Annotated in this window: 91 protein-coding genes; 28 read left to right on the top strand and 63 right to left on the bottom strand. The window is 64.6% G+C overall.

Annotated elements, in window-relative coordinates; translation table 11 throughout:
• Positions 1-59: 59 nt before the first annotated feature.
• From VMI09_13910 to VMI09_13895, 4 genes are all read right to left on the bottom strand, one after another.
• Positions 60-1,769, bottom strand: coding sequence for an amidohydrolase family protein (locus VMI09_13910; protein HTQ25785.1), 1,710 nt, complete (start codon positions 1,767-1,769; stop codon positions 60-62).
• Positions 1,770-1,971: 202 nt separating this feature from the next.
• Positions 1,972-2,514, bottom strand: a complete 543-nt coding sequence (locus VMI09_13905; protein HTQ25784.1) for a carboxymuconolactone decarboxylase family protein — start codon at positions 2,512-2,514, stop codon at positions 1,972-1,974.
• Positions 2,515-2,546: 32 nt separating this feature from the next.
• Positions 2,547-4,253: a biosynthetic-type acetolactate synthase large subunit gene (gene ilvB / locus VMI09_13900; GenBank protein HTQ25783.1), complete on the bottom strand. Its 1,707-nt coding sequence runs from the start codon at positions 4,251-4,253 to the stop codon at positions 2,547-2,549.
• Positions 4,254-4,423: 170 nt separating this feature from the next.
• The gene (locus VMI09_13895; protein HTQ25782.1) at positions 4,424-6,076 is read right to left on the bottom strand and encodes an FHA domain-containing protein; all 1,653 of its coding nucleotides are present in this window, start codon (positions 6,074-6,076) and stop codon (positions 4,424-4,426) included.
• Between the two features lie 157 nt (positions 6,077-6,233).
• Between VMI09_13895 and VMI09_13890 the strand changes: the two genes are divergently transcribed.
• The 9 genes from VMI09_13890 (at position 6,234) to VMI09_13850 (ending at position 17,038) form a co-directional block, all read left to right on the top strand.
• The gene (locus tag VMI09_13890; protein HTQ25781.1) at positions 6,234-8,300 is read left to right on the top strand and encodes a hypothetical protein; all 2,067 of its coding nucleotides are present in this window, start codon (positions 6,234-6,236) and stop codon (positions 8,298-8,300) included.
• Positions 8,301-8,319: 19 nt separating this feature from the next.
• Complete coding sequence (locus tag VMI09_13885; GenBank protein ID HTQ25780.1) at positions 8,320-9,006, top strand: hypothetical protein; 687 nt, start codon at positions 8,320-8,322, stop codon at positions 9,004-9,006.
• Between the two features lie 199 nt (positions 9,007-9,205).
• Positions 9,206-10,438: an HlyD family secretion protein gene (locus VMI09_13880; protein HTQ25779.1), complete on the top strand. Its 1,233-nt coding sequence runs from the start codon at positions 9,206-9,208 to the stop codon at positions 10,436-10,438.
• An 88-nt stretch (positions 10,439-10,526) separates the two neighbouring features.
• Entirely contained in the window at positions 10,527-11,609 is a 1,083-nt protein-coding gene (locus tag VMI09_13875; protein HTQ25778.1) for a phosphotransferase, read from the top strand.
• A gap of 144 nt (positions 11,610-11,753) precedes the next feature.
• Positions 11,754-12,191, top strand: a complete 438-nt coding sequence (locus tag VMI09_13870) for an MbcA/ParS/Xre antitoxin family protein (GenBank protein HTQ25777.1) — start codon at positions 11,754-11,756, stop codon at positions 12,189-12,191.
• The gene (locus VMI09_13865; GenBank protein HTQ25776.1) at positions 12,182-12,856 is read left to right on the top strand and encodes an RES family NAD+ phosphorylase; all 675 of its coding nucleotides are present in this window, start codon (positions 12,182-12,184) and stop codon (positions 12,854-12,856) included. Before VMI09_13870 ends, VMI09_13865 begins: the two co-directional genes overlap by 10 nt.
• Before the next feature lie 151 nt (positions 12,857-13,007).
• On the top strand, positions 13,008-13,472 hold the full coding sequence (locus tag VMI09_13860; protein HTQ25775.1) for a hypothetical protein: 465 nt from the start codon (positions 13,008-13,010) through the stop codon (positions 13,470-13,472).
• A 147-nt stretch (positions 13,473-13,619) separates the two neighbouring features.
• Positions 13,620-14,825, top strand: coding sequence for an efflux RND transporter periplasmic adaptor subunit (locus VMI09_13855; GenBank protein HTQ25774.1), 1,206 nt, complete (start codon positions 13,620-13,622; stop codon positions 14,823-14,825).
• Positions 14,826-14,875: 50 nt separating this feature from the next.
• The gene (locus VMI09_13850) at positions 14,876-17,038 is read left to right on the top strand and encodes an ABC transporter permease (protein ID HTQ25773.1); all 2,163 of its coding nucleotides are present in this window, start codon (positions 14,876-14,878) and stop codon (positions 17,036-17,038) included.
• A gap of 82 nt (positions 17,039-17,120) precedes the next feature.
• Here VMI09_13850 and acnA read toward each other — a convergent pair whose 3' ends face one another.
• The 4 genes from acnA to VMI09_13830 form a co-directional block, all read right to left on the bottom strand.
• Positions 17,121-19,886, bottom strand: a complete 2,766-nt coding sequence (gene acnA, locus VMI09_13845; GenBank protein ID HTQ25772.1) for an aconitate hydratase AcnA — start codon at positions 19,884-19,886, stop codon at positions 17,121-17,123.
• A gap of 149 nt (positions 19,887-20,035) precedes the next feature.
• The gene (locus tag VMI09_13840; GenBank protein HTQ25771.1) at positions 20,036-20,533 is read right to left on the bottom strand and encodes a hypothetical protein; all 498 of its coding nucleotides are present in this window, start codon (positions 20,531-20,533) and stop codon (positions 20,036-20,038) included.
• A gap of 65 nt (positions 20,534-20,598) precedes the next feature.
• Positions 20,599-21,063, bottom strand: a complete 465-nt coding sequence (locus VMI09_13835) for a pyridoxamine 5'-phosphate oxidase family protein (GenBank protein ID HTQ25770.1) — start codon at positions 21,061-21,063, stop codon at positions 20,599-20,601.
• A gap of 13 nt (positions 21,064-21,076) precedes the next feature.
• Entirely contained in the window at positions 21,077-25,843 is a 4,767-nt protein-coding gene (locus VMI09_13830; GenBank protein ID HTQ25769.1) for a DEAD/DEAH box helicase, read from the bottom strand.
• 85 nt (positions 25,844-25,928) lie between these two features.
• Here VMI09_13830 and VMI09_13825 point away from each other — a divergent pair, with 85 nt between their 5' ends.
• On the top strand, positions 25,929-26,441 hold the full coding sequence (locus VMI09_13825) for a thioesterase family protein (protein ID HTQ25768.1): 513 nt from the start codon (positions 25,929-25,931) through the stop codon (positions 26,439-26,441).
• Positions 26,442-26,906: 465 nt separating this feature from the next.
• On the opposite strand, the gene VMI09_13820 is transcribed toward VMI09_13825, so the two are convergent.
• Together VMI09_13820 and thiO are read right to left on the bottom strand one after the other, a co-directional pair.
• A complete protein-coding gene (locus VMI09_13820) occupies positions 26,907-27,254 on the bottom strand; it encodes a hypothetical protein (GenBank protein HTQ25767.1) in 348 nt (115 codons plus the stop codon).
• Positions 27,255-27,256: 2 nt separating this feature from the next.
• Positions 27,257-28,366 carry a glycine oxidase ThiO gene (gene thiO / locus VMI09_13815; GenBank protein HTQ25766.1) on the bottom strand — a complete coding sequence of 370 codons (1,110 nt, stop codon included), beginning with the start codon at positions 28,364-28,366 and terminating at the stop codon, positions 27,257-27,259.
• A gap of 215 nt (positions 28,367-28,581) precedes the next feature.
• On the opposite strand from thiO, the gene VMI09_13810 reads away from it, so the two are divergent.
• The 3 genes from VMI09_13810 to VMI09_13800 all read left to right on the top strand — a co-directional run bounded on the left by VMI09_13810 (position 28,582) and on the right by VMI09_13800 (position 34,193).
• Positions 28,582-29,742, top strand: coding sequence for an aminotransferase class I/II-fold pyridoxal phosphate-dependent enzyme (locus tag VMI09_13810; GenBank protein ID HTQ25765.1), 1,161 nt, complete (start codon positions 28,582-28,584; stop codon positions 29,740-29,742).
• A 510-nt stretch (positions 29,743-30,252) separates the two neighbouring features.
• Positions 30,253-33,732, top strand: a complete 3,480-nt coding sequence (locus VMI09_13805; GenBank protein HTQ25764.1) for a PAS domain S-box protein — start codon at positions 30,253-30,255, stop codon at positions 33,730-33,732.
• A gap of 2 nt (positions 33,733-33,734) precedes the next feature.
• Positions 33,735-34,193: an Hpt domain-containing protein gene (locus VMI09_13800; protein HTQ25763.1), complete on the top strand. Its 459-nt coding sequence runs from the start codon at positions 33,735-33,737 to the stop codon at positions 34,191-34,193.
• 70 nt (positions 34,194-34,263) lie between these two features.
• Here VMI09_13800 and VMI09_13795 read toward each other — a convergent pair whose 3' ends face one another.
• Both VMI09_13795 and VMI09_13790 read right to left on the bottom strand, forming a co-directional pair.
• Positions 34,264-34,662, bottom strand: a complete 399-nt coding sequence (locus VMI09_13795; GenBank protein HTQ25762.1) for a RidA family protein — start codon at positions 34,660-34,662, stop codon at positions 34,264-34,266.
• Between the two features lie 20 nt (positions 34,663-34,682).
• A complete protein-coding gene (locus VMI09_13790; protein ID HTQ25761.1) occupies positions 34,683-36,602 on the bottom strand; it encodes a TolC family protein in 1,920 nt (639 codons plus the stop codon).
• Positions 36,603-36,928: 326 nt separating this feature from the next.
• On the opposite strand from VMI09_13790, the gene VMI09_13785 reads away from it, so the two are divergent.
• Positions 36,929-37,456: a hypothetical protein gene (locus VMI09_13785; protein ID HTQ25760.1), complete on the top strand. Its 528-nt coding sequence runs from the start codon at positions 36,929-36,931 to the stop codon at positions 37,454-37,456.
• A gap of 33 nt (positions 37,457-37,489) precedes the next feature.
• Here VMI09_13785 and VMI09_13780 read toward each other — a convergent pair whose 3' ends face one another.
• From VMI09_13780 to VMI09_13750, 7 genes are all read right to left on the bottom strand, one after another.
• Complete coding sequence (locus tag VMI09_13780; GenBank protein HTQ25759.1) at positions 37,490-37,702, bottom strand: hypothetical protein; 213 nt, start codon at positions 37,700-37,702, stop codon at positions 37,490-37,492.
• A gap of 31 nt (positions 37,703-37,733) precedes the next feature.
• Entirely contained in the window at positions 37,734-37,985 is a 252-nt protein-coding gene (locus tag VMI09_13775) for a hypothetical protein (GenBank protein ID HTQ25758.1), read from the bottom strand.
• A gap of 31 nt (positions 37,986-38,016) precedes the next feature.
• Positions 38,017-39,054 (bottom strand): UDP-3-O-(3-hydroxymyristoyl)glucosamine N-acyltransferase, encoded by a 1,038-nt coding sequence (lpxD, locus tag VMI09_13770; protein ID HTQ25757.1) that lies wholly within the window; start codon positions 39,052-39,054, stop codon positions 38,017-38,019.
• A gap of 109 nt (positions 39,055-39,163) precedes the next feature.
• Complete coding sequence (gene waaF, locus VMI09_13765) at positions 39,164-40,327, bottom strand: lipopolysaccharide heptosyltransferase II (protein ID HTQ25756.1); 1,164 nt, start codon at positions 40,325-40,327, stop codon at positions 39,164-39,166.
• 60 nt (positions 40,328-40,387) lie between these two features.
• Complete coding sequence (locus VMI09_13760) at positions 40,388-40,906, bottom strand: UGSC family (seleno)protein (protein HTQ25755.1); 519 nt, start codon at positions 40,904-40,906, stop codon at positions 40,388-40,390.
• On the bottom strand, positions 40,903-42,492 hold the full coding sequence (locus VMI09_13755) for a redoxin domain-containing protein (protein ID HTQ25754.1): 1,590 nt from the start codon (positions 42,490-42,492) through the stop codon (positions 40,903-40,905). The genes VMI09_13760 and VMI09_13755 overlap by 4 nt, the downstream gene beginning before the upstream one ends.
• A 26-nt stretch (positions 42,493-42,518) precedes the next feature.
• On the bottom strand, positions 42,519-43,757 hold the full coding sequence (locus VMI09_13750; protein HTQ25753.1) for an acetyl-CoA acetyltransferase: 1,239 nt from the start codon (positions 43,755-43,757) through the stop codon (positions 42,519-42,521).
• 256 nt (positions 43,758-44,013) lie between these two features.
• Between VMI09_13750 and VMI09_13745 the strand changes: the two genes are divergently transcribed.
• Positions 44,014-44,214, top strand: a complete 201-nt coding sequence (locus VMI09_13745; protein ID HTQ25752.1) for a hypothetical protein — start codon at positions 44,014-44,016, stop codon at positions 44,212-44,214.
• 170 nt (positions 44,215-44,384) lie between these two features.
• Here the strand turns inward: VMI09_13745 and zwf are convergent, their stop codons facing one another.
• The gene (gene zwf, locus VMI09_13740; protein ID HTQ25751.1) at positions 44,385-45,902 is read right to left on the bottom strand and encodes a glucose-6-phosphate dehydrogenase; all 1,518 of its coding nucleotides are present in this window, start codon (positions 45,900-45,902) and stop codon (positions 44,385-44,387) included.
• Positions 45,903-46,147: 245 nt separating this feature from the next.
• On the opposite strand from zwf, the gene VMI09_13735 reads away from it, so the two are divergent.
• On the top strand, positions 46,148-46,594 hold the full coding sequence (locus tag VMI09_13735) for a VanZ family protein (GenBank protein ID HTQ25750.1): 447 nt from the start codon (positions 46,148-46,150) through the stop codon (positions 46,592-46,594).
• Here VMI09_13735 and VMI09_13730 read toward each other — a convergent pair.
• The 11 genes from VMI09_13730 to VMI09_13680 all read right to left on the bottom strand — a co-directional run bounded on the left by VMI09_13730 (position 46,591) and on the right by VMI09_13680 (position 58,889).
• The gene (locus tag VMI09_13730; protein HTQ25749.1) at positions 46,591-47,280 is read right to left on the bottom strand and encodes a glutathione S-transferase family protein; all 690 of its coding nucleotides are present in this window, start codon (positions 47,278-47,280) and stop codon (positions 46,591-46,593) included. The two genes, VMI09_13735 and VMI09_13730, sit on opposite strands and share 4 nt — an antisense overlap.
• A 70-nt stretch (positions 47,281-47,350) precedes the next feature.
• Positions 47,351-48,310, bottom strand: a complete 960-nt coding sequence (locus VMI09_13725; GenBank protein HTQ25748.1) for a DUF72 domain-containing protein — start codon at positions 48,308-48,310, stop codon at positions 47,351-47,353.
• 18 nt (positions 48,311-48,328) lie between these two features.
• Positions 48,329-49,228, bottom strand: coding sequence for an SDR family NAD(P)-dependent oxidoreductase (locus VMI09_13720; protein HTQ25747.1), 900 nt, complete (start codon positions 49,226-49,228; stop codon positions 48,329-48,331).
• A gap of 137 nt (positions 49,229-49,365) precedes the next feature.
• On the bottom strand, positions 49,366-50,454 hold the full coding sequence (locus VMI09_13715; protein ID HTQ25746.1) for a hypothetical protein: 1,089 nt from the start codon (positions 50,452-50,454) through the stop codon (positions 49,366-49,368).
• Between the two features lie 33 nt (positions 50,455-50,487).
• Positions 50,488-51,816, bottom strand: a complete 1,329-nt coding sequence (locus VMI09_13710; protein HTQ25745.1) for a glycosyltransferase family 87 protein — start codon at positions 51,814-51,816, stop codon at positions 50,488-50,490.
• 145 nt (positions 51,817-51,961) lie between these two features.
• Positions 51,962-52,951, bottom strand: coding sequence for a GDP-L-fucose synthase (locus tag VMI09_13705; protein ID HTQ25744.1), 990 nt, complete (start codon positions 52,949-52,951; stop codon positions 51,962-51,964).
• A gap of 129 nt (positions 52,952-53,080) precedes the next feature.
• Positions 53,081-54,493 (bottom strand): bifunctional class I SAM-dependent methyltransferase/glycosyltransferase family 2 protein, encoded by a 1,413-nt coding sequence (locus tag VMI09_13700; GenBank protein HTQ25743.1) that lies wholly within the window; start codon positions 54,491-54,493, stop codon positions 53,081-53,083.
• Between the two features lie 219 nt (positions 54,494-54,712).
• Positions 54,713-55,954: a glycosyltransferase family 87 protein gene (locus VMI09_13695; GenBank protein HTQ25742.1), complete on the bottom strand. Its 1,242-nt coding sequence runs from the start codon at positions 55,952-55,954 to the stop codon at positions 54,713-54,715.
• Between the two features lie 249 nt (positions 55,955-56,203).
• Positions 56,204-57,754, bottom strand: a complete 1,551-nt coding sequence (gene malQ, locus VMI09_13690; protein ID HTQ25741.1) for a 4-alpha-glucanotransferase — start codon at positions 57,752-57,754, stop codon at positions 56,204-56,206.
• Between the two features lie 19 nt (positions 57,755-57,773).
• Positions 57,774-58,532, bottom strand: a complete 759-nt coding sequence (locus VMI09_13685) for an SDR family NAD(P)-dependent oxidoreductase (GenBank protein ID HTQ25740.1) — start codon at positions 58,530-58,532, stop codon at positions 57,774-57,776.
• A 9-nt stretch (positions 58,533-58,541) separates the two neighbouring features.
• Positions 58,542-58,889, bottom strand: coding sequence for a tetratricopeptide repeat protein (locus VMI09_13680; protein ID HTQ25739.1), 348 nt, complete (start codon positions 58,887-58,889; stop codon positions 58,542-58,544).
• A 128-nt stretch (positions 58,890-59,017) separates the two neighbouring features.
• On the opposite strand from VMI09_13680, the gene VMI09_13675 reads away from it, so the two are divergent.
• On the top strand, positions 59,018-59,323 hold the full coding sequence (locus tag VMI09_13675; protein HTQ25738.1) for an iron-sulfur cluster assembly protein: 306 nt from the start codon (positions 59,018-59,020) through the stop codon (positions 59,321-59,323).
• A 36-nt stretch (positions 59,324-59,359) separates the two neighbouring features.
• Here the strand turns inward: VMI09_13675 and VMI09_13670 are convergent, their stop codons facing one another.
• Positions 59,360-60,976 (bottom strand): FAD-binding oxidoreductase, encoded by a 1,617-nt coding sequence (locus tag VMI09_13670; protein HTQ25737.1) that lies wholly within the window; start codon positions 60,974-60,976, stop codon positions 59,360-59,362.
• Between the two features lie 193 nt (positions 60,977-61,169).
• Between VMI09_13670 and VMI09_13665 the strand changes: the two genes are divergently transcribed.
• Entirely contained in the window at positions 61,170-62,054 is an 885-nt protein-coding gene (locus tag VMI09_13665; protein ID HTQ25736.1) for a haloalkane dehalogenase, read from the top strand.
• A 105-nt stretch (positions 62,055-62,159) separates the two neighbouring features.
• Positions 62,160-62,954, top strand: a complete 795-nt coding sequence (locus VMI09_13660) for an enoyl-CoA hydratase-related protein (GenBank protein ID HTQ25735.1) — start codon at positions 62,160-62,162, stop codon at positions 62,952-62,954.
• Between the two features lie 127 nt (positions 62,955-63,081).
• On the opposite strand, the gene VMI09_13655 is transcribed toward VMI09_13660, so the two are convergent.
• The 4 genes from VMI09_13655 to hpnK all read right to left on the bottom strand — a co-directional run bounded on the left by VMI09_13655 (position 63,082) and on the right by hpnK (position 68,292).
• A complete protein-coding gene (locus VMI09_13655) occupies positions 63,082-63,207 on the bottom strand; it encodes a hypothetical protein (protein HTQ25734.1) in 126 nt (41 codons plus the stop codon).
• 124 nt (positions 63,208-63,331) lie between these two features.
• Complete coding sequence (locus VMI09_13650) at positions 63,332-64,168, bottom strand: hypothetical protein (protein HTQ25733.1); 837 nt, start codon at positions 64,166-64,168, stop codon at positions 63,332-63,334.
• 533 nt (positions 64,169-64,701) lie between these two features.
• Positions 64,702-67,284 carry a M1 family metallopeptidase gene (locus tag VMI09_13645; GenBank protein HTQ25732.1) on the bottom strand — a complete coding sequence of 861 codons (2,583 nt, stop codon included), beginning with the start codon at positions 67,282-67,284 and terminating at the stop codon, positions 64,702-64,704.
• Between the two features lie 117 nt (positions 67,285-67,401).
• Complete coding sequence (gene hpnK, locus VMI09_13640) at positions 67,402-68,292, bottom strand: hopanoid biosynthesis-associated protein HpnK (protein HTQ25731.1); 891 nt, start codon at positions 68,290-68,292, stop codon at positions 67,402-67,404.
• A 113-nt stretch (positions 68,293-68,405) separates the two neighbouring features.
• Here hpnK and VMI09_13635 point away from each other — a divergent pair, with 113 nt between their 5' ends.
• Positions 68,406-69,152 carry a hypothetical protein gene (locus VMI09_13635; protein HTQ25730.1) on the top strand — a complete coding sequence of 249 codons (747 nt, stop codon included), beginning with the start codon at positions 68,406-68,408 and terminating at the stop codon, positions 69,150-69,152.
• A gap of 10 nt (positions 69,153-69,162) precedes the next feature.
• On the opposite strand, the gene VMI09_13630 is transcribed toward VMI09_13635, so the two are convergent.
• The 18 genes from VMI09_13630 to VMI09_13545 all read right to left on the bottom strand — a co-directional run bounded on the left by VMI09_13630 (position 69,163) and on the right by VMI09_13545 (position 88,078).
• Positions 69,163-70,062 carry a carotenoid biosynthesis protein gene (locus VMI09_13630; protein HTQ25729.1) on the bottom strand — a complete coding sequence of 300 codons (900 nt, stop codon included), beginning with the start codon at positions 70,060-70,062 and terminating at the stop codon, positions 69,163-69,165.
• A 20-nt stretch (positions 70,063-70,082) separates the two neighbouring features.
• On the bottom strand, positions 70,083-71,114 hold the full coding sequence (gene hpnA / locus VMI09_13625) for a hopanoid-associated sugar epimerase (protein HTQ25728.1): 1,032 nt from the start codon (positions 71,112-71,114) through the stop codon (positions 70,083-70,085).
• A gap of 9 nt (positions 71,115-71,123) precedes the next feature.
• Positions 71,124-72,500 (bottom strand): hydroxysqualene dehydroxylase HpnE, encoded by a 1,377-nt coding sequence (hpnE, locus tag VMI09_13620; GenBank protein ID HTQ25727.1) that lies wholly within the window; start codon positions 72,498-72,500, stop codon positions 71,124-71,126.
• Positions 72,493-73,422: a presqualene diphosphate synthase HpnD gene (gene hpnD / locus VMI09_13615; GenBank protein HTQ25726.1), complete on the bottom strand. Its 930-nt coding sequence runs from the start codon at positions 73,420-73,422 to the stop codon at positions 72,493-72,495. The genes hpnE and hpnD overlap by 8 nt, the downstream gene beginning before the upstream one ends.
• A complete protein-coding gene (gene hpnC / locus VMI09_13610; GenBank protein ID HTQ25725.1) occupies positions 73,412-74,344 on the bottom strand; it encodes a squalene synthase HpnC in 933 nt (310 codons plus the stop codon). The genes hpnD and hpnC overlap by 11 nt, the downstream gene beginning before the upstream one ends.
• A 1-nt stretch (position 74,345) precedes the next feature.
• Entirely contained in the window at positions 74,346-75,521 is a 1,176-nt protein-coding gene (locus VMI09_13605; protein HTQ25724.1) for a 1-deoxy-D-xylulose-5-phosphate reductoisomerase, read from the bottom strand.
• 16 nt (positions 75,522-75,537) lie between these two features.
• Entirely contained in the window at positions 75,538-77,541 is a 2,004-nt protein-coding gene (gene shc / locus VMI09_13600) for a squalene--hopene cyclase (protein ID HTQ25723.1), read from the bottom strand.
• A 101-nt stretch (positions 77,542-77,642) separates the two neighbouring features.
• Entirely contained in the window at positions 77,643-78,671 is a 1,029-nt protein-coding gene (locus VMI09_13595) for an alcohol dehydrogenase catalytic domain-containing protein (protein HTQ25722.1), read from the bottom strand.
• A gap of 62 nt (positions 78,672-78,733) precedes the next feature.
• The gene (locus tag VMI09_13590; GenBank protein ID HTQ25721.1) at positions 78,734-79,777 is read right to left on the bottom strand and encodes a farnesyl diphosphate synthase; all 1,044 of its coding nucleotides are present in this window, start codon (positions 79,775-79,777) and stop codon (positions 78,734-78,736) included.
• A 78-nt stretch (positions 79,778-79,855) separates the two neighbouring features.
• Positions 79,856-80,857, bottom strand: a complete 1,002-nt coding sequence (gene hpnH / locus VMI09_13585) for an adenosyl-hopene transferase HpnH (GenBank protein HTQ25720.1) — start codon at positions 80,855-80,857, stop codon at positions 79,856-79,858.
• 40 nt (positions 80,858-80,897) lie between these two features.
• Positions 80,898-81,545 carry a TetR/AcrR family transcriptional regulator gene (locus tag VMI09_13580; GenBank protein ID HTQ25719.1) on the bottom strand — a complete coding sequence of 216 codons (648 nt, stop codon included), beginning with the start codon at positions 81,543-81,545 and terminating at the stop codon, positions 80,898-80,900.
• 191 nt (positions 81,546-81,736) lie between these two features.
• Positions 81,737-82,762, bottom strand: a complete 1,026-nt coding sequence (locus VMI09_13575) for a Gfo/Idh/MocA family oxidoreductase (GenBank protein HTQ25718.1) — start codon at positions 82,760-82,762, stop codon at positions 81,737-81,739.
• 73 nt (positions 82,763-82,835) lie between these two features.
• Complete coding sequence (locus tag VMI09_13570) at positions 82,836-83,693, bottom strand: LLM class F420-dependent oxidoreductase (protein ID HTQ25717.1); 858 nt, start codon at positions 83,691-83,693, stop codon at positions 82,836-82,838.
• Positions 83,694-83,795: 102 nt separating this feature from the next.
• On the bottom strand, positions 83,796-84,524 hold the full coding sequence (locus VMI09_13565) for a hypothetical protein (GenBank protein ID HTQ25716.1): 729 nt from the start codon (positions 84,522-84,524) through the stop codon (positions 83,796-83,798).
• Positions 84,521-84,925 carry a biopolymer transporter ExbD gene (locus tag VMI09_13560; GenBank protein ID HTQ25715.1) on the bottom strand — a complete coding sequence of 135 codons (405 nt, stop codon included), beginning with the start codon at positions 84,923-84,925 and terminating at the stop codon, positions 84,521-84,523. The genes VMI09_13565 and VMI09_13560 overlap by 4 nt, the downstream gene beginning before the upstream one ends.
• Positions 84,922-85,617 (bottom strand): MotA/TolQ/ExbB proton channel family protein, encoded by a 696-nt coding sequence (locus tag VMI09_13555; protein HTQ25714.1) that lies wholly within the window; start codon positions 85,615-85,617, stop codon positions 84,922-84,924. Before VMI09_13555 ends, VMI09_13560 begins: the two co-directional genes overlap by 4 nt.
• Positions 85,618-85,679: 62 nt before the next feature.
• The gene (locus VMI09_13550; GenBank protein HTQ25713.1) at positions 85,680-87,575 is read right to left on the bottom strand and encodes a TonB-dependent receptor; all 1,896 of its coding nucleotides are present in this window, start codon (positions 87,573-87,575) and stop codon (positions 85,680-85,682) included.
• Between the two features lie 5 nt (positions 87,576-87,580).
• Positions 87,581-88,078, bottom strand: coding sequence for a carboxypeptidase-like regulatory domain-containing protein (locus tag VMI09_13545; protein HTQ25712.1), 498 nt, complete (start codon positions 88,076-88,078; stop codon positions 87,581-87,583).
• Positions 88,079-88,751: 673 nt separating this feature from the next.
• Here VMI09_13545 and VMI09_13540 point away from each other — a divergent pair.
• The 6 genes from VMI09_13540 (at position 88,752) to VMI09_13515 (ending at position 92,736) form a co-directional block, all read left to right on the top strand.
• Positions 88,752-89,189 carry a Fe-S-containing protein gene (locus tag VMI09_13540; GenBank protein ID HTQ25711.1) on the top strand — a complete coding sequence of 146 codons (438 nt, stop codon included), beginning with the start codon at positions 88,752-88,754 and terminating at the stop codon, positions 89,187-89,189.
• A gap of 10 nt (positions 89,190-89,199) precedes the next feature.
• Positions 89,200-89,514, top strand: a complete 315-nt coding sequence (locus VMI09_13535) for a hypothetical protein (protein HTQ25710.1) — start codon at positions 89,200-89,202, stop codon at positions 89,512-89,514.
• Between the two features lie 323 nt (positions 89,515-89,837).
• Positions 89,838-90,629: a hypothetical protein gene (locus VMI09_13530; GenBank protein HTQ25709.1), complete on the top strand. Its 792-nt coding sequence runs from the start codon at positions 89,838-89,840 to the stop codon at positions 90,627-90,629.
• An 11-nt stretch (positions 90,630-90,640) separates the two neighbouring features.
• Complete coding sequence (locus VMI09_13525) at positions 90,641-91,183, top strand: TlpA disulfide reductase family protein (GenBank protein ID HTQ25708.1); 543 nt, start codon at positions 90,641-90,643, stop codon at positions 91,181-91,183.
• A gap of 555 nt (positions 91,184-91,738) precedes the next feature.
• Positions 91,739-92,254, top strand: coding sequence for a rhodanese-like domain-containing protein (locus VMI09_13520; protein ID HTQ25707.1), 516 nt, complete (start codon positions 91,739-91,741; stop codon positions 92,252-92,254).
• Positions 92,254-92,736 carry a MauE/DoxX family redox-associated membrane protein gene (locus VMI09_13515; protein ID HTQ25706.1) on the top strand — a complete coding sequence of 161 codons (483 nt, stop codon included), beginning with the start codon at positions 92,254-92,256 and terminating at the stop codon, positions 92,734-92,736. Before VMI09_13520 ends, VMI09_13515 begins: the two co-directional genes overlap by 1 nt.
• Positions 92,737-92,869: 133 nt before the next feature.
• Here the strand turns inward: VMI09_13515 and VMI09_13510 are convergent, their stop codons facing one another.
• The 5 genes from VMI09_13510 to VMI09_13490 form a co-directional block, all read right to left on the bottom strand.
• The gene (locus VMI09_13510; protein HTQ25705.1) at positions 92,870-93,346 is read right to left on the bottom strand and encodes an HAD-IIIA family hydrolase; all 477 of its coding nucleotides are present in this window, start codon (positions 93,344-93,346) and stop codon (positions 92,870-92,872) included.
• Positions 93,347-93,513: 167 nt separating this feature from the next.
• Positions 93,514-94,998: an aspartate aminotransferase family protein gene (locus VMI09_13505; GenBank protein ID HTQ25704.1), complete on the bottom strand. Its 1,485-nt coding sequence runs from the start codon at positions 94,996-94,998 to the stop codon at positions 93,514-93,516.
• A 47-nt stretch (positions 94,999-95,045) separates the two neighbouring features.
• Positions 95,046-95,891 (bottom strand): hypothetical protein, encoded by an 846-nt coding sequence (locus tag VMI09_13500; GenBank protein ID HTQ25703.1) that lies wholly within the window; start codon positions 95,889-95,891, stop codon positions 95,046-95,048.
• Positions 95,884-96,657, bottom strand: a complete 774-nt coding sequence (locus VMI09_13495; GenBank protein ID HTQ25702.1) for an NTP transferase domain-containing protein — start codon at positions 96,655-96,657, stop codon at positions 95,884-95,886. Before VMI09_13495 ends, VMI09_13500 begins: the two co-directional genes overlap by 8 nt.
• Complete coding sequence (locus tag VMI09_13490) at positions 96,651-97,400, bottom strand: HAD family hydrolase (protein HTQ25701.1); 750 nt, start codon at positions 97,398-97,400, stop codon at positions 96,651-96,653. The genes VMI09_13495 and VMI09_13490 overlap by 7 nt, the downstream gene beginning before the upstream one ends.
• 199 nt (positions 97,401-97,599) lie before the next feature.
• Between VMI09_13490 and VMI09_13485 the strand changes: the two genes are divergently transcribed.
• Positions 97,600-98,766 (top strand): CDP-alcohol phosphatidyltransferase family protein, encoded by a 1,167-nt coding sequence (locus VMI09_13485; protein ID HTQ25700.1) that lies wholly within the window; start codon positions 97,600-97,602, stop codon positions 98,764-98,766.
• Between the two features lie 23 nt (positions 98,767-98,789).
• Positions 98,790-100,115, top strand: a complete 1,326-nt coding sequence (locus VMI09_13480; protein HTQ25699.1) for a radical SAM protein — start codon at positions 98,790-98,792, stop codon at positions 100,113-100,115.
• A gap of 79 nt (positions 100,116-100,194) precedes the next feature.
• Here VMI09_13480 and VMI09_13475 read toward each other — a convergent pair whose 3' ends face one another.
• From VMI09_13475 to panC, 4 genes are all read right to left on the bottom strand, one after another.
• The gene (locus VMI09_13475; protein ID HTQ25698.1) at positions 100,195-101,856 is read right to left on the bottom strand and encodes a cbb3-type cytochrome c oxidase subunit I; all 1,662 of its coding nucleotides are present in this window, start codon (positions 101,854-101,856) and stop codon (positions 100,195-100,197) included.
• On the bottom strand, positions 101,853-102,335 hold the full coding sequence (locus VMI09_13470) for a cytochrome c oxidase subunit II (protein ID HTQ25697.1): 483 nt from the start codon (positions 102,333-102,335) through the stop codon (positions 101,853-101,855). Before VMI09_13470 ends, VMI09_13475 begins: the two co-directional genes overlap by 4 nt.
• Positions 102,336-102,473, bottom strand: coding sequence for a hypothetical protein (locus tag VMI09_13465; GenBank protein ID HTQ25696.1), 138 nt, complete (start codon positions 102,471-102,473; stop codon positions 102,336-102,338).
• A gap of 92 nt (positions 102,474-102,565) precedes the next feature.
• The coding region (gene panC, locus VMI09_13460) for a pantoate--beta-alanine ligase (protein ID HTQ25695.1) at positions 102,566-103,410 on the bottom strand (845 nt) is incomplete at its 5' end.

Below are 103,410 nucleotides of genomic sequence, written 5' to 3'. Positions count from 1 at the left end.
CGGCCGCCGGCACGTAATCGCGCCGGCGGCCGTTGCCTGTCGCTTATGGTTGTGTCGCCTTACGCGGCCACGCCGTGACGCAGCAGCTTGCCCGGCGTAGCTCCGGTGCATTCGCTCTCGGTGAAGGTTATCGCGCCGTTGACCAGTATATGGCGATAACCTTCGGCCCGCTGCACTCGGCGCCATTCGTTGCCCGGCAGGTCGTGGACGATCTCGACCGGCCCTACGCCTAGCTTTTCGAAATCGTAGATCACGATGTCGGCCGGCGCGCCCTCGCGCAGGAAACCGCGGTCCTTGAAGCCCGCGCAGAACGCCGGCAGCGCGCTGAGGCGCCAGTGGATCTCCTCCAGCGTCAGCCATCCGCGCTCGCGCACGAAGGTCGCTATACCTTCGGTCGGATAGCGGCCCGCGGTCAGGAATTTGGTGTGCGCGCCGCCGTCGGAAACGCCGAACGTGATGTAAGGATAGTCGATGATCTCCTTCATCAGCGCGGGGTCGCGATTGATGGCCGGGGCGAAAAACTCGGTCTTGAGGTTGTCCGCCACCGCCAGGTCGCACATCACGTCGACCGGATCCTTGCCGTCGCGCTCGCCCGCCTTGCGCAGCGTCATGCCTTCGAGATGGCGCAGCTTTTCGTCGATCACCTGCGTGATGACGATTTGATCGAAAAAACTCGTGATGAGTCCTTCGCGAGGCAGGTTGGTCTTCAACCCGTGGCGGCGCGATGGATCGGCGAGCTTCTGCTTGCGCTCTTCGAGCGTGCCGGTCGTGACCTCGCGCCACGAATCCGAGTCGTCGAACAGGTTCCAATCCTCGAAGGTAAAGGTCAAGCCGGCCTCGGTGGTGATGCCCTGGCCGTAAACCGGGATGCCGTTCTGGCGGCACCGGTCGAGCCATCGAATCATGTTGCGATGGCGATGCGGGAAGCGGTCCTGCGATTGCACCGCCTCGAACATGATCGGACGGCCGCTGATTTTCGCCAGGTCCTCGTAGTGGCGCGCGTCTTCCTTGGGGTTCCAGCTCGCGAGCGTCATTTCCTGGAAGCCCTCGCCGCGATCGCCGAGCACCTTGGCGAAAACCTTGCACGTCTCGTCGTGCATCACGTCGGTGTTCATCGGCGAGCCGTCCCAGTCGCGCTGCACGGCCGACGGCCCGTCGGGCTTCAGGCGCTGCGCCGACCATCCATAGGCGCCCGCGTCCATCGCTTCGTTCAGCAGATGGGCCATCATGCGATGCTCATCGTCGGTCGGCATGCGGCCGGTCTTGGATTGCTCGATCCCCATCACATAGCCCATCAGCGGATTCACCGGCACGTAGGGCAGCACGTTGACGCCCTTGGGCAGGCGCTCGATGCGATCGAGAAATTCGGGATAGGTGTGCCAGTCCCATGGCATGGCGGCCTTCATCGCGGCGAGCGGAATTGCCTCGGTGCGCGTCATCGTCAGCATCGCGCGCTCTTCGTCGCCCGGCTTGACCGGCGCGAAACCGAAGCCGCAGTTTCCGATAACCACCGAGGTCACACCGTGCCATCCGGAGATCGTGAGCCACGGATCCCAGAACAGCTGCGCATCATAGTGAGTGTGGAGGTCGATGAAGCCCGGGGCCACGATAAGGCCGCGCGCGTCGATGACCTGTTTGGCTTCGCCGGCCGCGATACGCCCGATCCTGGCGATGCGTCCGTTCTTGATCCCGATGTCGCCGCGGATGCGCGGTGCGCGGGTTCCATCGACGATCATTCCGTCCTTAATGACAATGTCGAATTCTGGCATCAGCAGATCTCCGCATTGGAATAGAGTCGGGTACCATTCATGCTTCGCATTAATCCGAGCACGGATCAAGAAAAGCTGGGCTTATCAAGCAAGCGTTTGGCGGGTCGGCATCGTTCGATGCGCTTGGGCGCGCGGCAGTGTCAATTCGCGAGCGAACGATGTTTGCCTGTCAGCGCGGTGGCATGCGAACGGGAGCGACGGTTCAGTTCTTGTGCGCGCCGGCTTCGAGCTCGACGCCCAAAGGCACGATGATTCGCACCACCGCGTTGTAGAACGCGACGCTCATCGCAAGCTCCATGATCCGGCGATTGTCGAGAAAGGAACGGAGCGCGTCGAAGGTCTGGTCGCTCACCTTGATCTTGCTGGTAACCTCGGCCGCATAGCGCATCACCGCGCGCTCGTGTTCGCTGAAGACCGACGATCGCTCGAAGTCCGCAAGCTGCTCGAGTTGCTCGCGGCGCACGCCCACGCCCAGCGCGATATTCCAGTGATGGACGAATTCGTACTCGGCGCCGGCGATACGCCCGACCGTCATCAGGGCGAGTTCGCGCAGCCGCGGATCGAGCTCGGTGCAGTTGCGCAGCTCGAGCGCCATCGCGGAGAAGCGCCGCAGCAGATTGGGCGCATGGGCGATCGTGCGATGGATGTGCATCGGCGGCGCGCCGCGGTCGCGCTCGTGTTCGTCGAAAACCGCGTGCCCCTCGGCATCCAGGTCCTCGCGCTTGAGGTAGGGCAATCGGGCCATCGCAGGCTTCTCCTCTGGGCTGAATCCGACGCTCAGGCGAACAGCATCTCGGACATCGCGCCGCCTGGCGGGATCATCGGCATCACCGCCTCTTCCTTGGGGATCACGACGTCGATCAGCACCGGCCCGGGCGTGGCGAAGGCCTCCTTCATCGTGGGCGCAAGCTCGTTCTGCTTTTCGATCCGGAAGCCGCGCGCGCCGTATGCCTCGGCCAGTTTGACGAAGTTCGGCACCGACATCGCCGAGTACGAGTAGCGCTCCTGGTAGAACTTCTCCTGCCACTGCCGCACCATCCCGAGGAAATAGTTGTTCAGGATGATGACCTTGACGTCCACGTTGTACTGAACAGCAGTGCCGAGTTCCTGGATATTCATCTGGATCGAGCCGTCGCCCGAGACCACCACGACCTTGCGCTCGGGCGCGGCGAACTTGGCGCCGATGCCGGCCGGCAGGCCGTAACCCATAGTGCCGAGCCCGCCCGACGTCAGAAACGAGCGCGGCTTCTCGAACGGGAAAAGCTGCGCGACCCACATCTGATGCTGGCCGACGTCGGTCGCGACGATGCAATCGCCTTTGGTCAGACCGTGCATCTCCTCAAGCACATGAACTGGCGAAACCGCGTCGCCCGCTCGCGGGCCGTTGCCGTTCTGGTAGAGCGGCTTCTCGCGCTTCCACTGGAGAATCTGCTGATGCCATTTGGTCCAGACCGCGCGGCGCTTCGCGATCGATTCGCGCCCCTTAACCACCGTCAGCATGTCGGCGAGCACCGACTTGATGTCGCCGACGATCGGGATGTCAACCTTGACGTTCTTGGATATCGACGACGGATCGATGTCGATGTGAATGATGGTCTTGGCGTGCGGAGCGAAATCCGCGATGCGCCCGGTGACGCGGTCGTCGAAGCGCGCGCCGATCGCCACCAGACAATCCGTGTTGCACACCGCCGTGTTGGTGCCGTACGAACCGTGCATCCCGAGCATCCCCAGACACAGCGGATCGGAGGACGGCACTGAGCCGAGGCCCATCAGGGTCTCAGTGACCGGGATGCCCATCCCGCGCGCAAGCTGCGTAAGCTCGGGCGCCGCGCCGGACCATTGCACCCCGCCGCCGACATAGAAGAGCGGCTTTTCGCTCTTCTCCAGGGCTTCGACCGCGCGCTCAATCTGGCGCGGATTGCCCTTGAGCGTCGGCTTGTAGCCGCGCAACTCGACCCGCTCGGGATACTTGAAGGCGTGCTCGGCCACCTGCACGTCCTTGGGAACGTCGATCACCACCGGCCCGGGCCGGCCTGTGCTCGAAATATAGAAAGCCTCTTTGACGATGCGCGCGACATCGCGCACGTCCTTGATCAGGTAATTGTGCTTGGTGCAGGGGCGCGTGATGCCGACGAAATCAGCCTCCTGGAACGCGTCGTTGCCAATCATCGTGGTCGGCACCTGCCCCGAAATGACGATCATCGGGGTCGAATCCATATTGGCGTCGGCGATGCCGGTGACCGTGTTGGTCGCGCCCGGTCCGGAGGTAACCATCACGACACCGGGCCTTCCGCTGACGCGCGCGTAGCCTTCGGCCATGTGCGCGGCGCCCTGCTCATGACGCACGAGCACGTGCTTGATCTTTGAATCGAGCAGGGCGTCATAGGTGGGCAGAATCGCGCCGCCCGGATAGCCGAAGATTACGTCAACCCCTTCGGCGACCAGGCTTTCGATGATGATTTGCGCTCCGCTAAGTTTCTTCATCGGCGACACTGCTGCACGAAAACAGACCTCCTGAGGGTTAGAACGCCAAGCGTACACTAAACGAAGGGAATCGCTCAACGCGGCCCGCGGCGGGCGCGCCGCTTCGAGGGCTCCGCCGCCGAAGCCGACTTTCAGACGCCGCCGCCTGGAGTTAAGCGTGACTTGCGCGTTCAGTAGCGCAACACGAAACGCACGTCGCCCAGGCGCACCTGGTTGCCGCTGGTTACGCGCGTCGAGCCACGCACCTGCTGCTCATTGACGTAGGTGCCGTTGGTCGAGTTGAGATCGGTCAGCTCGAAAACTCCGTTACGGCGCATCAGCCGGGCGTGGGCGCGCGAGACGCTCGCATGCGGTATCACCACGTCGTTGTCTTCGCCGCGGCCGAGCGAGACCTCGTCCTTGAAGAGACTGTACTCGGCCGGCACCGGATCGATCGCTTCGAGGAGGCTAAGCCGCGCCTCGTTCGCCGCCATCGGACCCGACGAGGGCGGTGGCGCCGACGACACGGTGCGCGCGACGGGCGCGGGCGCCGCGGTCACCGCAGGACGCGCGGCAGCGCGCGGCGGAGGCGGCGGCGCGGTCTGGCTCTGCGCCTCAACGATCGCCTTGAGTTCCTCAGCCGATACCCCAAAGCGCACCCGCGACAGCCCGAACAACCCCATAATCGCGATCAGCGGCACCGCCAGGTTCCACCAGTTGAAGGACAACTGCCGGAGTCCGGTGCCCCCCATGTTGGTATCGGCCTCCGCGCCCCCTTCGGGGACGTTGATGGTCGCGCCGCCGACGCCATGCACCTGATAGGAGGTCTCGGCGGAGCCGGTCTGACCGTTGTAGTTGATCTTGAGTTCGACCCTGCGATCGGTGCCGTCCTCGATCGGACGCGGCGTGCGATAGGTCAGCGAGTATTCGGTCGCGATCGAATGTCCGATCTCGCGCACCAGCGAGGCAAAGCGCCCCTCCTCGGTAACGATGTTGTAGGAGCGGCCGTGCGTGGCCTCGACTATTTCGGCGTACTCGGGCGCGATGAACGGCGGCGGCACCACCGCGTAGAGGGTAAGCCCATTGCGCTTCATCATCGCGGCAACGTCGCTCCCGGTGAGATCGGTCACGTCCTGGCCCTTCTGATGGTGATCCCAGAAGGCCTGGTCGTGCTGGGTGTAGGCGGAGCCGTCGCCCTTATGATGCGGCGGGGCGTCAGTGACTATGATGATGATGCCCTGGGCCTGCGGGCGAAATGGAAAGCTCGCGGCGTAGGCGAGCGCGTCGAGCTGATCTTCGGGAATATCGCCGCCGCCCGAGGCGTGCAGCGTGCCGACCCAGCTGATGAACTGGTTGACGTCCGAGGTCATGGTTTTCTGATAAGAACAATTGCAGTCCGCATATTTCGACACCACGTAGTCCTCGAACGTGACCAGGCCCAGGCGATAGTCGCGATTGTTGGCGGCGAGGTCGTGGGCGAAATTCACAATGTTCTGCTTGACCGCGTCGATATACGGCTGCATCGACTCGGTCACGTCCATTACGAACACGATGTCTACCGGACGGCCCTGTCCCACGCCCCGAAAATCAAGAATCTTCGCCGGCTTGCCGTCTTCGAAGACCTGCACGTCATCGGGGCGCAGATTGCCCACCGGCTGCCCGTCCTGATCGGTCAGACCGAAATCGAGTTCGACGCCGCCGTCGGAGTCGAAGTGCTGCAAGCCCGGATTGCCGACCACGACCTGCATCGAGGCGAGCGCGTTCGCCACCGTGCACAACTGGAAGGCGACGAGCGCGGCAAGGACCAGCGCGGCTGCGATCACGGCTTGCGGGATACGCTTCATGTCAGCAGAAATTCTCCCGGAATTCTCTTTGTGCGCCGGCCATGCAGTCAAGTCCCACGCCCCGGTTTACGTTGCGGCGCGCGAATGGTTGCTTGCCTTCGCCTACAGGTTAGGTTATCCCAAGCGGGAACCGAAATCTTCGTAGCAGGCTTTGCGAGTGAAACAGCTTACGTCCTGGCGGGCAGCGATTGCCCTGCTCGCACCGGTGTTGGTGCTTTTTTCCGTAGCGCTGGTCCCGGTCGAAACCGGAAGGGCCCAGCAGACTACGAACGGCGGCACCGTCGTCATCGCTCTTACCGGCTCTCCACCAGCGACCCAATTGCCGTACACGCCGGCTTTCCAGAGCCTCGCGTTCAACGTGCTGGCGGTCAGGCTCAATCCGAGCACCGATCCCAGCATCTTCCAGGACCAGACCGATCCCAACTGGGTCACGGTCCCAGTGGCACAAGGAGTCGGGCTAAACACCGGCTCCATGGTGGACGTATTCACCCAGCTCGCCGTGTTGTTCAACCTCAACACCACCGGCCCCAATCCCGGCTCCGCCGGCACCGGACCCAGCGAGCTGCAGGTCGATATGAACCAGATCCAGACGGTGCCCCAGCTGTTGAACAGCCAGCTGGTGCCGGCCAACACCTACCACGCGATTGAGCTGGAGCTCGACGGCAGCAATGCTGGCACGGTCGTTCCGATCTGCCTCGAAGAGGCTTCCAGCCAGCTCGAAGGATGTATCGCGTCGCAGATCGCGCTGGTCGATCCATCGGCGTTCCTGACTACCACGAGCGTGACCGGGGTCAGCGTGCCGCTCGGCGGGCTCACCACCCTGGTCATCACCATCAACCCGGTGACTTCGGGCGTTCAACCTTTTGCCGGGCGGCCGAACTTCAGCGGCGGGCTATATACGTTCTCGCCGAGCATCTCGGTGACGAGCACGGTGCTGCCAAACGTGGTCAACACGCTAGGCGAGGTAACCGGCTCTGCCTTCGGGGCGACCCAAGTCGCGGCCGAGTTGGCCAGCACCGGCCAGGTGGTCGAAATTGCGACTCTGGGCGGCGGCCAATATCAGTTGCCATTGCCCGCGAGTCCTGACGGTACGCTGTATGACCTGGTCGCCTCCGGTTCGAGCTCCGCGTACGCCTTCGCGCACAATGTCCTGGTGCGGCGAGGCAAAATACAGACGGTACAACTCAACTCGTCGGGTGCCGGTCAAATCTCGTTGGCCGGCAAAGTGACCGACACTTGCTCGGGGATGGCCCTGCAGGGGGCGACGCTCGAGATTCTCGCGCCGGCGCCAGGCAGCGGCGCCGATTGTACCCAGCTGCCGACGCCTTCGGACTGCGTAGTGCTGGCAAGCGCCAATACGGACGACACCGGAACTTACCCGATGTCGTCCAGCAATCTCGTGACACAAAGCTTCGACCGGGTACCGAAAGGCAATTACACAATGCTCGTCACCGATGCCGGCTACGACACCGTCGCTTCGAGCATGACGATCAACGGCGGCGCCAGCTGTTCCTTGGGAACGGGAGGCTCGTGTAATTTCGCGCTCGGACGATCGACGGTCGAGGGCCTGGTGACGATAAGTCCGCCAGTCCCTAGCCCGCGCGCGCTCAACGTGCTGGTGACCGCCGAGGACCACGGCACGCATCACATCGAGAACGTCACTCTGACCAGCGTGCCGGTCGGATCCAGCGCCGCGCCGTTCACGATGTTCGTGCCGGACGCAGCCAACGTCGCCTCGCTCGACATGTACGCGACAGTCAGCGACTATTTCAACGGATTGCCAGAGAAAGCGACCGGCCACACGGTCGCGGTGCTGTCCGGCTTTGCGCCGGCGTCGCGATGCGGCACGGCCGCGACCCGTCCGACGCTCTCGATGCAGTGCGCCGGGCATGGGTCGATCATGGGCTCGACGGCCGTCTTCGACGACGGCACCTCGATCGTGCTCTCCAAGGACGGCGTGCAGCTGATGTCGACGGGTATCGGCCCCCGCGGCAGCAACGTCAAGGGGGAGTTTTCGTTCTGCGCGCCGGTCGATACCGGCCCCTACCAGTTGCAGCGCTTCGAAGCGGTTCCGCCGGCCGCGATGCCCACGCCGGTCGCCTCGCCGACTCCGATAACGATGACGCCGCCGATACAGGTCGGGCAGCCCTGCAACAGCATCTGCGGCACGGGCAGCGGGAACTGCCTGGTCTGCACCAACCAGACCGGCGTGACGGTTCCGTAGCTCCGCCGAGAGATCAGCGATGAAAGGGAATTTGAAACTGAAGTGGTCGTCAGCGCTGCGGCACCTGGCGCTCGCGATGCTGACTTTCGCTTGCGCCGCATGCGGCGGCGCGTTCGGCACGGCGAATCCGACCGCACCCGGCAATACCTCTCAGGTCCCGGCGGAGAACAGTCTGTGGGTGCTCGGCACGCCGGGCACGCCGTTCCAGGCGCTGGTCACCGACAGTTCGCAGTCGTGGAGCTTTCGCGGCGTGGTGCCCGAAGCGGTGGTGATCGTCAACAACGCGCCCGGCACGCAGATGACGGTCACCAAACTCACCAATAATTCCGCGCTGATGACCACGCAACTGTTCAACGGAGTCACGCTGGTGGCCGAGGCCTCGACCAACGATCCGTTCGGTACCACAGTAGTGCAGACCTTCGGCGGCCTGACCGGAGTCGCACCGCACGCGAATCCCGATATCCGGATCTTCATGAAGGGACCGGCCAGCGGGCTGCTCACCGGATTGGTCGAGGATCTGTCGCTGAGCTTCGTGTTCGAAGCGCGCGCCCCGACGCTGTTTCTGTTCGAGCATCCCGACGCCCGCGTTGACGCGATCATCAATTCGGTCGACACCGCCGGAACCATCATCGCCGATATCCAGTCCAACGGCGTGGTCGCAGTGCAAGCGAGCGGAGGTCCCCGACTGCTCATCAAATTCCCCTAGCGCGCGGCGACCGCGGCCAGGCGGCGCTGCGCGCCGGTCCGCTCACGCCATAGTGGACGGCGTGGGACGGACAGGCTAAATTTGCCAAGCCGTTTTTTTCGATTGTGATCTATGGGTTAAATATGAGGGTTGGGCCCTCTGCTGCCGGTGTTGAACTGCCCGGCGTTTTCGACGACTCGGGGCGAATCGCGACCGCAAAATGAAATCGATCTGGTTCCGTCGGATCCTGCTCGCCGCAGTGGCGATCCTTTTATTGGCTGCCATCTTCCCGGCTCTCAGGTATTACCGCTATTTCAGTTCGCACGTCTCCACCGACGACGCCTACGTCGACGGCACCATCGGCCTTATTTCGTCGCGAATCTCCGGCACGGTTACCAAGGTCTTCGTCTCCGACAACTGGCGCGTCAAGGCCGGCGACACGCTGGTCGAGCTTGATCCGAGCGACTACCAGGTTCAGGTCAACGGCGCCGAGGCCCAACTCGAGCGCGCCCGTCAGACTGTCGACCAGCTTTATGCCCAGGTCGAGGCCGCGCAATCGGGCCTGAAGCTCGCCGAATCGCAACTCCGGCAGGCGCGCATCGACTACGACCGGGCAAAACAGCTCAAGGCTCAAGGCGTGGTATCGGCCGAGTACTACGACCAGGCGACGACGGCACTGCGCGTCGCGATGGCTACCCAGGGGCTGGCCAACCATCAACTGATGCAGGCCGAGGCGGCCCTCGGGACCAACGGCGAGGATCACACCCGCTACCAACGGCCGGTGGTTCAGCAGGCCAGCGCAGCGCTGCAGGCTGCGCGGCTCAACCTCAGCTACACGATGATCAGGGCCCCATTCGACGGAATCGTGACCCGCAAGAGCGTCCATATCGGCCATCGCATCGAAGCCGGACAGCCACTGATGGCGCTGGTTCCGATCCGCGGCCTCTACATCACCGCCAACTATAAGGAGACCCAGCTGACCGACGTCCGCGTCGGCCAGCCGGTCGAGGTCGAAGCCGACATCTATCCCGGCTACATCTATCAGGCCCACGTCGATTCGATCAGCATCGGCACCGGTTCGGCCTTCGCGCTGCTGCCGCCGGAAAACGCCACCGGCAACTGGGTCAAGGTCGTCCAGCGCGTACCGGTCAAGATCGTGCTCAACGCCCCGGAGCCGCTCGACAAGCCGCTCAGGATGGGTCTTTCGGTCGAGGTTACAATCGACATCTCCGACACCCGCGGACCGCTCCTCACGTCGACACTCCAGCACGACCTGGGCGCGCGCGGCGTAATTCCCGAGACGTTGCGGAAGACGCCCGACGAAGGAACGCAGAACTACCACTTTTTCGCTCCTTCGCAGCAGACGCCGTCCGGCTTACAATCGAACTCCGCTCCCGCAAGCCCACCGGCAAATCCGGGTCCGCCGCCGGAAGCCGGAGCGCCGCCGAAGTAGCGCCGGAGCCGGCGCGGTTAACGCTGATCGCGGTCCCGCAGGTCGCCAATTGCGCGGCGCACGACACGCATACTAGGCTCGCCTCGCCGTGCCCGACGCCCTTGCCCAAGTCCCCACCGAGCCCGAAACGCTCTCGGCTGCGCTCTGCGTCTATTTTGACACGGCCGTAGAGGACTTGCGCGTACTGGCGAGCGGATGGGAAACGACGCTCTACGAGTTCAGTCTCCGCGAGCGGAGCGCGATGCTGCCCGGCGTCGAACCTCGCGCACCGCTCGTCCTGCGCATCTATGCCAGCATCGAGGCCGCGAACAAGGGCGCGCTGGAGTACCGCATCATCAGCCACCTCGCGGCCGTCGGGTACCCGGTGCCGCAGCCCCATCTGTTCGAGGCTGGTGGCACTGCGATTGGCGCACCTTTCCTCGTCATGGAACGGCTGGGCGGCGGACCGCTGTTTGCGGTTCGCTCTTTCCCGCAGGCCTTCAAGACCTTCTCGGCGGGTTTCCTCGGTTTCGTGCAGGCGCAGGCGCGGCTCCATCGGATGCCCATTCAGCCCGCCACGTTCGACGCACTGCAAACCCCGGCGGCCGAGCGAGAGGGCGCGGCGGCACGCCTGCTGGAGCGCACTCTCGACATCATCGCGGTGCGCGTCGAACAGGGCCCGCTGCCGGGATTGGCTCCGGCGCTCGCGCGTCTGCGGCGCGACGCGGAGAAGTTCAGCGAGGCTCCGCCGTCGCTGCTCCACCTAGACTACCATCCCCAAAACGTCCTGGTTAAGGGCTTTCGCGTAACTGGAATAGTTGATTGGGCCAACGCCGCGATCGGCGATCGACACTTCGACGCGGCCACCACCGCGGTGATCCTCTCGACCAGCGCGATGGAACATCCGCGCTGGATGCGCGACAACGCGGCTGGGAACAACCTGCGCCGCGTCTTCAAGGCCCTGTATCTCGCGCTCTACCAGGCCTTTGCCCCGATGAATCTGGCCCGCCTGCGCTACTACCAGGGCGTCGCCGGGGCGCTTCGGCTCTCGATGCTCGGAATGATGCGGGTGCGCGGGCCGCAAAGCGTCGGCTTTCAGCCGGGGGCGATTAGCCAGGTCACGCCGGACGTGCTGCGCCTGTTGACCTGTTACGTCGCAAGCAAAACCGGCACTGCGGTAAGTATCTCATAAGTGAGGGACTCTCTCGCGCCCAGACGATAACTAACGCCAGTTCTTTCTCTCAATCGGAACGAGACAAGCGTTTCTTTAACGAAATTGCGCCGATTGGCGCTATCTCCACATATGGACTATAGTATCCATAAGCAGAGCGACCCAATGAGCGCGCCCGAAAGACTGAGCGAACGTCTGGATGATGCGACGCCCGAGCGCCGTGACCCGGAGGTGCGCCGCCGGCTCTCCGCGCCCGCGATGCGCAGCTTTCTCAACGTCTGCCTGGCGTGGAATCTCGGCGTCAATCAGCAGCGCGGACTGCTTGGATGGCCGGCCGCTTCCACCTATCACAAGTACAAAGCTGGCCAGATCGGCACACTCTCCTTCGACATGCTGAGCAGGATTTCGCTGGTCCTCGGAATCTATAAAGCACTCCACATCCTCTATCCCCAGGCGGAACTTGCGGATCAATGGGTCAAGCTTCGCAACGCAAGCCCGCTGTTAGGCGGCAGGCCGCCGGTCGAGTTGATGATCGATGGCGGTATCGACGGTCTTTACCGGGTTCGGCGTTTGCTCGACGGCCGGCGCGGCGCGTGGAACTGAAGCCGCCGCTCGCCCATGTCACAAGGCGCGCGACCTTCCGCCTGATCCCCAGCCGCTATCCTTCGGTAGGAATCTTCGACGCCGTCGCGTCGGCCGAGGACCTCGAAGCGGTTTTCGAGCTAGAGGCGTGGACCAACGACAGAATCAGTAACGAGCTGGGCGTCCTGCATACCATTCCAGGCGACGAATGGCTCACGGGACGGCCGCTGGCCACGGTCGTGATGGCGGCGTTTTGCCATCCTCACCCCGCCGGCGGGCGTTTCAATGACCCAAGCCGCGGCGCCTGGTATGCGGCGTTCGCGCTCCGAACCGCGCACGCGGAGGCTATCCATAACCGCACGCGCGAACTGCACGAGATCGGCGGCTGGTTCGATACCTTCGTCCAGATGGCAGCTTATCTTGCGGATTTCGACGCCACCTTTGATGACGTTCGCGCCAGCCGCTTCTCGAGATACTTGAACCCCGACAGCTACAAGGCCTCGCAGCGGCTTGGCCGCCGGCTACTTGACCAGGCCTCCAACGGAATCATCTACCCGAGCGTCCGCGACCGGGGCGGCACCTGTATCGTTTGCTTCAGACCCAAGCTCGTCGGGGGCGTCCGCCAGGGCGGCTTTTACGAATATCGATGGACCGGAGAGCGTCAACCAGCGATCACGAAACTTTGATCCTGGCGAACAAGCAGGCCCTCCCCGGTGCGACTCGGCGCGGTTGTTGTAACCCCAAACGCGCGGCTTCGTCTTATGTGACGGCAGCCCGGATCACGGGCATCAACAGCGAGGTAAAGGTAAAATGGTTGGAAAGACAAAGCTTTCACGGGTGGCGGTGGCGATCGGCGCGATGCTCGCGATCGCCTGCAGCGCGGCGCTCGCGCAGGGATTCGGGGGTCATCGCGGCGACGCGCATCTGTTTATGCTGGCGAAGGCGGCCGGTATTGACCACTCAGCGATGCATGCGGCCTTCAAGGGCGATACGAACCTGAAGACTGATTTCCAGAACGTGAAGACCACGCATCAGGCGCTCCTCACCTGCCTGGCTTCCGGCGGCGCCTGCGACAGCCAGATTTCGGCCTTCGCCGCTGCGCAACAGGCGCTGACGGTCGAGAAGTACAAGGTCTGGGAGGGCGTGTTCAAGAGCGCCCCCAACACCTCCAAGTCCACGGCGCTGCTCGGCCAGATGCAGCAGCTCGAGCAACAGCGCCATGCGATTTTCCAGCAGGCTTTCGGCGCGCAGAGCGGCACCGACGTCTCTGACGGACCTGCTCCGTCGCCGCAGGCGGAGTAGCAGACGCGAGTACCTTCCCGGATAGAATCAAGCGCGCCGCGTTGATGGCTCGGTCGGGAACGGGCCATCGACGCGGTGCCTTGTCAAAGTGGGCGGCGGGCGCGCACAATCTGGGCTGATTGTCTAAGGGTCGGAAGCGAAAATAGCTTGAGGAGGCTACTGCGGCGCTGGAGTTGGATCGCGGCAATTGTCGCCGTCGTGATCGTCCTCTTATGGCTCAAGCACGCTCCCGCACCGGCCAGCTACGTCACCGCTGATGTCGAGCGCGGTGACTTGGTGCGCGCGGTCACCGCAACCGGCACGGTCAACCCGGTGGTGACCGTGCAGGTCGGCACCTACGTATCGGGCCCCATCGTAAAGATCTACTGCGACTTCAATACCGAGGTAAAAAAAGGGCAGGTTTGCGCCAAGATCGACCCACGGCCCTACCAGGTCACGGTCGAGCAGGCGAGCGCCAGTCTGGCCAACGCACGGGCGCAGTTGAAGAAGGATCAGGCGAACCTCAGGTACGAGCAACTGACCTACGAGCGCAACCAGGCGCTGATGAAGGATAACGTGGTAACGCAGGACGCTCTCGATAGCGCCCGCAGCGCCGCCGAGCAGGCTGCGGCGCAGGTCGAGCTCGATCGCGCCAGTATCCGCCAGCAGGAAGCCTCACTCCACGCCGCCCAGGTCAACCTGGGCTATACCGATATCATCTCGCCGGTGGACGGCACGGTGGTTTCCCGCAACGTCGACGTCGGCCAGACCGTCGCCGCAAGTTTTCAGACCCCGACGCTCTTCCTGATCGCGCAGGATCTTACCCGGATGCAGGTTGACGCGAGCGTCAGTGAGTCCGACGTCGGCCCGGTACGCCTCGGCCAGAGCGCCGAGTTCACGGTTGACGCCTTTCCCCATCATCCGTTTCCCGCGACTGTCACGCAGGTGCGCCAGGCGCCGGTGACCGTGCAAAACGTTGTCACTTACGACGTCGTGCTGGGCGTCGCCAACCCCGAACTTTTGCTGAAGCCCGGGATGACCGCCAACGCGAAGATCATCACGGCCGAGGAGCAAAACGTGCTCATAGTGCCGCTGCAGGCTCTCCGCTTTTCGCCTAACGGCGGCTCCGGCAAAGGCGCGAGAGAGGAGCATCGTCACGATGATCATAAAGCAGAGCTCTGGATCCTCAACGGTAAGACGATTCGGCAAATCCGCGTTGCCAGAGGCATCGACGACGGCACTTCGGTCGAAATCCTAAGCGGCGATCTCAAACCCGGCGATCGGGTGGTCATCGACGAGATGGCGGGCGCCGGCGATAGCAAAAAGCCGCGGCTGGCACGGCCGCAGATGGGCGGAGGGATGCATCATTTCTAGTCCGTGCGGTCTCTTCGGCTGAAACTCGCCCGTCCCTGCTCGCGACACCGATGGCTGACGTCGTCATAAGCGTTTCGGATCTTCATCGAACCTACCAGCTCGGCGACCTCGAGGTGCGTGCGCTCTGCGGCATCAGCCTGGAGATCGAGCGCGGCGAATTCGTGGCGGTCATGGGCGCGTCGGGCTCGGGCAAGTCCACCCTGATGAACATCATCGGATGCCTCGACCGGCCGACTTCCGGACGCTACCTGCTCGAAGGCGTGGACGTCGCCTCGCTCAGCGAACCGGATCTCGCACGCATCCGCAGCCGGCGGATCGGCTTCGTCTTCCAGAGCTTCAATCTGCTTTCGCGCACGAGCGCGCTCGAGAACGTCGAGCTGCCGCTCTTTTACTCGGGCGACCCGGCGCACGGCGCGATGCGCGCCCGCGAGGTCCTTGCGCTGCTGGGCCTTGCCGGGCGCGAGCAGAGCCATCCCAATCAGCTCTCCGGCGGCCAGCAGCAGCGCGTCGCGATCGCGCGCGCGCTCATCAACAACCCGGCGATTCTGATGGCCGACGAGCCGACCGGAAACCTCGACTCGCGGACCTCGCTCGAAATCATGGCGACGCTGCAAAAGCTCAACCGCCAGGGCCTGACCATCGTGCTGGTGACGCACGACGCCGAGCTTGCCGCATTTGCGGCCCGCGTCGTGATGTTGCGCGACGGGCTCATCATCTCAGACCATCGGCAGACGCCGCAGCAGGCGGCGCCGGCGGCCCCGGCCGAAGCCGCGGCGCCCGCTTTGATGGCCGAAGCGGAGAAGTCCGCGCCGCTCGCCCATCGCGCTGTCCCGGAGTCTGACGCCGCGCCGCTTACCTTCGTGCTGATGGCGCTCAGGGCCGCCGCCCGGGCGCTCGCGCGCAACAAGCTGCGCTCCGCGCTCACCATGCTCGGAATCTTCATTGGCGTCGCCGCGCTGATTGCGATGGTCGCGGTTGGCCAAGGCGCCAACGAGGCGGTCGAGACGCAGATCGCAAGCCTCGGAAGCAATCTGCTGATCGTGACGCCCGGCACCACCACCTCCAACGGCGTCCGCGCCGGCGGCGGCAGCGTCTCGACGCTGACCGTGGGCGACGCCGAGGCGCTCATCAAGGATGATTGGCCGGTCGCCCGCATCAGCTATCTCGACCGGCAGATTGCCCAGGTCGAGTACAACCATCAGAACTGGAGCACCAATATCCAGGGCGTGACGCCGAGCTATCTGCCGATCCGCAACTGGACGGTGGCCGAGGGGCGGCCGCTCGAGGAAGACGACGAACGCACGGGCGCCCGCGTGTGCCTGCTGGGACAGACCGTGGTGCGCAACCTTTTTGGCGAGCACAGCGACCCCGTCGGCGCGATCGTGCGGGTCAAGGGCGTCGACATGCAGGTGATCGGCGTGCTCGAAGGCAAGGGCCAGTCAGGATGGGGCCAGGACCAGGATGACGTGGTGTTGATTCCGTTCAGCACGGCCGAGCGCAAGGTCCTCGGCGTCGCCGCGCCGCCGGCCGTCCCTTCGGGCGCGGCAACGCCTACCGTGGTGAATCCCTATGCAGCGGTGCCGACCGCGAGTTCTATTTACAGTTCCGACGCGAACCAGATGAGTCCGTTCGGCAGCCCGCCAAAACTTGCGGGGGTGGTGCATCTGATCTTCGTCGAGGTCAAAAGCCAGGCGCTCATTCCGGAGGCGATCGACCAGATTTCCGAGACGCTGCACACCCGCCATCATATCCAGCCCGGCAAGGACAACGATTTCGACGTGCACAACCTGAGCGCGGTGGTCGAGGCTGCCGAAGGCAGCAGCCGGATCATGGCGCTGCTGCTCGCCACCGTGGCCTCGATTTCGCTGCTGGTCGGCGGTATCGGGATTATGAACATCCTGCTGGTGTCGGTGACCGAGCGCACGCGTGAAATCGGCATCCGGATGGCGATCGGCGCGCGCCGCGTGCACATCCTGCTCCAGTTCCTGGTCGAGGCGATCCTGCTCGGGATGGTCGGCGGGGCGGGCGGAATCCTGGCCGGGGTCGGAGCGTCGCAGGCGATTTCGGCGTTCGCCGGATGGCCGACGCTGCTCTCGCCGGCGGCGATCATCGGCAGCTTCGTCTTCTCCGCCGCGGTCGGAATATTTTTCGGCTACTATCCCGCGCGTCAGGCCTCGCTGCTCAATCCGATCGACGCTCTCCGCTATGAATGAGCGGCGCGCCCGGGCCGGATGCTCGCCCGGGACTCTTCACGCGCGGCCTCATGCGCACGCGAGAGTCCTGCCCGAGTTCCGCTCACGCATGCAGCAGTTCCCGCAGCACGTACGGCAGGATGCCGCCGTGGCGGACGTACTCGACCTCTTCGGGCGTGTCGATCCGCGCCAAGACCTCGAACTCGCGCGTGCGGCCGCCGTCGCTGACGCGGACTTTGAGCCTCTGCCGCCGCGTAACGCCCGCCGCCAGCCCTTCGATCGAATAGCTCTCGCGTCCGCTGAGCTCCAGGCTCTGGCGCGTCTCTCCGCCGGTAAATTCCAGCGGCAGCACGCCCATCCCGACCAGGTTGCTGCGATGGATCCGCTCGAAGCTTTCCGCGATGACCGCGCGCACGCCGAGCAGCAGCGTGCCCTTGGCGGCCCAGTCGCGCGAGCTTCCGGAGCCGTACTCCTTGCCCGCGATTACGATTAGCGGGACGCCGTCGGCGCGGTAGCGCTCGGAGGCTTCGAAGATCGTCGTGCGCTCGCCGTCGGGCAGATGGACGGTGAAGCCGCCTTCGAGCCCGGGCACCAGTTCGTTGCGCAGGCGGATGTTGGCAAATGTCCCGCGCACCATGACCTCATGATTGCCGCGGCGCGCGCCGTAAGAGTTGAAATCGCGCGGCTGGCATCCATTGGCGACCAGGTACTTACCGGCCGGCGTGTCGGCCCCGATCGAGCCGGCGGGCGAGATATGATCGGTCGTCACGCTGTCGGCGAGCATCGCGAGTACCCGCGCATCCTTGATGTCGGAGACGGGCGCAGGCGTCGCGCCGATGCCGTCGAAGAACGGAGGCGCCTTGACGTAAAGCGAATCCTTCTCCCAGCGGAACAGGTTGCCCTCGGGCACCTTGAGCCCGCGCCAGCGCTCGTCGCCGTCGAACACCTGCCCGTACTCCTTGCGAAACATCGCGGAGTCGATCGAACCGGCAACCGCCGCGGCAAGCTCGCTGGTCGAGGGCCAGATGTCGCGCAGGTAAACCGGATTGCCCTCGGGGTCGTTGCCGAGCGAATCCCGGTTGGGATCGAAATCCATCGTACCCGCGATCGCGTAGGCGACCACCAGCGGCGGCGAGGCGAGATAGTTGAAGCGCACGACCGGGTTGATGCGGCCCTCGAAGTTGCGGTTGCCGCTCAGTACCGCGCAGGCGACCAGGTCGCCCTGCTTGACCGCGGCCGCGATCGCCTCGGGCATCGGGCCGCTGTTGCCGATACAGGTCGTGCAGCCATAGCCGACCAGGTTGAAGCGCAGGCGCTCCAAATATGCGAGAAGCCCGGCGCGCTTCAAATAGTCGGTAACCACCTTCGATCCCGGCGCGAGGCTGGTCTTGACCCACGGCTTGACGCCGAGTCCGCGCTCGACCGCCTTTTTCGCGAGCAGCCCCGCACCCAGCATCACCGACGGATTCGAAGTGTTGGTGCAGCTCGTGATCGCGGCGATTACCACCGCGCCCTGCGTGAGATCGAAGCGTTCGCCGCCCTCGCCCGTCACGGCGACGCGATGCGCGAGCGGCCCGAGCTCCGTGGGCGGTATCGCCTGATGCGGCGCCACTGCGGGCGCGCCACCCTCGTTTATCCAGCGCGCGACGACGGTCGGATCGACGCCGCTGTGATTGCCGACTTCCTTGGCGAGCTCGCGGCGGAATTCGCCCTTCGCCGCGCGCAGCCGCACCCGGTCCTGCGGGCGGCGCGGCCCGGCGATGCTCGGCTCGACCGTGCCCAGGTCGAGCTCCAGCGTGTCGGTAAAAGTCGGATCCGGCGAGTCCGCGGTGCGGAACAGCCCCTGCTCCTTGCAGTAGGCCTCGATCAACCGCACCTGCGATTCTGCGCGCCCCGAAAGGCGCAGGTAATCGAGCGTCTGATCGTCAACCGGGAAAAAGCCGATCGTCGCGCCATACTCGGGCGACATGTTGCCGAGCGTTGCACGGTCGGCGACGCTCAGGCTCCCCAGTCCGCCGCCGAAGTACTCGACGAACTTGTTGACCACGCCGCGCTTGCGCAGCATCTGCGTGACCGTGAGCACCAGGTCGGTCGCCGTCGCGCCCGCACGCATCGCGCCGGTAAACCTGAAACCGATCACCTCCGGAATGAGCATCGGGATCGACTGCCCGAGCATCGCCGCCTCGGCCTCGATTCCGCCGACGCCCCATCCGACCACCCCGAGACCGTTAACCATCGTGGTGTGCGAATCGGTGCCGAGCAGCGTGTCCGAATAGACCTGGCCGTCGGCCGAGGTGAAAACCACCGGCGCGAGATACTCGAGATTGACCTGATGCACGATTCCGGTGTCGGGCGGCACCACGCGGAAGCTGTTGAACGCGCCCTGGCCCCAGCGCAGAAAAAGGTAGCGTTCGCGGTTGCGCTCGGACTCCATCTCGGCGTTGATCGCGAACGATCTCGAAGTGCCAAAGCTGTCGACCTGCACGGAATGGTCGATCACCAGATCGGCGGGCTGGATCGGGTTGATTCGCGAGGGATCTCCGCCGAGACGCTTGATCGCGTCGCGCATCGCGGCCATGTCCGCAACCACGGGCACGCCGGTGAAATCCTGCAGCAGCACGCGCGCCGGCATGAAGGAGAACTCGCGTTCGCCCGGCTGCGGCTGCCACTTGCCGACTGCCTCGACCTGGTCGGCCGTCACCACCACGCCGTCTTCGCGGCGGAGCACGTTCTCGAGCATCACCTTGATCGAATACGGCAGGCGCGCAAGCGCAAAACCGCGCCTCTCCAGCGCCGCGAGGCTGAAGATCGTGTACTTGCGACCGCCGACGTTAAGCGCGCGCCGCGCGCCGAAAGTATTTTTTCCCATTTTTTCAGACCGAATCCTTTCCGCGGGCCCAATCCTTTCCGAAGAGTCCGCGCGTCGCACGCCATAAACGGCGCGCAACGCAGCTTTGTGGTCAAGTCAGGATAGCGTGACGCTTCGATCTTCGCCAAGGTACGGCGCCCGGACGCCGGCTAGGGCAATTCGCGCAGCACGGTGCCGTCGCGCGAGTAAAAGTCGAGCCCTCCGTCGCCTTCGGCATCCACCCCGAGCAGTTCGCGCGAGTGACCGCCGTTGTCCATCAGGCGCATGGCCGGAATGCCGTCGCTGCTGACTTCGATCGAAATTCTGAGCTTGTTGTAGGTATCGTAGAGACGAACGCTCGGCGCTCCCTGGTTGTCGATAACGATCTGCGCGCGGGGATGATTGTTGCGGTCGTACATCGAGAAGCCCGCCTGACCGTCGTCGGCGACGTCGAATTTCACGCGCGGTTTGCCGGCCGCATCGACCAGCACGAAGCCCGCCGCCGTTATGACTGGCGGCGCGGCCGCGCCGGCGCTCTTGTTGTCACCCTGTGGCGCTGCCGGTGCTGCCCTTACGGGCCGCGATCTGCAAACTGCATCAGTCAGGGCGCCGCCGATCAGGCCGCCCGCGAAAACCAGCACGCCGTAGAGCAGTAGCGTCTTTTTCATGGGGACGATCTCAGCCGCAGGCAGGACGTTAATGCAAGCTTCTTCCCGTCCGCGAGCAGGGCGGGTCAAGTGGAGCGGTCAGGCGGGCGCATCGCATAGACGCGCGTCAGCCTGACCTCGAGTTCGATCACCTGGCGCGGCTTTCCGCTCAGCGAGGCGCGCGCGGGGCGCAGGCTGCCTTCCACCTCGCGCGCGACGCCGTAAACGATCGCCGCCGCGCCGTCGGCGCGCCAGGTAGTGAATGCAACGCGTGGATTGGCTGCGATATCGCGCCGGCGCAGCGTGTTGTCATAGATCACCAGCCGCAACCGGGTGCCGTCGAGCCGCCCGTGAACCGGCGCAATATGCGGTCCGCCCCCCTCGCCCGTCGTGGCCATCGCGACCAGCCGAACGCTCTGCCAGAACTCCACGAACTCCGCCGCGCCCATCTGGCGCGCGGGATAGGCAAGCGAATCGGCCGCGGCAGGTCCGGCCGACGCGGCGCTGCGATCGATAAGCTGCTGCAATGCCTGCAGGTCCGTCGCTTCCATCAAAAAAGCCGGCTTACTTTGCCTGGCGGCCAATCGATGCGCGCGAAGGCGCGGGGCCGGGCAATCCGTCATAAACAAGGGCGCGGCCGTCCGAGTGGAACCCCATCGCGGCCATCGCGCCGACCCGCGCCGAGGCGAGCGCCGGCGCGCCGTCGATCGTCTCGACCGTCACTTTGCGCACCAACTCGATAAGCGCCGCCACCGCCGCTGAGAAAGGCTCGTCGTCGAGCCCGTCGCTGGTGACCAATGCTCGGCCCGTATAGCCGAGCATCACACGACCTCCCCTCAGCACGACGAAATTGCTCGCGTCCCGCGCAACTCCGCATCCGGGCAGGACCGCGCCAAAGGGGTTTGCCGGATCGGCGGCGCTAAGCGCCACCGGACGCTCTCGCGCCGTGGCCGGATTGCGAGCGGCCGCGAGCATCTCGAGCGCCGCGGGCAAGGCGTATTGCTCGCCCGCAAGCGCGCGGACGAAATAGCCGCGGCGAATCACGCCCGCATACTCCATCCTGCGGAGCGCAAACGAGATCTCCTGCCACGTCATCGGCTCGTTTTCCATTCCGAGCATCTCGCGCGTCACGATTCCGTTGCGCTTGAGCAGGAGTTCGGCGCGCTCGCGCGCCGCGTAGCGCCCAGGTATGCGTTCCGGTGCCCGCTCGCGCGCCCGCGCCTCGGTGCGCGCGCCAGAGCGGGAGCCGCGGCCGTCTGGCGCCGCCACAACGCCGGGCATCGCCGGATCAAATACCGCCCCGCTGGGCGCCGCCACCGCCGCCTGAGCGGCGGCGCCGGCGCCCAGCGGGGACCAGCGGCCGGTCACGCTCGAGCGCAGACGCGCGCGCAGCGCCGCGTCGTGGCGAGCGCGCCGATGGGCTCCCGGAGCCATCGCCCGCACCGCCTCGGGCGCCGACCAGAGCAGGCGCAGCGGCGCGAAGCTGTCGTTCGAGACGCGGCCGGCGGCCGCGAGCCGCCAGAGAGCGGCGAGCGCCGTCCGTTCGGCCAGGCCCGCGCGCTCGGCGAGCTGGTCGAGATATTGCGCGCCGCCCGCGGCAAGCGCGAGGAAGACGCGCTGCTCGTCGGGATCGGCGAGTTCGGCGGCGGCTAAAGCCGCCGCCGAACTCGCCCCCTCGTGCCTCGCCGTGCCCGCACGGCGACGCAGCAGAAAGGTGATTCGCGCGGGCACCTGGTCGCCGCCATCCTCGCCCGGCATCGCCGCCCACACGACCTCGCCGCCGAGGCAGAGCAGGTCGAGCCATTCGGAGCGATAACCGCGAATTCGCGCCGGCAAAATGGCGCGCTCCCACAGTTCGGGGCTGAGCGCAATGCCCGAGAGCTGCTCCAGCACTGCGGCGACCCCGGACTGATCGGCGTCAATTCCGGTTCCTCCGACGTGGTTCCAGCGCAACCTAAACGCCGCATACTCATGATCGGCGGCGGGCTCAACCTCGGAACGGAGACGGTTAAGCGTCAGGCGATGGATTTTCTCGAGGTTATAGCGATCGCACCATTGCTCGGGGCTCGCGGACGCCCCACCCCTTGGCGTGCGTTCGCCCATGCCCCCGAGCGCCGCACGGCGCGGTGTGAAATGACCGCGAAAAATCAGTCCCTTCGCCTCGAGCGCGAGCAGATGCTTCTCGAGCGCCGCGGGAGTCAGTCTGACCCGATCTGCGAGCTCGGCGATTTCGACCGGCCCCGACGTCGCCATCGCGCGCCGGACGATCTCTCGTTCCGCCTCGTCGGTTTCTAGAGCGGGCGCGATTGATTCCGCCGCGGCCGGCGGCGCGGCCGCGTGCCGTTCAAAAATCGCTTCCGGATATGCTGCGGCGAAGATCGAAGCGTCCTCGCCGGCGACCAGCATCTCAGGTGCTCCCGCTGAGAAGCGCGTGCGGATCACGCGTCCCTCGCGCTCGAGCGCCGAGAGCATCGCACTCGCGTCGCCTGCCACACACTCGTCGAGCGCCGCGGGCGCAAGCGCTCCGTGCGCTCGGATCAATTCGTAAAGCTCGTCGCGGTCGCGTGCGCGGCGCGCCATCGCCCGCCCGCCGACCTCGGCCTCGACGCTCTCGACCGCGTCCGCGGCGAGCATCGCGGAAAGGTCCTCGGTGCGCAGCACGTCCTCGGCCATCGCACGATTGAGCGAGACCGTGCGGCTGCGGCGGTTGGCGCGCTCGCCGTCGTCGAGGAACGAGTAGTCCCACGCGAGCAGGACGCGATGGGCGAAAACCGACGGTGCGATCGCATCAACCGCGACCACCCGCGTCCTGCCCTGCTCGATCGCGCGCAGGAGATCCTCGATGCGGGCGATGTCGGTCGATTCGGTCAGACACTCGTGCATCGTCTCGGCGGTGATGAAATGATCGGGCAATTCTACGTCGGGTGGGCGGTTTTCCAGGCATGCCTCGCGTCCGGGAAAGATCGCCGCGGCGATTTCCTGCGCGCGCAGGCGTTGAATCCATGCCGGCACCCTGCGGCCGCGCGCCGAGCGCATCACCGCGAGCGCCCGCGTCGCGACGTGGCGCATTCTGACTTCGAACATCGGTGCGGCGAGCAGCGCCTGCTCGAGCACGTGGCGCACCGTGCGCGGCGAAAGCATCGCCATCAGCGATTCGAGGGGAAAGCTGTGGCGCGCGTTGAGCGCGAGCAGCACCGCGTCGTCGATCGCCGAGGCCTGGATCTCGAAGTCGAACGACTGGCAGAGGCGTTTGCGGATCGCGAGCCCCAGGCCGCGGTTAACCCGCATCCCGAGCGGCGAATGAATTACGACCTGCGTGCCGCCGAGGCCGTCGAAGAAGCGCTCGACCACGATCGTGCGTTCGTCGGGAATCGCGCCGAGAGCGCTCTCGCCGCGGCGCACGTAGTCGATCGCCTGGCGCGCCGCGCGTTCGTCCATCGCGCATTCCCCGGCAAGGAGTTCGGCGGCTCGGACCTCGCCGCCGTCACGCCCGAGACGCGCGGAGATTTCGCCGCGCAGCGCCGAGACCTCGGCCGAGAGCGCAGGCGAGCGGCCCGCCGCCTCGGTCTCCCAGAACGGCAGCGACGGTGCCATCCCCGGCGCCGGTTCGACCAGGAAGCGGTTGCGCGAGATTCCCAGCACCCGCCATGGCATCGAGCCCAGCGCAAAAATATCGCCGCGCGAGGATTCCTGGGCGAAGTCCTCTTCGACGTCGCCGATCTTGCGCCCCTGGGACTCGATCACGACGTCGAGATTGCCGCTTTCGGGAATCGTGCCGCCCGACGTGATTGCGGCCATCCGTGCGCCGCGGCGCGCGCGCACGCGGGCGCCGATGCGATCGTAAAATATCTTCGGCGCCGCGCCCCGGATCCGCGCCGGCAGCTCGGTTGCCATCTGTTCGAGCAAATGAATCAGGGCGGCGCGGTCGAGATTCGGAAAGTTGTACGCGCCGCGCAGCAGCCGCAGCAAGTCGGCCTCGCCGATTTCCTCGTCCTCAGCGGCGATCGCGACGATCTGCTGCGCCGCGACGTCGAGGCATCCGGTCGGAATCTCGACCTCGTCGAGCCGGCTGTGGCGGATAGCCCGCACCGCCGCCGCGCACTCGAGCAAGTCGTCTAGCGTGAGCGCGAAGAACCGCCCCTTTGGCGTCGCGTCGAGCCGATGGCCGGAACGACCGATGCGCTGGATCGCGGCCGAGATGCTCTTGGGCGTATCGATCTGGCAGACCAGTTCGACCGCGCCGACGTCGATCCCGAGTTCGAGCGACGCGGTCGCGACCAGCGCGCGCAGTTCTCCGCGTTTGAGCCGCTGTTCCGCCGCCAGACGCTCGGCGCGCGCGAGGCTCCCATGATGGGCCAGCACGGCGTCGTTGCCGAGGCGCTTTTGCAGATTGAGCGCGATCCGTTCCGCCCAGCGCCGGCTCAGGGTGAAGACGAGGGTTGTGCGATGCTCCCGCACCAGCGCGGCGACGGCGTCGTACATCGCCTCCCAGTGCTGATGGGTCGCGAGCGCGCCGAGGTCGGGCCCGGGCGCCATCACCTTCAGGTCCATCGCGCGGGCGCGGGCATCGGCGCGCACGACTTTGACGGGCCGGGGGCGGCGCACACCCGCGTCATCGATCTCGCCGCCGGCGAGAAATTCGGCCAGCCGCTCGATCGGATTGAGCGTCGCCGAAAGGCCGATTCGCGCGGGACGCGGAGCGCCGTTCGCCCGGACCATCCGTTCGAGCCGCTCCAGCGTGAGCATCAGATGAGCGCCGCGCTTGTTGGGCGCAAGCGCGTGTAGCTCATCGACGATCACGTGGCGCACGGCGCTTAAGCTTCGACGAAAGCGCGCCGAAGTCAGCAGGATGAAAAGCGATTCGGGCGTGGTGACCAGGATATGAGGCGGCCGGCGAAGCATCGCGGAGCGCTCGTTGGCCGGCGTGTCGCCAGTGCGGAGTCCCGCGCGCACCTCGAGTATCGGGCGGACGGCTTCATCGGGACGTCCCGCGGCCGCGGCCAGGCGATGCGCCGTCTGGCGAATTCCGACCAGCGGATCTTCGAGGTTAATCCGGATGTCGTTGGCGAGCGCCTTGAGCGGGGAGACGTAAAGCACCGAGACGCGGTCGCCAAGCGCGCCGCGCTCGGCGTCGCGAAAGAGGCGATCGATCGCCCACATGAACGCGGCAAGCGTCTTGCCGCTGCCGGTCGGCGCGCAGAGCAGCACGTCATGGCCGGGGTGCGAATCGCATTCGGCGATCACCGGCCATCCCAGCGCCTGCGCGGGCGAGGGAGTTGCAAATCGCTCGGCGAACCAGGCGCGAACCGCTGGATGAAAAGCGTCGAGCACTGAAATCATCTCCCGATACTTATAGCATCTGGTTCGATCTATCCGGCAGGGCTGGCCGCAAGCACAAGGAGGCGCGCCGCGCAAAATGACTTTCCCCTATTCTCTTCCCGAACTCGACCTGAACGCTCCACTGGATCGCTACCGCGCCGTCGTCCTTCCCGAATGGATCGATTCATATGGCCACATGAACATGGCCGTGTACGTAACCGTCTTCGATCAGGCCGCTGACGTGCTCTGCGCGCTGCTCGGCGTGGGCCCGCTCTACACCGAGCATCAGATCGGCATGCTGTTCGTGCTGGAAACCCATCTGGCGTACGCACGCGAGGTCCGTCTCGGCGCGCCGCTCAGGGTCACCTCGCAGATTCTCGATCACGACGCCAAGCGCTTGCACCTGTTTCATCACATGTACCACGGTGAAGAGGGATGGGCGGTCGCGACTAACGAAGTGCTCATGATCAACGTCGACTACAAAACCCGGCGGACGAAGCCCTGGCCGGACGAGACAATGCGTCGGCTCGGCCTGATGGCGACGGCGCATGCGGCGCTACCCAAGCCAGAAAACGCCGGCCGCGTCATCGGGATCAAAAAATCCGCATGATCTCTCGATAATTTGACACGTTCTATCGGCCTGTCTGCCGTTGAGATAACTGGTCGATAGTTGAGAACTATCTTGACCTCTTTATTAGCGTCTATTAAACTTATGGCGTGATTTGAAGAGGTGCGACATGGCAGCAATAGATGAACTCAGGATTCGAATAAATGACGCCAGGTCCGGAAGATCCGACCGGGGTCCGACTATAACCGAGTACATCCTAACCGCGGCGCTCATCGCGGTAGTCCTTTATAGCCTCTACACGACCCTCACAGGCCACGGCGCCTGAGCGGAAGCCTCCGGCCCGCTTGGCCTCGGCCCCCCCTGGGCTTCTTTCATCCGCGGAGAAACCTCTGCCGCCTCTGCCGGCCCCGCAAAACACTTGCAGGTAAAGCGCCCTACTCCGGTGGAAGTTGCGGCAACCCGCGCTGAGCAGGACGACCGAGAGACGGCCTGAGGACAGGCGGGAGTCTACGGCTTCATCAGTTCAGGCAGGCGGGCCGTGAAGTCGCTGCGCGACAGCGTCATCTCGAACCCGGCCTCGCGCGCAGCCCCGAGCGCCTTAAGGTCAACGTGCGATGCGAAGCCAATCAGCCGTGCGGCGGGCGCCGCGGCGCGCATCGCGCCGGCCGTCTCGACCGCCGGGAAAAGCGGGTCGGCGAGATCCACGAAGATCATCGCAGGCGCCTGTTCCTGACATCGCGTGCCGGCCTCATTCAGAGAACCGGCATAGGCGACGTCGACACCCACGGCATGAGCGACCGCGTCCACCTTGGAGCGAAAGAACAGGTCGTGCATCAGGCCGAGAATTCGAGCCATGGCTATTGCTCCCTGAAGCGCGCGGCGGAAAACGCGCTCAATTCCACTGCGGGGCTGCGCCCCTTCACCAGGTCGGCGAGGATCGCGCCGGTAATTGCCGAGAGCAGGATGCCGCTGCGAAAGTGGCCGGCGGCCCATAGCACGTTGGCGACGCTCGGCGAGGGGCCAAGCACGGGCAGCAGGTCGCGAGTCGCTGGGCGCAGGCCGGCCCACGCCTCGCGGAAGGCGGCGCCGCAAAGCGCGGGCGCGATCGCGACCGCACCGCGCGCGATCTTGTCGATACCGGCCAGGGTGACGCTCTTGTTGTAGCCCGCCTCCTCCATCGTTGAGCCCGCAAGCAGACGGCCATCGCGCCGCGGCACGAGGTACCCGCGCAGCGAAAAGAGCGCGGGGCCGATCGTGCCCGGTGCGACGTCGAAGCATACGATCTGCCCGCGCACGGGATGCAGTTTCACCCGGTCGGCCTCGAGGCCGCGAATCTCTCCCGCCCACGAACCGGCCGCGTTGATTACAACGTCGGCCTCGCGAATCGAGCCATCATCCATGACCACGCCGCTGGCGCGCTCGCCTTGAAGCGCCAGCGCCTCGACCCGCGCGCTCTCGACGAATTCAGCGCCCGCCTTGCGCGCAGCCGCGGCATAGGCCTGCGTGAGTTTGCGATTGTCGGTGCGCCGGTTGGTCGGCATGTGAATCGCGTAAACCGTCTCCGGCGAGAGCATCGGCTCGATCCGGCGCGCTTCGGCGCCGCTCAACTCCTCGAGCGTCGCACCGGCGCTGCGCTGCCACTTCGCGCGGCGCTCGAGTTGAGCGCGCTCGTCCGCGTCCAGCGCGACGTAGAGAATGCCCGCTGGGTCGTATTCCGGATCGACGCCGCCGTCGCGCACGAGGCGCTCGACGGTCGTCTCGAAGACGTCGCGCGCCTTCATGCAAAAATCGAAGAATGGGCCGGGACCCTCGGCCTCGGCTTGCGGCGCGATCATTCCGGCCGCCGCCCACGACGCTTCCTGGCCCACGCGGCCGCGCTCGAGCACCGTGGTGGCGACGCCTTCGGCCGCGAGCCGCCAGGCCACCGAGCATCCGATGATACCGCCGCCGATAACGATCGCCTTCAATTTCGTTGCGCTCCCTGCTCCTTCATGCCCGCGCAGCCGCGTTTGGAACCTTAAGCTTAGCCGCGCGCGAAGCGGCACGAAAGGCGACGGCCGGAGCAGTGTGAAATCACCATCCATGATGCTAAAAGAGCAAAAATTCCCGCTTCAGCTCGTCCAAAGCGGCGGATCTTTTCCGGACCGCGGTTGTATCGAGCTGCCGCCCGCCGAGGTGCGCCATGTCGAAGGTTATCCGGGCAATCGAAACCAAACTGATTCACGCCGGCGAGCCCGACCCGCTCATCGGCGGCGCGGTCGCTATGCCGATTTTCCAGTCCGCGACCTTTGCCTATCGCGGCGAGCAGAATTACCACGACCTCCGCTACATCCGGCTGAGCAACACGCCGAATCACGACGTGCTGCATCGCAAGCTGGCGGCGCTCGAAAATGCAGAGGCGGCGCTGGTGACGGGAAGCGGGATGGCGGCGATTTCCGCCACATTGCTCGCGCTGCTCGGCGCGGGCGACCGTCTGCTCGCCCAGGATTGTCTGTACGGCGGCACTCACGACCTGCTGACGGCCGACCTGCCTGCGCTTCAGATTGGCGCCGACTTCATCGACGCCGGCGACCCGGCGTCGTGGCGCGAACAGCTCACTGGGCGCACGCGCGCGATCTATGTCGAGACGGTTTCCAACCCGCTGATGGGTGTGGCGAACCTGCGCGCGGTGGTCGAGTTCGCCGCGGCCCACGGCCTCGTGTCGATCATCGACAACACCTTCGCAAGCCCGGTCAATTTCCGCCCGGCGGAGGTCGGCTTCGACCTGTCCTTGCACAGCTGCACCAAGTACTTAAACGGCCACTCCGACATCGTGGCCGGCGCGGTTATCGGACGCGCGGAGTTGGTCGAAAAGGTCTCGCACAAGCTCAACCATCTGGGCGGCGTTCTCGATCCGCACGCCTGCTTCCTCCTTCATCGCGGGATGAAAACGCTTGCGGTGCGAGTGCGTTATCAGAACGAGAGCGCGCTCAAGATCGCGCGCTTCTTTGAGGCTCATCCGAAGGTGCGGCGGGTCAAGTACCCGGGACTCGAGAGCAGCCCCGACCATCCGCGCGCCCGTGAGCTGCTCGACGGTTTCGGTGGGATGCTGAGCTTCGAGCTCGAAGGCGGCGTGGCTGCCGCGGAACGGTTTATCGACCACGTGACGCTGCCGATCTCGGCGCCGAGCCTGGGCGGCGTCGAAAGCCTGATCACGCGGCCGGCAACGACGTCGCACTCCGGGATGACGCCGCAGGAACGCGCACGCGCGGGAATCGCGGAAGGATTGATCCGGTTCTCGGTGGGTCTCGAGGCTACCGAAGATCTGATCGAAGACTTTACGCGTGCACTCGCTGCCTGCTGAATACTGGTTCCTCGTGGTTTCTCGCCCGCGGCGCCGATCGTGCTTGAGAAATTGCGCGACGTTGGCAACTTCCAGAGTTTGCGTCTTTCTCGAGACGGTGACTGCCGCTCGATGTATCATTTCCGAGGCATAGTTCTCGGTCCTGTAACGATCGAAGCCGTCCCTTTCGCCAGTTGGCGTTATTTTGCACGGGAATATCCTTTGCACGGATTAGGCTGCGAAACGGGACCGTCGCGCTTGTTACTGCGAATTGCTACTATACGGCGGCTCTTGCGCCTCGATGTATCGATAGGCAGGAGCAACGGAGCATCGTCAATGGCGGTCAGGAAACGAGCGCCGGCCGATTCCAGCATTGACGTGGGAACTTCTGCTGATAAGTGGGCGTCCGCGATGTCCGCTCCGGCTGCGGAGCAGACATCGGACGCGCGCAAGCCGCCTCCCGGATTTAACGAACTCGAAACAGCGGTCCCGGGTTGGAACCTGCAGCTGCTGCGAACCGGCGCGCTATTATTGGCCGGTTTCGAGATTCTCTATCTCGTCGCCGATTTTTTCATTCCTCCGCCGCTGAAGCTCGCGGACGCCGTGCTGCACGCCGCCGCTGTTGGGTTAACCCTCTGCGTATTCGCGCTCACGTATTTACGATGGTTCGAACGCCACTGGCGGCTGGTCTGCCTGGCAAACCTGATCGCGATTCACGCACTGACCCTCAAGTTGCGCCTCCTCACGGGCGACCTCGTACCGCTTACCATCACTCTCACCTTCACTCTGATCGGTACGGGTGCGCTACTTGAGTGGTCCGCTCGCTGGCAGGCGGGGTTGAGCGTGGTCGCATTGGCGACGGCAGTGATGCCGGAATTGATGCACGCGCCGTTCGACAGACAGAGCGCTTATCGATATTTCGGTGTCGCGCTGGGGATCGCACTCGGTCACTTCGTCCTTGCGACGCGCGAGCGGTACCGCGCGGAAGTGTCCCAGTGGATGGACCGTTCGCGCAGGAGCCATAGGGAGCTGGCCGATGCGCTCGCCCAGCGCACGTCGATTATGGCCGGGCGCGAGCGAGCTGAGCGAAGCCTGCGCGATAGCGAAGCGGTGCTGCGCAAGGTCTTCGACACCCTCACCGACAGCATGGCGATCACGCGCATGTCCGACGGCGCCACGCTGGAGGTCAACCGCGAATTCCTCAAGACCGGCTATACGCGGGAAGAAGTCCTCGGCGTTTCCCCTCTCAAGCTGGGCCGCTGGTCCCGCCCGCAGCTGCGCGACTTTGTGCGTGAGCTGCGCGCGCACGGCAGGGTGCGCAATTTCGAGGCCGATCTGCGTAACAGGGATGGCCGAATAGTGCCGAGCCTCGTTTCCGCGACGATGGTCGAGATCGCCGGCGGGGAATGCGTAATCTCGATCGGGCACGACATCTCTACGCGTAAGCGAGCGGAACGCGAACTGTCCGCGGCGCGAGAAGCACTGACCGTTGAGCTGCGCGAGCTGGAGCTCAGCCGCAGCCAGGTCGTTGCCAGCGAGGAGAGGCTGCGCAAGGTGCTCGAGGCTACGGGCGACAGTATCACCCTTATCCGTCTCAAAGACGGCCGCTATCTCGACGTCAACCAGGCCTTTTCCGACCTGACCGGTTACACGCGCGACGAGGCGCTCGGGCACAGCCCGATGGAATTGGTCCTGTGGCACGACCCCGAGCAGCTCCAGCGCCTGTTACGGCTGCTCAAGACCGAGGGACGCGTGCGCAGCCTGGAATGCACTTTGCGGATGAAGGACGGACGCCTGACCGATCACCTGGTCTCCGCTTCACTCATCAACCTCGGCGGCGAGACCTGCATCGTCGCGGCGACGCGCGACGTGACCGAGATCAAACGCACCGAGCGCGAATTACGCGCCGCGCGCGAGGCGCTTTCGGCCGAGCGGCGCGAGCTCGAGGCGAGCCAGGCCCGGCTGCGCAGCGAAATCGCCGAGCGCGAAACAGCACGGCGCCAGCTCCGCCAGGGCGAAGAGAGCCTGCGCCGAATTTTCGACGCCGGCCTCGACGCGATCACGATCAAGCGCCTGCGCGACGGTCGCTATATCGACGTCAACAACGGCTTCGAGATGTTCGGCTATACGCGGGAGGAGGCGCGGAGAAAAACGGCGGAGGAGCTTGGAATCTGGGCCGATCAGCAGCAGCTCGCGGCCTTCACTGAAAAGATCGGGCGGGAGGGGCGGATTAGGAATTTCGACTCGCTGTGCCGGACTCGAGACGGAAGGATTATACCGTCGCTCGTTTCCGCGGTTACGGTTGAACTGGGCGGCGAACCGTGCGTGGTTTCCTTCGTACGTGACATCAGCGCGCTCAAACAGACCGAGCGCGAGTTGATTGCCGCGCGCGAAGCGGCGCTGGCAGGTTCGGCGGCAAAGTCTCAATTACTCTCGATGATGTCGCACGAGATTCGCACGCCGATGAACGCGGTCTTCGGGATGGCCGATCTGCTGTGGGAAACCCCGCTCACCGGCGAACAGCGCCTCTATCTCGAAACCATGCGCAACAACAGCGCCTCGTTGCTCAACCTGATAGACGGCATCCTCGACCTCTCCAAGGTCGAGAGCGGACGGCTCAGCCTCGAGTACTCTGATTTCGACCTGGCCGAACTGGCCGAAGGCGCGACGGAAACGATGGCGCCGCAGGCGCATGAGAAGGGTCTCGAACTGGCGCTGCGCATTCCTTGCGCGCTTCCCACGGCGGTCGTCGGCGATCCGCTGCGTCTGCGGCAAATCCTGATAAACCTGCTCGGCAACGCGATCAAATTTACCGCACGCGGCGAAGTGACCTTGACCATCGAGGCGGCCGAGGACGCGCAGGCGGACGCCGAAGGCGCGGCCGCCGCTCCCGGCCCGGCCGCGACGGTCAGACGTGCGAGGCTGCGCTTCGTCGTCCGCGACACGGGTATCGGAATTCCGGCGGATCGGCAGGAAGCGATCTTCTTGAGCTTTACCCAGACGGATTCGACGATCGGCCACAGGTGCGGCGGCAGCGGCCTTGGCCTCGCGATCGTAAAACGCCTGGTCGAGTTGATGAACGGAAGCATCGCGGTCGAAAGCCGGCCGGGCGCGGGCAGCGCTTTCAGTTTCACCATCGCGCTCGCGCTTCAACCCGGCACGCCTGCGAAGGCCTCGGCGATTTCGGCATCCATCGCGCGCCTTGAGGGCAAGCGCCTGCTGCTGGTCGACGACTCGTCAACGAGCCGCGCCATCGTAGCCGAATTGCTGGCCCACACCGGCGCCGAGGTAGAGGTGGCCACAGACGGCGGCGCCGCGCTAGGCCAGGTCGAGCGTGCGCGAGGCGAGGGACGGCCCTATGACGCGATCGTCGCCGACCATCGCGCGCTGGAGGCCGGCGAAGGCGCGCTCGCACGGCATATCCTTGGTGCGGCGCCTGCGCCCGGCGAAGCTTTGGTGCTGATGCTTGCGGCGAATAACCTCAATGCACAGCTCGAACGGCTGCGTGCGGGTGGTTTCGAGCAAGGCCCGCGTTGCCGCTACCTGCTCAAGCCCGTGCGGCGTGCGCAGCTTTGGGCGACGCTCGCCGCGGCGTGCAGCGTCGGAGCCGGCGGCCATGCCTACAGCAACGGCGCCCATGCGGCCGCCGGCCATTCCGCGCCGCGTGACACCTTCATTCAGCAGGCGCCCCCACCTCGCGCAGCGGCCGTGATCGACAGGCCGCTCAGAATTCTGCTGGCGGAAGACTCGGCCGATAATCGCCTCGTAATTCAGGGCTATCTGAAAGATACGCCCTACCTGCTCGACCATGCCGAGAACGGCGAGGTCGCGGTGCAGAAGTTCGCAGCCGGCCATTACGACGCTATTCTGATGGATCTCCAGACGCCGGTGATGGACGGCTATGAAGCGGTGGCCGCGATTCGCCGCTCGAGCAGGGAGACCGCCGCCGGCCCACGCCGATTATCGCGCTTACCGCTTTCGCTCATGAAGAAGCCCTGCGAAGGAGTTTGAAGATGGGGTGCGACGCCCATGTGACCAAGCCGGTAAAGCGCTCGACCTTGCTAAAGGCCATCCGCGACACCGTCGAGCCGGCGGCGCAGGAAGCGCCGTCCCCCGCACTGGCGGCCGGCAAGAGCGCGGAGGACGCTCCCGCGGCCTGCGCGGAACGTATTGTAGTTCAGGTCGATCAGGATTTGAGCGACCTGGTTCCGGGCTTTCTCAACCGCAAGAGTGAAGATGCCCGCGCGCTGCTGGCCGCGGCCGAGCGTCGCGACGCTCAAGCGATCGCCACGCTCGGCCACAAGCTGAAAGGCGAAGGCGGAAGCTACGGACTCGACGCGGTAACCGACATCGGCCGCGGTCTCGAACAGGCGGGCAAGCAGCAGGATTTCGAGGAGGCCGCGCGGCTCGCCCGCGAACTCGCGAATTTCCTCGAGCGGCTGGAGATAGTCTATCGCCCGGCCGAGGAGTGACCTCCATTCCCTGGCGACGCTCTCGACCTCGAGCGCGTGAGCCACGCTTTCCCCGGCAAGGCGCGCGTGGCTAAGGCAATGCGGCCACCGCCTCGATCTCGACCAGCAAACCATCCACCGCCAGCGCCGCCACGCCGATAAGCGTGGACGCGGGCGGATTCTCCTTGGGAAAAAATTCGCGCCGCATGTCGTTAATCGCGCGATAGTCGTCCTGCTTGTAGTTGACGACGTAGGTGTTCATCTTGATCACGTCGGCGAGCGAGGCGCCGGCGCCCTCGAGCGCCGCGACCAGGTTCTCCGCGGCCTTGCGCGCCTGCGCCTTCAAATCGCCCTTGCCGACGATCTGGCCGTCCTTGTCGATCGCCACCTGGCCCGAAACGAACAGCAGGCGGCCGTCACGCACCTCGACGACATGGGTATAACCGTGGGGCGTGTGAATCGCGCCGGGATTGATGAATTTCTTTTCCATCGTCGGTCTCCTCGCCGGGGTTAGAACTTCGAGTACCAGGGCGAACGATGCGGGTCCTGGAGCTTGAAGTCGATTTGAAAGGCGCGCAGCAGCGTACCCTGCTCGTGTTCGAGCGCAAGCCGAGCGTCCTCGAGATCGACCTCGGCCTGCACCTGGTTGCCCTGCGCCGCGATCAACTGTTCCTGGAACTGCAGCAGGTCGTGCGTCGTCGCCATCCCGACCTTGAACCTGATCTCCTCGTCGTGCAGCGCCTCCGCCGCGTAGTAGGTCGCTTCGCGGGTCGCCTGCACACGCTTCTGGTCCGCCACCAGATTGGCGAGCGCCGTCTGCACCGCCACCACCGCGGTCGAGATCGCCGCGCGGTACTGCATCCTGAGCGATTCGTACTGGACGCGGGTCTGCGCTAGCACGGCGCGCGGGGCGGCGTTGTCGATCGGATAGGCGAAGTTCAGCACCGCCGCGTAGTTGTAAAAGCTGAAGCCGAAGAGCCGATTGAGCGCGTCGCCGTAGATTCCGCCGAAGGGCAGCTTGGTCCCGGAACCCGGGACGAGCGGCGTCGCCGCGCAGTTGCCGCCGAGCAGATTGCTGAAGTTGCGGATGCAATGCGAGGTTCCGGCGGTCGAGTTGAGCCCGAACTGCGCGCCCAGGTTGAGCTGGGGTAGGGTCTGGTTTTCCGAAAACTTCACCTGCATCAGCGCGCCGCGGATCGCTTCGCGCATCCCCTCGAGCGATGGCCGATACTGGATGGCGGTCTCCAGCGCGACCTCTTCATTGGGGCTCGGCTCGTGCGCCGGGTTGGGCTTGTCGGTGGGCTCGATCTCCTGCGGCACGAAGGTCGATGCCGGATTCATCATCACGTCCTGGCGCAGCGCCGCGCGCGCGGCCCGCTGCGCCGCCTGCGCGGTGTAAACGTTGGCCGCCGAGGTGGCCTCGGCCGATTGCGCCTCCTGCAGATCGATCGGAGCGAGCGTGCCGACCTGGAGCGAAATCCGGTTCTGGCGCACGAGATCGCTGTTCAGCCTGAGCGCGTACTCGGCCACCTGCAGGTTCTCCTCCGCGAGCACGACGTTCCAGTAGTCAGCGCCGATGCGGAGCACGAAGTCCTCGACGTTCTGGAGCATGTTCCACTGCGATTCCTTTTGCGAGGACTCGGCGATGCGTACGTCAAGGGTGGCAAAGTTCCAGCCGAAGTTGCGCAAAAGCGGCTGCGAGACCGACAATGCGAGTTGCGGAACGTAGGACGGATTGATCGATGAGAAGCTCGAATTGGAGTACGCGCGCTCGTTGTCGAACGTCAGTCCCATGGTGCCGTTGGTCAGCGCCGATACCTTGTTAAGCCCGAAGTTCCAGTCGTACAGCTTGTTGGTGAACGCGCGGCTGCCCGTCACCTGGAACGGCGAACTGACCGGCACCACGCTCTTCATTGTGTCGCCCTCGCCCGTGAGCGACGGATCGAACGCGCCGTTGGCGATCTTGACCGACTCCTGGCTGGCCAGCGGATCGAGTTCGGCGACCTTGATGTTGGGATTGTTCTCGAGTCCGATATAAATCGCCTCCTTGAGCGAAAGCCCCCGCACCGTGTCGTCGCGCGTGCGCAGGAAGGACTGGCTGATGATGCTCTCGGGCGCCACCTGCTCGGTCGGCGACATCTGGCCGCTTAGGGTCGCGGGCAGCGAAAGCACGGACGCGCCGTGCTCGAAGGGCGCGGTCTGGCTTGACGGCGCGACCAGATCGGGCGCCAACGGCGCCGGCACCGGGATGACCTGCTGGTTGCGCGGGGTCGCGATCGGCGGCAGCTTGGGCACGCCGACGGCAAGTCCCGAAGCCGCCGCGGTCGGCATCGCGGCCGGCATCGGCGGGGTCTGCGCGAGCAGCGGCGAGGCCTGGCGCGCCAGCGCCGGCAGCATCAGGATCATGACGGAAAATATCTTGCGCGACATAAGCGTCCGGAACCTCCCTGAAAGGACTTCACTCGAGAAAAACTTCATCCAAAGACGAAACCGCAGGCAGGTGCGTTTCGTAAATCAATTCCGTCGAGCGAAATGAATACACAGGGCACTTTTGCCCAAACGCGGGGCGCTTGCAACGCAACCCCCGCTTCCGGATCATAGCGGCGCGCTCCATCGCCGCAGGGACGCGCGGGTGCGCGCGCGACATGCCGCGGCTTGTGGGATGAGAACTTGTTTTTCGGGATGAAATTGTTTCCGGGATGACAATTTTGAGAGGAATTTGTCCGGCCGCTCGCGTTGCAATCGCAACACTGCTTATGCTGACCTCGGTTGGCGGCGCCGCGCGCGCGCAACTGCCCCCGCCGCCCCCCGGGCCGCCCCCGCTCACGCAGCCTTCGGTGCCGGTCCTGCCCGGTGCGCCGTCGGTCCTGGTCGCTGTTCCGGCCGCCGTGGCGACGCCGCTGCAGACGCCGGTCGCGATTCCAACTCCGCAGCCGACTCCTGGCCCGCGACTGTTCAACTGCTCCTGCTTCACTACCGGGTCAGCCACGCAATGGTCGGGCTTCGTCAGCGCGTCGAACTATAGCGCAGCGCGCTCGGCGGCCTCTGGAGCCTGCTTCAGCTATCTCACGCGCGGGGCGCAATCGCCGTTTATTCAGCCGGGGCAATCCCCCGGACTTAACAGCACGGCGAACAACGAATCGCCGGGTACCGCTCCCTCGGGCTCATCCGCGAATCCCGCGCAGCCGCCCGGTACCGCAGCATCGACTTCACCCTCCAGTCAGCTCGAGAATTCGCCGTCGTTGACCGGCCAGACCGCGTGCAACCTTTGCGCCTGTAACTGACCCTTAAGGCCCACTGCCCGACTTCCAGGCGCGCTACTCGACTTGGTCGTCGGCCGGCGGCTGCGTGTTTTGATGCTGCCGGTCCTGGCTCTCCTGGTGATCGCCTGATTCGTACTTGTAGCTCTGGTACGCCAGGCTCGGGACCGCAAGCCACAGGCCTCCCTCGCACGCGGCGCTCATCGCGAGCAGCGCGACCAGCATAGCCGCCGCAGCCAGCTTCGAGCCGCCACCGACCGGGGTATTCACGCTCTTCGCTCCAATGGTTTCGCTGCGGATACTACGGACGCGCGGCGCCCTGCGCCGTGCTCGGCGCGCTCTGACTCGAGGGCTGCGATCCCGGCGCCGGCGCAGCCGAGGGCTGGCTATCGGCGGACTGCGGATAGGTGGTGCTGGGCCCGGCCATGGCGGGAAAGATCGTGTAGAGGCATCCCGCGCATACAGCCGCCGCGAGGATCGCAGCGGCTGCGATCGCTATCGGCGTCCATCCGGCGCTGCCGCTTTTGCCATCGATGCGTTCGCGGCCTTTCATTGTACCTCCCATCCTCGCCGAACCACGCTGCTCAATTTTCTCGTTGCTCCTCATGCGTTGCGCGCAACCCCAGGCGCTCCTCGATCGCGCGCAGCCGGCGCATCGCTGCCGGAAGCCGCGGGACAATCGCGGCCATCCGCCGCCAGATGCGCACGTCGACGGCCGGCGTGCCGCCGACCGTGGCTTCATCGGGAAGATCGTGCGGGATTCCCGACTGCGCGACCACGCGTACGCGGTCGCCGATCCGCGCATGGTCGGCCACGCCAACCTGTCCGCCGAACTGGCACCAGCGTCCGATCTTGACCGAGCCCGAGAGGCCGACCTGTGCGGAGAAGCGCGAATACTCGCCGACCTCGCAGTTGTGGCCGATGTGCACGTGGTTGTCGAGCTTGGCCCCGCGGCGAATCACGGTAGCGCCCATCGTCGCACGATCGATCGTCGTGAGCGCACCGATCTCGACGTCGTCTTCGATCGACACCGAGCCGACCTGTGGAATCCGCACCAGGCCGCCCGCGTGCTCGACGAAGCCGAACCCCTCGGCACCGATTACCGCGCCGTTGAGAATCGTCACCCGATTGCCGATCGTCACATTCTCGCGGATCGAGGCGCCGCTGTGGCAAACCAGACCGTCTCCGGCGCGCACCCCCGGGTAGATCGTGACGTGCGGGTGAATGACGGCGTCGCGGCCAATCGTCACGTCGGGGCCGATCACCGAGTAGGCCCCCACCGAGGCGCCTTCGCCCAGCTTCGCGCCGGATGCGACGCGTGCCGTCGGATCGATTCCCGAGGTGGGCCGGTACGGGGGAAAAAAAATCTCCAGCACACGGGCAAAGTCGGAATAGGGACTGTCGCTCAGAAGCACGGCGCATGGGGCGGCGTCAGCCAGTTCCGCGGGCACGATTGCACAGGAGGCGGCGGTGGTGCGCAACGCGTCGAGATACTTGGGTGCGGCGACGAAAATGATCGTCCCCGGTGCGGCGGCTTCCAGCGGCGCCGGCGACACTATTTCGGCCTCGCCGTTGCCGCGCAGGGCGAGCCCCAGCCTCGACGCGAGTTCCTTAAGTTTCATAGCTCAGCTCCCATCGCCGCCCCTTGCCAGGCAGAGTCGAGCGGGCGAACCAAGCGTAGCGGGTTTTTTCGGCCGATGCTTGCTCGGATCATCGCAAGCGGCGATGGGGTCAGGCGAAAATCTCGTACGCCTCGAGCGCCCCGGCGGCTTCCTCGGCAGCGATGTCGCGCAGGCAGTTGTAGTGTCCGAACCGGCAGGTGCGCTCCAGACAAGGACTGCACTCGAGCCCGCGATAGATGACGGTGCAATGCGCGCCCAGCGGGCCGGTGCGCCGCGGATTAGTCGAGCCGAAGATCGCCACGCTCGGCACGCCCAAAGCGCCCGCCAGATGCATGCATCCGGAGTCGTTGCCGACAAAGCCGTGGCACAGTGAGAGCAGCGCGATAAGTTCGCCCACGGTCGTCTCGGCGGCGGCGACGAGCACGGCGTTTTTGCACCGCTGCGCGATCTCCAGGCACCGGGTGCGATCGTCGATCCCGCCGACCAGCACGCATTCCGCGCCATGCCGCTCAGCCAAAAGATCGATCAGCGCGGCGTAGCGCTCAACCGGCCATTCCTTGGCCGGCCCGTAGGCCGCCACGGGCGCAAGCGCGATCAACCGGCGCTCCGGGCGCAAGCGGCGGTTGGCGAGCCACGCGCGTATCCGCTCGCGGCTCTGCTGGTTGACGTCGAGATGGTAGGCCTCGGCGTCGCCCTTCGCGCCAATCGTCTCAGCGACCATCGTGAGCCAGTGATGGACCTGGTGTGCGTTCTCGACCTCGGCGCGCGGCGCGACCTTGTGGGTCAGCATGAAGCTGCGGCGGTCGCCCGCATAGCCGGCGCGCCGCAGCACTCCGGCCATCGCCATCCACATCGCCGAGCGGAAGCTGTTGGGAAAAACCACCGCGAGATCGAAGTGCCCGGCGCGAATCCGCCTGATTATCGAAAGCTGGTCGCCAAGCCCGGTCAAGCCGCCGCGCACCCGATACCGAATAACCTCGTTGACCCACATCGCGCCGTCGAAGAAGCTGGCAAGCTCGCTGCGCACGAGCACGGCGAGATGCGCGCCGGGAAACGCGTCGTGAATCGCGTGCAGAGCCGGCCCGCTCATCACGAGGTCGCCGAGCCAGTTGACCGCCTTGACGATGATTCGATGAGGCCGCGGGGCAAGCAACGGGCGCAGATTGGGCGCCGGCGGGAGCCCGCCTTCCGACGACCACTCGGCCTCCAGCGCCGGCGGCAGGTTTGATTCGGGATCGGCCGTATCGAATAGCTGCGGCTTGCTCCTCGCCATCTTCGGATCCTACCCGGGCGCCGTGCAATGCCCGCGCCCTCCTCTCGCCGCCGCGCCGCGCTAGCTCGTCAGCGCCTCGATCAGCCCCTCGACGATCGCGTCGGCCTTGGCCCGCATTTCATCGTCGGTCGCGTCCTGGATCGGATGTGGCACGAAGATGCGCCGGACCTCCGGCAATCCGAGCGCGCGCGCCTGCGCCTCGGCCGCATCGACGAACGTCGACGACGCCACCACCACCGAAGGCTTGCCGTTCACTTCAAACCAGACGGAGTCGTGCACACTGCACGTTGTACACGACCCTCAATCGGCGAGCGCTTCGATGACGAAGTCGCTCTCCTCGGCGATCCTGCGGCGCAAGTCGTCGGGCGCCGGCTTGGCGAAAGTCGGTTTGCGATAGCGCTTAAGCGTAATGCCGGGCGCGCGCTCGGCGAGCCGCTGCTCGATCCGGTCGAGCAGGACGTCACCGCGCGGCTTGGCGATATCGAGCAGCGCCGCCACGCCGCGCAACTCCCGCGGACGCTGCGCGAGCGTGCGGCTTAGCGGTGCGCGTTCGTCGGTCGGGTCAACGATTCGAGTCATGGCACCTCCTCGATTTTCCGGCTCACGCTGATCGAGCCCATCGGTCCGCTGAACCATCCTCCGAACACGCTCGAAAACTTTCCCGCTTCGCCGCCGGCCACCATGATATTGATATTCTCGGCCTTGCGGAACTTGGGGATCCGCTGTTCGAGCTGTTCGGCAGTCGGATTGGCGAGCCCGAAATGCCTGAGCGCCATCCCTTCGCCCGCGTCGATGCCGGGCAAAAGCTCGCGGATCGGCCGCGCGCTCGCCTCCTGGATCCGATTGCGCACCTGCGCCTTGCTCCAGCCGTCGCGCGCGATGGTGTCGGCGTGCTCGGGCGAGATGACCAGCAGGATTTCGCCGTAGGCGTGGAGCTTGGGATGCCAGCAGCTCTCGAGCGCCATGCCGAGGCTCCCGGCAAGGGCGTGGGCGGTGCGCGAGAGCTGATCGACAATCAGCCGCGGCGCCGGCTCTAGTCCGAAGACCGTGACCACGCTGTCCTCGCGGCGAAACCCGCGCTCGACGTGGAGCGGCTCCCACGGGCTCCGCTCCTCCCATTCGGGATAGCAGGCGGTGTACTTGCCCGGGCCGCCAAGCGCCGTGCGTTCGATCTCGCCCGGGCGCGCACCGCCGACATTGCGCAACGCGAGCTTGACCGCGCGCCCGATCGTCGCGTTGGCGCGATTGCCCGAGCCGAGCACGCCGATTTTCATGTTCATCCCGAGCCGATGGCGGATCGGGCCGTTGACGACGATCGTCGGCGTGGCGCCGGCCGTCGTCGCCATCACGCCGTGAATATTGAACTCATCGGTGCAGACCGCTTCGAGCACCGCGATCACGACCGGCAGATACTCGGGCCGGCATCCGGCCATCACCGCGTTGGCCGCGACCTTCTCGATCGTGAGCGGCGCGAGGTTCGGCGGCACGGTCGCGATCACTTCCTGAGAATCGCGCCGCGTCCCTGCGAGCATCCGCATCACACGCTCGGGCGTGGGCGGGATCACGGGCAGACCGTCGGTGAGTCCGCGCTCGAACATGAATTCGAACGGGTCTTCCTCGGCGCCAAGCTCGATCTGCCGCGCGCGCAGAGGCGAGCCCGAGGCTTCGGCGGCGAGCCGCTCGGCCACGCCGGGCTCGACCGACTTCGAGCCGCATCCGGGGCGCGACTGCGGGTACGCGCTCCAGTCGATACGGAGCTCCGGGCCGCCGGCGAGGTGCGCGGCCTCGGAGATCACGCTTTGCCAGTCGGACTTGTCGAAGCCTTCGAAACGGCGGAGTTGAGCGCCGCCGGCGTCGGCGAGAACCACTGTCGGAACGATCTCGACGTTGAAGGCGTAGGAGAGTTTGAGGTCCGAGTCGTCGATCATCGGCACGTTAAGCTTGTGCCGCTCCAGCAGCCGGGCGTTGCCCGCCGCGTCCTGCCCGATCGCGAGCACGTCAAGCTCGCCCTGAAACGCCACCGCCGCCGCCTCGATAAGCGGCATCGTCATCCCGCACGTCGGGCAATCCTCCTTGACGAAGCAGAGCAGCGCTGGATGGTCGGGAAAAGAAAACGTCCAGCCGTGCTGATCGACGCGAGAGAAGCTCGGCAGCGATTCCGGCATTTTCAGCCCGCCCTCCGCATCACGCGCTAGTGCTTGCCCACCACGAAGGCGCAGCTGGTCGTGCCGCTCCCGCCGATATTCAGCATCGCGAAGCGTTCCGCGCCTTCGACCTGGTAGTCGCCCGCCGCGCCGCTCACCTGGCGCCAGCAATCGAGCATCTGGCGCACGCCGGTGCCGCCGACCGGATGGCCCACGCCGATAAGTCCGCCGCTCGGATTGATCGGGATCTTGCCGCCCATCTCGATCGCGCCTTCCTCGATCGCCTTCCACGACTCTCCGGGTTTGGTGATGCCGAAATGATCGATCGCCATGTATTCCGAGGTCGTGAAGCAATCGTGCGTCTCGATCCCCGAGACCTCCGCCACGCCGGAGAGGCCGGCGCGGCGAAAGGCGTCGACGATAGCCTCGCGTGTATGCGGCAGCACGTAGAGGTCCTCGCGGCTTTCGGCGATCTTCTTGTCGAACTCGATCCGCGCCGTGTGATGGCCCCAGCCGAGGATACGCGGAAGATCCTCGAGCTTCAGATTGCGCCGCTTCGCGTACTCGGCGGCGAATTTCTCCGAAGCCAGGAACAGCACCGCGACGCCGTCGGTCACCTGCGAGCAATCGCGCACCCTGATGCGGCCCGCGATCGGCTGCTCGAATTTCTTCGCCTGCTGCGCGTCGGTCTCGGCGTTGGGCCAGCCGCGCGTCTGCGCGAGAGGGTTGTGCCGCGCGTTGGCGAAGTTGATCGACGAGATGCGTGCCAGGTACTCGTCCTTGAGTCCGTAGCGCCGGTCGTATTCGTCGCCGAGACGCCCAAAAAGCGCCGGGAAAGGATAGGCGACGCCCTTGCACTCGCGCTCGTACCATCCAGCGGTGCCGAGGAAGTCGCCGCCGGTCGCGGAATCGACCGTTTTCATCTGCTCCAGACCGACCACCCCGGCGACGTCGTAATGACCCGCTTCGATATCGGCCGCGGCGGCGAGAATCGCGATCGAACCGGAGGCGCAGGCGGCCTCGTGACGGGAGGTCGGCAATCCCGAGAATTGCGGATCGATCTCGAGAAAAAAGGCGTTCAGCTGGCCTTGCTTGCCGTAGAGCTCGGCAGCGAAGTTGCCCACGTGCGCGGTCTGGATGTCGCGCGGCTCGATTCGCGCCTGCTCCATCGCGCCGCCAACTGTCTCGCGCATCACCTCGGTGAAATGCTTACCCTCTTTGTTCCAGTTGCGCGCGAAGTCGCTCTGTCCGCCGCCTAGGATATAGACGCTCTGTGAGTTGGCCATCGTTGATCTCCTTAGCTGAGTCGCGCCGCGCAATAGCCGAGGGCGGCGGGGCGTAAATGGCGCTGTCGAATATGATGTAGGAGCCCTCGGTCGTCTGGCCCCCTACGTTAGCGCACGCTCCGCCGTAAGCGCCACAGGTGGCGGCGACGGGAACTCGCACGTCGCGCCTTTGCCGTAAGTCTGGCGCGAGCCTATAATCGTCTGCGCGGGAGAGCGGAAGGTCACAAGCGAAACCCACCTGGAAAGGGAGCCGGCAATGAAACTGATATCGCTTAAAGGATTGGCCGCGATGGTGTTGGTTGGTGTTTTGGGAACGAGCGGCTACGTGCTGGCCAGCCGTATCGCCGATACGCCCGCCTGCTGCCAGAGCAAGCAGGCCTGCTGTCCGTCGCAGGCGTGCTGCAAGGGCGGCAGCAATGGCGCGCAATGCCCGATGCACATGCATCAGCATGCCTAGTCGCCAGGGCAACGCACAAATTCAGCCTCGAGACTGTTGATAAGCCTGTCGAGAGCCTGTGAACGATTGTTCGCGGACGGCTGCGCGCAAATTTGTCCAACGCTTTAAGTTTCGATGGCTTCCGTATCCAAGCTCTTGAAATATCGACAAAAATGCTCCATCCACCGCTCCTATGGCTCGTACCACTCGCGGCCGTCGGCGCGAATCAAATCGTCGGCCGCCTTGGGTCCCCAGGTCCCGGCCGCATACGGCTCGAGCGGAATTCCCGGGTCCGCCTGCCATCGATCGAGAATCCCCTGCACGAATTCCCACGATCGCTGGACGAACCGCGAACCGAGAAACAACGTATGGTCGCCCGCCATCACGTCGAGCAGCAGACGCTCGTAGGCGTCGGGCGAATCGTTGCCGAACTCCGCCGCATAGGAAAGATCCATCCGCACCGGCTGAATCGAAATATCCAGGCCGGGCCGCTTGGCCAGCACCTCGAGTGAAAACCCCTCGTCGGGCTGGATTCGGATCGCAAGCACGTCGGGCGAAAGCGAAACCCGACGGTTGAACAGAATATCGGGCACGCGCCGGAACTGGACGAAGATGGTGCTGGCGCGCCGCGGCAGCCGCTTGCCCGTGCGCAGATAGAAGGGCACTCCCGCCCATCGCCAGTTATCCACCAGAGCTTTCATTGCGACAAACGTCTCGGTGCGCGAAGTCTCGCGGATGCCCTCCTCCTGCAGGTAGCCGGGGACGCGTTTGCCACCCATCTCGCCCGCGGCGTACTGGCCGCGCACGACCAGCTTGCCGACGTCTTCGGGTTCGTAGGGCCGCAGTGAACGGATGACGTTAACCTTGGCGTCGCGGACCGCGTCGGCGGCGAGCGACACCGGCGGTTCCATCCCGGTGAGCGACATCACCTGCAGCATGTGATTCTGCATCATGTCGCGGAGCGCGCCGGCGCCGTCGTAGTACATCGCGCGCGTTCCCAGACCCTCCTCCTCGGACACGGTTATCTGGACGTGATCGACGCGGCGATTGTTCCAGATCTCCTCGAAGATGCTGTTCGCGAAGCGCAGCACCATCAGGTTCTGAACCGTCTCCTTGCCGAGGTAGTGGTCGATGCGGAAGATTTGGCTCTCGTCGAAGAACCTGCGCATCGAGCTGATGATCTGCAGGGCGCTGTGCAAGTCGTGGCCGATCGGCTTCTCGACCACGATCCGGCTGAAATAGGGCGACTCGGGCGGCACGATCAGCCCGGCCTCGTGGAGTTTTTCGACCGTCTCGTTGATCGCTTCAGGCGGCATCGAGAGATAGTAGATGCGGTTCGGCGGGAGCTCGCGCTCTTTTTCGATTTCCTCCAGGCGGCGCTTAAGACGCGTGAACCCGTCAGGGCGGTCCATCCCCGAGAGATAGTCCAGGTTGCGCGCGAAGCGCTGCCAGCAGGCCTCGTCGATCTTGAGGTGCGAGTAGCGCTCGGCCGCCTCGCGCGCCTTGCTGCGAAACGCCTCGGGCGTCATCTCGCGGCGCGCGAAGCCCAGGATGGCGCTCTTGGGCGGGATCGCGTTCTGGCCGCAATGCTCGAGATTGTAAAGCGCGGGCAGCAGCTTGCGCGCGGCAAGGTCGCCCGAGGCGCCGAAGATTACGATCGTGCAGGGCGGAACGGGATGCGTCTCGGCAATAGTCCAAGTCCGGCTCATAGACGTTAATTCCTTTCCTGAATCGCCAGATCCGTGGCTACATTTTGCCCTGCTCTCCCGGCACCGAGGTTGCCTCTTCGATGTCGCGGAGTTTGAAGGGTCTCCAACCCATGCTAGCCTTGAACGGCGACGCAAAGGAAACGAGAGAGAATGGGCACGAGACAGCTTTTCCGCCGCACGGCCGAATCAATCAGGCCGCAATGCTTCGTCGCAATGCTTCGTTTCGTAAGGACAGGAAGTGACGCATGAGCGGCGCGCTCGCGGCGAGTTCAACCGCACAATCAGCCGAACGATCGATGACCAAATGGCTGCCGGTAGCGCTCTGGGCGTTGATCATCTTCTGCTTCTCGACTTCGTACTTCTCGGCTGAGAACACTTCGAGAATAATCGATCCGATCCTGCGCTTTTTGATGCCCGGCGCCAGCGCGGCAACGATCTCGCTCGGGCATGACCTGGTGCGCAAGGCCGCGCACTTCGTCAACTACGCGATCCTGTTCTGGCTGCTCGTCAGCGGGCCACTGCGCGAACGCCCCTACTTTGCCTTCGGCCTGTGTGTGATATACGCGCTTCTTGACGAAGGCCATCAGCTGTTCGTGCCCAACCGCGGCCCGTCGCTCTACGACGTGGCGCTGGACTCGACCGGCGCGCTCTTCAGCCGCTGCCTGCATGGAGCGGTGATCGAAATCGCCTAGGCTCCCGGCTCCTCGAGCGACGCGGTAATTCGATCGACGCGGCCGTAGAACTCGCGCAGGCGTGGCAGTTCGTGCGGGATCTTGAGCACGCCCGAAAGCGCGAGGAAGTGCAACTGGCCGTAAAGGGCGAAATCGGCAAGCCCCGGCCCGCCGAACAAAAACGCGCCGTGCTCGAGCGCCATCTCGAACGGCTCCAGCACCTCGCGCGCGCGGACCAGGTTGGCCTCGTGCTCGCGCTCCATCCGGTCGCAGAATCCGGCGCCGTACTTGCGATCGCGAATGAAGCGAAACATCGCGAGCCGGTCGGCGCCCTGGCGGGCAAAGTATCGTTCCTCGTCGGGAACCGCGGTGCAAAATAGCGCCTCTTCGACTCCGCTGTCGATATAGCGGGTGAGCGCCAGATGCAGGCCGCGGCTGCGCGCCGGCAGAATCGTCGGCTCGGGAACGAGCGCCTCCAGGCGCATCGCAATCCGGTCGGAATCGACTATCGACTCGTTCGCGCCCGCGCCGCCTACGTCCTCGAGCCTCAGCGCCGGAACCATGATTTGGCCCGAAGCGGCGATCAATTCCTTGCGCTCGATATAATCGACCTCGACGATCTGATAATCGACGCCCTTGTAATCGAGAATCTTGCGCACCTTGGAGCAGAAGGGACTGGTAGCGAACTGGTAGAGCGTGGCCTTCATTGTTTGCGTCCCGATTCCATCTTTTCGGCGCGACCCCGCCGCGCCTGTTTTCGCACCGGCCGTCAGTCCGTCAGCGCTTGAGCATCTGCGCCATCGTGGCGGCGTTCATCACGCCGAAGTTGCTGTAACAGTTATTGAAGATAACGCTCGCGCGGCGCACGCCGGTAAGCGATTTCAACCGCTCGGCCCACGGCGCCAGCTCGGCCTCCGCATAGAGATACTTGAAGCGCTCGGCGGCGCCGCCGCCGCGCTTGTACCAGTTTTCGCGGTTGCGGCCGTGGAAGCGCACGTACGCCTCCGGGCCGGTGACCGCGAACACAGACTCCACGGTGCCAGGCGGCGTGTCGATCGAAACGAAAGTGAGGCCGTGGCGCTCGAGAAAGCGGAGCGTCGGGGCGCGCTCTGCGCCCTCGAACCAGCTGTTGTGGCGGAACTCGATCGCGATCGCCGCGCCGGGCATCCGCTCCTTGAGCCCGGCGATATAGTCGAGGTTGGACGGGCGCGCGGTGAAGTACGGGGGGAACTGGAACAGCAGATGGCCGAGCTTGCCCGCGGCGCGGAGCGGTTCGAGTGCGCTCCAGAACATCCCGAACGCCATCTCCAGCGTCTCGCGCGGCGGATGGCGCAGGCGCGCCGCCCCGCCCTCGTCCGCCGGCAGGATCTCCTTCAGCGCGATCGGCAACCGCGCCGTGTCCACCGGATGCTGCGTCAGCATCGCGAAGGCCTTGATGTTGAAGACAAAGCCGGGCGGCGTGCGCTCGGCCCAAAGCTCGGCGTTACGCTCCGAGACCAGCGCATAGTAGGTGGAGTCGACTTCGACCGTGTTGAATTGCGAGGCATAGAAGCGCAGGCGATCTTCGGCGGTCTTGAGCGACGGCGGATAGAAGATGTCCGACTTCACCAGCGTCGGATCGGTCCACGACGCGGTACCGACGAGGAATTGCGGCTGCGGCGGCATACCGGGCGAGGTTAGCACAGACCTGCACGGACGCGTGGCGGCTTGCACGGCGTTGACGCGCCGTCCAGGCATCCGCACGCCGCTTCGCCCTCAGGCGAACATGTTCACCGCTTCGAGCCCTTGTCCAAGCGTCGATTTGAAAATCTCGAAGAGCTTGTCGATGTCCCACGGGCCGTCGCTGATGATCGTGCGGTCCATCTTCATGTGCGTATAGCGCGAGATCCGGTAACCCGACGCGCCGAAGCACTGCCCGGTCACTTCGGCCGCCTGGTCGCTCGCCAGATAGACGATTATCGGCGCGACGTTGGCCGGGTCGCGCGGCGTGCCCTCGGCGCTCTCGCTCGCCGCAAGCCCGCTCGCACCCGGCATCCGGCCGGCCGGAATCGAGTCGGTCATGCGGGTCGCCGCGCCGGGCATGATCGCGTTGACCGTCACGCCGTACTTCTGCATCGAGACCGCGCAACTGTAGGTAAGCCCGAGGATGCCCGCCTTAGCCGCGCCGTAGTTGGGCTGGCCGGGGCTGCCGAGCGCGGAATTCGAGGAGAAGTTGATGATGCGTCCGGTTTTGCGCTCGCGCATATGAGCGCTGGCCGGACGGATTGTGCAGTAGTGGCCCTTCAGATGGACGCGGATAACGTCGTCCCACTCCTGCTCGCTCATGTTGAAGATCATTCGGTCGCGCAGGATGCCCGCGACGTTGACCAGGATGTCAAGTTTGCCGAATTCCTTGATCGCCTGGTTGACCAGGCCCTCGCCGCCCGCGACGCTCGCGATATCCATGTGATTGGCAACCGCCCTGCCGCCTGCAGCCACGATCTCCTTGACCACCTCGTCCGCGGGCGAAACGGTTTCCTTCTGTCCGCCAAGACTCACGCCGAGGTCGTTGACCACGACCGCGGCGCCCTGGGCGGCCAGCGCCCGCGCCACTCCGCGGCCGATCCCGCGTCCGCCGCCGGTGACGGCGGCAACCTTACCGTCAAGTTTGCCCATCGCAATACCTCGATTTGGTCGATTTGGTCTTCGGAAAAACTGAATCGCTTATAGCGCAAATCTTCGCCGGCGGAACAGTCCCGCGCCGCATCGTCGGACGGGCCGGCGCGGGCGCCGGGGAATCGCGCGAAGCCGTTCTAGTTGGACAGGTGGAATTCGGTGATCGCGCCAGCGGGCGTGAAACGGGCGATCTTTCCCGTCGGCTCGGTGAAGTAGAGATTTCCGTCCTTGCCTGCCGCGATAAAGGCCGGAATCGCCGTCGGCGGAAGCGTGAAAACATCGATCGGAGTCCCGGGCGAACTGCCTGGACGCAGGCGGCAAATCGCATGCGACCTCGGGACCGTGATCCAGATACTGCCATCGCCCCCCGCGACGATATCGAGCGCGGGTCCTTCTACCGGCAACACCATCTCGGTCACCTGCCCCTGCGGAGTGACCATGCCGATCCGGCTCGCCGCAAGTTCGGTGAAATAGACATTGCCGTCGCTGCTCACGGCGACGCTGTTCGGATGGCTATGCGGGACCGGCAGCTGAAACTCGGTGATCGCAGCCTTGTCGGAGTTTGATGCCAGATCGATTCGACCGATGCGGTTGCCCGAGTTCTCGGCGAACCAGAGGCTGCCGTCGGGGGCCGCAGCGATTCCTGCCGGTCCACCGCCTTGCGGCAGCGAAAACTCCTTGAAGCCGTGGCTGCCCAGCGTGGGACGGTCGGCTCCCGGCGTGACGAAGATGGCGATCTGGTCGGCGGCGTGCTCGGTAAACCAGATCGAGCCGTCGGGCGTTGCCACGATACTCGCGGGCCCGCTCCTGTACACGGGCAGCGGAAAGTAGTCTGCCTTGCTGTCATTGGGAAAGAGGCGTCCGAGGCGATTGCCCTGCGGATCGGTGAACCAGACCGCGCCGTCGCGCGCCACGGTCAGCCGCTCCGGAAAGCCGTCTGGATCGAGGTCCATGCGCCGAAACGCGCCGCCGTACCGCATCTGGAGCAGCGCCGGAGCGCTGTACTGCGTAAACCACAGGCCGTCCGCGCTCGCCGCGATCGCATACGGAGCGTGGATTCCGAGGCGGCCGGTCGGAGGATGGGCAAACGCGGGCGTCGTGGTGTCGCGGCCGGCCTCGACCCGGTTGCCAAGCTGATTCATCGCGGCCTGCGGCGGCGCCGTCGCGCATCCAGAGGCGGCGAACGCGAGCGCGAGCGTCAGGAGCAGCGCGCCTGCCCCGAGCATTCTATCGGCGCTGTCGGTGTGGCGGCTAATGATTCACGTCTCGTCGGTGGCAAACCAGTACGCTGACAGGTAACCGACCATCACCGCAACCGATTTGCTTTCCGCGACCAGCACCACGAATGCTATCGGAAAGCGCGGATCGAGGAAGAGCAGCCCGCCGAAAGCGAACACGCTGAGGAAATAGCTCAGCATCGCTGCCCATACCGTGCGGTCGCTGACGCGATCTGAAACTCCGGCCGACGCGATCAACGCGAACGGAACGAACAGCAGCGTGTTGTAATTCAGCCATGAGACGGGAAGCACCTCGATCGACGTAACCGTCCACAAGGCGAACAGGCGCCAATCGCGATCGGGCGCGGCCCCGCGCGTGAGCGTGGCTTTAAGGGTGAACGCCATGATCGCAAGCGAAGCACCATACCCCAAAATATGCGCGAAGCGATCGCCCGCGGGTCCGAGCTTCCATCCGTTGAGATAGAAGCATATGCGCCAGATGAACGAAGCGGGCGCGGTATTCCATCCAAGCCTCAGGAATTCGCGATCCACGCCAGTCGAAAGCATCCCGTGCGGGAAATCCAGGATCACGTTCCATCCGATCGCCGCCGCGGAAACGGCGATCCCCAGAATGCCACCGGCCGCCATGAAGGCCAGCGCGCGCCATTTACGCGTGAGCAGCAAATAGAGACCGAGCAGGGCCGGATAGCCGCGCACGAGCGTCAACGCTGCGAGCATCAGGCCCGCGAGACCTTCACGCCCTCTCGCGAGCCATCGGATGCTCAACGCGAGCCCCAGAATCACGAGCAACTGGCTCTGCGCGGTCACGAAGAGATCGATGAGCGGTGGATAGATCAGGGCGAGCGCGATCATCAAGCAGGCGTCCATCGGCCTGAGCCCGCTTGCGGGGCCGAGCAAAACGTAAAAGGCCGCTATCAGGGCCGCAAAGTTGATCGCGATCCAAGTCCAGTACGCCTGCGTCAGCGGCAGCGCCGCTAGCTCCTTCAGAATCAGGAGAAAGATCGGCGTTTCCGGGATGATCTGATCCTGCTGGTTGGTCTTGGTATGCAGTCCGAATTGAGCGCCGGCGGCGACGAGAGAACTGCGATAGGGATTCTCGCCCTGCCGCATGATCGTGCCGGCGGCATAGTAGTCGGCAAAGTCTTCTTCGTGGATTCTGCCCGGTAGCGCGGCGGCCGTTCGGTAAACCTGAATCAAGGCGGCAAGACAGAGAAACGCCACCATCAGCGGATGGCGTATCGCGGCGAGGATTCCTTCGATCGTCAGCGCGGGCCGCCGCACACTCTGCGCGGACGAGGCGGGCTCGCGATGGGCATCCGCCTCCTGCGGATGTGGCTCAGCGATGCTCATCAACCTTCCCCAACTCCACCACCACCGTCGCGCGGGCGCTGGCGCGCCGCTGCGCGCGGTCAGCTCAGGTTATTCGCCCGGGAAACCAGGAGCGAACAGTCGCGAGCGACGCCGCGTGCGCCATCCTCGCCGGCCCGGAATCCCCTTATGCCGAGGGCGCGGCAACGCCGAATTTGGTGTCCGCCCGGCGCGTTTCGACATACCATTGGACCGTGCGCCGCAATCCCTCCTCGAAATCGGTGGCGGCCCTGAAATTGAATTCGCGCTCGGCGCGCGAGACGTCCAGGCATCGCCGCGGCTGGCCGTCGGGCTTGGTCGGATCCCACACGATCTGGCCTTTGAAGCCGGTAAGGCGTGCGATGAGCCCGGCCAGGTCGCGAATGGTTATTTCGCGGCCCGCCCCAAGGTTTACCGGCTCCTCGCCGTTGTAGTGGCTCGCGGCGAGCACGATCGCGCGCGCGCAGTCTTCGACGTAGAGGAATTCGCGGCTGGCAGAACCGGTGCCCCACACTTCGATTCGCGGCGCGCCGCACTCAATCGCGTCAACGCACTTCTTGATCAAAGCCGGGATCACGTGGGAGCGGGCGGGATCGAACGTGTCGCGCGGCCCGTAAAGGTTGACCGGCAGGAGGTAGATAGCGTTGAAGCCATATTGCTGGCGATAGGCCTGGGCCTGCACCAGCAGCATTTTCTTCGCGAGCCCATACGGCGCATTGGTCTCTTCGGGATAACCGATCCAGAGGTCATCTTCGCGAAAGGGCACCGGCGTGAACTTGGGATAGGCGCACACCGTACCGATAGCGACGAATTTGTCGACGCCGCCAAGCCGCGCCTGCTCCATCAATTCGACGCCCATGATGAGATTCTCGTAGAAGAAGCGGCCGGCGTTCTCTCGATTGGCGCCGATTCCGCCGACGACGGCCGCGAGATGAATGATCATTTGCGGCCGCGCCTGACCGATCAGGGCTTTGATCGCCTGCGGCTGGCGAAGGTCGAACTCGCTGGAGCGCGGCGCGATTATATTGCTGAACCCCGTACGCTTCAGCTCTTCGATCACGAAACTGCCGAGAAATCCCGCACCGCCGGTGACCAGGATGCGCGCTTCACGCGCATATCCCGTTGACCGATCTGCCATTTACTCCCGCCCTCCGCCTTTTCGCGCCCGCCTGCGGCCGTCACTGCAGGACGGTCCGGGTTCGGGCGCGGCTGTAAATCTATTACAGGAATGCGGCGCGGGCATGAAGCGGGGGCCGCCCGGATAGACTCACACGAATTTCATCCGCCGCAGCGCGAAAGCAAACATCCTGAGCAGCAGCAACCCGTGCGTCCAGCGCTGGATATTCGTCTGGCCATAGGTTCGTTCATGGTAGCGCACCGGCAGGTCGACGATCTTGAGATCCAGCTTGGCGGCGCCGAAGATCAGATCGAAATCGCCGAACGGATCGAAGTCGCCGAAATAGGCGCGATTCGCGGCGATCGTCTCGTAGTCGGTCCGGCTCAGCACCTTGGTCCCGCAAAGCGTATCCTTGACGTTCTGACCGAGCAGCCACGAGAACGCCAGGCTGAAGAACTTGTTGCCGAGGAAATTCAGAAAGCGCATCGCCTGCTTCTCCATCGGATAGACGAAGCGCACGCCGTTGATAAATTCGCCGCGTCCCGAGCGCAGCGCGCGATAAAAGCGCGGCAAATCCTCCGGCGGCACGGTCAGATCGGCGTCGAGGATCATCAGCACCTCGCCCGCGGCCTCGGCAAACCCCAGGCGCACCGCATCGCCCTTGCCCTTGCCGCCCTGCCGCATCAGCCGCATCCGGCGTTCCGGATGGCGCGCGATCGCCGCCTCGATCGCGGCGTAAGTGTCGTCGCGCGAGTGGCCTTCGACGAAAACGATCTCGGTGCCCGCGCCCATCTCGGGCACGCGACGGAGGATGTTCTCGATGTTGCCGGCTTCATTGCGCGCCGGGACGATCACGCTGACCACAGGCTCGGGACCGCGCGGCTCGGTTACGGTCCCGGGCGCCGGACGGGCAACAATAAAATTGGTGAGCGCCAGGTGGCGCAGCGGCCACAGTTTCACCAAGAAGCGGTTGCAGAGCGGCCCGAGCACCGGGACCGCGGCAGGAAAAAGAACTTCCTGCCACTGACGGATCACCTCGAAGCCGCCGAGCGCGAGCATGTTGTCCAGGTCCTCGAGCGTCAGCCAGTTCTGTTGCACCGGCTCGTTGGCGAGTTTCAGGCGCGCCGCGATCCCCAGCGGCAGCGTCCACAGCCGGCTGTAGGTGTTGATGATGACGCGCGTCGCCGGCGTGCAGAGCGGAGCGATCCGCTCGATCGTCGTCTGCACGTCCCAGAGATCGTTGACCAGGTCGGAAAGGATGACGTAGTCGAACTTGCCCTTGAGGCTCAGCCGATCGACCTCGCACTGTACGAAGCGGAGCTGAGGATGCTTGCTCACAGCGCGCTTGAGCATCTCGGGCGAAAAATCGACGCCGACGCCCAGCGAGGGCTCGAGCGCGGCCAGCAGGTCGCCCGTGCCGGACCCAAGCTCCAGCACACGGCTTCGCGGAGGAACGAGATAGCGATAGATATCGGCGAGCCGCCGATAGTAAGCAGCGCTTGCCGGTTTGCGGACGTAACCGTTCCAGAACCTGATGCGTTCCGCGTGGTAGCGCGCTAACAATGACGCTTCTTTGCCATTCGCCTGCGGCGGCGCGCCCTCATGCCGAAGCTCCGGATCTTGCCGTGCTGCCCCCATAGTCCTGAGTATCCGTCTCTTTGGTGCGCGCCGGATCGTGCGGCCCTGCCGTTTTTACCGGCGGCGGCGAATCGATCCCGGTTAACATGCCATCAGCCGGCCCGCAATGCGATGCGGCCCGGGCGCTCGCGCGAGGCGCCCGCGTCAGACTGCGGTGCGAGCGGGCTGCGCCTCGCCGATTGAATCGGCCGCCTGCGAAGCTCGCGATTCGGCCATCAATCGATCGGCTGCATCCGAATCGGTCGTGAACCAGTAGAGCGACAGGTACGCCGTCAGCGCCACCGGCGAGGCTCCGACGCGCCACAGCAGCGTGTTCGGATGCAGGGCGAGCTCTTGCGAGTGCATATCGACCCCGCTGAAGTAGAGCCACGCCAGCGTGTAGCACGCAACGCCCGCCCAGAGAGCGCGCGCGCTGGTCCGGTCGTTGGCCGCCGCGGCGCTCAGCCTGACCATCGGAATCGCGAGCAGCACCAGGTAGTAGAACCATGAGGTGGGTGAGCTCAGAATCGCAGTCATCATCCACAGCACGAAAAGCCGGCCGTCGGGATCGCCATCCGCGGGCCGCGATACTGTAGCTTTTATCGCGAGGCCGAGCAGAACCAGTTCAGCCCCTAGCGTGGTGATTTTCTGCGCCCATCCAAGCGTGGTTCCCAGATGGAGCCCGAAGAAGTACCAGAACATCCGCGCTATCGTCGGACCAAGTGCGATATTGCCCGGCAGCGCCTCCCGCCACTGTTCGGTCAGATAAGTCGGCGCCAGCACGAAGCTCATCGTGCTGCCGACCCCCGCCAGCGCGAGCGTCAGCAATCCGCCGACGGCCAGTCCAAGGATCGTGTATCCGACGGCGCGCCATCGCTTCATCAGCGCCAGGTAAGCGATCAGCAGTAGCGGGAACGCGCGCAACAGAGCTGCGACCGCCAGCATCAACCCCGCCGCGGCGTCCCTCCCGCGCTCCAGCCATCGCAGCATCAGCACGAACATCAGCAGAACCAGCATCTTGTTCTGGCCCCAGGCCAGATGCTCGATCACGGGCGGAAAGAGCAGTATCACCGCGGCGAGCGCCAACGCCGGATCGCGGCCTAGACCTGGCGTCCATCGAAAAAGCAGGATGAGCGCGAGCAGGAACGAGGCCGCGTTGATCGCGGTCCACACATAAAAACCCGGCCGCGGCGCGAGCAGCGTCAGCGGCACGAAGCACATCACGAAGGTCGGTGGATCGGTCGCGTGGTTGATCTTGTCCAGCTCGAAACCGAGCGAACGGGCGAGCGGCGTCAGGTCGGTCGTGTAGGGATTCATCCCTTCGCGCATCGCGAGCGCCGAACTGTAGTAGATGCTGTAATCCCACTTGTTGGCGCGTCCGGGCAACGCGGCAATTAGGATCACCACCTCAATTGCTACCGCCGCCCACAGCGGCACCAGCAGCACTCTGCGAAGCAGCGAGCTAGGCTGCGACTCTGCTTGTTCGGTGGATATGACGGCCCCATCCTCCCCTTCGCAATTTCCATCCCTCACCCGCCGCGTTCCGAAGACGCAGGCGTGCCAGAGTTACCTGGACGATGATTACTGACCCGCGCGGCGGACGCAATCAGGCGCTCAAGCACAGTCTGAGGTGGTTTGGAGCGGCCTATCTTCCCGCTATCTTCCTGCCCGAACGGCCATATTCCGGAGCTTTTCGATGCGTGCGGCAAATGCCGGATCGCGGCGGACGTCCTCTATCGCGACCGGAAGGCGCCAGGACCAGTTCGCCGCCCCCACCGTGCCGGGGAAATTGATCCGCTCGCGCCATCCGAAGAGATCCTGAATCGGAATGATCACGATCCGCGAGGGCGATGCGTATAGGGCAGTCAGTATCGCGTCGAGCACCCTGCTGATCGCGACGGGGGCGTCGCTCGCGCCCGCGGGCGCAAGCGCGAGCATCCGCAGCATCCGCGTGCGCTCCTCCGGCGGCGCCGTGTCCCACCATTCGGCCAGCGTGTCGGTGTCATGCGTCCCGGTGGTGGCAAGCGAAAGCTCGGGATAGCTCGCCGGCGCGACGAAGGCCTCCGTCGGCGTACCCTCGTCGGTCTTCTCCCAGCGCATCACCTTGTATCCCGGCACGCCCAGGGCGCTCAGCGAGGCGCGGACGAACGGCGGTATCACGCCGAGATCCTCGGCGACGACGATCATCGCGCCCGCCTCGTCGAGAATCGCGTTCATCACCGCCCCGCCCTGCGCGCGCTGCTCGGGCTCGGCCGCCGGCCAGAAGGCGCCGTGCGATCCGGGCGCGAGGCCGAACGAAAAGGTGCGATAGAGCCCGACGACATGATCGACGCGGATGAAATCGTAAAGTTCGCGCGCATGCCGGATCCGTTTTCGCAGCAGGTCGAACCCGCTCGCGCGAATCCGCTCCCAGCGCGGCGCCGGCAGGCCCCATCGTTGACCCTGCGGATTGAAGCCGTCGGGTGGCGCGCCTACTGAGCGTCCGAGATCGAACAGCTCCTGGTTGGCCCACACGTCCGCACTGTCGCGCCCGGGCGAAAAAGCAAGGTCGCCACCGAGCATCACGCCGGCCGCGCGCGCTCGCGCGCGCGCCTCGGTCCACTGGCGATGTGCCAGGAACTGCCAGTACACGTATCTGTCGATCGCCTGCGCAAGCTCCGCCCTGGCGCGCGCGAGCGCGGCGGGGTCGCGCCTTCGCAGTTCTTGCGGCCATGCCTCCCACGGAGCGAAGGCGAACCGATCCTTGAGCGCGCGAAAGAGCGCGTAGTCGCCGAGCCATCCGCGATGGCGCGCCGCGAACTCCGCGACTGTCTCCCGCTCGCTGCCCTGCACCGTGAAATGAACGAACGCGGCCTCGAGCACTTCGCGCCGCGCCGCGCGAATCGTCAGGCGATCGCTCAATGGCACGCGGGCGAGCGCGCGGCGCACATGGTCCATCCTCTCCCGCCCGACGCCCGCCAGTCCGCCGAGGCCGACGTAAATCGGATCGATCGCGAACAGGCTGAGCGCAGTGTAAGGGCTCGCTTCTCCGGGCGAGGTCTCGTCGAGCGGCAGCAGCAGTATCGCGCGATGACGCATCGCCGCCGCAAGCTCGACCATTGCGCCGAGCGCCGCGATATCACCGATTCCGGCGTCCTCGCGCGCGCGCAGCGAAAACAGCGGCACCATCACGCCGGCTACGCGCTCGATTGCGGGTCGCGAATTCACGGCTGCGGGCGGGAGCGGCTCAGATCACATAGCCGCCGTTGGGACTGATCACCTGTCCGACCATGAACGATGCATCGTCGCCGGCGAGGTAAAGCGCGGCGGCGGCGATGTCGCGCGGCTCGCCGAAACGCCCGGCCGGCGTCCGCGCGATCGCAATTTGCCTCAACTCTGGCCCAAGCGGCGCGGTCATCGGCGTCTCGATAAAGCCGGGCGCGATGCAGTTGACCAGGATGCCGGCGCGGACAACCTCGCGCGCGACGCACTTGGTGAACGAGATTATCCCGCCCTTGGCGGCGCCGTAGTCGGCGGCCATCTCGATGCCGGTCAGGCCGACGATCGAACCGAGGTTGATGATCCGGCCGGACTTCCTGGGAAGCATGACCTTGAGCGCTTCACGCGTGCAGTAGAAAGTCGCGTCGAGGTGGGTGGCGATCATTTTGTGCCAGTCCTCGTCGCTCTTTTCGGCGGTGGGAGTCGCTTCGCTGCCGGGGCGCACGCGGCCGATACCGGCGTTGTTGATCAGCACGTCGATGGTGCCGAAGGCCGCGACGAAGTCGGCGAAGATCTTCCTGACTGCGGCGCTGTCGGTGACGTCGGCGACCAGGGCGAGCGCGCGGCCGCCCGCCCGTTCAACCTCGGTCGTCACGTTTTGCGCCGCCTCGGGCCGCACGTCGTTGACGCCGATCTTCGCGCCCTCGCGCGCGAACACCAGCGCCATCTCGCGCCCCAGCCCCGACCCCGCGCCGGTTATCAGCACCGCCTTGTCTTTGAGCTTCATTGCCCTCCCCTATTTTTTCCCCGCCGGGCCTTCCTTGAGCTGGCGTTTCCAGTCGAGCCGCCGGGCTTCGGCGCCGGCCTCCTCGGCCTCCTTAATCATCCCCTTCTTCTGATAGAGCATGCTCAAGTTGGTGAACGCGAGAATGTCTTCGGGGTCCTGGGCGATATATTTTTTGGTGAGCTCGATCGCGGTATCGAGGTCGCCCTTGGCCTGGTAGCACATCACCAGCCCGTGCAGCGCGTCGCCGTAGCGCGGATCCTCCCGGAGCGCATTTTCGTACACCTCGATCGCCTCGTCGTACCTGCCGTCGGCGTAAAGATCGACCGCGGCGTCGTAAAGCTCCTCCTTGTCGGGCATGCGTTAACCTCCGTTGGCTGCGTTCGCGCCGGCCGGGCGCCGTTCCTGCCGCGCGCGCTGTTTCTATATACTACAGCAATCGATGCCCGATGCCGCAAAACCACCGGGCGTCGGGCGGGAAGCGCGCGATGTACAGCGAAGAAGAAGTCTACGAAGTGCTACGCGAGTGTTACGACCCCGAGATGCCGGTCAACATCGTCGACCTCGGACTCGTTTACAACGTTGAAATCAAGGGCGGCGTGATCACGGTCGAGATGACGCTGACGGCGCCGGGATGCTCGATGGGCGCGATGATCGCGAGCGAGATCCAGGACAAGCTGCTCGGCATCCCGGGATGCGAAGAAGCCAAGGTCGAGATGGTGTGGGATCCGCCCTGGACCCCTCATCGGATGAGCCCGGCGGCGCGCAAGGCGCTGGGGCTCGACAACGACTGAGCGCCGCACTCTCCGGCCGGTCACCGTTTCGGCGGGTCACCGCTCCGGATCGATCAGGACGCCGGGATTCATGATCGCGTGCGGATCGAGCGCGCGCTTGGCGGCTTTCAGAGCTCGCGCGAAACCTTCGGGCCGCTGACGGTCGTACCAGGGACGATGGTCGCGGCCGACCGCGTGGTGATGCGTGATCGTGCCGCCGAACTTCACGATCACTTCCGACACCGCCGCCTTGATTTCGTCCCATTGCTCCATCTCGCTGCCCGGCTTACCCGGCGCGAGAATCGTGTAGTAAGGTGCGGGGCCGTCCGGATAGGCGTGGGTGAAACGGCAGGTCATCGTGCCCTGGCCGCAGATGCGCCGGATCGCGTCAGTTCCTGTTTCCATCAATTGGGCGTGATACGCGGGGAAGCGATCCCATGTAATGGCGGTCTCGAACGTGTCGGTGATGATTCCCATCGCCGCCAGCGAATTGCGCAAGTACGGCGCCTTGATGAAGGCTTCGCGCCATGCCCCCGCCGCGCCTTCGTGCGTGGCCTCGGCGTCGGTGCGCGTGCGGCCCGCGCCCTCGGGCACCTTGCCGCCGAGATCGGCGCAGATTTCGAGCGCGCGCTTCATCCACGGCCCCAGCTCATGGTCGGCCGACTCGAAGGCCAGCACCAGCACCGAGGCCTCGCCCTGATTGGCGCCCGCATTGGCGGCCTCGCCAGCGTCGAGCAGCCGGCAGTTGGCGGGATAGAGCCCGGCCTGCGCGACCGCGCGCACTGCATCGGCCGCGGCGAGGAAATCGGCAAACGCGACGGCGGCGCCGGCGCGAAACTTCGGCCTGTCCTGCAGGCGCATCCAGGCCTCGGTGATGATGCCGAGGATGCCCTCCGAGCCGATGAACATGCGGTCCGGACTGGGTCCGGCGCCCGAGCCCGGCAGCCGGCGCGATTCAACTACGCCGGTCGGCGTGAGTACGCGGACCGATTCAACGAAGTCGTCTATGTGGGTGTAGAGCGTGGCAAAATGACCGCCCGAACGCGTCGCGATCCATCCCCCGAGCGTTGAAAATTCAAAGGACTGCGGATAGTGGCGCAGCGTGTAGTTGTGCGGACGCAACTGGTCCTCGAGCGCGGGACCGAGCACGCCGCCCTGGATCCGTGCCGCGCGCGAGGCGCGATCGACTTCGAGCACGCGGTCAAGGCGCGTCAGATCGATCGACACCGATCCGCGCCAGTCGCCGCCCGCAGGCGGTTCGACCCCGCCCACCACGCTCGAGCCGCCCCCGTACGGCGCCGCCGCGAGCCGCTCCCGGTCGCACCATTCGAGCACGCGGCCAAGCTCGGCTTCGTCGCGCGGATAGGCGACGAGGTCGAACGGATTGGGATAGAAGCGGCGAAACGCGCGCACCACGTCGCGATAGCTGCGTCCGTAGCTATGGCCGGCGCGATCGTGGGTGCTGGCGGAACAGATGGCGGCGAGCGCGTCGGGCGGCTTTACCCGCGGCGGCCGCAGATTGAGCTCGTCCGCGCGCGGCGGCGGCGTGATCTTGAGCGGCGCGAGCCCGAACCGTTTCGCCATCCGCTCCGCGAGATTCTTCAACTGCTCGGCGGTAGGCTGCTGATCCTCGTAACCCCATCCCCAGAAGCTGCGCTTGCGCTGCTCGGCCATATTCGATCGGTCCTCCGGTATCGTGAGGCGATAATTGTGCAACCGTTAGGCCCGCGGAGCAAACCGAATCACGCCAACGGCCCTGCGCCACGCGCGGCGCAAGGCCATAAGCTCACGCACCTTGCATGGCGCGCGGCCCGGCCGTATGTCTCGAGGGGAGCAACCTTCACCAACGAAAAATCGGGACCCAACGATGAGCAACGCGTCAATTTCGCCCGCCGATCCGCATCCGCGCAAACGTCTCGACGCCGCCGGCGTCGCGATGACCTACGTCGACGTCGGTCAAGGCGACCCGATCGTCTTTCTGCACGGCAATCCGACCTCGTCCTACCTCTGGCGCAACATCATCCCGCACCTCGCGCCGCACGCGCGATGCCTCGCGCCGGACCTTGCCGGGATGGGCGATTCGGGCAAAGCGCCCGATGGTTCATACCGTCTGGCCGATCATGTCCGCTATCTGGACGCATGGTTCGCCGCGCTCGGCCTCGCCGGTCAGAAGGTGGCGCTGGTGGTTCATGACTGGGGCTCGTCGCTGGGTTTTCATTGGGCGCGGCGCAATGCCGGCGCGGTCAAAGGAATCGCCTACATGGAAGCGATCGTGCGGCCGCTCAAGTCGAGCGAATTCAACCAGCAGGCGCGTCCACTGTTCGAGGCGCTGCGCTCGCCTGCCGGTGAAGACCTGATCCTCAAGCGCAACACTTTCGTCGAACGGATCCTGCCCGGCAGCGTAATCCGCAAGCTCGAACCCGCCGAGATGGAGGCCTACCGCCGCCCGTTCCTTGAGCCCGGGGAATCGCGCCGCCCGACGCTAACATGGCCGCGGCAGATTCCGCTCGACGGCGAGCCGGCCGACGTCGCCGCGCTGGTCGATGAATACGCCGCATGGCTCTCGCAAAGTCCGGTGCCAAAGCTTTTCATCAACGCCGACCCGGGCGCGATCCTGATCGGCCCGCAGCGCGAGTTCTGCCGGCGCTGGCCCAATCAACGCGAGGTGACCGTCAGGGGCATCCATTTCATCCAGGAAGACTCGCCGCACGAGATCGGCTCTGCTATCGCCGACTGGTATGGCGCGCTCTGAGCGACGCGCGGTTGCGCGAAAGCTGCGCGGTTGATCTAATTGGTGACGGGAAATTCGATCCAGACGATTCGATCCGGAGAACTCGACCGGAGCGGAGGAAAAACCATGTCCGAATATTCGACGATCCTCTTCGACGTCCGCGACCACGTGGCACACATCACGCTCAACCGGCCCAACGCGGCCAACGCGCTCAACGCCGAACTCGCGCACGACCTGATGGAAGTGTCGCTGCGCTGCGAAGAGGACCCGAGCGTGCGCGCGGTATTGATCAGCGCGGCGGGCAAAATCTTCTGCGCCGGCGGCGACCTCAAGAGCTTCGGCGCGCAGCCCAAGGAGATGCTGCCGACATTCCTGAAGAAGGTGACCTTTCATCTGCACAAGGCGGTCTCGCGTTTCAACCGGATGCGGGCGCCCGTGGTGATGGCGATCCATGGCGCGGCAGGCGGCGCGGGGATGAGTCTCGCATGCGCGGGCGACCTCGTGGTCGCGGCCGAGTCGGCGCGCTTCACGATGGCCTACACGCGAGCCGGGCTCACCCCGGACGGGTCGTCAACCTATTTCCTGCCGCGAATCGTGGGATTGCGGCGCGCGATGGACCTGACGCTGACCAACCGCGTGCTCACGGCGCGCGAGGCCTGCGACATGGGTATCGTCACCCGCGTGGTTCCCGACGACCAGCTGATGGCCACCGCCGAGGGACTGGCCAAGGGCCTCGCAGAGGGCCCCACGCGCGCCTACGGGGGCGTCAAACGCTTGTTTGCCGAAAGCGCCATTCGGACGCTCGAGGATCAGATGGAGCTCGAGACCGAATGGATCGCTGACATGGCGCGCACCGCCGACGGCACCGAAGGAATCACTTCATTTCTTGAAAAGCGCCCGCCCAAATTCAAGGGCGAGTAGCGCGTATCACGAGTAGCGCATATCAATTGACGAGACGCAGGCCGCTTACCACTCCTATAAAGCGCGACGGCGACCGCGGTTACGCGGCCGCCGTCGCGGCTTTGCTTATCGCCGAATCTCCCTGATCCTACGGAACCGCGATAAACTTCACGATTCCCGCCGCCTCCAGGTCGACGGACGGATTGCATGTGTGCTTGCTGGTAAAGCCGTTCTTTATCCGCGGCACGATCGACGGATTGAGCAGCTTGCTCATGTCAATCTGCGCAACCCAGGTCGGAGGATTCGAATTGGCCACCAGGGCAATAGCGTCGCCCGTATTCGGGCTGGCATACGCCGTGGTGGTGTGGGGGTCATCGCCCGTTTCAAAGGTTGATTTGTCAGGAGTGTTGGGAATCGTGCAGGCTTATGTAGTCGGACACGCCCGGAACCTTGCCTCCGCTGGCGGAGCTCGACGGCAGCACGACGGCGCCAAAGCGATTTCCGCCGAATTCGCCGTTCACGACCGCGATATGCGTATCGCCCGCCACCGAAACCGCGTCAGTACCTGCCGAGAAACTCTCGAACTCGGGAAAGTTCTGCAGGCGCTGCGGCGCCGTCCAGGTGCCGGGCGAGCCGGGTGTGAATACGGCCTGGCTCAGGTCGGCCAGATAGAGATTGCCCGTAAATTCGTCCGTGGCCAGCGCCACGCCAGTGGTACAGTCTTCGGCCGACGAATCGTACTCTCCCTCAAAAACGCCGCCCGACGTATTGTTCTCGAACAATTTGGGCGTAGTGGTGTCAGTAATGTCGCCCACCTCATAAGTGCTCCCTTCGGTGGCCGAGAGCAGCAGATGGCGAACGGGATCTATCGCTGCGTCTTCCGAAACCCGCTGCGGAGACGTTTGTGACGGAAAGGGGGCCTCAAAGGTATTGTTTGCGAGATCCAGGAACTGGAATCCGGCACCCTTGGCAGTGCTGAGTGTTAACAGCGCCTGGTTGGTCGTGGAATTGATGATCACGCCGCAGTTCGTGCACTCGCCCCCCGAAAAACTAATTTTCCCCGTTCCGGAGCTGTGCAGCGTACTCGTCACGGACGTCCCGTTGATCAGGTAGACTGCGCTACCGTTCGCCGTACGCACGGTCTCCCCGGTTGTCGAGTTCGACGAGCATGAATTGACGACGGAGCCGGTGGGGATCACAGCCGAGGCAACGCCCGAGCCCTCTACCTGGATCAACGAAACGCCGCTGGTGCTCCCATCCCAGGCACCTTTAGGAACGTAAGATAGAACGTTTCCACCCTGCACCAGCACCGACAGCGAGGCGCTGGGCAAACACGCCGTAGGCGGCGGTCCGGGAGTGGGTGTCGGCGACGGCGGAGGAGGAGGTGCTGCGTGTTTCGGCGGTCTTCCGTTGTGGTCACCCCCGCACGCGCCTAAGCCGACGGCGAGTCCCAAGCCGAGCATCAACAACCCCAGCAGCCGAGGCCTGCTTCAACCTTCGGACATAAAATTTTCCCCCTCAAACGAAATGATGAACAAGAACGAACGCACGTTAACGCTCGGCAACAAGCAAAGCAAGAAAAAAATGCGCGTCATACGTCGCGTAACACCAGATTTATTAACTTGGCGGATGTCAGTTGCTAACAGATTGGGGGTCTGTGCGATGAGCTGCGCAAAGGAATTCGTCAGGCCGCAAGAGCGCCATGGATGCGTCTCCCTCAGCCCCGGAGTCGTTATCTATTTGCGTCGCGACGATTGCCCCGCGCGTCTCAGCCCTTGAGCGAGGCGGTCATGTTTGCGCCTTCGCGCCTGCGAAACGCTACCGCCACACGCAGCCGTTCCAGATGCTGGTCGATTATCTTGCCGCCGAGCCTGACGCGATGGGCCTGGAAAAATTCGTGCACCTCGCGCTCGCGGTCGAGCAATCCTACGACCGCCTCGCACATCCGCGGCAAAGCGGCGTCCGGGAACTTGCGGATCATCTCGTCCCAGTGCTTCTTTACGAAGTCCCACGCCTCGTAACGACAGGCATTGTTGGATAGCAACGAATGCATCACGTAGGGCGCGTTTTGCGTGCGGATCTCGCCGGAGAGCGTCATCTCCATGGTCTCGCGCAAGAGCTCGCTCCGCCGAAATCCGGCCAGCGAGAAGAGGTAGCGCTGCTCCTCCTGAGGGGTTCGTGCGGACTTAAAGTGTTTCTTGAATTCCTCAAAACGCGCGCGGTCCCCGGCGTAAGCCAGTATTCCTACCATCGGCGGCACCAGATCCCGATCCACCGACGCCGGGTCCTTGATGTAGCGCGCGTACATCTCGGCTGCGCGCCGTTGAACATCGGCGTCGCCGCCAAGCGTACCCAGCGAGCCCCAGAGCGTGCCCCGCAACTGGCGCACCAGTTCGTCCTCGCCTGGGCGCGGGTCCCATCCAAGGCGCGCCGCAGCCTCGCCCACGATCGCGCGTACGGCCGCGGCCAACGCGGGGCGCTCGGCTTCGGTCGCGACCATGTCGAGGTAGCCGAGCGGCGCGAGCATCGCGCGCCACACGTTGAGGTCGGTCTCGCCGCGCATCGCGCGGAGCATCGGCAGGAAATCCGCAAGCCGCATCATTCCGGCCACGGTCGCCGCCCATGAATCGCTGACCAGCGCGTAGCGCTCGACTCCCTTGAGATCGCCGAGATTACGGCCCAGTGCCGCGAGCAGATCGGCGGCGTAACGCACGCGGTAGAAGCCGTGGCCGCCCTCGTTGAGCAGCGCCCACTCGACCCGGCCGCCCAGGTCGAGCGTGGCTTCGCGGCCGTCGAGCAGCAAACGCTGGGTCGCGATCCCCTGGTCGGTCTTCGCCCGCACCATCACCGGCACCTGCCAGAGCTGTTCGTGGGCGGCGCCGGCGCCTTCGGCGAGATACAAAAAGCGGCGCTGACGTAGGAGGAGTGACCGTCCGTCGGCTCCCAGGGCCGCCTCAACCATCGGAAAGCCGGGCTGGAAGATCCACGAATCCATCAGCTTGCGCACCGGTTCATCACAGGCGCGCTCCAGCGCGTCCCACAGATCGCCGGTTTCGGCGTTGGCGAACTGATGCTTGCGAAGATAGTCGGCGATACCCCTGCGAAAACGCTCCGCGCCCAGATATTGCTCGAGCATCCGCAGCACCGAGGCGCCTTTCTCGTAGGTCAGCACGTCGAACATCGCGCGCGCGTCTTCGGGGCTCAGCACGGTGAACTCGATCGGCCGCGTGCTGCTCAGCGCGTCGATCGCCATCGCCGCCGTCCGCGACACCGAGAAACTCTCCCAGCGCTTCCAATGCGGCTTCCAGGCGTCAACCGCAAGCATCTCCATGAAGGTGGCGAAGGCTTCGTTGAGCCAGATCCCGTTCCACCACTTCATCGTCACCAGGTCGCCGAACCACATGTGGGCGTTCTCGTGCGCGACGACGTCGGCCACGCGCTCGAGTTCGGCGCGCGCGGCGCTCTTCTCGTCGATCAGCAGCGCCGTCTCGCGGAAGGTGATCGCGCCCAGGTTCTCCATCGCGCCGGAAGCGAAGTCAGGAATGGCGATCAGATCGAGCTTGTCGCCCGGATAGGGCAGCTCGTAATAATTGGCGAACCACTTGAGCGAGAAGGCGCCGATCTCGCGCGCCCACGCGGTGAGCGCGCGCTTCCCGGGTACGTGCGCGACGCGCAGCGGGGTTCCCGCGTCCACCGGCTCCGTCGCCTCGAACTCGCCCACGATGAAGGCGAGCAGGTAGGTCGACATCTTGATCGTCTCCTTATAGACGATCTCCTTCTTGCCGCCGCCAAGACTGCGCTCGCTCTCGATGCCGGCATTGGAAAACGCGGTCAGCCCTTCGTCGATCACCAGCCGCACCTTGAACCGCGCCTTGAGCGCGGGCTCGTCCCAGCAGGGGATCGCGCGGCGCGCGTCGGTCGCTTCGAACTGCGTGCTGGCGACCAGATGAGTCTCGCCCTTGGCGTCCTTGTAGTTGCTGCGATAGAAGCCGTGCAGCTTGTCGTTCAGCACGCCGCGAAAGGCGATCCTGAGCGTCCATTCGCCCGGTTCCAGCGCGCGCTCGAAGGTAAGGCGCGCCCGCTCGTGTGCGGGTTCCAGCACCGCCTTGCCCGCGACCGTGACCCCGCCGCGCGCGGCGCTCACCCGATCGATCTCCAGCTCGAGCGCGTTCAACACGACCTCGGCGGTCGCGGTGAGAACGCGCACGGTCACGTTCTCTTCACCCGCGAAAGTGAACGAGCGGAGATCGGGCGTGAGGCTTATCTCGTAGCGGTCCGGCACCACGTCGGCAGGAAGCCGGTATTCGGTTGTCTTTTCGGCGGCGAGCGGTGCGCCTTCCTGATCCATCATTGATAATGCCTTCCTGGATATTCTGACGTTGCCTTGCTGATGCTTGAGCTTGCCCGAGTCTGCGCGCCGGCGCGAAAGCGTCCGCGCTGCCTTCGAGATACAGTACCGCGCGACGCGTCAGCGGCCAATGCGCGCGAGCTCGGCGAAGTTCGTAAGCCGCGCGCCCGCATGCTCAAGCGCGAGCGGCAAAAGCGGGCTGGTCAGGATCTCGACCTCGCGTTCCGCCGCCTCCGGAGGCCGGCCGCGGCCGATGCTCGCCGCCGGATGCCCATAAATCTCGGTAACTCCGGCAGGCAGGCGCGCGATCACGTCGAGCACATAATGTTCGGTCAGATTGCCGCTTTGATGGAGGCCGAAAAGCCAGTCGGTGGACTTGATCCCGCGCTGGTTCATCTTTCGGCGCGTCCGCCGCGAGAGCGTGCGAAAGATCAGGGCCTCGACCAGCTTGCGCGCCGCGTTGTCGCGCGCGAGCTTAAGCGTCGTGAACACCGGCTCGCGCGGCAGCCTGATACAAGGCACGCGGTATTCCGAAGCGAGGTCGAGCAGGATATCGCAGATGACCGGATGAACGTGGAAGTTCAGATGGCCGTCGATGTGATTGAGATAGCCGACCAGCTCGAGGTGCAGCTCGATCTGGGCGCGGCACTCATCCGCGAGGCTGGCGCGCAGGCTCCGATCGAAAAAGTAGCGCATCCCGCCCTCCACCGGCTTTTCGACGAAGCGGCCCGAGCCATCGACCAACGCGCCGAGCCGCGCTGCCGGCAGCACGCTCCTGCCCTGGCACACGACGAGATGAAGCCCGACATCAAGACCGGGACATTCGCGAGCAGCGGCGATCGCCTCGTCGCGCGCCGGCGCCGCCACCATCAGGCTCGTCCCGCGGAGCACGCCCTGGCGATAGGCCTGCAGGATACCGGCGTTGACCTCGGCGGAGGCGCCGAAATCGTCAGCGGTGAAAATGACCGACTTATCGGAATCGCCAGAGTTGGCGGAATTGGCCTCCGTCATCGGCCGGCTCGCGCGCGCACAATCCCTCGCGCTTGTGTCACAATCCTATGCACGCGCCTCGCCATTGGCGCAATTTTGCTGGCAAACGCGGCGGCGCTCAAGCTGAAACTCCAGTGATCCTGATCTTTTACGCATTTGCGCGCGAAGCCGCCGTCTTCAAGCGCAGGATCGAACGCCGCACCGCGCTTGGAATCGGCGGCTTGCGCGGCTTTCGCGGCCGTCTCGGCGCAACGGAAGTCGTTGGTGTGTTCACGGGACTCGGCATTGACCGGGCCGCCGAGACGGCGCGGCGCGCGATGGAATCGCTCGCGCCGGTCGATCTCGCGATCGCGACCGGCCTTGCCGGGGCACTGACCGAGAAGCTGCAAACCGGCGACCTGGTCCTCGCCGATCGTCTCATCCTTGACCGCAGCCCTGTCCCGAACGGTGAGACGATCGCGGCCAACCCAACCGATCTCGCATCCTTCGAGTCCGCGCTCGCGGCCGGGCGGATAAGGTTCACGATCGGACCGATTCTGACCGCCATTCGGGTTCTCAAGGATGGCCGCTCCAAGCGTGACGCGGGCGCGAGGACCGGCGCGCTCGCGGTCGATATGGAAAGCGCCGGGATCGCTGCAGAGGCGCGCCGACGCCGCATTCGCTTTGCCTGTCTGCGCGCGGTGCTCGACACCGTTGACGAGGAGATCGTGGGCGCGGAACTGGCGGGGGCAGACGGCGAGGTGCGGCCGCTTGCGGCCGCCGCCTTCGTCATGCGCAATCCGTCAGCGGTCCCGGGGCTCGCGCGGATGATGCGGAGCGTCAACCGAGCGACGGCGGCGCTGGCCGACGCGCTCGCGGTGCTGATACAGCCCGGGGTTTGACGAGCGAGCGCTAGGCGGCGCCTCGCCGCCTCCACAGGGGCTGCGGCGACGTTGCGTTCCAGACCGCCAGCGATCGCTCATAGGGAAAGTCCGCCAGATGGCGCTCCACGGCGGCCGCGCCGCCCCAGCACTCGGCGCGGGTCACGATGTTCAGCGCAAGTGCGATGAGCGGGATGAAAATAAACATTCCCGACCAGGCGATTTCGCCTGGGCCGACGCGAAAGAGCATCACGATCGCAAAGCCGACCACTCCGCCATACAGCCCCGGCCCCCACAGCGCGCGCGACGGCGCCGCCGGCATCGCGCCAAACGGCCTCGTGCCGCCGCGATTCAGCCGCCGATCCAGCCATTGGAAAATCGCGACCGTGATCGCGGCGACGAAGAGCCATCCGAGGTAGTTGCTGATCGGCACGCCGAAATGTGGTCCCGGCGGGTCGTACCAGAAGATCCGGCCGAGAAACCAGCGATTGCCGAGCACGCTCAGCGGGTCGGCCAGCATATCGATCATCACCATGAACAGTGCCGCCATCAGCCACACCCGCGGCGAGCGCCGAATCGCCCACGTGTCGAGCGTGCGCACGTCGAATCCGCGCCGATAGAGCGGGGCGCTCAGCAGGAGCGCGAGCGTGTAGCTCGCGAACGACAGAAACGTGAACGAAATCGAATCCATGAACGGCACGCCGGCGATCCAGATCTCGCGGCCGCGCGTCGCCGGGATGTAATGATAGAGCCCGAAGGGAAAGCCGTTGTGCACGGAACTCCATTCGCAGGCCCACGCCACGGTATAAGTCAGCGCGCTGAACAGGGCCGTGGTGGGCAGGCCGAAGTTGACGATCGCGATTACGAGGTAGCAGCCGAGGAACACGAACACGTATGGTCTGAGCGCTATTGTCGAAAGCAGCAGATGCATCGCCTAGGCTCTCTTAGACCTCAGGCACGGCGTGTCGCCGCCGACGCACCCTGCCCCTCGCGCACGGCGCCGGTGGCGCGAAAAAATTCGATCGCACGCGCGAGCGCGTCGTCGATTGAGCGCGGCGCGTATCCGAGTGCGGCGCGCGCCTTTGACGAATCGAAGAACATCCGCTTGCGCGCCATCCGCACCTCGGTCAGGCTCGCGCGCGGCGCGCGCCGCGTTATCGTGCGCGCGACCGCCTCGGCGCCGAGCGCGAACGTCCACGCGACGGCATAGGGAATGCGAATCTTGGGTGCACTCAGCCCCGACAGCTTTGCCAGGCGGCCGAGCATCTCTTCGAGCGTCAGGTTTTCGCCGCCGAGGATATATTTCTCGCCAATCAAGCCGCGCTCGGCGGCCAGCAGATGCCCGGCTGCGGCGTCTTCGACGTCAACCAGGTTAAGCCCGGTATCCACGAACGCCGGCATCCTGCGGTTTAAAAAATCGACGATGATCCGGCCGGTCGGCGTCGGCTTGTAATCGCTCGCGCCAATCGGCGTGGACGGGTTGACAATCACGACCGGCAGGCCTTCGCGCGCCGCCTTGAGCGCCACCTGCTCGGCCATGAATTTCGATCGCTTGTACGGCCCCACCATGTCGGCGAGCGTCACCGGCGTATCCTCGCGTCCGGACTCGCCGTGCGGGATACCGATTGCGCCGACCGTGCTGGTATGAATCACGCGGCGGACCTTGACGTGGCGCGCCGCGGCCATCACATTGCGCGTGCCTTCGACGTTGGCGGCGTACATCGGCGCAGGATCGGGCACCCACAATCGATAGTCCGCCGCGACGTGATAGATCTCCTCGCATCCGCGCGCCGCTTGCTCCACTGCCGCTGCATCGCGCAGGTCGCCCCACGCGAATTCGCACGCCAGGCCTTCGAGCGCCCGCAGATCCGCGCCCTTGCGTACCAGCGCGCGCACCGGTCTTTGGCGCGCGAGCAGCGCCCGCACCACGTAGCATCCGACGAAGCCGTTCGCGCCTGTTACCAATGCGGGTTGCGAAGCCATATGCCTTGCTCAGGCGGAAAGGGCCGAACCGCTGACGCGCGCGGCGACGGCGGCGGCCGCGGCCTGCCCGGATTTGACGGCGCTTTCGATCGTCGCCGGCAGGCCGGTCTGGATCCAGTCGCCGGCGAGAAAGAAGTTGTCGATCGGAGTCGCGAGGCCTGGCCGCAAACGATCGCAGTCGGGCGACGGCGCCATCGTGGCCCGTTTTTCTTTGAGGACCAGCGCTTTGATCAGACGCGCTTGGCGCGCCGCGGGGATCATCGTATGCAAATCGTCCGTGACCTGGTCGAGCAGTTCTTCATTGCCGACGTCGACCAGCCTACGCGCGCCGCTGATGACGAAGCTCAAATAGCCGTTGGCGCGCGCGCCGTTTTCGGCGAAGATGCGCCGCTTGTTGAACAACCATTGAGTAGTCGTGCCGACGAAACCGACGAACGGCGCGTCGGTCACTTCGCGATCGTACCACGCGTGGACGCAAACGATCGGCGAATACTCAATCTCGCCCAGCTGGGCAAAGAACGGGCCCGCAGCGGCTTCTTCCGGCAGCAGACGCACGAGCTGCGCGGGCGGGACCGTGGCGATAAAGTTGCTCGCTTTCAGGCGGCGTCCGTCGCGCAGGCGCGCGCACGATACTCTGCCGTCGGCGCCGAGCTCGAGCGCATCGACCCTCGTGCGGGTTTCGACCAGACCACCGCCCGCCTCGATCATCCGCACCGAGGCGGGACAATATAAATCGCTAAGTCCGACCTTCGCGTAGACGAAGGCGGAATCGGCGCGGCGCGAAAAAAACGCCCGCTTCAGCACTTCGGCCAGCAGAGCGGCCGAGGCCACTTCAGGGTCCTCGTTGAGCGTCGCGATCGCGAGCGGATACCAGAGACACCGCCGCGCCCGTTCGCCCTGCCCCAGCAGGTCCATCACGCCGCTGACGGTCGTCCGGGCCAGCCGTGCACGGTCGCGCCGACGCATCCGGAGCATCCTGAGCCCCGCCACCAGCACGCTCATCCGCTCGCGCGGGGTCAGCAGCCCGTACCGCATCAGCCCGGCGGTCATGTGCAGCGGCCCCGGCAAGCGCGCGGTCCTGAGCACGCCCGCGCGTCCGTCGCGCTCGAGCATCTCGATCGCCAGGTTGGGATGAAACACGAGCTGGCCGGTCTGCCCGATACGGTCGAGAAACCTGAGCGTCTCGGCATAGCATCCCATCAGCACGTGCTGGCCGTTGTCGACGAAATCGCCGGTCTCGGGGTCGGCAAATGAATATGCGCGGCCGCCGAGCGCGGGCTTGCTCTCGAGCACGGCGACACGAAACCCGACTTGGGCAAGCGCCACGGCCGCGCTGAGCCCGGCGAATCCGCCGCCGATCACGACCACGTCGCGATCCTCAACCATCGCGCACCTGCCCCCGCGTCATCAGCCGCGTGCCCGCCCAGGTGCGGCCGACCAGGTAGAGCTTGCGCGGAGTGGAGATACGATGACGGCGGCCGACCACGCCGCATCCTTTGCTCGCGATCCGCTCGAGCAGCGCGCGATAGATCGAGTGCATCGCTTCGGCACAGACCAGGGCGGCGCGGTCTTCCGCGGGAAGCGCGCTCTCGGCCAGCGTGTAGAATGCGCGCGCGCGTTCGACTTCGTACTCGAGCAGGCCGCGCAGCTCGAGCGTGTCGGCGCCGCCGAGGATATCGTCTTCGCTCACGCCGAAACGCGCGAGGTCCTCGAGCGGCAGATAGATTCGGCCGCGGGCCGCGTCCTCGCTCAGGTCGCGGATAATATTGGTAAGCTGGAAGGCGAGGCCGAGATTTTCCGCGTACTCGCGCGTGCGCGGATTGCGGTAACCGAAAATCTCGATACACACCAGACCGACCGCCGAGGCGACGCGGTAGCAGTACAGGCGCAGCTCTTCGAAGGTCGCGTAGCGCTTGCGCCCGAGGTCCATCTCGACGCCGTCGATAATTTCCTCGAAGTAGTGGCGCGGGATCGCGAAGCGGCGCACGTTGTGCGCTAGCGCGCGTGAGATCGGATGAGTCGGCGCGCCGGTGTACACGCGATCGAGCTCGCCGCGCCAGAGCGCCAGCAACTCGGCCGGCTTGCGCTTCGCCTCCCCGCCGGCGTCATCGTCGGCAATATCGTCAACGAATCGGCAAAAGGCATAGACCGAGTAGAGCGCATAGCGCCGCTCGGCCGGCAACAGCATGAAGGCATAGTAGAAATTCGACGAGGAGCGGCGCGTGATCGACGCGCAGCGCGCGTAATCCTCCCGCAGCGCCGCATCCGCCGCGGGCATCGAGGCAACCGCGATGCCCTCAGGCTTCAAGCCGTCCTCGCAGCGCCCGCCATCCCAGGCGCAGGTAATCGACCTTGCCGAGCGCCGGACGGCGGTGCAGCACGTCGTAGCCCGCGTGCTCGATCGCACGCAGGATCGCGAGCCCGCCGCCGGCGAACATCCTGATGTCGCGCGAGAGCCGCTTGTCCACCATCGCGGCGAGCTGCGCGCCCGCGAGCAGCAATCCGCGCGCGCAGGCAACTTCATGCCGCATCAACGCCGCGAAGCTCGAGTTGGCGTTGTGCACGCGGAGGTCCTCGACCGTTACCCCGAACCGCGCCATGTCCGCCCGCGGCAGATAGACGCGCCCCTTTTCGAGATCGATCGCGACGTCCTGCCAGAAGTTCGCAAGTTGCAGGCCGCTGCACACCCGGTCGGACAGATGCTGCCGCTCGGCGTCGCGGTAGCCGAACAGGTAGAGCACGATGCGCCCGACCGGATCGGCCGAGTAGCGCGAATAGCCCAGCAGGTCGTCGATGGTCTCGAAGCCGCGAAAGTCGAGATCGGAGCGAAACGCGCGCAGCAGGTCTGCGAAGGGCTCGCGCGGAATATCGAAACGGCGCGCGGTGTCGGCGAGCGCCACGAACACCGGATGGCGCGGCGCCCCGGCGTAGGCGAAATCGAGCTCGCGCTCCCATTCGTCGAGCCGGGCGAGGCTACGCTCCTCGTCGGCAAAGTCGTCGGCCATGCGCGCGTAAGCGTAAATCGCATGCAAGTGCTTGCGCATCGCACGCGGCATCAGCCAGGACGCGACGGTGAAGTTCTCGTAGTGCGAGCGCGCGAGCCGCCCGCATAATTGGTAAGCTGCGGCGAGCGCTGCGGAATCGGACTCCGCGGCCGGCGTCACTGCAGCGTCGCGCGCGCCGTCTGCCAGCACGGCGGAGTTCGGGTGGTTCGCGCCCTCGGCGTCCACGTCAGAGGCTTGCGGCAGGCGCCTGTCCGATCAGCTCCCGCGCCTGGGCGCGCGCCCACCCGTCGACCTCGTAGAGATCCTCGAGCGTGCGCGCAGGGCAGTTCGTGTGACGCGTCATCACGGTTTCGAGATGGCGCGGAATGTCGGCGAAGCGCGAACGCCCGCCGAGAAAGGCCGCGACCAGCTCCTCGTTCGCCGCGTTGAGACAGGCCGCCATCGTGCCGCCCGCCTCGAGCGCATGGTAGGCGAGACCAAGGCACGGAAAGCGCGCCGGGTCGGGCTCTTCGAAAGTCAGGTTGCCGCGCTCGACCAGCGAGAGCGGCTTCAGATGGTCAAGCGGCAGGCGATCGGGAAACGCGAGCGCGTAGGCAACCGGGATCGCCATGTCGGGCTCGGCCATCTCGGCGATCACCGAACCGTCGATCATCTCGACCATCGAATGAATGACGCTTTGCGGATGGATGACGACGTCGATGCGCTCGGCGGGAAGATCGAACAGCCAGTGCGCTTCGATCACTTCCAATCCCTTGTTCATCAGGGTCGCCGAGTCGATGGTGATCTTGTTGCCCATCCGCCAGGTGGGATGGTTGAGTGCCTCGGCCACGGTTATCGACGCGAAGCGATCGGCCGGCAGGCGGAGAAACGGACCGCCCGACGCGGTCAGGACGATGCGCTTGAGGCCGGCGCGCCCGCGGCCCTCGAGACACTGGAAAATCGCGTTGTGCTCGCTGTCCACCGGCAGCAGGCGCACTCCGCGCTCGCGCACTGCGGCGGTCATCATCTCGCCCGCGACCACCAGCACTTCCTTGTTGGCGAACGCGATATCCTTGCCGGCAGCGATCGCGGCCAGCGTGGGGCCCAAGCCGAGCGCACCGACCAAGGCCGAAACGACGATCGCGGCCGCCGGATGCGTTGCCACGGCGATCGCACCCTCGCGTCCATGACAAATCTCCACGCCACACGCCGGCCCGAGGCGGCGCTTCAGTTCGCTCGCGAGCTCGGCGGTCGCCACCGAAACGATTTCGGGCCGGTGGCGCTCGGTCTGTTTGACGAGCAGGTCGATATTGCTGCCCGCGGCGATCGCGACTACGCGAAACCGGTCGTGGAAACGTTCGACCACGTCAAGCGTGGTGACGCCGACCGAGCCTGTCGAGCCGAGAATTGCGACCGCCTTCACGCCTGCCTCTCGAGCTTCAGTTGGCAGCGAGCTCCATCATCCGCTTGCGCAGGCGTCCCAGCGCCATCAGGGGAAAATAATGCGCATAGAGGTGATAGCGCAGGTAGAAATGATTGGGAAAGCCGGTTCCGGTAAACTCGGTCTCCTCCCAATCGCCGGTTTCGCGCTGTCGCTCGACGAACCATTGCAGACCGCGGACCAGGTAGGGGCTGATACCGTCCTCGGCGGCCAGCAGCCCGATCATCGCCCACGCGGTCTGCGACGGTGTGCTGGTCCCGCGGCCGCGCCACGCCGGTTCCTTGTCGCTCAGACAGCTCTCGCCCCATCCGCCGTCCGCGTTCTGTTTCGACTTGAGCCAGGCTGCGGCACGCTGAATCCACGGCTCGGAGGGACTCATGCCGATCGCCCGCAACCCCGACAGTGCGGCGCTGGTGCCGTAGATATGGTTGACGCCCCATCGCCCCCACCACGAACCGTCGCTCTCCTGCTCGTGCTTGAGCCATCGGATAGCGCGGCGCGCAACCGGGTGGTCGGAGCGGTAGCCGACCGCCGCCATCATCTCGAGCACGCGGCCGGTCAAATCGGGACAGCTCGGATCGGTGGCTGCCTCGGTGTCGGCGGCGAAGGTCGCGTAGTTGAACCAGGTGGCATCGTTGTCGACATCGAAAGCGGCGAAACCGCCGTCCTTCGATTGCATACCCATCACCCAGTTGGCGCCGCGGCTGATCGCGCGCTCGCGCGCGGCGGCGTCGTCCGCGTCGGAATCCGCGAGCGCCATCAGAATGACTGCGGCGTCGTCGACGTCGGGATACCAGTCGTTGTAGAACTCGAACGCCCATCCGCCGGGCTCGAGGTGGGGCCGCTTGACCGACCAGTCGCCGCGCTTGAGTATCTGATGATCGATGAGCCATTTGGCCGCGTCACGCAGCGCCGGATGGTCGGGCGCGAGGCCCGAATCGATCAAGGCCTTGGCGGCGAGCCCGGTGTCCCAATTGGGCGACACGCACGGCTGAAAGAGAATCGAATCGCCCTGATCCCAGATCAGCTCGCGCGTCGCCGCGAGTGCTTTTTCGATCACCGGATGGTCGTTGCGGTAGCCGAGCCCCTTGAGCGCCATCGTGCTCAGCAGGTAGCAGGGCTGAATTCCGCCCCACGATCCGTTGGCGTCCTGATGCTCGAGCAACCAGCGCTCCGCCTCCGCGATCGCCCTGCGCCGCATGCCCTTGAGGTGATGGCGATCGTAGAGGCGCAGGAGCCGGTCGGCGAGATTGAAAAGATGGCGCGGCGACCAGAAGCGACGCGGGCGCGGCAATTCGAACTTGGTGAAATGCGGCGGCTGGATATAGAGTTCGAGGACGCCCTCGCGCCAGTCGGTTTCGACCACCGGACGCCCCGCGCGGAGCAGCATCAGGGCAACCAGCGTGCCGCGCGCCCATGAAGAAAGCTCGTAGATATTGACCGGGAGCCAGTTGGGCGTGAGCAGCCACTCCACCGGCACCGCGGTCGTGCAATCCCACGGCACCTGGTTCATCGCCGCGAGGTAGAAGCGCGCGAGCGTGCCCGAGCGGGCGATTCCACCGCGCGAGAGGATCCATCGCCGCGCCTGCATCAGCTGTTCGTCACCGGCGCGCAGTCCGGTCAGCTTGAGCGCGAAGTAAGCTTCGATCGAGGTCGAGAGATCGCCCTCGCCGCCCGGAAACAGATTCCAGCTTCCGTCGGCCTGCTGCAGATCGAGCAGATGGCGCTTGAGCTTGGCGTCCGTTTCGGGATCGTGCACGCCCATAAAGCGGTTGAAGATGATGTACTCCGAGTTCATCTCGGCATTGGCTTCGAGCGCACCCTGCCAGTAGCCCTCGGGACGCTGCAGCGCGAGCAGCGCGCGCTGCGCGCGGTCGATGCAGGACTGGAGCTTGGCGGCAAATTCGTCGCGCGGCGACGCCGCCGCCGACCTCTGCTCGGCGGCGTGCTCCGGCGCCGGCTCCGCAACTCTGCCGTTGACCATGTCGATAGCTTCACTCATAGGCTTCGGAATTCCCGCTCGTTATTCGGCCGGGCCGCTGGATTCGGATTCCCCAAACATCCCCGCCACCTCGCGCCGCCACGCTCCCGAGGGCGCAACCCTCAAGGCGTAACTGCGCATTTCAACACCGTGCCTCGCTCGAGCATCGCAAAGACTCCAGCGATATCCGCAAGCGAACTATGCGCATTGATGATGCGGCCGGCACCCAGGCGGCCGTCCGCGAGCAACTCGTACGCGCGGCGCACGTCGCGCGGACGAAAGTGAAACGGCGCAATCAGCGTCAGATTGTCGTAGTGCATGCGCCGCGTGTCGATCTCGAGCGCGGTACCCGCCGCGCATCCGCCGAAGAACACCACCCGGCCGCCGCGGCGCACGCGCGCGAACGCGTCACGCCATCCCTCGACCTGCCCCGTGCACTCGATCACCAGGTCGGGGCCGAAACCGCCGTTGAGCCGCGCCACCTCGGCCGCCGGATCGCCCTTGGCAACGTCGATCACGCGGTCCGCGCCCAATCGTCCCGCCCACTCCAGGCGGTCCGCGCCGCGTCCGGCGATTGCGATCTCGCTCACTCCACCCGCGCGGAGCGCGAGCATGTGGAGCAGACCAAAGGCGCCGGCACCGATTATCAGGACGCTCTCGAAGGCCTCGGGCCGCGCGAGCGCCTGCGCGTGAACGACGCAGGAGAGCGGTTCGAGCAAAGCGGCCTCTTCGAATGCGAGCGCCGGCGGCTTGCGAAAAGCATTGCGCGCGACCACATGGGCGGGCAGCAGCAGAAAATCCGCATACGCGCCCATCACCATCTTCTCCATCGCCTGCGGACAGAGATTTTCCTGCCCGCGCAGGCAATGGAAGCAAGCGCCACAGGGCGCGGTGGGCGCCGCCATCAGCTCGTCGCCCTCATTGAAGCCGCGCACGCCCTCGCCGACCTCGGCCACCACGCCAGAAAACTCGTGCCCAAACGGCGTGGGCAACCGCCACACCGGATGGCCGCGGCGATAAGTCTTGAGATCGGTGCCGCAACTGAGCGCGCATTTGACACGCAGCAAAAGCTCGCCGGCACCGGGACGGGGCGGCGTGAAATCGCAAAGCCGAAGGTCTCGCGGCGCAAAGAGCACAGCCTGCCGCGCCACGATGCGACTCACGTCAGAGGCGGGCGTGAGTGGCCGGGACAAATTCCGGGCGGCGACCGGCATCACAGCCTCCGCTCCACGGTGAAACTCGCGAGCGCCCGCAGCGGTTCGGCGCGATGGTCGAAAGCGTCGAGCGCGTGCAGAGCGCGGCGCTCGAGGTCGCGCGCGAGCTGCCATGATTTGTCGAGCCCGATGAGGCGCGGATAGGTATTCTTTCCGTGCGCCACGTCCTTGCCGGTGCGCTTGCCCATCTGCTCGGTCGAAGCTTCGACGTCGAGGATGTCGTCGATCACCTGGAAGGCGAGGCCGAGCGCGCGCGCGTAGGCCTCGAGCGCGGCGAGTTCGGCCCCGCCGGCTCCGCCCAATCGCGCGCCGCCGCGCACTGCGGCGATGAACAACGCCCCGGTTTTCCTGCGATGCAGGTACTCCAGTTCCTGCACCGTCAGGTTGCGGCCTTCACCGAGCAGATCGATCACCTGCCCCGCCACCATCCCGGCCGATCCCGCGGCCTCGGCCAGTTCGGCGACAGTCGTGAGCAGGGCCGCCGGCGGCGCGGCGCTCGAAGCCACGCCGGAGCGCGCCAGAACCGTGAAGGCGTCGGTCAACAATGCGTCACCGGCGAGCGTCGCGACCGCTTCACCGTAAATCTTGTGATTGGTCGGACGGCCGCGGCGCAAGTCGTCGTCGTCCATGCAGGGCAAATCGTCGTGGATGAGCGAATAGGTATGAATCATCTCGATCGCGCACGCGAAGCCCATCGCGGCCTCGAGCCTGCCGCCTACCGCTTCGCACGCCGCGAGAGCCAGCACCGGGCGCAGCCGTTTGCCGCCCGCCAGCAGGCTGTAGCGCATCGCCTCGAACAGGCGGCCGGCCGGAGCGCTTGCGCCACCGCTGCCGTTGACTGCGCCGGTGAGCGCGCGCTCGACGAGCGCCGCGCGTTCGCGCAGGTAGCGGTCGAGTTCAAACGCCGGCGCATTGCTCTGCGCCCGCGGATGGCCGTCGGCCGCGGCAGTGTGCTGACCGTTATTCGCAGCTGCGGCAGCGCCATGCACTCGCTCATGGTCGTGCGCATGATCCCGCCGGTCGGATTTCACTTCCTCCGCCATCGAACTCTACTCTGGCCTCATCACAAGATCGTTCTTACCCCGCGGCGCGCGACATCCGCCGGCGCGCGGCAGCCCCGGTCAGGACATATAGTGGCGCACCATCCGCCACGAATCCTTCAGATTCTCCCCGAACTGCAGCGCCACGGTCCCCTCGAAGCCCGAATGCAGCTTGCAATCGCGGCATCGAACGTCCTGCTTGGTGCGGTAGTACTCCCAATCGGTCGCCTGATGCATCTGGCTGAAGGTCTTGTAGTGGCCGTTGGTGATGAGGTAACAGGGGCCCTTCCAGCCTTGTGGATTACGCGTGACGGTGGTCCACGGGCTGCACAAAAGGTCGCGGTCACCCACCAGGTAGTCGAGATATATCGGAGTATTGATGATCTTATAGTCGTCGGCGAGCTTGCGCACGCGCTTGAACTTCAACGGCATCTCTTCGCGCTTGAGGTATATCTCGTCGTTGGTCAGCACCTGGTAGTGATAACCCGGTGTGAGCAGCATCCCGTCGACGCCGAGCCCGCCGAGCATCCTGACCAGCTCCTCGATCTCTTCCGCGCCGGTTTCGCGGAAGATCGTCGAGTTGGTCTGCACGCGATAGCCCTTCTCCTTGAGAAGTTTGATCATGCGCACGCAGGTGTCGAACACGCCGGCGCGATCGACCACGCGGTCGTGAGTCTCGCGCATGCCGTCGATATGAACGTTGAAGCTCAGATAGGGGCTGGGACCGACCTGCCGCACGAAGCGTTCGAGCAGGATCGCGTTGGTGCAGATCTGCACGTGCCGCTTTTGCTCGATCAACCCGCTGGCCAGCGGCACAATATGCTTGTACATCAGCGGTTCGCCGCCGCAGACCGAAACGATCGGCGCGTCGGCTTCCTCTGCTGCGCCGAGCGCCTCCTCCAGCGGCATCTGGTCGCGGATCGTGTCCTTGTATTCGACGATCCGGCCGCATCCGATACAAGCGAGGTTGCACGCATGCAGCGGTTCCAGCATCAGCACCAGCGGGAAGTATTTCTCGCCCGCACGCCGCTTGCGGCGCATGTAGCGTCCGAGGTCCAGCATCAGCTTCAGCGGTATTCGCATAGTGAGAGCATTCTCCGGATTCGGTTCGTGGAAAGCAGGGTCAAGCGACAGCCTTGCCGCCTTCCGCGGGGCGATTCGCAGAATCGCGGAACAGCCACTCCTCGAGCATCGTGACCGCCCGGCTCAAGTCTTCGGACGTGCTGCCTGTGAACAGGAAGCCCAGCAGCGAGCCGTTGAGCGCCGAGACGGTGAAGTTGGCAGCCGCCTCGGGCGCGATGTCGCGCGAGCAAAGATTCTTCTCCTGCGCGCGGCGGACGATGTCGACCATCAGTTCACGGTAGCCGTCATACAGTTTCATCACCTGAGTGGCGAGTTCCTCGGGGACCTTCTCGCCGTGCAGCAGTTGGCCAAGGAAGAAGCGCACCGAAGGAGCGTTCTCGCGCACGAAAAGCAGGTACGATTGCACCAGCTTGCGGAGCTGCGCGCGCTCGTCAAGCGCTCCGACCTCTTCGGCAAAGTCGATGAAATACGGCTCAAGCAACCGGTTGAGGACCGCGAGGAAGAGATCCTCCTTGGTCTTGAAATGCCAAAAGATCAGCGCCTTGCTGACCTTCGCCTCGCGCGCAACCTCGGACATCGAAGTTTCATGAAATCCGCGGCGGGCGAACAGGGGGATCGCCGCGTTAAGGATTTCATCCCGCGAATCCTGAGGTTTTTCCTGCAAAGTCGGCTGCGAATCGGACGCCATATACTCTGGCAGGATGCACCGTGGCTGTCTCTCTCGACCACCCTTACCGATTTCATCGGTGAGGCGATGGAAAGCCCTAGAAGGCTGTGAAAATAGCCCTCGGCCCGTCGCTAACCTACCGGTCAATGAGCACTTTTATAGGCCGGTTGCCCAAAGTCAATAGGGGCGGAAGCCTTGAAGTAACAGGCAATTCATCGAAGCTTAACCTGATTGCCGCCTTGCCGGGCTGATTCCTGGGCGCCCAGCGTCAAGGCGAGCGCGGCATGCGCCTCGGCCAGGTTTTCCGCCGCAACGACCCCCGCCGTAGCTTCATTGCGGATTGCCCGCTCAAAGTCGGCGGCCATCCCAGCGAACCATGCGGAATGGTAGGAGTCGTCGGCTTCGGGCGCAGGCGAGAGATCCTCGGATGTCCCGGACCGCGCGGTCAGGACGACGCGGCCATCCTCGATTTCAAGCGCCGCCTCGCTGCCGTAGAGCATCGCGCGAGTGCGGCGCACCGGCGCGCGCCAACTCAGATGAGTGGAGGCGATCCTGTCGCCGGGAAAAATCACGCGGAGGTCGGCGACCTCCTCGACCGGCGCCGCCTGCCCGGCGCTGAGGACGGCCGTGACCGCCTCGGGGTCGATACCGCCCATCAGCCACCGCATCAGGTAGAAGACGTGCCATCCGTGATCCACCAGGATTCCGCCGCCGCTCGCCGCGCCGAGGCGCCATCGCCCACCCATGCCGGTGCCGCCACCGGCAGGCGCCGTCCGTAGGCGGTCGAGCGCGAGGTACCCAATTTTGCCGACCCGCCCTGCCGCCACGAGGTCGTGCGCAAGCCGATAGGTGGCGGCGTACTTCCAGTTGTGGACGCACATCAGCACGCGGCCGCGGCTTGTGGCGGAGTCGCGCAACGAATCGAACTCGTCGCGCGCGAGGCAAAGCGGCTTCTCGACCAGGACGTGAGCACCGGCTTCAAGCGCCATCCGCGCCGTCGCCGCGTGATAGGTGGGCGGACTTGCCACGTCCACAAAGTCCAGCCGCTCGCCGTCGAGCATCAGTTCGAGATCGTCATACACGCGTATGTTCGGGATGAGACGCATCGCGTGATGGCGCCGTTCGGAGACCGGGTCGTGAATCGCAACGATATTGACGTCGGGGCGCGTGCGCCATCCGGCCAGATGGGCCTGCGCGGCAACCTCGCCGAAGCCTGAGATCGCTCCGCGCAGCATCATCGCGCCAGCGCCTTGCTTTCGATCGACTCCGCCTTCCCCGGCGCAAAGATGTCCGCGCTTGGGCCGCAGGATTTCAGAGATACACCTTGGCCAGCCGTTCGAGTTCCGGCGCGTACTTCTCCGGCCCGAGCGCACCGGCGACCAGCGCGATCACGAAACGGCCGACGCCAAGCGCGGCATACTTGCCAAGTTCGTCATGGGCTTTGGCGTGCTCGTCGCCGAGCGAACCCATCACCGTGAGATCGAGCCTGCTGTAGTCGCGGCCGGCCTTGTGGCATTCCTCGCGCAACTCGGCGGTCGCCTGCTTCATCTCATCGACGGTGATGCGAATCGGGCACCATCCGTCGCCCCACTTGGCAACGCGCTTGAGCGCGTTCTTGTCGCGGCTGCCGAGCAGCACCGGAGGTCCGGCCGGCTGGGCCGGCCGCGGATACGAGCGGATCGCGGGAAAGCGCACGTACTTTCCTTCGAACGACGCCTCGCCCTTGCTCCACAGCTCGCGCATCGCCGCGACGTATTCGGCGGTCTGCGTCCAGCGACGCGGAAAGTCGCCGCCGAGCAGCTCGGTCTCTTCGCGCAGCCATCCCGCGCCGACGCCGAAGATGAAGCGGCCGCTGGAAAAGCTGTCGAGGCTGCCGATCTGCTTGGCCAGGATCATCGGGTTGTGCTCGGGCACCAGGCAGATGCCGGTCGCGAGTTTCAACCTCTTTGTCGCCGCGGCAGCCATGCTGAGCGCGACGAACTGATCGCCCATATGCGAATAGACCGGCGGAATCGGTCCGCCTTGCGGGAAAGGCGTCTTGGGATTGACGGGGAGTATCGGATGCTCGGGCACCCACATCGATTCGAAGCCCAGCGCCTCTGCCGTGCGGCAGAAGTCGGCGGGGTTGGCGGTATCCTCGGTGAACGGCATCAGCAGTCCGATTTTCATGATCATGATCTCCCGCGCGTACTTATGGGCCGTGCGCCAGTGCGCGCGGCCCCGACCGATCTCTGTCAAAAAGCCTTCTCGAATACCAGTAAACGGGGCCGCTTACTGCACGGTTATCGGAATCCGCAAATCGAAAACGGAATCGATCGCCACGCCGCCCCTCATCGCGGGAAAGAAACGCCACTGCTTGAGCGTATCGAGCAGAATCTGGTTCAGCCGCGGGTCCGGCGTCGGCTGCGCCAGCGTCACCTTCACGCTGCCGTCGTAGGAAACCTCGAAGTGAGCGACCGCCACCGCCTGGAAAGCCTCTTCGCGCAGGTCGTCGGGAATTTTCGGCGTCGGCGAATAGATCGCCCGCGCGCCGAGGCTGTCGCTGCCGAGTCCCGGCCCGCCCGTGCCCTCCTTTCCCTGCGGCGCGCTGCTGCTTTCGGCGCTCGCGCCCGTCGCCGCCTTGGACGGCGCGCTGGATTCGGCCGGAGCCTTGCTCGTTCCAGCGATGGACGGCGGGGCCTGCGGTATGGCTCTCGCCTTATGCGGAACCGGTGGCGGAATCGCTTTGCGCCGGACCTCGGGCTTCGGCTTGGGCAGTGCCGGCGCCACGGGATGCGGAGCGGCGGCGGGACCGCCCTGGAGGCCCGCGGGCGGGGGCACTTCCACGATCCGCGCCTCGATCGGCGTGAGCTCGGGCAGCGGCGGGGACGTCTGCTTGAGAACCAGCGCAAAAGCGAGCAGCACCCCCGCCCAGATCGCGACCGCGAGCGGCGCCGTCCACGCCAGCCGCCGCCAGGGCTCGTCCAGGAAGGGCGATGCTGTTTGAAGGGCGCCGCTCATTGGCGCTTGACCGCGATCAGAAAATGCTCGACGCCGGCGCGGCGCGCCTGCAGCATCGCTTCCACGACGATACCCTCGGGCGCGGCGCTATCCGCGTTGACCACGACTCCGCGATCGCTGCTCCCCTGCAACATGCTCTTCAGCGCAAAAGCCATCGTCTCCAGCGTCGCCGGAGTCTTGTCGAGAAATATCTTGCTGTCCTTGGTAATCGTCAGGGCGACCGGCTCCTTGTGCTGAAGGTTGGGCGCTTCCCCCTGCGGAAGGTTGACGGTGATCGAATTGAGGCTCTGCATCGACAGCGAGGCCAGCATGAACGTCACCAGCAGAAAGAACATCACGTCGATCATCGGGATGATCTCTATCCGGCCGCGCCGGTAGCCCCGTCCCCTGCGCAGTTTCATCGCTTCGCCCTCCCCTCGCGCGCCGTCAGCGCAGTCACGCCCGCAACCGGTTCCTTCGCCTCGCCCTCCTCTTCGTCGAGGCGAATATGGTCGATCAGCTTCGAGCCGAGGCGCTCGAGATGGTCGAGCGCCTGCGATTGCGTTCGCGCGAAAAAGTTGAACCCGAAGAGCGCGAAAAGTGCGATCAGGAGGCCCAGCGCGGTCGAGATCAGAGCCTGCGCCACGCCCGACGTCACCTGCGTGGGCGCCACTAGCCCCGACCCGCCGATTACCTTGAACGCCTGCATCATGCCGGTGATCGTTCCGAGCAGACCGAGCAGCGGCGCCGCGGTGACCACGGTCTCGAGTATCCAGAGCCCGCGGCTCAGATGCTTCTCGATATCGCCGGCCTCGTCGCCGGCGCGCGATTCGACCCACCACGCCGGCTTGCCGCGATTTTCGCTAATCACTTTGAAGAATCGCCGGTAAACGTTAACCGGCGCGAGAGCTGCCAGATGCCGCTCGAGCTCGTCCCACTGAAACCCGTAGGTCTCCACCAGCGCCGACAGCGAGCGCGGCAGGCGCAGGGAGCGATAGTACGCTACCGCGCGATCGAGAATGATCAGTACGGCGACCACGCCCAGAAAAAGCAGCGGATATACTATCGCGCCGCCGTATTGCAGTTCGTTAAGAGCGCCTCTCAGTTCACTCATAGCCGCAACCTCGCATCTGTGTCAGTCTCATCAGTCTTCGGTGATTCGGTTTTCGCTAATCCTCACTGGACCGCCGTATGGCCAAACGAGGGAAGTTCCCATTTTATCCCGCCGTAGAACGCGCGGCGCGGTCCGTATTGCGCGGCGAACACGCCGATCCCCGTGCCGTTGCGAATCTGGTAGGTGCGGTCGTTGAGATTGATCACCGCCGCGCGCACTTCAACCGGCCCGGCGTGGGGCAAAATCATGCGCTTGGTGATACCAGCGTCGATCTGAATGTAGTATGGCAGATTTCCGGTGTTGGCGAAGCCATCTCTAAGGCCGCTGCCGTAAATTCCGTCGATGCTGAATCTGAAGCCCTGCCAGATGTACACCGCTCCGGCGGATGCCGAGAACGTCTGGTCATGGTCCAGAAATATATAGTGATTCGCTATATCGGCGAGTTCATCGGGCGCAAAATTGAATTGCCCGGACTCAACCTGGGTGCCTTGCGCGACACTATAGTCGAAGTTCTCGTACAGATAGAGATTCTCGTGATTGTATGAGCCGGTCTGTTCTACGCCATATACACGGCCCTTGGCATAGTTGAACGTTTGATAGATGAGCGCGGGCCCAAACTGTCCCTCGTCGATCAGGTCGCTCGCCTTTTTGTAGTAGGAATCGATCCCCAGGGTCAGGCCGGGGACGACCTGCTGCGTGACTCCAGCGTCGAAATAGTGATCGCGCTCGACGGTCGGGTTGCCGTTGGCAAGCGACGCGGCCGCGCCCGTGGTATTGGTAAACTTCTCGATGTCGCTGACCGATACCAACTCTGTCGGCGGCGGCGTGAAGTAGCGCGCGTACGCGGCATGAAGCGTCGTGTTCTTGAACAGGTTGTAGGTGGCGCCGATGCGGGGGCTGGCCTGGTCGGCTCGAGTCAGACCGTCGTAGAGATCGAATCGCACGCCGTAATTTATGGTCAGCTTCTCAACTGGCTTCCATTCATCCTGCGCGTAGAGACTATAGATCCAGGTCTGGAGGGCTCTGTTGTCGGTAATCGAAACCGGAACCGTCGAAGGAATCCCCGTCGTCTGGTTTATCGGAAAGGTCGCCTCGTGGTTGTCGATCTCCGCGCGCTCCGCGTCGAAGTATCCGCCGAGGCGAAACGTATGGGTCGCGAACGCCCGGTAGGTCGTATCGACCTGGAAGCCGTTTCCCCAATCGCTGCGGAACACCCTGGAAGCGGCACCGTCGTAAATCAGGTCGCCGTCGAAATCCGGGTAGAACGAAACCGTCGAATAGCGGCTGAACGGAGCGATCTGATAATCGAACTTGGAGCCGATCGTCCCCTGAAGAGCGAATACTCCGAAATAGTTTTGCTCAAACTGGTTTTCATCGACACCCGCCGACGGATAAGCCGGAACGCCCGAGAGCGTAAAGACCTGCGGCTGGTCCGGATTCGCCGGGATCTGGAAATGGTTTGCATCCGATCCGGTAATGAGGCTGAGGCGCGTGGTCGAGTTCAGAAAATAAGAAAAATAACCGAACGCCTGTCCCTGATAGGATTGATCGTGAATCGGCGAAGGGCCCGGCGTCGGCGGTTCGACCCCGCGGGTCGTGCTGAGGTACTGGCCAGTCACGAAGTAGCTCAGCTTGCCAACTGAACCGCCGTACTCGAAGCTCGGCTGGATGGTCGAGCGCTGTCCGCCGTAAAACTCGACGTCGCCACCGTTATCGAGCAATCCGTCCTTGGTCTTGATGTCAACCACGCCTGCCGTTCGGAGCCCGAACTCCGCCGGCAGGGCGCCGGTCAGCAGGCTGATATTTTGCGCGAAGCGGGGACTCAACACCTGCCCGAATCCTGTTATCCCCTCCGGCAACTGGACGCCATTAATGCGGTATTGAAGGTTGGCATGGTCGCCGCGCACGTGAAGCTGGCCGTATGAATCCTGCACCACGCCGGGCGCCTGAAGCAGCACGTCATTCAGACCCGTGTTCGAGCCCTGGGTAAATCCTGTATCGCCTGCTGGCTGAAACGATAGACGCTGCCGCCGGTCTCCGGCGACAGCTCGTTGCGGGCCCTGTTGAGGCGCTGCGCCACCACCGCCATGCTGATCGCCGCTTCCGATTGCAGCGCGAGCGTCAAGGGTTTAGACCCCTTTGCGCTCACGCTAACGATCGCGGTAGCGATTTTGAAGGTCTCCTTGCTTGCCGTTACCGCATACACGCCGGGCGCTATGCCGGGGAAAGTGAAACGGCCCGCCGCGTCGCTCTGCGCTTTCGCGACCGTCTTGCCCGCGCTGTTCTGAAGTTCGACCGTCGCGCCCTGAACCGGACGCCCGAGCGCGTCGGTGACCGTCCCGGTTATTGCCTGCCGGGCAGTCGTCTCCGATAGCGCCTTGGCCGCCCGCGCACTGGCGGCAAGCGGCACCAGGAACAGGAGGCTTGCCAGTCCGGATACAAGAATATGCAAACGTCGCATCTCACACTCCTCCAAGAGCGAAACATCGCGCCGCCGCGATCGCGCGCGCGGCGCTGCGCACGGCCAAAAGACCGCACGCGATTACTCAGCTTTGGGAATCGAGGAGAGTCAGACCGACGCGGGCGGAGCCCGGCCGAACAGATGCGAACTGCGGACGGAACACGGCGCTACCCGAGCTGCGCGACGCGGGCTCCATCGCTCAGGCGACGGCACCGCTGGATGCGGCGCGATGACGAACGCTATCGGACTATGGAAACGAACTAAACAGAGCGCGCACAGGCCGTTGTCGAGGCTGACGGCGGCGGGAGTCGCATATTTCTCGGCCGACGGAAAAGGATGGAAATGCGCGGCGCCCGCTGTCTGCGCGAGCAAAAGGACGACTGCTAGAAACGCAGCCGCGCCGCGCGTCCATCGCCACCGACCTATCTGATACCCTGACCGCATACTACATTGGGCACCGATTCTTATCGGACCATATCGAGTGTGCCGCCTTCGGTCTGGCCCGTCAAGCAAGCCTCGCTGGACGAGTCTCACGCGTCGGAATTTCGCAAATGAACGGGAATGTGTTTTCGTGCAATTGGAAACCTCCCCTCGAAGCTCTCGTTGACGCCGGTTTTGAAGTGGCGTAGGAAATGAAACCGTGAATCGTTCGACGCGAAAGTTTCGTCCCTGGATGGCTCTCCCGGCCTCGGGCGCTATTCTCGCTGCGGCCGCGGTCCTCCTGCTTGGGATGGCGAGGGCTCCTCGATTCACCCAGGTCACCGCGAATCCGCAGATAAGTATCGGGATCAACAACCTGCGGCCTGGAGAGGTACGCTTCTTCGTGTACCGTGATCGTGCGGGCGAACGAATCCGCTTCCTTCTCGCGCGCGACTCCACCGGGCAAACGAAAGCCGCCTTCGATGCCTGCCAGCGGTGCTACCTCTATCACAAGGGCTACGTCAGCTCGGATGGAGATTTGGTCTGCAAATACTGCCGCAACCACTACCGCTTGGAGACGATTGAAGCGGGTTTGGCGTCGTGCGTCCCCGTAAAACTGCCCACGCGGATTGTCAGACAAACCGTGAACATCAGGCCGGCGGACCTCGAACGGGGAAAAGGGCTCTTCTGAGGGCGTTGCGATGGAGCGGGTGTTTTCAAAGGCGGAGCTCAGAATACTCAGTTCGATAGTGGCTCTCATGCTGGTGCTGAGCGGCGCGCCGCTAACAACTGGAGTTGTCGTTGTCGCGGGTACAAGCCAGCCGGAATTCACACTCAATATCTGCCAACCGGTTCAGTCCTTTACCTGTCCGTCGACGATTGTTTTCGCTCGTTCGGCAGACTATGCATTGCCGTTCGTTCTGCTCTTTTCAGGTTCGATCACGTTCAAACCTTCTGCGAGAATATTGGAACGCGACCTTTCTCCTGACACTCCGCCGCCAAAGCGTTTCGCCTAAGACCCCTCCGCATCAACAAATTTGTTCCTTTGACTCCGGACGCTGCTCCAGCAGCGGGGAGTCGATGCCTTTCTGTGCGGCAGTGCCGCGGGGAGAAATTTATGAGGCCCATTCGGCCGATCCGGTTTTCGTGGCGACAACGTTGGGGCGCGTCCAGTTTCTGGCGCACGATCGGACGGCTGTCGCTCTTGGCGGGACTGCTTTTAACTCTGACCCCAAGTTTGAGCTGGGCCTGCGCCTGTGGATGCAGCGTCTTCGACGTGGGCACTCCATCGCTTATACCGAACGGCGCCGGCGGCACGGTGTGGTTGGAGTATGACTTCATGAACCAGTACATCAATTGGCACGCCACCGGACCGTCCTCCGGCAACAACAATGATGACAAGCAGATCAAGACCCACTTTTTGACCGCAGGTGCGCAATACATGTTCAATCGCGACTGGGGATTGATGGTGACCGTCCCCTACACGATCAGAACGTTCCGAACCCAGGGCGACGGCAACGACATCAACCAGTACAACCATGCCAATTTTGGCGACGTGCGAATTTGGGGCATGTACACGGGCTTGTCAGAGGACATGTCGCTTGGTTTGCTCGCTGGATTCAAGCTTCCAACCGGCGACCACACATACAACGATTTTGATCGCGACACCTCGATCGGAACCGGGAGCACCGATCTCTTGCTGGGTGCCTACAAGATTGGAAATCTGCCCAACCGGATTGGAAATGTTGGCCTTACGTTCCGCGATCGCCCGTTTAACTGGTACATACAGGCGGCGTACGAATATCCGTTCAGCACAACGGGCAACTACACTCCCGGGAAAGAGTTTAACGGTGCGCTCGGTGCCTTCTACAACTTTGGCAACGTCGGACCGATTGTGGAACTTTCTCCGTTTCTATCGATACTCGGTTCAGTTCGCACGCACGATCTGGGTTCGGAGGCAGACACTCCCAACAGCGGTTATGACCGCATGCTGCTCGCCCCGGGTGGTGAGATCGGCTTCCGGAATTTTCGCTGGTATGCCGACATTGAGTTCCCCATCTTCCAGTTTGTAAACGGAAACCAGTTAACCACTCCTTACTTAATCAAGACGATCTTCAGTTATGATTTCTGAGGATATAGAGAATGACATCAACATCGAGACTTCTCCTCATCGCGTTGCCGTTGGTACTCGCAACATTAATGAAGCCTTCCGACCTGCTCTGCGCTACCAGCGTTGGACAAGCGGCACCGGCGCTCGTAGTCGAAGAACTGAGCGGCCATACATTCGATCTTGCGGCCGAGCGGGGCAAGGTGACGATCGTGAATGTCTGGGCGACCTGGTGTCCGCCATGTCGGAAGGAAATGCCGGCTTTGGACGCCTTTTACAAACGCTATCACGCTCTGGGGCTGGAGATGATCGGCCTGAGTGCCGACCGTCCCCGTGATCGATCCGAAGTGGCCAAGGTCATGCAATCGCTCAGCTATCCGGCGGCGATGCTGCACGCGGCGAAATCCGATGGGTTCGACGAACCGAGCGCGCTGCCGGTAACTTATGTGGTCGACAGAAACGGAATCGTGCGGGCAAAACTGGTGCCGGACGACAAGCCATTGACGGAACAAACTCTGGCGACCGTAGTGATACCCTTGCTGTCTGGGCCATCAGGCACACAAGCTTCTACGCACTGAGGCTCAACACGTCCATGGATCGCCGGAGATTGGCATTGCTCGCGGTGCCGCTGTTCACGAGCTGCGCAACTGCGCGCCCCCCAGCGCCTGGTCAGGACCCCAGGCATGCTTATTTCCAGCAAGAGCGCCAGGAAATTGACGACAGCGAAAATCGATCTGTCAGACAAGTACTGGCGTCCGGCGAGCACGAAATTGACTCCATCGCGCAAAGTCCTGGGCCTTCTAAAAATCCTGGACCTTCTAGAAATGACCCGAGCCAACAGGTAGCGGGTGAGCAGACGGCGCGTTTAGACGAGTGCAGAACGAGCGCCGCGCGCGAGAAAGAAACGTTGTCCGAGCGCGAGCGAAAACAGTATCAAGACGATGCGCAGAAAGAAGGAGGCCGCAAATCTCTCATGATGATTCTCAGTACAGGACCTCGCTGAAGCGGCTGCTCGATAGGCGCTGAACCGCTGATTCGGACTCGAGCCAGTAACTCTAATGGGCTCTACACCGTCGATTGCGAGGACTCATCCCATATCGCCGTCTAACGTGAGGAGAATCGCTCGCCGGGTTATGCGTGACGTTGACGGCGTCCTTCTGATCGCACTGATATCGCTGGCCGCAGGGTTCTCTATCAATCGGTTCTCGACGCGACCGCTTCCGCTTGTCTATCAGACGCCTGAGCAGCGATTTGATGCCGAGTTAACATCCCTGGTTGCGGCACCGCCGTTCGCGCTCCCGCCCGCGCCGACTATCGGGTTTCCGGAATTTCGCACGGCCGTCGAAAAGAAGAGTGCTTTGATCTTCGATGCGCGGCCTGCCCCATTTTTCATCCAGGGACACGTTCCCGGTGCGCTCAACCTCGCGCGGGACGATTTCGCGCACGATTACCAACGCCTGTCGGCGGTGCTGAAGGCCGCCAGCGACAAACCGATCATCGTTTATTGCTCCGGGGGCGTCTGTCACGACAGCCGCCTCGTTGCCAACGCGCTGTTGACGCTGGGCTTCAGTGACGTGAGGGTCTTCACCGGCGGATGGGAAGTGTGGTCGGCGGCCGGGCTACCCGTCTCGTGGGGGGCCGTACGGTGATGTCGCCCGACACGCGAACCCATAACTACCTTGTGCCGGCCATCGCGGCCGCACTCGCCGCGTTGTTCATTTATGCGGGTGCCGGCAAAGTCCGCGACCCGCTGCAGTTTGCGGACGCCATCGCTGCCTTCGCCATTTTGCCGGCGACCGTTATCAACATGCTGGCGCTGAGCCTGCCTGTGTTCGAGATCGCATGCGGTCTTCTTCTGCTTGTGCCTCAAACAAGAAAAATCGGGACACTGGCGGTGGCTTTAAGTTCTCTGATCTTTTTCGCGGCCTTGCTCTCCGCACTGGTTCGAGGTCTTACGCTCGATTGCGGTTGCTTCGGCAGCGGCGCACCGTCGCGACCGAGGATGTGGCTGGAGCTCGGCCTGGATGTGGTGCTCTTCAGCAGCTCTCTCTTCGCGTATTGTCGCCTGCTCGGCCGCGACAACAACGTGACGCTTTCCGCATCAGGGTCTCCCTCACGCATCGGAGCCTGACAGGAGCTTGACCGAAGTCAAAAAATCACGCTGAGCGAATCTTTCCGCGGCGCATCAAAATTCGCTGGAAGCCGTCTCCGTAGCGATAGATAAGAAACCTCGCGATTTGATTTGAAGCTTGAGGGACCGCGGGCTACTTCCAGCCGAAGAAATCGCTCGCCCAGACGAAGTTTCCGACTCCGGCGGCGCGCGCTGCGGCCGCGTCGACTTCCTGATCGCCGACCATCGTCGAGCCCTTCATTTCGACCCCATACATCGCACCCAACTCGGTCAGCATCCCGCCCTTGGGCTTGCGGCAGGCGCACCCGTGCGCATCGTCGTGCGGACAGATCTGCCATCCGGTGATGATGTCGCCGAGCTGGCGGTCGAGCTCGGCGATTGCGTCCTCGACCTGTTGCAGGGTCAGGCGGCCGCGCGCGACTCCGGCCTGGTTCGTCACAACGAAAATCAGATGGTCGCGAATGGGGCGGAGCTTCTCGGCCACGCTTGGCAGCAACTCGACTATGATTTTCCCGTCGCGGCCGAGCGGAAGCTGGCGCGTGTCGTCCATTTTGACGAGCGTGCCCGCGAGGTCGCAGAAGAGCCCTAGGTTTCCGCCATTTTCCGCCATTGAGTATTCCTTGAATGCTCGCGACCGGCGCCCATCACTTCATCCTGACCATACAGCTGCTTGAACCTCATGCAGAGCCGTCGCGGCGGCGAGCGTTGAAGTATCGGCGCGTCGTTTTATCAAAGATCTCAGCGCTATCTCATTAACTGACTGAAAGGGATCATGCCTCAGGGAGCATTGCGCCAGTCGACCCGATCACGGACATGGGCGAAGACTTCGTCGAGGATCTCGACTCCCGCTTCGGCCTGTTCACGCGTGATGACCAGCGGCGGATTGATCCGCATGCGCGGGAAATAGCCCATCACGAGGAGGCCGCGCTTGAGTGCCTCGATGAAGATAGTCTCGGTCGTCGAGCGGCCGAGCAATTCCCTGGTTTTGCGATCGCGGACGAGGTCGATGCCGATCAGCAACCCTTTGCCGCGGACATCGCCGACGAATTCGTATTTTTCCTTGAGCCGCATCAGGCGCTCGAGCATGAACGCACCGACGACGGCGGAATTTTCAACCAACCGCTCGTGCCGGATCGTGCGCAGGGTTTCGGCGACCGCCACCGCAGCGAGCGGATTGCCGCCGTAGCTCGAGGACGAGGCGCTCGGTTTGCCGAACGGCTCGCTGTGCCCCAACTCATCGCTGAGCAGCACGCCGGAGACCGGAAATCCGGAACCCATCCCCTTGCCTACGGTCATGATGTCGGGCGCGACACCGCTGTGCTCCACTCCCCACATCCGTCCGGTGCGGCCGAAGCCCGTGATCATTTCGTCCGCGATCAGCATCGCGCCGCGCTCGTGCGCGAGTTGCGAGACCGCGGGCAAATAGTCGTCAGGCGGAATGACGTTGCCCGCCGTCCCCTGCATCGGCTCGACTATCACCGCCGCCAGCGCGCCGGCGGAGGCGCGCTGGAGCTGCTCGCGCGCAAAATCGACGCAGTACATGCCGCACCCCGGATATTCCAGCTTGAACGGACATCGATAGCAGTCGGCATACGGCACCATGTATTGGCCGCCCGGCAGCGGGCCGTAGCCCTGCTTGGATTCGTCGCCGATAAGTCCGATCACGCCGCCGGTCTTGCCGTGAAACCCGCCCCAGAAGCTCAAGACCTCGTGGCGCTTGGTCTTCGACCGCGCAAGGCGGAGCGCCGCTTCGACCGCCTCGGCGCCGCCGCTATACAGATGAGCGCGATTTAGCCCGGCGGGCGCCGCCTCGCTCAGCATCCTGAAAGCCTCGGCGCGCTCAGGCGTCGCGAAAGTGCCGACGATCAGCCGTGAGGCCTGGCGGGCGAGCGCCTGCGCAAGCGCCGGATGGCCATGGCCGAGGCTCGCGACCGCGACGCCGGCAAAAAAATCGACGAACACGTTGCCGTCGACGTCGATGAGCGTGGCGCCCTCGCCGTGGTCGAACGCAAGTCCAGCGAGCAGCGAGATACGCTGACGGCCGGGCGCTATATGGCTTTGCTCGTGGGCGAAAAGCGCGCGCGAATTCGGTCCCGGAATCGCGGTGGTAATTTTCGGCTGAAGGCCGGGGCCGCGCGCGTCCGGCGTGCCGCTCGGGATAACCGATCCGTTTTCGGTTTTCGATCGATTGTCGGCCGCGGTTCCGCTTGCGGTCTTTAGAGCGCCGGCCTTTCGCGGCGTCGGGTATTGCGGTTTGCTCATGCTGCGGCCTGCGTGGGACCTCCTAGAGAAACTCGCTCAGTAGCCGTTCACAAGCCCTGGCGCGGCCGGCGCGCGAGCATCAGGCAGCGCCGCGCAATCGCGCGCGCCGCGGCTTCGCGCACCCGGCTGAAACTCGGCCAATCGTTGAAATCGATCATCATGAACCGTTCGCCGTCGATGACTGCGTCGCCGCCCCACGCCTCGAGACCCAGCGCGGCGGCGGCGGCGGCGGCGCTGCGCGCAAGCTCAAGCCGCGCCCGCTCGGAGATCGAATCTTCGCGACCCTCTTCGCCAAGCGCGGCGAAGTACTCGCCGCCGCTAACGCCATAAAACTTTACCACCCTGCCCTCGACCGCCTGTTGCACGTACGCGACCGGCACTCCGCGCTCGGCCATCCCGCCGAGCGCCGCGCGCAGCGCGCCCCGGCTTTCTACCCGCTGCACGTCGTCGGGCGCAAGCGCATGCAGGTCGCCGCGCTTGACGAACATGGGCGAATCGAGGTCCAGCACGCCGAGCGGCGAAAGGTCGGGCGGCCGCGAGCCGGTCCGGACCAGCGCGCCGGTCGGCACCGGCACGCCGGCATGGACAAGGCCCGCGCAGAGCAGGTCGCGGTAGCAATTGCGGATTGCGAGCGCCGAATTGATCGCCAGCGCCCCCTGCTGCTCGAGCGCCACCAGGCAACCGAGCGCGCGCTCGCCCTGACACATCGCGAGCACCAGGTCCGGGCCTTCCGGCGGATCGTTAACGAAGTCCGCGGCGCTGATCGCGAAGATCTCGACGCCATGGCGCTTCAGTTCGGCCAGCACCGCGTCGAGAATGGCGGCATCGTGTCCGACCTTGCCCGGCGAGAACTCGGGCTCGCGATAGATTCCGAGCGCGCGCATTTCAGCCACGGCTCCCGCCGGATCGCTCGGCGCCCGCGACCATCGCGCGCGCGGCGGCGAGGTCGGCCGACTCGTCCACGTCGATTGTCGTCGCGAGCTGGATCGCACCAAGGCGCATCCCGCTCGCGAGCGCCATCGCGAGCAGCTTGCGCATCGCGTCGAGCCCTTCTGCGCGCGCACGCCCGGCAAGATCGAAAATCGCCGCGGGCAGGTAATAGAATCCGGCGGTGACGGTCGCGCTCTCCCGCTCGCTGAGCGCCGCGATCGCACCGTCCGACGCGACCTCGGCGAATAGCGGACGCTCGTCGCCGCGCCATTGCACCACGGCGAGGGCGCCATCGAACCGCGCCTCGGCGCCGCCGGTCAGTTCGAGCGCGCATCCGACGAAGTGGCGCAACTCGGCCGCTTCGACCACGGCGTCAACGGTGGCGAGCAGGAAGTGCGATGCGCCGCGCAGATGCTCGCCCAATGTGAACAGTGATTCCATCGAGCTCGCCGTGTCGCGCGCCGCAAGCGTCATCCAGGGAGGAATCGCAACGGCGCCGGCAGCAAGGAGTGCGGAAGTCTCCGAGTTGACCAACGCCACGACCGTGTCCGCCCCAGCTTCGCGCAACATCCGCGCCTGCCGCACGAGCATCGTCTCGCCGCCAAGCTGGACCAGCGGCTTGGGCAGATCGTGCACCGCGCTCCGCAGCCGCTCGCCGCGGCCGGCGGCAATGATCGCGCCGCGAAGCGGGGCCCGTCGATTTCGGGCTTCTGGCTGTTCGCTTACCACTTGAGGCCCTTCAATTCGTCGAGCGTATCGACCGTATGATGTGCAATCGCGGCCGCCTCGCGGGCCTGCGGATGGTCGCCCGCGCCCGCGTGATGCCCGCGCAGCCAGATCGCGCGCATCCCGAGCTTTCGCGCCGGCGCGCAATCCTTGTGCAGCGAGTCCCCCACCATCGCAACCTGGTTATGCGGCAGATCGAGCACCTTCAGCGCGGCGACGAATATCCGTTCGTCGGGTTTGAAGACGCGCATGTGCTTGGAGTCGATCGCGACCTGGATGAGCTCGCGGATGCCGGCCTCGACCAGCACCACCTGCAGATTGCCGTAGAAATTCGAGACCACGCCGAGCTTGAATTCGCGCGACAACTCCTTGAGCAGTCCGCGGCTGCGCGCGAGCCCCTCCGCGGACTCCTCGGCAAAGTCGGACGCGATGCGAAAGGCGAGATCGTGACGATCCTCTCCCAGACCCGCGAGATGCTCACGCACGTTGTCAGGCCCGTGACGATGGAGATGGTCGACCTGATGGCTGACGAGCAGCTTAACCAGGTCTCGCAGGTTGTGGCGATGGATTTCGTCGCCGGCCTGGTAGGCGGTCTGCGTGGCGTGAGAATAGGCCACGTCCAGCTCAGCGCGGGTAACCCCCACGCCGGCCGCATGATAGTGGCGCACAAAACGGTCCAGCCAATGATATGGATGGTCGAGTGTGCCGCCGAAGTCGAATAGAATCGCCCGGTTCGGACTGGCCACGGAATGAGTTTATCAGCCGCCGCAACGAGCCTCCACAAAAAGAGCGATTAAGAAGTTATTGAGCTGCGTTTCGCAAAAGTTAAGACTTATGCACAGGAAGCGCCGATGATTATGGGAAAGGCCCTGGACAAACCGGACGGTCAGTCCGTTGACTCCGCCCTTCTATTAGTCTAAAACCCTTTGTTCAATAAGGCTTTCTTTGATCGACACGGCACTAATCGACGTCCCGGCGCGCGCCGGCAATTTGATCTTCGGGCGATCGCTGTTGGAACGCCTGATGCTTATCTGTCAACGCGCCGGAGTGAAGCGCTTCTTCATCGAGGGCGACGTAGCCGGCGACGATGAGTTGCGAGCGTCTCTGGGTTCGTTCAGCGGCCATCCCGAGGTCACCTTCGTCGGTTCATTCGCCCAGGTCCTGGAGAAAATGCCGGCCGACGCGCCCTGTATCGTCCTCCGAGGGAATCTGGTGCTCGCCGCGTCGCAGCTGCGTGGGCTGCTCGACAAGCAGGCTGCGCGGCCGGGTGAGGCCGTCAGCCTCCAGAGCACCGACGCCAGGCGCGCCGGCAGCCTTGCGGCGGGACCGTTGGCGCTCCTCATTGACGAACCGGCCGCGACCGCCTCGGAACTCAGCGCGGCCGGGCAACTCCCCTTCGCGCTCGACGGCCGGCCCACCGACGTCCAGGAAGCCGAACGCCGCCTCGCGTGCGAGTTGCGTCGTGAGAGCGCCGGCACGGACGCGCTTATGGCACGATGGGTCGATCGGCGGCTCTCGTGGCGAATCAGTCTGAGGCTCGCACGCACGGCGGTCACGCCGAACCAGGTAACCCTCGCCAACACCGCCTTCGGACTGCTGAGCGCGTGGATGTTCAGCATCCCGGCGTACTGGCCGCGCCTTATCGCGGCGGTGATGTTTCTCTTCTCGGTGACGTTTGACGGCGTCGACGGCGAGCTTGCGCGGCTCAAGATGACCGAGTCGCGATTCGGCGCGCGGCTTGACGTTCTAACGGACAACCTGGTGCACATCGCGCTCTTCGCCGGTATCATGATTGGATGTTATCGGGCGAGCGGGAGCCGCGCCTACCTCTACCTGCTCGCCATCCTGCTGATCGGCTTCGGCCTCTGCGCGATCACCACCTGGCGCGCTACGAAGGTCGTCGGCGGACGCGCCGAACAATTCATTGCGCAGGTGGAACGGGTAAGCGGCCGAGACTTCGCCTACCTGCTCGTGGTGTTGGCGCTGCTCGATCGGATTAGTTATTTCGCCTGGGGAACGGCATTTGGCACTTACGTCTTTGCCCTCGTGATGTGGTTGATGACTACGCATCGGCACGATAGGCAAAGCGAGCTCGAACGGCGGCCCGCATAAGCGGAGCACCGCCAGGAGGCAGTGTGAAGAAACCGCGTATCCTGCTGGTACAACCGACGACCATCCATCTGGACGGTACGCCGCATAAAACCCGCTGGCGCCTGATCATGGGCCTGATGATCCCGCTGCTCGCAGGACTTACTCCGAGCGACTTCGACGTGACGCTGTGCGACGAGCGGCTCGAAGACCTCGACTTCGACGCCGGCTGGGACCTGGTCGGCATGACCACCACCATCGGCGCCTCGCTGCGCGCCTACCAGCTCGGCGACGAGTTTCGCAAACGCGGCATCCCGGTCGTGATGGGCGGATTCCATGCCACGCTGCAGACCGAGGAAGCGCTCAAGCATGCCGACGCGGTGGTCCAGGGCGAAGCCGATCTCGTATGGGAGCCGCTCTTGCGCGACTGGCAGGACGGCAAGCTCAAGCGCATCTACAAGGCCGACAAGCTGCACGATCTGAAGAACCTCCCGCGGCCGCGCCACGAATTGCTCAAGCTCAACCGCTACCTGTTCAAGGCGGTGCCGGTGCAGGCGAGCCGCGGCTGTCCCTACCGATGCTCATTCTGCGAAATCCCGGTCTTCTATGAGGGCAGCTATCGCACGCGTCCAATCGAGGACATCGTCGAGGAAATCAAGCAGGTCATCGCGATTACCGGATTTCGCCGCTTCCAGTTCATCGACGACCAGATAACCGGCAAGCACAAGTTCGCGCGCGAGCTGTTCCGCGCCCTGATTCCGCTCAATATCAAATTCTCGTGCCTGTGGACGATCAACTCCAACCATGACGAAGACCTGCTCGACCTTGCGGCGCAGGCCGGCGTTTTCCACGTCAACATCGGGGTCGAATCGATAAGTCAGGACAGCCTGCTCTCGATGAGCAAGATCCAGAACCACGCCAAGGACTACAAAAAGCTCCTGAAGCGCCTCGAGCATTACGGGATTTACTATTCGCTGAATTTCCTTTTCGGGCTCGAAGAAGACCATCCGCGGATTTTCGATGACACCCTCGCCTTCCTGCACGAAGTCAAGGCGCCCGAGGCGTTTTTCAACACGGTCACTCCGCGCAAAGGGACGCCGATGCGCACCAAGCTGGAGCAGGAAGGCCGCGTGATCATCCCCGACGCCGACATGTACACCAACAACTTCCGCTGCATGTTCGTGCCCAACAAACTCTCGCCGCAGCAGGTCGAAGAGGGCGTCTGGCGCTGTACCAAGGAGTTCTACTCGTTCAAGTCGATGTTCAAGCGGCTGCTGATGCCGCCGGGCAAGTTCACCTGGCAGGGGCTGACCGAGAACATGCTCTTCTGGTACGGCGCGAAGCGGCAGATCGACCCGGTCGATTACTACTAGAAAGATCCGTCCGCGATTTTTGGCGCGAAGGTCTTCACAATTCCCCTCCCCCATTTGTCTTGGGGGAGGGCGTGAGACTCTAGGGATACAGCAGGCCGGCGCTCGCAAGGTTAGGCGGAAAGTGCGCGACCAGGAACGGGCCATAGACCGCGAGCGACAGTGCGACCGAGGCGAGCACCCAGTAGCTTAGCCGGTCGAGCCGCGGCTGCCATCCGGCGGTGGGCGGCGGCTGAACGGTCGCAGTGAACGGCAGGTCGCCCGGCTGGGCTTTCCTGCCGGCAGACACCGTCATCACCACGATCAGGAAGAACAGCATCATGCTCGCGAACATCAGCGACCCGCCGATCGCGGTCATGATTCCCGGAATTCGCCATTCGGGCAGCCAATAAGAGGCGTGCACCATATCCGTGCGCCGCGGCATCCCCATCACGCCGCCCGCCATCAGACCGTGCGAAAAAATCATCACTCCGAAAAAATATGAAAAAGCCTGAACCAGCGCTGCCCGCGGCGACCACAGCTCGCGCCCTTCGAGATACGGTATCAGCCAGTAAGCAATTCCGACGTAGGAGAGAGCCACCGCACAGCCGATAGTAAGATGAAAATGTCCGGGGATGAACGCGGTGTTGTGAATCTCCAGGTTCATGGTGAAGCTCCCGTTCATCAGCCCGGAGATGCCGCCCAGGAGGAATGCGATCATCGCCAGCACCTGCGCGGCCACCGACGGATCGGACCATGGGATCTTGAAGAACCATCCGATCCGCCCGCCGCCGCCGCGCCGGCGTCCTGCGATTTCCAGCGCGTACATCACCGCAAACGCGGTCATCAGGCTGGGAAAGAAAATTGCAAAGGTCAGAGTAGCGACGGTGAACTTCATGCCCTGCGATACGCCCGGATCGACGAACTGATGATGAAAACCGACCGGCACCAGCAGGATGAACAGGACAAAGGCGACCCGCGTGAGCGTGTCGCTGAAGAGCACTCCCCCAGTCTGGCGCGGAATCAACCCGTACCACGAGACGTAAATCGGCAGCAGCCAGAAATAGACGATCGGATGCCCGGTGAACCAGAACAGCGTTCGCGAAAGCATCGGATCGACGCCCGGAAGCAATCCCAGCGACCACGGCAGCAGCAAAACCACTACTTCGACCGCGAGCCCGGCCGACGCGATATCCCACATCACGTAAGTCGCGATCGACATGAAGGCGAGCAGCGGCACCCGTGCTCCCGGATGCTCGCGGCGCCACTCACGGAGCGCAGCGAGCTGGGCCGCGGAGATTAGCCAACTGCTGATTACCACCAGCGCGAGGCCCAGATAAAATGTCCAATCGGCGCGCAGCGGTGGATAGAAGGTATAGAGCACCGAGGCTTTGCCGACGAGCATCGCATACGCGGCCATCAGCGAACCGACGAACAGCGTCCACCACGCGGCCTGCACCAGCGCGTTGTTGAGCTTGCGCCCGAGGCCGCGCGCGGTCGTCAGTGTGATGAAACCGTTGGCGAACGCAGTAGTCAGCACGAGCGCGTTGAATACGCCGTGAATAGTCAATCCCTGGTAGTAGGATTTCACCACCGGGTAGTGCTGGATGATTCCCACGCGGTCATAGTTGAGCGCCTGCTCCAGGCCCATAACGACCCCGACGGCAAGCACCGCAAATCCGAAATAGAGGTTCCAACGGACGGCGTTAAGCTGGCTTTTCGGCAGCGAGAAGCCCGACGGCTCGGCGACGATGGCGGTGCTCATTTGACCACCACCTTGCCGGACATCGTGTGATGCAGATGGCCGCAGTACTCTTCGCAAATCAGCAGGTATTCGCCGGGCCGGGTGAAGCGATAATCGAACTCGGAAACGTACCCGGGTATGAGCATCATGTTGACCCGCGTGCCGGCGATGAAGAAGCCGTGGATTACGTCGGCCGAGGTCGCGACGAAGCTGACTTCGGCGCCGACCGGAACGTCGATTTCGCTCGGCATGAAATCCCACACCCGCCCGATCACCACCGCCTGATATTTCCCGGGTGCGATCTCGCGCACTCCCAGGTGATCGAAGGGCGGCGTATGGCGCAGGACCATGCGAAGCTTGTCGCCTGCCTGGTAATGGATCATCGCGTTATGGGAGGGAAGGTGAATACCCATCGCGACGCTGCTGTAAGCGAGCGCGGCAAGGAAAATCACCAGGACCACGGCGCTCGCCGCGAGGAAGGCCCGCTCGTAACGTTCCATCTACCGGTCCACCAGCAGCCAGAACATCGCAGCCCATCCCAAGGCCAGCACCACCATGTACGCTCCCATCACAAATATGGTGCCGGCTGGCGGGGGAAGGTTTTGCTCGGAGAATTCTTCGCGCGACGGTTCGTCCATGCGCTCGATCCCCTCCCGGCGCAGCTCCGCCGCCCGGGGGCGAATCGCGCCGCGGTTCAAACTAACGCCTTCGCTCGTCCTTATACCAGAAACTACGCCGGAAGTGGCGAAAACACCGCGTTGTCGATAAGCCGCGTTTTGCCCACGTGCGCCGCAATCGCGAGCACCACGGGCCGTTCGATATGCGAAATCTCCGCGAGCGACTCGGAATCGACCGCCTCGATGTACTCGATCCTCAGCTCAGCCGTCGCGCTCAGCACCGCGCATGCGGTACGCACCAGCACTCGCGGATCGCGAGCGCCGGCGGCGAACTCGCGGCGCGCGGCCTCGAGCGCCGCGCTCAGGCTGAGGCCGCGCTTGCGCTCCTCGGGCGAGAGATAGGCGTTGCGCGAGCTCATCGCGAGCCCGTCGGCCTCGCGCACGGTCGGCATCGGAACGATCTCGAGATCGAAATTGAGGTCCCTGACCATCCGCTGAATCGCGCGCAACTGCTGAAAATCCTTCTCGCCGAACATCGCGTAGTGCGGCTTGACGATGTTGAACAGCTTGGCGACCACCGTGGTAACGCCGCGGAAGTGGCCCGGACGATGCGCTCCGCAAAGTCCCCTGGTGATTTCCGCCGCCTCGACCCAGGTCTGCGCGCCCGCCGGATACATCGCCTCGGGCTCCGGCGCGAAGACGAAGTCGACCGGCACGTCCTTCATCAATTCGCAATCGCGCTCGAAGGCCCGCGGATAGCGGCCGAAATCCTCGTTGGGCCCGAACTGGGTGGGGTTGACGAAAATCGACGCCACCACCACTTCGGCGCGGCCCCGGCCCTCGCGCATCAGGCTGAGATGCCCTTCGTGGAGAAACCCCATCGTGGGGATGAAAGCGATGCGCTTACCCGCCCGGCGAATCGCGTCGGAGCGGCACTGCATTTCGGCTGGGGTGGTGA

It is taken from the genome of Candidatus Binataceae bacterium, assembly GCA_035500095.1.
Taxonomy (GTDB): Bacteria; Desulfobacterota; Binatia; order Binatales; family Binataceae; genus JAKAVN01.
The sequence above is the reverse complement of the archived record's forward strand: the minus strand, read 5'-3'. Positions and strand labels throughout refer to the sequence as shown.

What these genes read in the sequence shown, in the direction of transcription:
- VMI09_13910 (HTQ25785.1), bottom strand. Translation starts at nt 1,769, where the DNA reads ATGCCAGAATTCGACATTGTCATTAAGGACGGAATGATCGTCGATGGA.
- VMI09_13905 (HTQ25784.1), bottom strand. Translation starts at nt 2,514, where the DNA reads ATGGCCCGATTGCCCTACCTCAAGCGCGAGGACCTGGATGCCGAGGGG.
- ilvB (HTQ25783.1), bottom strand. Translation starts at nt 4,253, where the DNA reads ATGAAGAAACTTAGCGGAGCGCAAATCATCATCGAAAGCCTGGTCGCC.
- VMI09_13895 (HTQ25782.1), bottom strand. Translation starts at nt 6,076, where the DNA reads ATGAAGCGTATCCCGCAAGCCGTGATCGCAGCCGCGCTGGTCCTTGCC.
- VMI09_13885 (HTQ25780.1), top strand. Translation starts at nt 8,320, where the DNA reads ATGAAAGGGAATTTGAAACTGAAGTGGTCGTCAGCGCTGCGGCACCTG.
- VMI09_13880 (HTQ25779.1), top strand. Translation starts at nt 9,206, where the DNA reads ATGAAATCGATCTGGTTCCGTCGGATCCTGCTCGCCGCAGTGGCGATC.
- VMI09_13870 (HTQ25777.1), top strand. Translation starts at nt 11,754, where the DNA reads ATGAGCGCGCCCGAAAGACTGAGCGAACGTCTGGATGATGCGACGCCC.
- VMI09_13850 (HTQ25773.1), top strand. Translation starts at nt 14,876, where the DNA reads ATGGCTGACGTCGTCATAAGCGTTTCGGATCTTCATCGAACCTACCAG.
- acnA (HTQ25772.1), bottom strand. Translation starts at nt 19,886, where the DNA reads ATGGGAAAAAATACTTTCGGCGCGCGGCGCGCGCTTAACGTCGGCGGT.
- VMI09_13840 (HTQ25771.1), bottom strand. Translation starts at nt 20,533, where the DNA reads ATGAAAAAGACGCTACTGCTCTACGGCGTGCTGGTTTTCGCGGGCGGC.
- VMI09_13835 (HTQ25770.1), bottom strand. Translation starts at nt 21,063, where the DNA reads ATGGAAGCGACGGACCTGCAGGCATTGCAGCAGCTTATCGATCGCAGC.
- VMI09_13825 (HTQ25768.1), top strand. Translation starts at nt 25,929, where the DNA reads ATGACTTTCCCCTATTCTCTTCCCGAACTCGACCTGAACGCTCCACTG.
- VMI09_13820 (HTQ25767.1), bottom strand. Translation starts at nt 27,254, where the DNA reads ATGGCTCGAATTCTCGGCCTGATGCACGACCTGTTCTTTCGCTCCAAG.
- VMI09_13810 (HTQ25765.1), top strand. Translation starts at nt 28,582, where the DNA reads ATGTCGAAGGTTATCCGGGCAATCGAAACCAAACTGATTCACGCCGGC.
- VMI09_13800 (HTQ25763.1), top strand. Translation starts at nt 33,735, where the DNA reads ATGGGGTGCGACGCCCATGTGACCAAGCCGGTAAAGCGCTCGACCTTG.
- VMI09_13795 (HTQ25762.1), bottom strand. Translation starts at nt 34,662, where the DNA reads ATGGAAAAGAAATTCATCAATCCCGGCGCGATTCACACGCCCCACGGT.
- VMI09_13790 (HTQ25761.1), bottom strand. Translation starts at nt 36,602, where the DNA reads ATGTCGCGCAAGATATTTTCCGTCATGATCCTGATGCTGCCGGCGCTG.
- VMI09_13785 (HTQ25760.1), top strand. Translation starts at nt 36,929, where the DNA reads ATGCTGACCTCGGTTGGCGGCGCCGCGCGCGCGCAACTGCCCCCGCCG.
- VMI09_13775 (HTQ25758.1), bottom strand. Translation starts at nt 37,985, where the DNA reads ATGAAAGGCCGCGAACGCATCGATGGCAAAAGCGGCAGCGCCGGATGG.
- lpxD (HTQ25757.1), bottom strand. Translation starts at nt 39,054, where the DNA reads ATGAAACTTAAGGAACTCGCGTCGAGGCTGGGGCTCGCCCTGCGCGGC.
- waaF (HTQ25756.1), bottom strand. Translation starts at nt 40,327, where the DNA reads ATGGCGAGGAGCAAGCCGCAGCTATTCGATACGGCCGATCCCGAATCA.
- VMI09_13755 (HTQ25754.1), bottom strand. Translation starts at nt 42,492, where the DNA reads ATGCCGGAATCGCTGCCGAGCTTCTCTCGCGTCGATCAGCACGGCTGG.
- VMI09_13750 (HTQ25753.1), bottom strand. Translation starts at nt 43,757, where the DNA reads ATGGCCAACTCACAGAGCGTCTATATCCTAGGCGGCGGACAGAGCGAC.
- VMI09_13745 (HTQ25752.1), top strand. Translation starts at nt 44,014, where the DNA reads ATGAAACTGATATCGCTTAAAGGATTGGCCGCGATGGTGTTGGTTGGT.
- zwf (HTQ25751.1), bottom strand. Translation starts at nt 45,902, where the DNA reads ATGAGCCGGACTTGGACTATTGCCGAGACGCATCCCGTTCCGCCCTGC.
- VMI09_13735 (HTQ25750.1), top strand. Translation starts at nt 46,148, where the DNA reads ATGAGCGGCGCGCTCGCGGCGAGTTCAACCGCACAATCAGCCGAACGA.
- VMI09_13730 (HTQ25749.1), bottom strand. Translation starts at nt 47,280, where the DNA reads ATGAAGGCCACGCTCTACCAGTTCGCTACCAGTCCCTTCTGCTCCAAG.
- VMI09_13725 (HTQ25748.1), bottom strand. Translation starts at nt 48,310, where the DNA reads ATGCCTGGACGGCGCGTCAACGCCGTGCAAGCCGCCACGCGTCCGTGC.
- VMI09_13720 (HTQ25747.1), bottom strand. Translation starts at nt 49,228, where the DNA reads ATGGGCAAACTTGACGGTAAGGTTGCCGCCGTCACCGGCGGCGGACGC.
- VMI09_13715 (HTQ25746.1), bottom strand. Translation starts at nt 50,454, where the DNA reads ATGCTCGGGGCAGGCGCGCTGCTCCTGACGCTCGCGCTCGCGTTCGCC.
- VMI09_13710 (HTQ25745.1), bottom strand. Translation starts at nt 51,816, where the DNA reads ATGAGCATCGCTGAGCCACATCCGCAGGAGGCGGATGCCCATCGCGAG.
- VMI09_13705 (HTQ25744.1), bottom strand. Translation starts at nt 52,951, where the DNA reads ATGGCAGATCGGTCAACGGGATATGCGCGTGAAGCGCGCATCCTGGTC.
- VMI09_13685 (HTQ25740.1), bottom strand. Translation starts at nt 58,532, where the DNA reads ATGAAGCTCAAAGACAAGGCGGTGCTGATAACCGGCGCGGGGTCGGGG.
- VMI09_13680 (HTQ25739.1), bottom strand. Translation starts at nt 58,889, where the DNA reads ATGCCCGACAAGGAGGAGCTTTACGACGCCGCGGTCGATCTTTACGCC.
- VMI09_13675 (HTQ25738.1), top strand. Translation starts at nt 59,018, where the DNA reads ATGTACAGCGAAGAAGAAGTCTACGAAGTGCTACGCGAGTGTTACGAC.
- VMI09_13670 (HTQ25737.1), bottom strand. Translation starts at nt 60,976, where the DNA reads ATGGCCGAGCAGCGCAAGCGCAGCTTCTGGGGATGGGGTTACGAGGAT.
- VMI09_13665 (HTQ25736.1), top strand. Translation starts at nt 61,170, where the DNA reads ATGAGCAACGCGTCAATTTCGCCCGCCGATCCGCATCCGCGCAAACGT.
- VMI09_13660 (HTQ25735.1), top strand. Translation starts at nt 62,160, where the DNA reads ATGTCCGAATATTCGACGATCCTCTTCGACGTCCGCGACCACGTGGCA.
- VMI09_13655 (HTQ25734.1), bottom strand. Translation starts at nt 63,207, where the DNA reads ATGAGCAAGCTGCTCAATCCGTCGATCGTGCCGCGGATAAAGAACGGC.
- VMI09_13645 (HTQ25732.1), bottom strand. Translation starts at nt 67,284, where the DNA reads ATGATGGATCAGGAAGGCGCACCGCTCGCCGCCGAAAAGACAACCGAA.
- hpnK (HTQ25731.1), bottom strand. Translation starts at nt 68,292, where the DNA reads ATGACGGAGGCCAATTCCGCCAACTCTGGCGATTCCGATAAGTCGGTC.
- VMI09_13630 (HTQ25729.1), bottom strand. Translation starts at nt 70,062, where the DNA reads ATGCATCTGCTGCTTTCGACAATAGCGCTCAGACCATACGTGTTCGTG.
- hpnA (HTQ25728.1), bottom strand. Translation starts at nt 71,114, where the DNA reads ATGGCTTCGCAACCCGCATTGGTAACAGGCGCGAACGGCTTCGTCGGA.
- hpnE (HTQ25727.1), bottom strand. Translation starts at nt 72,500, where the DNA reads ATGGTTGAGGATCGCGACGTGGTCGTGATCGGCGGCGGATTCGCCGGG.
- shc (HTQ25723.1), bottom strand. Translation starts at nt 77,541, where the DNA reads ATGAGTGAAGCTATCGACATGGTCAACGGCAGAGTTGCGGAGCCGGCG.
- VMI09_13590 (HTQ25721.1), bottom strand. Translation starts at nt 79,777, where the DNA reads ATGGCGGAGGAAGTGAAATCCGACCGGCGGGATCATGCGCACGACCAT.
- hpnH (HTQ25720.1), bottom strand. Translation starts at nt 80,857, where the DNA reads ATGCGAATACCGCTGAAGCTGATGCTGGACCTCGGACGCTACATGCGC.
- VMI09_13580 (HTQ25719.1), bottom strand. Translation starts at nt 81,545, where the DNA reads ATGGCGTCCGATTCGCAGCCGACTTTGCAGGAAAAACCTCAGGATTCG.
- VMI09_13575 (HTQ25718.1), bottom strand. Translation starts at nt 82,762, where the DNA reads ATGATGCTGCGCGGAGCGATCTCAGGCTTCGGCGAGGTTGCCGCGCAG.
- VMI09_13570 (HTQ25717.1), bottom strand. Translation starts at nt 83,693, where the DNA reads ATGAAAATCGGACTGCTGATGCCGTTCACCGAGGATACCGCCAACCCC.
- VMI09_13565 (HTQ25716.1), bottom strand. Translation starts at nt 84,524, where the DNA reads ATGAGCGGCGCCCTTCAAACAGCATCGCCCTTCCTGGACGAGCCCTGG.
- VMI09_13560 (HTQ25715.1), bottom strand. Translation starts at nt 84,925, where the DNA reads ATGAAACTGCGCAGGGGACGGGGCTACCGGCGCGGCCGGATAGAGATC.
- VMI09_13555 (HTQ25714.1), bottom strand. Translation starts at nt 85,617, where the DNA reads ATGAGTGAACTGAGAGGCGCTCTTAACGAACTGCAATACGGCGGCGCG.
- VMI09_13545 (HTQ25712.1), bottom strand. Translation starts at nt 88,078, where the DNA reads ATGCGACGTTTGCATATTCTTGTATCCGGACTGGCAAGCCTCCTGTTC.
- VMI09_13540 (HTQ25711.1), top strand. Translation starts at nt 88,752, where the DNA reads ATGGCTCTCCCGGCCTCGGGCGCTATTCTCGCTGCGGCCGCGGTCCTC.
- VMI09_13535 (HTQ25710.1), top strand. Translation starts at nt 89,200, where the DNA reads ATGGAGCGGGTGTTTTCAAAGGCGGAGCTCAGAATACTCAGTTCGATA.
- VMI09_13530 (HTQ25709.1), top strand. Translation starts at nt 89,838, where the DNA reads ATGAACCAGTACATCAATTGGCACGCCACCGGACCGTCCTCCGGCAAC.
- VMI09_13525 (HTQ25708.1), top strand. Translation starts at nt 90,641, where the DNA reads ATGACATCAACATCGAGACTTCTCCTCATCGCGTTGCCGTTGGTACTC.
- VMI09_13520 (HTQ25707.1), top strand. Translation starts at nt 91,739, where the DNA reads ATGCGTGACGTTGACGGCGTCCTTCTGATCGCACTGATATCGCTGGCC.
- VMI09_13515 (HTQ25706.1), top strand. Translation starts at nt 92,254, where the DNA reads ATGTCGCCCGACACGCGAACCCATAACTACCTTGTGCCGGCCATCGCG.
- VMI09_13510 (HTQ25705.1), bottom strand. Translation starts at nt 93,346, where the DNA reads ATGGCGGAAAATGGCGGAAACCTAGGGCTCTTCTGCGACCTCGCGGGC.
- VMI09_13505 (HTQ25704.1), bottom strand. Translation starts at nt 94,998, where the DNA reads ATGAGCAAACCGCAATACCCGACGCCGCGAAAGGCCGGCGCTCTAAAG.
- VMI09_13475 (HTQ25698.1), bottom strand. Translation starts at nt 101,856, where the DNA reads ATGAGCACCGCCATCGTCGCCGAGCCGTCGGGCTTCTCGCTGCCGAAA.
- VMI09_13470 (HTQ25697.1), bottom strand. Translation starts at nt 102,335, where the DNA reads ATGGAACGTTACGAGCGGGCCTTCCTCGCGGCGAGCGCCGTGGTCCTG.
- VMI09_13465 (HTQ25696.1), bottom strand. Translation starts at nt 102,473, where the DNA reads ATGGACGAACCGTCGCGCGAAGAATTCTCCGAGCAAAACCTTCCCCCG.